Origin of the sequence: Pseudomonas sp. 8O (assembly GCF_902506495.1) — a bacterium.
Classification (GTDB): domain Bacteria; phylum Pseudomonadota; class Gammaproteobacteria; order Pseudomonadales; family Pseudomonadaceae; genus Aquipseudomonas; species Aquipseudomonas chaetocerotis.
This window is the reverse complement of the sequence record NZ_LR733265.1, coordinates 173,015-287,976: the sequence shown is the minus strand read 5'-3', so window position 1 is coordinate 287,976 and position 114,962 is coordinate 173,015. Positions and strand designations below refer to the sequence as shown.

Below are 114,962 nucleotides of genomic sequence, written 5' to 3'. Positions count from 1 at the left end.
CGCCTGGTCAGCATACTGGAAGCCCGCCGCCCAATGAAAAGCCATCCCGATGCCAGCGCACGCTCGGCAGCCGAGGTTGTGACGCAGTTGCCAGTGCCCTCGCGGCTTGGCATGTTGCGTTTCGAGCGCTTGAACGAGCCAAGCTGGGCACTGCTGTTTCTCGACCCGGCCTGCGAACGCCAGTTGGGTATCAGCGCCAGCGATCTCTGCGCGCTGGTGGATGCCCCCTACGCCAGTTTGATGGAGCCCGAGGCGCGCTATCGCCTGCACGACGCCATCCAGCAGCAATTGCTGCAAGGCCCGCATTACCTGGTGCGCTACACCCTGCATACACCGCAAGGTGCTCTGACCCTGCTGGAGATGGGCGAACCCTTCAAACAGCGCAACCGCCAGTTGCTGCGCGGCTATCTGCTGGTAGCGGACGAAAGCCTTGATCAGTTCGCCCCTGCCGAACAGGAGCTGCACACGCAGAATCAGCAACTGCGCAGCTCGCTGCAGCAATATCAGCGTACCCAGAATGACCACCTGCAACACCTCGCCCGTTCACGCACCCAGCAGCAACTGATCGTGCGCCTGGCGCGCCAGCGCTACACCTCCAGCGACCCACAGCAGGAAGCGGCCGAACTGATCACCCAGGCCGCCTGCGAGGTCTACGGTGTCGCTCGCGCCGGTATCTGGAAGCTGGGCAGCCATCATCTGGACTCCGTGTCGCTTTATCGCCGCGACCTGGACCGCCACGAACAACTACCGTCGATAAACGCGCGGAATTTCCCGCAGTATCTGCAAGCACTGCACAGCGGCCGAGCGATCGACGCGCACGACGCGCAGTGCGATCCTCGCACCTGCGAACTGACTGCAAGCTACCTGCAGCCGCTGGGCATCTGCTCGATGCTCGACGCCAGCATACGCATCGAAGGCGAAGTGGTCGGTGTACTCTGCCTGGAGCATATCGGCGGCACACGAACCTGGCAGGCCGACGAGATCGCCTTCGCCGGTGAGCTTGCCGATCAGTTCGCCCAGGTGCTGATCAACCAGCAGAAACGCAGCGCCACCAGCGCCCTGCATCTGTTCCAGCGCGCCGTCGAACAGAGCGCCAGCGCCTTTCTGCTGGTCGACCGCGACGGCCGGGTGGAGTACGTCAACCCCAGCTTCACCGCCATCACCCTGTACAGCAGCGACGAGGTCTGCGGCCATCGTCTCTCCGAACTGCCCGCCCTGACCAACCTCAGCGACCTGCTGTTCGATGCCAGCTCCAGTCTTGCCGAGCACAGCAGCTGGCAAGGCGAGTTCCGCAGCCGACGCAAGAATCTGGAGCCCTACTGGGGGCATCTGTCGATATCCAAGGTGTATGGCGACGACGGCGAGCTGACCCACTACATCGGCATCTACGAAGACGTCACCGAAGCCAAGCTCGCGCAGCAGCGCATCGAACGCCTGGCCTATACCGACAACCTGACCAACCTGGGCAATCGCCCCTCGTTCATCCGCAGCCTCGAACAACGCTTCGCTCAGCATACGCAGCAGCCACTCGTCCTGCTGCTGGTGGACATCGACAACTTCAAGCGGATCAACGACAGCCTCGGCCACCAGACCGGCGACAAGCTGCTCTCGGCCCTGGCCCGACGCCTGCGCAACAGCCTCGGCGCCAAGGGCACACTGGCACGCTTCGCCAGCAACGAATTCGCCATCCTGCTCGACGGTTGCGACCAGGACAGCGGCCTGCGCGTCGCTCATCAGGTGCTGCAGACCCTGGACAAGCCGCTGTTCGTCGATAACCAACTGATCAGCATCACCGGCTCGCTTGGCCTGGCCCTGGCCCCGGAGCATGGCGACGACCCGCAGACGCTGATGAAGCACGCTGGCCTCGCCCTGCACAAGGCCAAGGCCAACGGCAAGCATCAGGTGCAGCTGTTCACCGAAGAGCTCAACGCCGAGGCCAACTACAAGCTGTTCGTCGAGAACAACCTGCGCAGGGCCTTGACCCAGAGTGAATTGGAGGTCTTCTACCAGCCCAAGCTGTGCCTGAAAAACGGCCAGTTGCTGGGTTTGGAGGCGCTGCTGCGCTGGCACCATCCGGAGAAGGGCATGATCCGCCCTGACCAGTTCATCAGCGTCGCCGAGGAAACCGGCCTGATCATTCCCATTGGCAAATGGGTAGTACGCCAGGCCTGCCGCATGAGCAAGCAGATCGCCGCCATCGGCATGGGCGAACTGCAGGTGGCGATCAATCTGTCGCCCAAGCAGTTCTCCGATCCGGATCTGGTCGGCTCCATCGCCGCCATCCTGCATGAAGAACAGCTCGACCCGCGCCTGCTGGAACTGGAACTGACCGAGAGCCTGCTACTGGAAGCCACCGAGGACACCCGCCACCAGCTCGGCCGCCTCAAGAGCCTGGGCCTGACCCTGGCCATGGACGACTTCGGCACCGGCTATTCCTCGCTCAGCTACCTGAAGAAATTCCCCATCGACGTGATCAAGATCGATCGCAGCTTCATCAAGGATATTCCCGACAACCAGGACGACATGGAGATCACCTCAGCGGTGATTGCCATGGCCCACAACCTCAAGCTCAAGGTGGTCGCAGAAGGTATCGAGACTGGCGCCCAGCTCGGTTTCCTGCGCCGCCAGCAATGCGACGTAGGCCAAGGCTACCTGTTCGACAAGCCGATTCCCGGCCGCGAACTGATCGAAAGCCTGCGCCGCTACCCCTGCCGGCCACAGGCTGACCAACGGACGTAATACGCCGTACTGCGCGTAGTCCACTACCCACCAACTTCCAGGAGACCGTCATGGTTCTGCGTTCCCAGATTCTCGTTAACAAGGATGTCCTGCCAACTGCCGAGCAGGCCTTGCCCGGCCGCCCAGAGGCTATGCCAGTGGCGGATACTCACTATGTCAACGGCAACCCGATCAAAGCGCCCTTCCCCGCCGGCCTGCAACAGGCGGTATTCGGTCTCGGCTGCTTCTGGGGCGCCGAAAGACGCTTCTGGCAACAGCCTGGCGTGTTCAGCACAGCGGTCGGCTATGCCGGTGGCCGCACGCCCAACCCCACCTACGAGGAAGTCTGCTCTGGCCTGACCGGGCACACCGAAGTGGTGCTGGTGGTGTTCGATCCGCAGCAGACCAGCTTCGAAGCGCTGCTCAAAGTGTTCTGGGAAGTGCATAACCCGACGCAGGGCATGCGCCAGGGCAACGATCAGGGCACCCAGTACCGCTCGGCGATCTACTGCCAGGACGACGCTCAACTGAGCGCCGCCAAAGCCAGCCAGGCGCGCTTCCAGGCTGAGCTGGACAAGGCTGGAGTGGGCAGCATCACCACTGAAATCGCCGAGGCACCGACCTTCTACTACGCCGAGACCTATCACCAGCAATACCTGGCGAAGAATCCGGGCGGCTATTGCGGCCTGGGCGGAACAGGCGTATGTCTCCCCCCGGAATATTGAGCATGGGTAACGGGTCGTGGAGCTGAGCAGCATTTCCAGCCAGGTAGCGAGTCTGGCATCGGCGCAGAGCTCCGCGCAGATGTCGCTTGTGCTGCTGCGCAAGACGCTGGAACTGCAGGCCGCCAACATCAACGGACTGGTGCAGTCAGTTGCACCGGTCAGCGTCCCCAGCAATCCGCCCAACCTGGGCAACAGCATCGATGTGATGGCCTGAACAACTAATGCCTTCAGGCCATCAGTCGAACTAAACTGCAGGCAATTAGCCATCGATCGACGAGCCCGGCATGCCCGCCACTCTCCCCACCATCACCCCCGATCAGCTTTGCGTCGGCCTCTACGTTCATCTGGACCTGAGCTGGTGGGAGCATGATTTCGCCTTCAGCAATTTCAAGATCAAGGACGAAGCACAGCTTCGCGCCTTGCGTGCACTCAACCTGAAGCAGCTGCGCTATGACCCTGCGCGCAGCGACTGCCTGCCCGCGCCTCTCGTCGACAGCGTCACCCCCCCTCCTGTCGAAGAACCGCCGGTCGATCCGGAAAGTCAGGCACGTCAGGAACGCGTGGAGAAACTGCGTCACTTGCGCAGCCGCCTGGCCGAGGTGGATCGCCGCTTCATCGAGGCCAGCCAACGCATCAAGACGCTCAACCAGACCCTGCGCAGCCGCCCGGAAGACGCCATGCGCCAGGCAGGAGCGATCGTCGGCGAGATGGTCGAGACGCTGCTCGGCGCCCCAGGTGTGGTGCTGCATGGCATCACTGGCAAGGCGGCCGAGGACAGTTACTTCCATGCCCTCAACGTTACCGTGTTGTCCCTGCTGCTCGGGCGCCAGCTCGGCCTCGACAGCGAGGCCTGTCATAGCCTCGGCCTCGGCGCCCTGTTGCATGACATCGGCAAGCTGGAAGTACCGAGCAAGGTGCTACTCAAGCCCGAACCCCTGAGCCGCCCGGAGCAGCAACTGCTGCAGATGCACACCGACTTCGGCCTGCGCATGGGGCAGAAACTGATGCTCGATGACGAGGTGCTGCGCATCATCCACGAACATCACGAGCACTGTGACGGCAGTGGCTATCCACGCGGGCTGGGCGAGGCCGCTATCGGCCGCCTGAGTCGTCTGGTGGCCATCACCAACCATTTCGACGGGCTGTGCAACCCGCTCGATCCGCGCCAGGCCCTGAGCCCACACGAAGCCCTGGCGCTGATGTTCAAGCAGCAGCGCGAGCGCTTCGACGAGGTGGCATTGAAAGCCTTCGTTCGTGTGATGGGTATCTACCCGCCGGGTAGCCTGGTGCAGCTGGAAGATGAGCGCTATGCGCTGGTGCTGGGCATGAACCCGACTCAGGCGTTGAAACCGACGCTGATTCTCTACGACGCCGACACGCCCAAGCAGGAAGCCTTGATCGTCGATCTCGTCCAGGAGCCGAAGCTCGCCATCGCCCGCAGCCTGCGCCCCTCGCAGCTACCGCTGGAGGTACTGGAATACCTCAGCCCGCGGCGCAACCTGAGCTATCACATCGAGCCCAACCACAAGCCCGCTTGAGCCCCTTGTAGCCCGGATGCAATCCGGGGATCGAGGGCCACGGCCCCGGACTTCATTCGGGCTACGCGCTAAGTCGGCCGCGTCCCTCGTAGGGTGCACCGTGCGCACCGCCCCTCGCACTCGCTCAACCGGCCGACTTTTCCTCGATCAGCCAATTCAGGCGCCAACCGCCCTGGCTCTGGCCAAGCACATCGGCCAACCAGGGCAGGAGCTGCTTGAGCTCATCTTCCAGGCCCCATGGTGGGTTACTGATCACCAGGCCCGAGCCACTGAGGCGCGTGGCATCGTCCGGCGCGTGCACGTAAAGCTCTGCGCGCAGCAGCTTGGGCGCGGCGCTCTTGCTCAGGTCACGATAGAAGCGCGCCAACTGGCGCTCATCCTTGATCGGGTACCAGATCGCCACGATGGCCTGGCGCATACGCCCGTGCGCTTCGTTCAAAGCCTCGACGCAGCGCTGCAATTCATCGGTCTTCTCGAACGGCGGATCGATCAGCAGCAGCACGCGCTTCTCGCGCGTCGGCATCAGCGCTCGCGGCACGTGCCAGCCTTCGCCCAGGTGCACAGCGACGCGGCGATCGCCGCGCATGTTGTCCTTGAGCAGGCGGCCATCCTCGGGGTGCTTTTCGTTGAGCAGCAGAGAGTCCTGCTCGCGACTGAGCAGCCGCGCCAGCTCGGGCGAGCCGGGGTAATAGCGCAGTTCGCCATTCGGGTTCATCGCCCGCACCACCTCCAGATAGGCTTCCACTGCGTCCGGCAGTTGCGTGGCCTGCCAAAGACGAGCGATGCCCTCCTGGTATTCGCCGGTGCGAGTGGCCTGGTCGCCCCGTAGGTCGTAGAGGCCGATGCCGGCGTGGCTGTCGAGGTAGGCGAAGGGTGCTTCCTTGCGCGACAACAGGGCGATCAGACGGGTCAGCACCAGGTGCTTGAACACATCGGCGTGGTTGCCGGCATGGAAGGCGTGGCGGTAGTTCATGGAGGTCTCCGAAGCGGTCGCCAAGTTTACCCGTTGAAAGGGCTTTACGCGCGCATCAGCTCCAGCAACAAGGCCAGCGGCGGGTGCTCACCGGCGTCGCGACGGCGCACCAACAATGTAGTCGTCGCGCCAAGCTCAGGGGCGATGGCCTGATACTGCACCAGGTGCACACGCGGGTGACTATCGAGCAGACTGCGTGGCAACAGGCCGATACCCATGCCGGCAGCAATGCCGGCAAAGATGGCGTCGATGGAGCCATAGCTCTGCCGCGCCGCCACCTGCAAACCACGACTGACCGCCCAACGTTCCAGGCGCTCGCGGTAATGGCACCCATCGGGGAAACCCAGCAGGGTCTGCGGCCGACTCTCCAACTGGGTGCCATCCTGCTCGGGCGGCAGCACCAGCATCAGTTCCTCCTGCCAGATAGGCAGGCAGTCGAGCTGAGGATGCTCGAACGGCCCACCGATCAATCCGCCGTCCAGCTCCCCGGATAACACACCCTCGACCAGTCGCCGGCTCGGCCCGGTGCTGAGTTGCAGGTTCACCCGCGGAGCCCGCTGATGGAAAGCCGCCAGCAGCTCCGGCAGGCGCACTGCCGCAGTAGTTTCCATCGACCCAAGGCGTAGATCGCCGCTCCAGATATCTTCTTGCACGCTGCGCCAGGCCATCTGGCAGAGCTGCTCCAGGTTTTCGGCGTGTGGCAACAGGCGTTCACCCGCTGGCGTCAGCCGCAAGCGCTGGCCCCGACGCAGGAACAGTCGCGTATCGAGCTGTTGCTCCAGTTGCCGCAGGCGCGCCGAGACGTTCGACGGTACGCAACTCAGGCGCAAGCCTGCGGCGCTCAACGAACCTTCACGCGCCACAGCGAGGAAGTAGCGGAACAACTGAGGATTGAGTCGCTGCCAGGCACCCATGACTTCACCAAAAGTGAAAATTGACCGCAGTATTTTTCACTAACGATCAGTTAGCGACAACGACTATGGTGCGCGGCACGACCGGAGGCCAAATGCCCAGATTCGACCGCACCCACTTCAACGCCTTGCTCGCCGCCGCTCTGGCGCTGGTTGTCGTGCATGCTCTCGGCCGCTTTGCCTATACCCCACTGTTACCTCTGCTGCTCGATGACGGTTTGTTCGACCTCGCCGAAGGCGCCCAGTTGGCGACCTGGAACTATCTCGGCTATCTGCTCGGCGCCCTGCTCGCACTGCCCATGGCCAATCCACGCGGCTTGCGCCTGGGCCTGCCAGCGGCGCTGCTGATCAACGCCGGTCTGACCCTGGGACAGGCTTTCGTCCATGACTTCGCCGGACTCGCGGCACTGCGCCTGGCCAATGGCATCAGCAACGGCATTGTCTTCGTGCTCGCACCAGCGCTGGTACTGGAGTGGCTGGCCTTGCGCCAAGCGACGGTACTGAGCGGCCTGGTTTACCTGGGCCTGGGCGGCGGCATGCTGTTGTGCGGCCTGCTGGTGGCCATCACGCCCTGGCAAGGGCCGATGCGCTGGTTGCTCATGGCCCTCTGCGCCCTGCCTTTGGCCCTGCTATGCGCCCCCATGCTGCGACGCCTGGCACAACAGCTACCCGAAAAGCCTCACGCGACCACTCAAGCGCCACTCTTCGACAGGCGAACTCGACCGCTGTTGATGGCTTACCTCGGTGCTGGTCTGGGCTACATACTGCCACTGACCTTCCTGCCGGCACTGGCTCGGGAGCAGTTGCCCGCCGACCATCCGCTGCTGATCGGCAACTGGTGGTGGACCGCGCTTGCCTGTCTGGTATCGGCGACCCTGTGGAACCACGCAGGCGCCTGGCTGGGTGATCGCCGCGCCCTGCTGGCCAACTACCTGCTGCAACTGTTCGGCGTGGTTATGCCAATTCTGCTGCCCGGATCGATCGGCGTGATGGCCTGCGCCCTGCTGGTGGGCGGCACCTTTCTCGGCACCGTGCTGCTGACCCAGCGCCTGGCTCGCGCCCTCAACCCAGGCCAGGGCTTGCGCCTGGCGGCGCTGCTGATCAGTCTCTATGGCGGCAGCCAGTTGCTCGGTCCCTGGCTGGTGGAACATTGGACTGCCGCCGGGCATAGCCTCACAAGCAGTTTTTCCATTGGTGCGGCTGCACTGCTCTGGGCCCTGTTCTGGGCTTGGCGCGTGGCCGAACCGCAACCCGACCGCTGAAACGGAGCCATCCCATGCATTTACCTGACCTGCTTGGCAGCGAACTTCCCCTGATCCAGGCACCAATGGCCGGTTCACAGGATCACCGCCTGGCCGCCGCCGTGAGCCAGGCCGGTGGCCTGGGCTCGATTCCCTGCGCGATGCTCGCCCCTGCTGCCCTGCGCCAGGCGCTGCAAGCGATGCGCGGCCTGACCGAGCGGCCGTTCAACCTCAATTTCTTCAGTCACATACCGCCACAGCCTGACATGACGCGCGATACAGCCTGGCGTGAAACGCTGGCGCCCTACTATGTCGAGCTAGGCGTGGACCCGGCAGATATCGCCAGCGGACCAGGACGCCTGCCGTTCAACGCAGAGGCTGCCGAACTGGTGGAAGAGTTCCGCCCTGCGGTGGTCAGCTTCCACTTCGGCCTACCGGAAGAGGCCTTGCTAAAGCGAGTCCGTGACAGCGGGGCGAAGATCCTCTCCAGCGCCACCACCCTGGACGAAGCACTGTGGCTGCAGGAGCGCGGCGTCGATGCAGTGATCGCCCAGGGCCTGGAGGCTGGCGGCCATCGCGGGCACTTTCTGGATGTCGACCTTAGCCGTCAGCTCGGCACCTTCGCTCTGTTACCACAGCTGGTGGATGCGCTGTCTGTGCCGGTGATTGCCGCCGGCGGCATCAGCGATGCCCGTGGCGTGGCGGCGGCCATGGCCCTCGGCGCAGCCGGCGTGCAGGTTGGTAGTGCGTACTTGCTGTGCCCGGAAGCCACGACCAGCGTCCTGCACCGCGCTGCACTGCAAAGCCCGGCGGCGCGCCACACGGCGCTGACCAACCTGTTCAGCGGGCGCCCGGCGCGCGGCATCGTCAATCGCCTGATGCGCGAGCTGGGGCCGCTGAGCACGCAGGCACCAGCCTTCCCCCTGGCCACTGCAGCCATCGCGCCGTTGCGCGCAGCGGCCGAGGCGCAGGGCAGCGGCGACTTTTCACCGCTGTGGGCCGGGCAGAACGTCGCGAGTTGTCGCCCCATGCCCGCAGCCGAGCTGACGCGCGAGCTGGCACAAGGCTTTGAAACCCATCGCGACTGAGATCACGCCCCGCACCCCGCTCGCCCTGCCTGTTGCAATCGCACAGCCCATCGCGGCTGAAGCCGCTCCTACGGTGCAGAGATGGCAGGGTGGTGTGGCGCTTTATCACCGTGACTGATGATACTGGGCAGCCGGGCAACGGACTGCCTAGACTCGGACGATCATCAGGAGGCCCGTTCCATGTCCGAGACCCTGCTCAGCTCCCGCAATCTGGCGTTCGAACTCTATGAGGTGCTCGACGCCGAAGCCCTGACCCAGCGCCCGCGCTTCGCCGATCACAACCGCGAGACCTTCGACGCGGCGATCAGCACCGCACGCGGCATCGCCGAGGCGCTGTTCGCCCCGCACAATCGCAGGAACGACGAGCACGAGCCGCAGTACGTCGATGGTGGAGCGGTGCTGATCCCGGAGGTTGAACCCGCCTTGCGCGCCTTCCACGAAGCCGGTTTTCTCAATGCCACCCGTGACTTCGAACACGGCGGCATGCAACTGCCCAACCTGCTGTCGCAGGCCTGCTTCGCGCATTTCCAGTCGGCCAACATCGCCACCAGCTCCTACTCGATGCTGACCATGGGCGTGGCTAATCTGATCGAGGCCTTCGGCAACCAGGAGCAGAAATCACGCTACCTGCAGCCGATCATCGACGGCCGCTTTTTCGGCACCATGGCGCTGACCGAGCCGCATGCAGGCTCCTCGCTGTCGGACATCCGCACCCGCGCCGAGCCGCATGCCGATGGCAGCTACCGGATCAAGGGCAACAAGATATTCATCTCCGGCGGCGACCAGCCGATCTCCGAGAACATCGTGCACATGGTGCTGGCCAAACTGCCGGACGCACCGCCCGGCGTTAAGGGCATCAGCCTGTTCCTGGTGCCCAAGTTCCACGTCAATGACGACGGCAGTCTGGGCGCGCGCAACGACGTGACCCTGGCCGGCCTGTTCCACAAGATGGGCTGGCGCGGCACCACGTCCACCGCGCTCAATTTCGGTGACAACGGCGAATGTGTCGGCTATCTGGTAGGCAAGCCGCACGCCGGCCTCTCCTACATGTTCCAGATGATGAACGAGGCGCGCATCGGCGTCGGCATGGGCGCGATCATGCTTGGCTACGCCGGCTACCTCTATTCGCTGGACTACGCGCGTAATCGCCCGCAGGGCCGCCAACCCGATGGCAAGGACCCGAGCAGTCCGCAGATTTCCATCGTCGAGCACGCCGACGTACGGCGCATGCTGCTGACGCAGAAGGCCTACGTCGAAGGTGCCTTCGACCTCGGCCTGTACGCCGCGCGTTTGTTCGACGACACCCACACCCTGGAAACCGCCGAAGAGCGCACCCGCGCTCTGGAGCTGCTCGACCTGCTCACGCCCATCGTCAAGTCCTGGCCGTCGGAGTTCTGCCTCAAGGCCAACGAACTGGCCATCCAGATACTCGGCGGCCATGGCTACACCCGCGAATACCCGGTGGAGCAGTACTACCGCGACAACCGCCTCAACCCGATCCACGAAGGCACCCATGGCATCCAGTCGCTCGACCTGCTCGGGCGCAAGGTCTCGCAGAATGGCGGCGCCGCCCTCAAGCAACTGCTCAAGCTAATCAACGATTGCTGCCAGCGCGCCAGCACGTATGAAACGCTCGATGCCCTGCGCCAGCCCCTGGAACAACTGCTGGCACGCCTGCAGGTGGTGACCCTGGCGCTGCTGGGCGATCTGATGAGCGGCAAGGTCAACCAGGGCCTGGCCAACTCGGCGTTGTACCTGAAGGTGTTCGGTCACACGGTGATCGGCTGGCGCTGGCTGGAGCAGGCAATTCGCGCCGAAGAAGGCCTGGCCCGCACGGACAATGCCGAGGAGCAGGCCTTCTATCGCGGCAAGCTGCAGGCGGCGCGCTACTTCTTGACCTGGGAGGTGCCGAGCTGCCACCACGACCTGGCCATTCTCGAAGCACGCGACGACACCTGCCTGAGCATGCAGGACGCCTGGTTCTGAAACCGAGCCTGACGCCCGGGCACCCCAACGTGGGCGCTTCGGGGCAATCTGGAAAAATGTAATAACCTTTTTGACAGCGGCACGAAGGCTGCGGTTAGAATCCCTGGCACGCGCCATGCATAACGGCGCACCCAATGACCCAGCCAGGAGTAGCGCCGTTGGATGCCAGCGCCATCAACAATCTGTTCTTGATCGGCGCCTTGCTGGTGGCGGCCAGTATTCTGGTCAGCGCGTTCGGCACACGTTTCGGCATCCCCATCCTGGTGATCTTCCTCGCCGTCGGTATGCTCGCCGGCACCGACGGCCCTGGCGGCATCGTCTTCAACAACTACCCCCTGGCCTACCTGGTCGGCAACCTGGCGTTGGCGGTGATCCTGCTCGACGGCGGCATGCGCACACGAGTCTCCAGCTTCCGTGTGGCCTTGTGGCCGTCGCTGTCACTGGCGACGGTGGGCGTGGTGGTAACCGCAGGCCTGACCGGCCTGGCTGCCACCTGGCTGTTCAATCTGACCCTGCTGGAAGGCTTGCTGATCGGCGCCATCGTCGGCTCCACCGATGCGGCGGCGGTGTTCTCTCTGCTCGGCGGACGCGGCCTCAACGAGCGGGTCAGTTCCACACTGGAAATCGAGTCCGGTAGCAACGACCCGATGGCGGTATTCCTCACCGTCACCCTGATCGCCATGCTCGCCAGCGGCCAGACCGGCTTCAGCTGGGATCTGCCGATTCAGCTGGTGCAGCAATTCGGCCTTGGTGCCCTGCTGGGTCTCGGCGGCGGCTGGCTGCTGCTCAAGCTGATCAACCGCATGGAACTGGCCACCGGCCTTTACCCGCTGCTGGTAGTCAGCGGCGGCCTGATCATCTTCGCCATCACCACCGCCGTCGGCGGCAGCGGCATCCTCGCCATCTACCTGTGCGGTCTGTTGCTGGGTAACCGGCCGATACGTTCGCGTCACGGCATCCTGCACATGCTCGACGGCCTGACCTGGCTGGCGCAGATCGGCATGTTCCTGGTGCTCGGCCTGCTGATCACGCCGCACGAACTGCTACCCATCGCCCTGCCGGCGCTGGCCTTGGCGCTGTGGATGATTCTCTTCGCGCGGCCGCTGTCGATCTTCCTCGGCCTGCTGCCTTTCCGCGCCTTCCACGATCGCGAGCGGATCTTCATCGCCTGGGTCGGCCTGCGCGGCGCCGTGCCCATCATCCTCGCCGTGTTCCCGCTGATGGCCGGCCTGCCCAATGCGCAGCTGTTCTTCAACGTGGCGTTCTTCATCGTGATCATCTCCCTGCTGCTGCAAGGCACCAGCCTGCCGCTGGCCGCCAAGTTGATGCGCGTCACCGTGCCGCCAGAGCCAGCCCCTGTATCACGCGCAGGCCTGGAAGTGCATCCGACCAGCCAGTGGGAGTTGTTCGTCTACCGTCTGGGCGCGGAAAAGTGGTGCATCGGAGCCGCCCTGCGCGAGCTGAACATGCCCGAAGGCACTCGTATCGCCGCGCTGTTTCGTGGCCGCGATCTGCTTCACCCCTCGGGCAGTACCCGCCTGGAGGCTGGAGATCTGCTCTGCGTGATCGGCCACGAACACGATCTGCCCGCGCTCGGCAAGCTGTTCAGCCAGGCGCCCAAGCGTGGTCAGGACCTGCGTTTCTTCGGCGATTTCGTGCTGGAAGGCGACGCCGAACTTAGCGCGGTTGCTGCACTCTATGGTCTGAAGCTGGATGACGTGGAAGGCAATCAGCCACTGGGGCGCTTCATCGCCCACGAAATCGGTGGCGAGCCCGTAGTTGGCGACCAGGTCGAATGGCAGGGTCTGACCTGGACGGTGGCGGCCATGGAAGGGAACAAGGTACGCAAGGTTGGCGTCAAATTCCCCGAAGGCACACGTCCCGGGCCAGGGCTGCACTTCTAGCAAGCGGGTGAATTGTCCCTGCCAGGACTCTGCTAGCATCAGCATCAAGCGCGGGCCACCAGGCCCGCGCACTCGTTGTGCCGCGGATAACTCAATCGTCATCGCTCACTCAGTAGATCAATCGACCATGCCTCTGTCGCGCCTCTCCCTAGTAGCCATCCTGTTTGCCCTGTGTCTCGGCATCCCGCAGGTGTTCGCCGAGGAACCACCCCAAGCCGAGAGTGTGCAGCAGAGCCTGGACAGCCTGGCTGACCGCAAGCTGCCAGAGGCCGAGCAGCTGGCGCTCAAGCAAACGCTGGAGCAGACGCTGCGCATGCTTAAGGACCGGCAGGCTGCCGATCAGCGCCTCAGTGATCTACGCAAACAGCTGGACGAGGCACCGCGCCTGATCAGCGAAGCCCAACGCGACCTTGCTCGCCTCAAGGCCAGTCCCGATCAGCCGGTGACCGAACGCCATGCACGCACATCACTGGCGCAGCTGGAACAACTACTTAACGAGCGCGCCAATCAGCTCAGCGAATGGAACAAGGCGATCATCGAAGCCAACAGCATGGTGATCACCGCGCAGACCCGACCGGAACGTGCCCAATCAGAGATCAGTCAGAACCAGACACGCAGCCAGCTGATCAACGATGCGCTCAAGAGCGGCCGCTATGACGGCAAAACGCTGACCCCGGAACGCCGCGACCAGCTCAATGCAGAGCTGGCGTTGCTCGCAGCGCAGACGCAGCTGCGCCGCCAGGAGCTGGCAGGCAACAGCCTGCTGCAGGATCTGGGCGGTGCCCAGCGCGCCCTGCTCGAAGAACGCATCAACCGCGCCGAACAGGAACGTCAGGCACTGCAGAGCCTGATCAACGACCGCCGCCGCGCCGAATCGGAGCAGACCGTCGCCGAGCAGTCGCTGGAGGCCGAACGCGCCAGTTCGGACAAACTGCTGGCCAAGGAAAGCACGCTCAACCTCAAGCTGTCCGACTACCTGCTACGCGCGACCGACCGCCTGAACAGCCTGACCGAGCAGAACCTCCAGACCCGCCAGCAGCTGGACAACCTGGCGCAGGCCGATCAGGCCCTGGACGAGCAGATTCGCGTGCTGCAGGGCAGCCTGCTGCTGTCGAAGATTCTCTACCAGCAAAAGCAGGCTCTGCCAAAGCTGAAGCTCGAAGACGGCGCGCTCGCCGACGAGATCGCCGATATTCGCCTCTACCAGTTCGAGCTGAACAAACAGCGCGATGAGATCAGCGATCCAGGTCGCTATGTGGACGATCTGCTGGCCAATCAGCCAGACGAGGAAATCACCAAGGAACTGCGCACTGCTCTGCTGGAGCAGCTCGACACGCGCCGTGAGTTACTCGACCGCCTGAACCGCTCACTGAATGCGCTGCTCAACGAGTCGATCACCCTGCAACTCAATCAGAAGGAGCTGCAGAGCACTGCCAGCAGCCTGCGCGCGACCATCGATGAGCAGATGTTCTGGATTCCCAGCAATAAACCGCTCGACCTCGAATGGCTGAAGTCAGCGCCACGTCACCTTCAGCAGCAATTGGCCGACATGCCCTGGGGCATGGCCATCAGCGAGCTCGGCGCCGGTTTGTTCGAGCGCCCCCTGGTGTTCCTGCCGCTGATTCTGCTCTGCGCCCTGATCCTCTGGCGACGCCAGTACCTGTTCAGCAAGCTCAGCGCCCTGCATGGCGACATCGGCCACTACAAGCACGACAGCCAGCTGCATACACCGATGGCACTGGGTCTGAACATCATCCTCGCACTGCCGGTCACATTGTTCCTGGCGCTCTGCGGCTATGCCCTGCTGCATGATGCGCGCGGGCAGAACCTCTATCTGGGCGCCGCGCTCTATGAAATGGCAGAAGCCTGGCTGGTGTTCTATACCCTGCACCGGATTCTTTCCCCAGACGGCGTAGCCATACTGCACTTCCACTGGCCACCAGCCAACGTCGCGTTCTTCCGTCAGCACCTGCGTCGCCTGGGCCTGGTGGTTATGGCGCTGGTGGCCGTGGTGAGCATTGCCGAACACCAGCCGGCGAGCCTGGCCAACGACGTCATCGGCATCGCCGTGGTCCTGAGCTGCTACGCCCTGATGGCCTGGCTGCTGTTCCATCTGCTGTTCAGCGCACCGCTGCGCGAGAACACCTCCGCCTTGCGCACCAGCGTCGGCGTGCTGTTCAACCTGCTGCCACTGGCGCTGATCGGTGCGGTTGCCTTCGGCTATTACTACACGGCGCTCAAGCTCACCGACCGATTGATCGACACCCTCTATCTGCTGATCATCCTGCTCATCGTCGAGGCCACTCTGGTGCGCGGGCTGAACGTGGCGGCACGACGCCTTGCCTATCAGCGTGCCCTGGCCAAACGCCAGGCCCAGAGCAAGGAGGGCGCCGAAGGCGAAGCGGTGATCGAAGAGCCGACGCTCGATATCGAGCAGGTCAACCAGCAATCGCTGCGCCTTATCCGTCTGGCCCTGCTGGGCGGCTTCCTGGTCTGCCTGTACTGGGTCTGGGCCGACCTGATCGGTGTTTTCACCTACCTCGATACGATCAATCTCTACGAGTACAGCAGCGGTACCGGGAACAATGCGACGCTGGTGCCCATCAGCCTGATGGACGTGATCGGTGCGTTGATCATCGTCGCCATCACCGTGGCCCTGGCGCGCAACCTGCCGGGTCTGCTCGAGGTGCTGGTACTGTCGCGCATGCGCCTGGCGCAGGGCAGCGCCTATGCCACCACCACCCTGCTGTCCTACGTGCTGGTGGGTATCGGTATCGTCACCACCCTGTCCACCCTGGGGGTGAGCTGGGACAAGTTGCAATGGCTGGTGGCAGCGCTGTCAGTGGGCCTGGGCTTCGGCCTGCAGGAAATCTTCGCCAACTTCATCTCCGGCCTGATCATCCTGTTCGAGCGCCCGGTGCGTATTGGCGACGTGGTAACCATCGGCAACCTGTCTGGCACTGTCAGCAAGATCCGCATCCGCGCCACCACCATCACCGACTTCGACCACAAGGAAATCATCGTTCCGAACAAGACCTTCATCACCGGCCAGTTGATCAACTGGTCGCTGAGCGACACGGTGACCCGCGTCACCCTCAAGGTCGGTGTCGGCTATGGTTCGGACCTCGATCTGGTACGCAAGCTGCTACTGCAGGCCGCGCAGGAAAACCACCGCGTGCTCAAGGATCCGGCGCCGCTGGTGTACTTCCTCAACTTTGGTGAAAGCACGCTGGATCACGAACTGCGCATCCATGTGCGCGACCTCGGCGACCGCAACCCAGCCACCGACGAGATAAACCGCTTCATCGACCGCGAGTTCCCGAAGAACGGCATCAACATCGCGTTCCGCCAGGTCGAGGTGTATGTGAAGAACCTGGAGCATGGTGAGCAAAAGCTCGACCAGAAGGACCTGGCCAAAGCCGCAGCCGCCGGCGCTGCCAGCGTGCAGCAGCCGCCGACACCGCCCGTAGCGCCCTAAGATCGATAGGAATCCAGGTGAAAAGTCTCGACACGCTGATCTTCGACAACCGCTTCGCCCGCCTCGGTGACACCTTCTCCACCGAGGTATTGCCCGAGCCCATCGAGCAGCCGCGGTTGGTGGTAGCGAGCGAGTCGGCGCTCGCTCTTCTCGATCTCGCTGCCAGCGAAGCGCACCGCCCCGAGTTCGCCGAACTGTTCGCCGGGCACAAACTCTGGGAAGAGGCCGAGCCGCGCGCCATGGTCTATTCCGGCCACCAGTTCGGCGGCTACACACCGCGACTGGGCGACGGTCGCGGGCTGCTGCTGGGCGAGGTGGTCAACGAGGCCGGCGAGCACTGGGACCTGCACCTCAAGGGCGCCGGCATGACGCCTTACTCGCGCATGGGCGATGGCCGCGCGGTGCTGCGCAGCTCGATCCGCGAATTTCTCGCCAGCGAGCACCTCCACGCCCTCGGTATCCCCAGCTCGCGCGCACTGTGCGTGACGGGGTCGAGCACGCCGGTCTGGCGCGAGAAGCAGGAAAGCGCGGCCATGGTGCTGCGCCTGGCGCAGAGCCACGTGCGCTTCGGCCACTTCGAATACTTCTACTACACGCGCCAGCACGAGCACCTGAAGACGCTGGGCGAGCATGTCATGGCCTGCCACTTCCCGCGTTGCCTGGAACAGGACGAACCCTGGCTGGCGATGCTGCGTGAAGTGATCGAACGCACCGCCGCGATGATCGCCAACTGGCAGGCCTATGGCTTCTGCCATGGGGTGATGAACACCGACAATATGTCGATCCTTGGTATCACCTTCGACTACGGCCCTTACGCCTTCCTCGACGATTTCGACGCCAACCACATCTGCAACCATTCCGACGACACCGGCCGCTACAGCTTCAGCAACCAGGTGCCCATCGCTCACTGGAACCTCGCCGCACTGGCCCAGGCGCTGACGCCCTTCGCCACGGTCGAACACTTGCGCGAGACATTGGAGTTGTTCCTGCCGCTTTACCAGGCGCACTACCTCGACCTGATGCGCAAGCGCCTGGGTTTCACCAGTGCCGAGGATGAGGACGAAGCGCTGATCCAGCGTCTGCTGCAACTGATGCAGCAGGGCAGGGCCACCGACTACAACCTGTTCTTCCGTCGCCTGGGCGAGCAGGCGCCTGCCGAGGCGCTGAACATCGTGCGCGACGACTTCGTCGACCTGGTAGGCTTCGACGCCTGGGGCCGCGACTACCTGGCCCGTTGCGAACGTGAAGGTGGCGAACAGGCCGAACGCCAGCTGCGCATGCATTCGGTCAACCCCAGGTACATCCTGCGCAACTACCTGGCGCAGCAGGCCATTGAGGCCGCCGAACAGGGCGACTATGGCCCGGTGCGGGAGCTGCACGCAGTGCTGTCACGACCGTTCGACGAACAGCCGGACATGCAACGCTATGCCGAGCGCCCGCCACAGTGGGGCAAGCACCTGGAGATCAGTTGTTCATCGTGAATATGGCGTGCCCCCCTGACCGCAGGGTGCGCCGCACGCACCAACCGTCCGCTGACCGCGCAGGATAGAACCCACCACAGCTGCCAGCGGGTCGCACCCTTCCTACTCAGGCAGTCCGCTCAGGTTGGTGGATATCGCGCCAGCCACCCGAGCTGGACGCCTTATCTATTAAATCGAAAAGGCATATCAATCTACCCAAACATTCTTAGACTATCTAAGAGAACCCCTCTATCTTGGCGCCCTGCCAGGCCGCCCAGTGCGTGCCCGATACCTCACACGAGATTCGATGCAAAGAATCTGCGCCCGATCCTGCGTGCCAAGACCTGCTGTCCAAACAGCCAGGCCACCTAGCGGATCAGAAGCCGGTTCTAAGGATTTTCATGCTCTGGGACTCCCTGCCGCTGCTGTTCGTCGGCGCCCTGCTGATCTGGGTGCTCTATGCCTTCGTCCGCGAAAAGTGGAGCCCGGATATCGTCGCCGCCATCGCCGTGGCCGCCTTGCTGGTCAGCCAGTTGCTGACGCCAGGCGAAGTGCTCAGTGTGCTGTCCAACTCGGCCCCCGTGACCATCGCCTGCATGTTCGTGCTCTCCGCCGCGCTGGAGCGTACCGGCTGCATCGACGCCCTCGGCAACTGGCTGGGCAATCTGGTCGGCACCAGCCCGATTCGCGTGCTCACCGGCCTCACCGTCACTGCGCTGGTGGTGTCCGCCTGCCTGAACAATACGCCAGTGGTGGCCATCCTAACTCCTGTAGCCATCGCACTGGCGCGCCGCGCCGGCACCCTGCCATCCAAACTTCTGATCCCGCTGTCCTACGCCACCATTCTCGGCGGCACCCTGACCATGATCGGCACCTCGACCAACATCCTGGTCGACGGCGTTGCACGCAAGGCCGGCATGGCGCCCTTTGGCATCTTCGAGATCACCGGCGTCGGCCTGATCATGGCGGCCTTTGGCATGCTGTACCTGCTGACCGTAGGCCGCCACCTGCTGCCGGAACGCGAGACTCTGTCGCGCCAGCTGCGCCCGGATCTGTCGCGCACCTTCATGACCGAACTGCTGGTGCCACAGGGCTCACCGATGATCGGCAAGACTCTGCACGAAGCCAACCTCAATGGCGGCAGCGGCCTGCAGGTGCTCAAGTTGTTCCGTGAAGAGCAGGAGCTGACCGAACCCGGCGCCGACACCCTGCTGGCCAGCGGCGACCGCCTGGTGCTGCATGGTCAGGTCAAGGACGTGGTGGAACTGCGCGAAAGCGGCCACCTGAGCTTCAACCGCAGCGACGCCTTCGAGACCATCAGCAGCCACGACGTGATTCTCGCCGAGGCCATCGTCGGGCGTAACTCGCGCTACAGCCACCGGCCGATGCGCGATCTGGACCTCACCGCGCGCTACGGCATCGCGGTGCTCGCCGTGCATCGCCAGGACGAGAACGTGCAGGGCAACCTCGATGATTTCGAGCTGCAATTCGGCGACGTGATGCTGGTCGAGGGCACACCTGCACAGATCAAACGCTTCGCCGACAACGGCGAGCTGATCAGCCTCAACGCCGTGCAGGAGCGCGCCTTCCGCCGCGACAAGGCGCCTATCGCAATTCTCTCGACCCTGGCGGTCATGCTGCTGGCCGCCTTTGGCGTGATGCCCATCGAAGGCCTGGCGATCATCGGCGCAGTGACCGTGCTGGCAACCCGCTGCCTGGATGTGGAGGACGCCTACAAGGCGGTGGACTGGAAGATCCTCAGTCTGATCTTCGGCATGCTGGCCATCAGCATCGCCATGGACAAGGTCGGTCTGGTCAAGCTGCTGGTGGAAAACGTCATGAGCTGGCTGCCCTGGGCAGGGCCGCTGCTGATGCTGAGTTTCATCTACCTGTTCACGTCCATCCTGACCGAGATGCTGTCGAACAATGCCGTGGCAGTGCTGGTTACGCCCATCGCCATCGGCATGGCCCAACATCTGGGCGTCGACCCACGCGCCTTCGTGGTCGCGGTGATGTTCGCCGCCAGCGCCAGCTTCGCCACGCCCATCGGCTACCAGACCAACACCTTCGTCTACAACGCTGGTGGCTACCGCTTCACTGACTTCATGAAGATCGGCATTCCCCTGAATCTGCTGCTGTGGGGCGTCGCCACGCTGGTCATCCCCTGGTTCTTCCCGCTGACCCCGCTCTGACTTGATATCCGCAGGCACTGGCTCCATCTAAGGTGTATGCCCCACGGAGCCTCGCCTCATGTCCGATCCGCTGCTGATTCCCTGCCCACACTGCAACGGGCTCAACCGCATTCCCGCCGAGCGTCTGCACGACGCCCCACGTTGCGGCCGCTGCAAAAGTGACGTGCTGCCCGCGGCGCCCATCACGCTCACCCAAGCCAACTTCGTCAGTCAGTTGAAGGGCGACCTGCCACTGCTGGTGGATGTCTGGGCCAGTTGGTGCGGTCCCTGCCAGGCCTTCGCTCCGACCTTCCAGCAGGCAGCCGCCCAACTGCAAGGCCGCTGCCGTCTGGGCAAGCTCGATAGCGAGGCCAATCCGAACCTGGCCGGGCAACTCGGCATCCGTTCCATTCCCAGCCTGATCCTGTTCAAGGGCGGCGTCGAAATCGCCCGCCAGAGCGGCGCCATGCCGCTGCCGCAACTGCAGGCCTGGCTGCGTCAGCAGGGCATCTAGGATGCCCCTGTTGCCCCGATGCAATCGGGGAAATGGCGTGCCGGCGATCCCCGGATTGCATCCGGGTTAAGTGCTTGGGGGCGCTTGAGCGCTTCGGTCAGTCAGCACGGGCGCTGCGGTCAATTGCAGCGCACCTTCCGCCCCTTAGTCTGGCAAAACGTCCACTCAGGGAGTTTTGCCATGCCGCTGCCCGTTGAAATCGCTCGCCAGCTCACCGAGGAACAGATCGCCTTCGTCAAACGCAGCGGCCTCAGGGCCGAGGTGCTGGAGCCAGGCTTCGTGCGCCTGCGCATGCCCCTGCAAGACAACCAGAACCATATCGGCAGCATGTACGCGGGCGCCCTCTTCACCCTCGCCGAAATACCCGGCGGCGCGCTGTTTCTGACCAGCTTCGACGCCGAGCGCTTCTACCCCATCATCAAGGAAATGAACCTGCGCTTTCGCCGCCCGGCCACGGGCGACATTCAGGTCGAGGCGCGCCTCTCGGCCGAGGAAATCGCCCACCTGGAAGAACAAGCCAGCCAGCAGGGCAAGGCCGACTATCTGCTGGAGCTGCAACTGACCGACGGCAGCGGCGAAGTGGTCGCAGAAAGTCGCGGCCACTACCAATTGCGTTTACGCTGAATGACGCCGCTGCCTGCATTCGCAATCGGTAACAGTCCCCGACCTTGCCATAGGTCAAAAGAGCGGCTATCTGAACAGGCACAATAAAATTGCCGAGGGGTATCGGCAGGAGAGCCGTCACCATGTTCAACCATATTCTTATCGCCCATGACCTGCGCGACACCGCTGACATGGCGCTGTGCCGTGCCACGCAGTTGGCTCAGCAGCACAAGGCCCGCCTGAGCATCCTGCATGTACTCGACCCCAGCCAGAGCAGCGAGCAGCATGAAAAGGCGCGCCAGGCGCTGGATCGCAGCCTGACCCGATACGCTCCACCCGGCACCGAACTGCGCATGCTCAGCGGCAAACCTTCGGAGGTCGTCCTGCAACAGGTTCAGGACAGCGGCTGCGACCTGCTGGTGCTGGGCGGACACCACCAGCGCCATGACTTTTTCTCCGGCACCAGCCTCGATCGCATCGCCCGCCGCTGCACCGTGCCGCTGCTGCTGGTCGCGCGCAACGACGCCAAGCCTTACCAGCGGGCGCTGGCCGCCATCGACTTCTCCCTGTGCGCCTGCAGTGCCCTCGGCCAGGCCTATCGCCTGTTGCCCGGCGATGCCGAGCTGCACGCCCTGCATGTATTCGAACCAGACAAGGGCACACCGCAGCAGGTTGAACTGCAACTGCAGACCCAGCGCGGCCTGATCGATCAGCTGTTGCAGGACGAAGCACAAAGCCTGCCACCTGGAGGTCCGAAGCTGAGCCACGACGTGCTGCAGGGCGGCATCCTGCGCAGCCTGCAGGAGCAGATCAAGGCGCGTCGAGCAGAACTGCTGGTGCTCGGCAGCCACGGCCGCAGCGCCTTCTCCCAAGCCCTGTTGGGTAGCCTGGCGCAGCATTTCCTGCACAAGGCACCGTGCGACGTGTTCGTGGTGCGCTAGCCCGCGCAGTCAGATCGCCGCCAAGCCCCGCCCCCCATCACCCTCACTCGGGGCGGCCGATCAGCCGCCCTTTGCACTGCGGCAACACGCGCGCCTTCCGAGCAGAGGCGTCGTAAACCCATAGTCGGCATCCCGCCCCCCCTCGATGCCTGGACACAGCAGCACGGATGCCAATTAGCCATCACCCTTGTAGAATCGCCCCGCCTAATGGCCAAACCGATGCATACAAGGAGTAGTTTCATGAGTATGGAAAAGACCTTCAGACTGGTCGCCGTTACCTTCCTGCTGGCGCTTTGCGTTGGCTGCGCAACGAGTCGTTCCGAGATCGATGTGAAGGTTCCTTCACTGGAGCTGGCCGCTAACCCCGAAGCCGGCAACGGCAAGAAGGTGTACATCAGCGCAGTCGATGAACGCGTTTTCGAAATCAAGCCGAGTCAGGCCGACATCCCGTCACTGAAGAATGCGGAAACTGCTGATCGCTCGATCACCGAGCGGGCCGTTGGTCGCAAGAGAAATGGCTACGGCAAAGCGCTGGGAGACGTTCTGCTGCCATCTGGCCGCACCGTTTCCGCCCTGGTCGAAGAGTCTGTGGCCTCTGCCTATCGGCAAGCCGGCTATGACGTGGTGACAGAGCCCAACGCCGCAGGCGCCACTGAGGTGAAGGTTCGCGTCAAGGAGTTCTGGTCATGGTTTTCGCCAGGCTTCTTCTACGTGACGGTGAACAACAAGTCGCGCCTGAACATCGAAGCCGCAGGCCAACCGAACATGGAGATCGTCACGCTGAAAAGCGACGGCATGCAAGCCGTTACCGACAGCGACTGGAAAGCCATCACCGAAGCTGGCCTCCGGGAAATCGCCCAGGAAACCGCCAACAAACTCTGATGCATCAAGCTGAAACAGGAACGCCCCGATAACCTTGGGGCGTTCTTGTTGAAATCTATTACTCAAGCCGTCCTGGACAGCGTCAATCTGCCGCGTTCAGCAGATCGTGCAACTCGACGAACTGCTGGGTCAGCTTGTGCCGTGCATCCAGATAGATCAGTGGCGTGCACACCTGGTGCGATTCGCGCATCTTCACCGAGCTCATCAGGTTCACCGGCAACACCGGCAAGCCCTCGGCGACCAACTCATCCAGCAGTTGCTGCGGCAATGTGGCACGCGGCTGGAACTGGTTGACCACGATACCCTCCACCTCCAGATCCTCGTTATGGTCCTCCTTCAACTCGTCGATCTCGGCCAGCAGGCCGTACAGGGCGTTGCGCGAGAAGCTGTCGCAGTCGAAGGGAATCAACACGCGGTCTGCCGCGATCAAGGCTGAAACCGTATAGAAATTCAGTGCTGGCGGCGTGTCCAGGTAGATGTGGTCGTAATCTTCGGCCAGCTCGTCGAGCAGTTTGCGCAGTTTGTTGATCTTGTGCTTCTGCTCCAGCTTCGGCTGCAGCTCGGCCAGCTCTGCCGTGGCGGTGACCACATGCAGGTTGTCGAACGGCGTCTCGTAGATATCCACCTTGCCCTTCTTGGCGAAAGGCCCGGAAGACAGGGTCTGTTTGAAGAAGTCGGCAATGCCCATGGGGATTTCCTCACCAGTGAGCCCGGTGAGGTACTGGGTCGAGTTGGCCTGGGCATCCAGGTCTATCAGCAGCGTACGGTAGCCCTGCGCCGCACTTACCGCCGCGAGATTACAGGCGATGCTGGACTTGCCCACGCCCCCCTTCTGGTTGAACACCACACGTCGCATCGCCGCTCTCCCTGATCTGGAATGTTCCGAATACTATGCAAAGCCCATGACAAGCACGAGACGTAGGCCACATCGCCATCATCCGCCCATCAGAAGAAGCTGCGCAACATTTGCACAGCGCCGCGTGCATCTAGATAATGCCCGCCCGAACAAGTACCGGCACTATGCCATGGCACTGACTGACACTGTCTCTTTCAGGCGTCTCGTCGTGCCGACCAGTATGCCCGGAGTGGCGAAAAGCCTCGTGCTATGAATTTCCAGATCGAAGGATTGCGCGCCTGGGCCCCCGGCCTGGAGTCAGAGGATGATTGGCGAGCCTGGTGCAACGCCCCCGTGGTCGTGCCCGACGACCAGCAGCAGCCGGACGTGAGTTTCCTACCCGCCATGCAGCGCCGCCGCCTCAGCCGGCTGGCGCGGATGCTGTTCCATGTCGCCTGGCCGCTGGCAGAGGGTCAAGGCCCTCTGCCACTGGTGTTCGCCTCGCGTCATGGCGAGACGCCGCGCACGCTGGCGATCCTCAGCGAACTGGCGAAGGACGAACCGCTGTCGCCCACCCAATTCAGCCTCTCGGTGCATAACGCCATCATCGGCCTGTGGTCGATCCTGCGTGAAGACACCAGCGAGATGACCGCCATGGCTGCTACCGGGGACGGTCTGGAACAGGCCATGCTTGAAGCCAGTGGCCTGCTTGCCGAAGGTGCTCCTGCAGTATTACTAGTTATTGCAGAAGAATTACCGCCTGACCTCTACACGCCCTATATAGATGACGTACCCTTCTCCTACGCGCTGGCTCTGCTGCTGAAACCGGGCAAAACCTGGACCTTGAGCCTCGCCCCCGCCGAATCCGGCTTACCCGCCGCCTGGCCACATCCCCTGAACCTGCTGCGCGCCTTGTATGGTGGGCAGCCAACGCTGATTCACTACTGGAAAGACCGCCAATGGATCTGGTCACGCAACGAGGCCTGAGCCCTTACAGCCCGCCTTATGCATGGAGGCTTGTCGCCACCGCACTGAGCTTTGCCCTATTCGGCGTCGGCGGGGTGCTGCTGCGCGTGCTTGTCTTCCCGCTGCTCAGCCTGCTGCCCGGCGACACCCTGCGCCGGCGAACCCGAGCGCGTGCAGTGGTCAGCCGGACGTTTCGCCTATTCGTCGAGTTCATGTTCCGCACTGGTGTTCTCACCTATGAGGTCGAGGGCGCAGAACGCCTGGGCCGTCCAGGACAAATGGTCATCGCCAATCATCCCTCGCTGATCGATGTGGTCGTGCTGATTGCCTTCATCCGCGATGCCAACTGCGTGGTCAAACAGAGCCTGTGGGAAAACCCCTGCATGCGCGGGCCGATTCGTGCCGCCCGGTACATCAGCAACAGCGGCAGCATGGACATGCTCGACGAAGCTGCCGGCGCCCTGCAGAACGGCGAAACCCTCATCATTTTCCCCGAGGGCACCCGCACCGTACCCGGCACCAACCCGGAATTTCATCGTGGTGCCGCCGCGATTGCCGTGCGCGGCGCCAGTGTGGTGACCCCGGTGGTCATCAGCGTGACACCTACGACGCTGACCAAGGCCGAACCCTGGTACAGCATTCCATCGCGCCGCTTTCACTTTCGGCTGCGGGTCGGGGAGGATATCGACCCGCGGCAATTCACCGAGCAGGCGCCATTGCCGATTGCCTCGCGCAAGCTCAACGACCATCTGCACCAACACTTTATGAAGGAGCTCGCCTCAGATGAGCGATCTGCAACTTGAAATCAAGAACCTGATCATCGACGCCCTCGGCCTCGAGGACATGAGCGCCGATGACATTGGCGCGGAGCAGACTCTGTTTGGCGAAGGGCTCGGCCTGGACTCGGTGGATGCGCTCGAGCTGGGGCTGGCGATCCAGAAGCGCTTCGGCATCAAGATCGACGCTGAAGCCAAGGACACGCGTAAGCACTTCGCCAACGTCGCGAGCCTGGCTGCGTTCGTTTCCGCCCAAAAAGCTGCCTGAGAATTTCACCGATGCAAAACCGTGAAGAAATCTTCGTCACCCTGCGTAGCGCCTTGGTGGAGCTGTTCGAGCTGGATGCCGAGCGCGTGACCCTGGACGCCAGCCTGTATGAAGACCTGGAGATCGACAGCATCGATGCGGTCGACCTGATCGACCATATCAAGCGCCAGACCGGGCGCAAGCTCGCCGCTGAAGAGTTCAAGAGCGTGCGCAGCGTGGGCGATGTGGTCGAAGCCGTCTATCGCCTGATCAATGACACGCCTCAGGCCCAAGACTGACTCCATGGCTCGCCTGTTTGGCCTGCTCTTGCTGATAGCCGGCGTGCTCTATCCGTTCGCCGTCTATTACGGCCTGGAGCATTGGTCGCCACGTGTGTTCGCCGCATTGCTGGGCGGACTCTGGCTTGCCCGCGCACTGACGGCACGACGCCGACCGGGCGGCCTGTGGCTGGCCGTGGCGGCGTTGGTGTTCTGCCTGCTGCTCGGAGTCGCGAACGAACCGGCGCTGCTGCGCTGGTACCCGGTACTGCTCAACCTGATGCTGCTGGCGCTGTTTGGCCTCAGCCTGAAATTCGGCCCGCCACTGGTGGAACGCATGGCGCGCCTGCGTGAACCGGAGCTGCCGGACGTCGCCGTGCGCTACACGCGCACCGTCACCAAGATCTGGGCGCTGTTCTTCCTCGGCAACACGTTCCTGCTGATGGCGCTGGCGATGTGGGCGCCGCTTTCCTGGTGGACGCTCTACACCGGATTCATCTCTTACGGCCTGATTGGCCTGTTGTTCGCTGGCGAATGGTTGATCCGCCAGCAGGTAAGGAAATACGAATGACCTGGCTGCCCATCACCGATCTGTTGCTGAAGGCTCAGCCCGAGCGTCAGGTTGCTCTGGAGCCCGTACTGCATCATCCAGAGCTGCGTGAGCGCGCCTTGCGCCTGGCCGCAGCCCTGCAGGCGCGCGGTGTACAACGCGTGGCGCTGTATCTGGAAGATGCTGCCGAGCTGGCCATCGCTCTGCTCGGCGCCTGGCGCGTCGGGGTGCAGGTACTGCTGCCCGCCGATGCCCAGACGCAAACCCGGCAGCGCCTGTCGGCCCAGATCGACCTATGGCTGGACGACCTGAGCGAGCTGGATGCCGAGCCACTGCCTGGTGCACGCCTGCTGCCCGAGCATTGCCGCCTGACCCTGTGCACCTCGGGCTCCAGTGGCGAACCCAAGCTGATCGACAAGAGCCTTGCGCAGCTGGCCAACGAGGTCGAAGCATTGGAGCGGTTGTGGGGCCAGAACCTCGGCCAGGCCAGCATCCTCGGCAGTGTCGCCTGCCAGCATATCTATGGCCTGCTGTTTCGCCTGCTGTGGCCGCTGTGCGCAGGCCGCCCCCTGTACCGCCGCGCCGTGCCCTTCCCCGAGGATCTGCAGCGCATCAGCCTGGATCAGGGCGACTTTGCCTGGATAGCCAGCCCGGCCTTGCTCAAGCGCATGGGCGACAACCTCGACTGGTCGGCGCTGAGCCGCGTGAAACAGGTATTCTCCTCCGGCGGCGCGCTGCCCGGCGAAGCGGCCGAATCCCTGCACGAACGCCTGGGCCAGTGGCCGACGGAAATCTACGGCAGCTCGGAAACCGGCGGCATTGGCTGGCGTCAGGGCGATACGGCCTGGCAGCCGTTCCCAGGCGTCGAGCTGAGCCTTGATGAAACCGGCGCCCTGCGCATTGCTTCGCCGTACTTGCCAGCTGGGCATATCGAACAGAGCGCAGATGCCGCCGAGATTGGCACTGACGGCCGTTTCGTCCTGCGTGGGCGCCTCGACCGCATCGTCAAGCTGGAAGAGAAGCGCATCTCCCTGCCCATGCTCGAGCAGGCGCTGATGAGTCATGACTGGGTGACCGATGCCCGCCTTGGCGTGATTCAGGAAGGTCGAGCCTTCCTCGGTGCCGTGCTGGCCCTGAGCACGAACGGCGTGCATGTCCTGCGCAACCAGGGGCGTCGCAGCGTCACCGAAACCCTGCGCCGGCACCTGGCCGAACATTGCGAGGCCATCGCCCTGCCGCGCCGCTGGCGCCTGCTCCTGGAGTTGCCCTACAGCAGCCAGGGCAAGCTGGCGCAGAGCCAGATCGACGCACTGCTGGCCGCGCCACGCCCAACGCGGGTGGAGCCTTTCAGTCGCGAAGAACTCGACGGCGAATGGCTGCTGCAATTGCAGGTGCCAGTGGATCTCGCCCACTTCACCGGCCATTTCCCGCAAACGCCGGTACTGCCGGGCGTGGTACAGGTCGACTGGGCCCAACAACTGGCCCGCCAGTTGATCGCACATCTGCCACCGCGCTTCGCCGGCATGGAAGTGCTGAAATTCCAGCAACTGGTGCGCCCCGGCGACACCCTGCAGTTGTCCCTGCGTTTCGATGCCGAACGCGGCAAGCTGTATTTCGCTTATCGCAATGGCGAGGCTGCCTGTTCTTCCGGGCGCATTCTGCTGGAGCAGGCCCATGGCTGAGCCAGGCTTCAATCCCTGCGCGGTGATCCCGGTGTACGACCACGAGCGGCCATTGCCCGGTGTGGTCGGGCAACTGCGCAGCGCCGGCTTGCCGTGCCTGCTGGTGGACGACGGCTCGAACGCAACCTGCGCTGCGGTAATCGACGAACTGGCGCAGCAGCCGAACATTCACCTGCTACGCCTGCCGAGCAACCAGGGCAAGGGCGGTGCAGTGATGGCCGGCCTGCGCGAAGCAGCGCGCCTCGGCTACAGCCATGCCCTGCAGGTAGACGCTGATGGTCAGCACGACCTGAGCACCCTGGATCAGTTCATCGCCGCCGCTCGCGCTCATCCGCAAACCCTGGTCTGTGGCTATCCGCAATACGATGCGAGCGTGCCCAGGTCGCGCCTTTACGCCCGCTACCTGACCCACGTCTGGGTCTGGATCAACTGCCTGTCCTTGCAGATTCGCGACTCCATGTGCGGCTTTCGCATCTACCCGCTGCCGGCCACTCTGGCCCTGCTCGATACGGTGCAACTCGGTCGGCGCATGGATTTCGACACCGAGATACTGGTGCGCATGGCCTGGCGTGAACAGCCGATGCACTGGCTGCCGACCCGCGTGCACTACCCGGCCGATGGCCTTTCGCATTTTCGCCTGTGGCACGACAACCTGCTGATCTCGGGCATGCATGCCCGGCTGTTCTTCGGCATGCTGCTGCGCGCGCCAAGGATTCTATGGCGCAGGCTGGTCACATGAACGCTGCCGAGCACAACGATCACTGGGCCCGGCAGAAGGAGCGCGGCAGTTTTCTGCTGATGCGCTTTACCGTCGTAGCGGCGCGCCTGCTTGGCCGTCGCCCTCTGGTGCCGCTGCTGTACCTGATCGTCCTGTATTTCTACATCTTCGGCCGCAGCGCGCGGACCAGCATCCATCAGTACCAGAACAACCTGGCGAGCTGGGGCGCACGTCCCGATCTGCGTCCGAGCCGCCGTTCGGTACTGCGTCAGTTCCTGGCATTCGCCGATAGTCTGCTGGACAAGCTCGATGTGTGGAACGGCCGCCTGCCTTTGCAGGAACTACAACTGGTCGACCCCGGCAACCTGCGCGACACGCTGCACGACGGCGGCCGTGGACGGCTGCTGGTAGGCGCTCACCTGGGCAACCTGGAGGTCTGTCGGGCACTGGCCGAACTCGGCGAGCGGGTACGCATGAACGTACTGGTGCACACCAAGCACGCCGAGCGCTTCAACCGCCTGCTGGGCGAATCCGGCGCCAGCCACCTGCGCCTGATTCAGGTCAGCGAACTGGACCCGGCGATCATGCTGCAACTGGCCGAGCGCCTGGAACGCGGCGAGTGGCTGGCTATCGCTGGAGACCGCGTGCCGCTGCATGGCGGACGCAATGTCACGGTCGACTTTCTTGGCCAACCCGCAGCATTCCCTCAAGGTCCCTGGCTGCTGGCAGGCCTGTTGCAATGCCCGGTCGGGCTGATGCACTGCCTGAAGATCGACGGGCGCTATCAGGTGCGCCTGGAGCACTTTGCCGATGTGGTGAGCTGGAAGCGCAGCGAGCGCGACCAGGTGGTTCACGGCTGGGCACAACGTTACGCGCAGCGCCTGGGCGAACACTGCCTGGACGCACCGCTGCAATGGTTCAACTTCTACCCTTTCTGGAAGCGAGATGACGACATACCAGCCTGAGCCGGTGATCTTCGGCGAGCGCGCCCTGACCATCGAGAACATCGTAGCCCTGTCGCAGCGCCAGGCCCGCGCCCAGCTGCAGGATGATGCCGCCTACCGGGAAAAGATCGCCAAGGGCGCACGCTTCCTCGACACCCTGCTGGACAAGGAAGGCGTGATCTACGGCGTGACCACCGGCTACGGCGACTCCTGCGTGGTAGCGGTGCCGCTGCATCAGGTCGAGGCGCTGCCCAAGCACCTGTTTACCTTCCACGGTTGCGGCCTGGGCAAACTGCTCGACGCGCCGAGCAGCCGCGCCGTTCTGGCTGCCCGACTGCAGTCGCTGTGCCACGGCGTTTCCGGCGTGCGCGTGGAACTGCTGGAGCGCATCCAGGCCTTCATCGATCACGACGTGCTGCCCCTGATCCCGGAAGAAGGCTCGGTCGGCGCCAGCGGCGATCTCACTCCGCTGTCCTACGTCGCCGCCACCCTCAGCGGTGAGCGCGACGTGCTGTACAAGGGCGAGCGTCGCAGCGCCGCCGAGGTGCATGAAGAGCTCGGCTGGACGCCGCTGACCCTGCGCCCGAAAGAAGCCCTGGCACTGATGAACGGCACCGCCGTGATGACCGCCCTGGCCTGCCTGGCCTATGCCCGTGCCGACTACCTGCTGAAGCTGGCCACGCGCATCACCGCGCTCAACGTGATCGCCCTGGAGGGCAACCCGGAGCACTTCGACGAGCGCCTGTTCGCCGCCAAGCCGCACCCGGGCCAGACCCAGGTCGCCGCCTGGATTCGTCAGGATCTGGCCGTCGAGGCGCCGCTGCCACCACTGCATCGCCTGCAGGATCGCTACTCGATCCGTTGTGCGCCGCACGTACTTGGCGTACTGGCCGACAGCCTGGGCCTGCTGCGTCAGTTCATCGAGATCGAACTCAACAGCGCCAACGACAACCCGTTGTTCGACGCCGAGACCGAGCGCACCCTGCACGGCGGCCACTTCTATGGCGGGCATATTGCCTTCGCCATGGACAGCCTGAAGAACCTGGTCGGCAACGTCGCCGACCTGCTCGACCGTCAGCTCGCCCTGCTGGTGGACACTCGCTACAACCACGGCCTGCCGAGCAACCTGTCCGGCGCGCCGGCCGAAACGGCGATGATCAACCACGGTTTCAAGGCCGTGCAGATCGGCGCCAGCGCCTGGACCGCCGAAGCGCTGAAGAACACCATGCCGGCCAGCGTGTTCTCGCGCTCCACCGAATGCCATAACCAGGACAAGGTGAGCATGGGCACCATCGCCGCGCGCGATGCCCTGCGCAGCCTGGAACTGACCGAGCAGGTCGCTGCCGCCACGCTGCTCGCCGCCAACCAGGGCGTTTGGCTGCGCGAGCGCGCCGGCAAGCAGGACATCCCCGCGCCACTGTTCGCCATGCGCGAGCAGTTGGCCAGCGACTTCCCGCCGGTGATCGAAGACCGCGCCCTGGAAGGCGAACTGCGCCTGTGCCTGGAACGCATCCGCACCCAGCACTGGAGGCTGTATGCCTGAGCCTGTTCTGGTGCGCATGGCGCACCCGATGCCCCACTACCAAGTAGGGTGCGCCATACGCACCATCGGCTCAGGAGCAATCCATGCGTAAGTCAGGCGTCTTGCAGGCGGAAATCGAACTGCAGGTGCAGTTCTACGATGTCGACATGATGGAAATCGTCTGGCATGGCCATTACGTCAAGTACTTCGAGCAGGCGCGCTGCGCCCTGCTCGACAAGCTCGACCACAACTACCGGCAGATGCGCGACTCCGGCTACGCCTGGCCGGTGATCGATCTGCAGGTGCGCTACGTGCGCGGCGCGCAATTCGGCCAGCGCATCATCGTGCGCGCCGATCTGGTGGAGTGGGAAAGCCGCCTGAAGATCAATTACCTGATCAGCGATGCCGAGACGGGCGAGCGCATGACCCGCGGCAGCACCGTGCAGGTCGCCGTGGAAATCGCCACGCGGGAAATGCAGTTCGCCTCGCCACAGGTCTTCATCGATGCCGTGCAGAGGGTCATCGCGTGAACCGCCTGCTCAGCGCCGCCCTGGCTGGTGTAGCCCGGATGCAATCCGGGAAAAACCTCATTGCCAGGTGCATCTCCCGGATTATCTCCGGGCTACTGCTGGCGGGCCTTGCCCAGCAGGCCATGGCCTTCGACCTCGACCAGCTCAGCGCACAACTCGGCGAGCCCGAGGTGGTGCGCGGCAGTTTCATCCAGGAAAAACACCTGCGCGCCCTGCCGCAACCGCTGACCAGCCGTGGCCACTTCGTCCTGGCCAAGGATCACGGCCTGCTCTGGCTGCTCGAACGCCCGCTGCAGCAAGATTATCGTATCGACGCCCAAGGCATCGCCCGACGCAGTGACCAGGGTTGGCAGTTCGTCGCCCAGCAAAGCGCCACCGCTCAGCAGAATCGCCTGTTCCTCGCCGTGCTCAAGGGCGACAGCAGCGGCCTGCGTCAGGATTTCGAGCTCAGCCTGAGCGGCACAGCCGAGGCCTGGCAGCTCGATCTGACGCCTCGCAGCGTTCTGCTCAAGCAGGTCTTCAAGGCCATCGTCATCAATGGCGGTGAGCTGGTACAGCGCATCGAGCTGCAGGAAACCCAGGGCGACAGCACCGTGCTGCGCCTTGAGGACAGTCAGGCCGATCAGTCCCTGAGCGATGCGGAGCGACATGACTTCCAGAGTTGAATACTGGGGTTCACGGCTGTTCCCGCTCGCCCTGCTTCTGCTCATTATCGTTGCAGCCTGGCAGTGGCGCGGCGGCGCGCCCATCACGGCCAACCTGCTGGAGCTGGTACCCAACGGCAAGCCAGACGCGCTCGAGCAGCAGGCCGTGCAACGCATGCAGGAGCCGCTCAACCGCGAGCTGCTGGTGCTGATCAGCCACCCGCAGCGCGAACAAGCCCTGGCGTTTGCAGCCGCACTGGGCACGCGCTGGCAGCAGCAGGCGCTGTTCGAGAAGGTGCAGTGGGAGCCGCAAGCCGACCTGTCTGGCATACGCCAGCAATTGCAGGATCAGCGCCTGGCGCTGTTGCCGGCTGCCGACCGCCAATTGCTGATCGACAACCCGGCCGCCTTCGTCGAGCGACGTGTTCAGGATCTGTTCGACCCCTTCCGCAGCCAGGGCGTGGTTGCCACCAACGATGACCTGCTCGGCCTCAGCACCCTGGTGGAGAAAGGCCTTCCCCACCACCACAATGTCCAGGTCGATCTCAGCGGCGCGCTGATCGCCGAAAGCGAGGGAATCACCTGGGCCCTGCTACGCGCCCGCACCAATGCCGACGCCTTCGACGGCAACCTGGCGCTGGCGGTGGACGATCTGGTCATTCAGGCCCGCGACGAGGTGCAGGCACGCGGCGGCCAATTGCTCGCCAGCAGCGGGTTGCTGTACTCCGCCCACGGCCAGCGCGAGGCCACACGCGAAATCAGCCTGATGGGCAGCATCGCCAGTGCCGGCGTCCTGTTGATGCTGCTGCTGGTGTTTCGCCGGGTACGCGTGTTGCTCGCCTTCATCCCCGCTGCCATTGGCGTATTCGCCGGGCTCACGGCTTGCGTCGCGGTGTTCGGCCACATCCACGTGATGACCCTGGTGCTGGGCGCCAGCCTGATCGGCGTGGCCATCGACTACCCCCTGCACCTGCTGTCGAAGAGCTGGACGCTGCAACCCTGGGATAGCTGGCGTGCCTTGCGCGCCACGCTGCTCGGTCTGAGTCTCGGTCTGCTGACCAACGTCATCGGCTATCTGGCCCTGGCCTTCACGCCGTTCCCGGCACTCAAGCAGGTAGCGATCTTTTCCGCAGCCGGCCTGATCGGCGCCTACCTGAGCACCCTGTTCCTGCTGCCAACGCTGCTCGGCAAAGCCGAGATCCGCCCCTGGCAGCCGCCGCATGTCCTGGCACAGCGTCTGCTCGACTGGCGCGAAGCCTTGCTGCGTAAACTGCCCACACCCTGGCTGCTGTTGATCTTCGCCCTGTTCTGCGCTGGTGGCCTGCTGCAGCTCTCGCACAAGGACGACCTGCGCCAGTGGGCCAGCGTGCCGCCGCAATTGCTGGAGCAATCGAAAACCATCAGCCAGATCGTCGGCATGCAACCGACCAGTCAGTTCTTTCTGGTGCGCGGCGACGATGAAGAGCAATTGCTGCAACGCCAGCAGTCGTTGAGCCAGCGCCTGGACAGGCTGGTCGAGCAGGGTCAGTTGAAGAGCTATCTGGCGTTGAGCCAACTGATCGCGCCGGCCACACAGCAGGAAAAACTGCGTCAGGCCGTGGCACAACTCCCGAGCCACAGCACCGCACTCAGCGAACTGGGCATCCCCGCCGCTGCCATCGAACAGGAAGCACAACAGCTGCAAGCCCTGCCGACGCTGAGTATCGAGCAGGTGCTCGCCGCGCCGCTGAGTGAGCCCTGGCGACCACTCTGGCTGGGCAACGCCGATGACGGCCAGGTCGCCGGGCTGATCAGCCTGCAAGGATTGACCGACAGCGACCTGCTCGACGCCCAGGCCGAAGGCCTCGACGGGGTAAAACTGGTCGACCGTCTCGGCGAGCTCAATCGCCTGTTCGCCGCCACGCAAGTCAGTGCCGCCGAACTGAAGCTGGCCTCCTGCCTGCTGATCTTCGCCGTACTCTGCATCTTCTTCGGCGCACGCGGCGCCGCTCGCGTACTGGCGGTTTCTCTATTGGCCGCGCTGGCCAGCCTGGCCAGTCTCGGCTGGCTTGGCCAGCCCTTGACCCTGTTCAGCCTGTTCGGCCTGCTGCTGGTCACCGCCATCGGCGTGGACTACGCCATCCTCATTCGCGAGCGGGTCGGCGGTGCGGCCACCAGCCTGCTCGGCACACTGCTGTCGGCGCTGACCACCTGGTTGTCGTTCGGCCTGCTGGCCGTTTCCAGTACACCTGCGGTGAGCAACTTCGGCCTGGCCATCAGCATCGGCCTGGCGTTCAGCTTCCTCCTCGCCCCCTGGGCGGGTGACGCGCAGACAAAGGAAAAGCAGCCATGACGGTCGCCCTGTTTTGGTTGCTGGCCCTGGCCATCTATGCACTGGCCGCGGTCGTCGGCGGGCGCCGCTTGATTCCCATCGTCGGCCAGTTGCTGGTAGCGGCACTGGTCATTCCTGCGCTGCTGTTGCTGTGGGCCGAGCCGCACTGGCAGTTGAACGCCAACGAGCTGCTGGCGCCCGACTGGCTGAGTGTTGCCTATGGCCTGTGTTTTGCGCTGCTGCTCGGCTACATCCTCAGCGACGTGATCGACCTCGATCTCAGCTCGGCCTGCGTGAAGATCGCCCTGCCGAGTTTTCTCGTGCCCATGCTGGCAGGCCTGGTCTGTTCGCTCTGGCTACTGCCCGGCGAGCGCGGCTGGCTGAGCGCCGTGGGCATTGGCCTGCTGTTCTCCATCACCGCCATCCCGGTGCTCTATCTGTTTCTGCAGAGCGTCGGTTACCCGGCCGCCGACACCAAGCGTCTGCTGCATGCGGCAATCCTGATGGACTTCATGTGCTGGAGCCTGTTCGGCCTGGCCCAGGGCAGCAGCCAACCGGCGACGCTGCTCTGGCCGCTATTGGCGGCATTGCTGCCGCTGCTCGCGCGCGCGTTCAAGTGGCGCCACCCGTCGTGCTACAGCCTGCCGTTCTTCGCCCTGATGCTGCTGTTTCAGCAGCTTGGACTGAATGCGCTGGTGTTCGGCATCGCCTACATGCTGTGTCTGGCCTATCTGAAGCAACCCTTCGTCCTGCCGTTGTCGCAGCGCCACTGGAAGCTGCTGATGAATGGTATCGCGGTCCCGCTGATTCTCACTTATGGCGTGCTGCGTGTGGATTTCCATGGCCTGGATCAACACATGTCCTGGCTGGTGATAGGTACCCTGCTGGCACTGCCGGTCATCAGTAAGGTGCTTGGCAGTTGGCTGGGCCTGCATTGGGCAGACCCGGCTGCGTCGGCGCGGATCAAGTGGCGTGAAAGCCTGCTGCTGAACATCCGTGGCCTGACCGAAATCGTGTTCCTAAACCTGCTCCTGCAGTTCCAGCTGATTGATTCAACGGTGTACTTCGGCCTGCTGCTGATGAGTCTGTTCTCTACTCTGTTGCCTGCCCTGCTGGGCCGGCACACCGTCAATCATGAAGCGAAAGCCCGCTATGAAATCTCCTGAACTCGAACAACGTCAGATCGTCGTCATCGGTGCCGGCCCCTCCGGCGCCATCGCCGCCGCCATTCTCAAGCGCCAGGGCCATGACGTACTGGTGCTGGAGCGCCAGCGCTTCCCGCGTTTTTCCATCGGCGAGAGCCTGCTGTCGCATTGCCTGGACTTCGTCGAAGAGGCCGGCATGCTCGAAGCGGTTCAGGCCGCCGGTTTCCAGACCAAGCACGGCGCCGCATTCGCCTGGGGCGAGCGCTATACCAGCTTCGATTTTCGCGACAAGTTCACCGAGGGCAAGGGCTCGACCTATCAGGTGATCCGCGCCGACTTCGACAAGCTGCTGGCCGACGAGGCCGAGCGTCAGGGCGTAGAAATCCGCTACGAAGAGGAAATCTTCGCTGCCGACTTCAGCGGCGACTGCCCGCGCCTGTCGGTACGTCGCCTGGCCGACGGCCATGAATACCAGGTCGAGTGCGCCTTCGTCCTCGACGGCAGCGGTTATGGCCGCGTACTGCCGCGCCTGCTCGATCTCGACACGCCGTCGGCCTTCCCGGTCCGCCGCGCGGTGTTCACCCACATCGAGGACAACATCGATCCAGCCTCGGGTTTCAACCGCGAGATGATCCTCATCACCACTCACCCGACCCTGCGTGACGTGTGGTTCTGGACCATTCCATTCAGCAACGGCCGCTGCTCGCTGGGCGTGGTCGCCGCGGCCGAGCACTACCAGAACTCCCCGAAAGATCTCGATGCCTGCCTCAAGCAGTTCGTCGCCGAAACACCGTCGCTGAGCAAGGTGCTGGGTAACGCCGTGTGGGACACCCCGGCGCGCGAGATCAACGGCTACTCGGCCAACGTAAAGAGCCTGCACGGCCCGGGCTTCGCGCTGCTGGGCAACGCCGCCGAGTTCCTCGATCCGGTGTTCAGCTCGGGCGTGACCATCGCCATGCGCTCGGCGAGCATGGCCGCCGGGCTGCTGCATCGGCAGTTGAACGGCGAAGCGGTGGACTGGGAAAACGAGTTCGCCATCCCGCTCAAACGCGGCGTCGATACCTTCCGCGTTTACGTCGAGGGCTGGTACGAGGGCTCCTTCCAGGACGTGATCTATTACGAGAACGCCTCCCCAGAAATTCGCCGCATGATCAGTTCGATCCTTGCCGGCTACGCCTGGGACGGTAAAAATCCCTATGTTTCCGAACCACGCCGGCGCCTGCGAGTACTCGCAGAGCTTTGCTCCCCAAACTGACAAGGATCGTCGATGAACGCCCTGCGCCCCGTCTCGCCCACCTACGTCGAAGAAACCCGCTTCGGCTTCTGGTTCCTGCAGAGCCATGTGTGGCAACACCATGTGTTGCGGGTCGCGATCAACGACCTGGTGCGCCTGACCGGCAGCCCGCTGCCGCAAGCCCCCGTGCTGCTCGATGCCGGCTGCGGTCAGGGCCGTTCCTTCGGCCTGCTCAACGCCGCCTTCGCACCGACACGGATGATCGGTCTCGACGCCGACCCGCACAGCCTCGAGTGCTCGCGTCGCGAGGCCGAGCGCCTGGGCCTGGAGGTCGAACTGATCGCCAGCGACTGCGCCTCCATCGACCTGCCCGACGCCAGCGTCGACCTGCTGTTCTGCCATCAGACCCTGCACCACCTGGTGGAGCAGGAACAGGCGCTCGCCGAATTCTGGCGCGTGCTCAAGCCCGGTGGCCGGCTGCTGTTGGCCGAGTCGACCAAGTTCTACATCGATACCTGGGTGATCCGCTGGCTGTTCCGCCATCCGATGCACGTGCAACGTAGCGCCGAGCAGTACCTGGACATGCTGCGTGCACAGGGCTTCCAATTCGACGATACCCGCGTTTCCTACCCCTACCTGTGGTGGAGCCGGGCCAAGGACTTCGGCCTGCTGGAACGTTGGGGCCTGATGCGGCCCAAGCCGGTCGGCCAACGCGACGAAACGCTGCTCAACGTGGTGGCGCGCAAACCGTGATGCCACGCATACTCCTGCTCGTCGCCAGCCTGCTGCTGGGCGCCTGCACCGCACGCACACCCGTGCCGCAAGTGGCCCCGGCACTAGTCGCGCCCTTGCCGCTCACCTTGCAGATCCGGCGTGAACAGGCGGACGCGCTCCAAGACTGGTTGCTGGTGATCCAGCAGGAAGGTTCGCTCCTGCGCTGGTCGCTGCTGGATCCGCTCGGCATTCCCCTGGCCCGCCAACTGCTGGATGCCGGGAAGTGGCACAACGACGGATTGCTGCCACCCAATAGCGAAGCGCGCGAGCTGTTCGCCACGCTGCTGTTCGCCCTGGCTCGCGCCGACGCACTGCATGCTTACCCGCCCGGCAGTTGGCAGCAGGTGAATGATGAGCAGCGCCGACTCGAGCCGGACTGGGTCATCGATTACCACGGCCCACTGGATTTCACCCTTGGCAAGACCGGTTTGAACTACCGGATACGCGTACTGAACCTGGAAGAAAGCGACTGATGCACCGTTCCCCCACCCCCGGCTACCTCAATGCACTCGGCCTGCTCTGCGCCCTCGGCGAAGGCAAGCAGGCCGTGGCCGATGCGCTGTTTGCCGGCGACGCCTCGGGCATGCGTGCCGAAGCGGGCTGGGTCAGCGACCGCAGCCTGACGGTAGGCGCCGTGCATGTCGATCTGCCCGACATGCCTGCAGGTTTCGAGGCATTCCACAGCCGCAACAACCAGTTGCTGCTGGCCGCTGCGCAGCAGATCGAGCCCGAGCTGCGCGCAGCCATCACCCGCTTTGGCGCGCAGCGCGTCGGCCTGGTGCTGGGCACCAGCACCTCGGGCATCCGTGAAGCGGGTGAGCATATCGCGCGTCACTTCAACGAAGGCGTGCTACCCGCCGAATACGACTACGCCCAACAGGAAATGGCTGCACCGGCCAACTTCCTCGCCGACTGGCTGGGCCTGACGGGCCCGGTGTACTGTCAGTCCACGGCCTGTACCTCCAGCGCCCGCGCCATGCTCAGCGCTCATCGCCTGCTCAGCCAGGGTATGTGCGATGCGGTGATCTGCGGTGGCGTCGACAGCCTGTGCCGCCTCACCCTGAATGGTTTCTCGTCGCTAGAAGCCGTCTGCGCCGAACCCTGCAATCCGTTCTCGGTGAACCGCCACGGCATCAATATCGGTGAGGCGGCGGCGTTGTTCCTGATGACCCGCGAGCATAGTCCCATCGCCTTCTTCGGCGGAGGCGCCACCTCGGACGCCCACCATATCTCCGCACCGCACCCGGAAGGTCTCGGCGCCCGTGCAGCCATGGAGAAGGCGCTGATCCAGGCCGGCATCGGCGCCAGCGAAATCGACTATCTCAATCTGCACGGCACCGCTACCCGACATAACGACGCGATGGAGAGCAAGGCCGTGCACGCGCTGTTCCCCGACGGCCTGCCCTGCTCTTCGAGCAAACCCATGACCGGCCACACCCTGGGCGCTGCCGGTGCGCTGGAAGCGGCCTTCTGCTGGCTCACCCTGAGCGAATACAACCGTGACGGTCTGCTTCCGCCACACCTCTGGGATGGCCAGCACGACCCCGAACTGGCGCCCCTCGAGCTCGTCCAGCCTGGCGCACGCCTGGCCCGCGACAAGGGTCGCTACCTGATGAGCAACTCCTTCGCCTTCGGCGGCAACAATGTCGCGCTGATCCTGGGAGATGCGTCATGAGCCTGTGGCCAGTCGCCGAACTGGTACCCCATGCGGGCAACATGGTGCTGCTCGATGAAGTACTGAGCTGCGATAGCGAAGCGATCGAGGTACGCCTCACAGTGCGCCCCGGCGGCCTGCTCAGCGATGCTGACGGCAGCCTGCCGGCCTGGACCGGCATCGAGCTGATGGCACAGGCCATTGCCGCCTTTGCCGGTATCCAGGCCAAGCGAGCTGGTTTGCCGGTGGAGCTGGGCTTTCTCCTCGGCACCCGCAAGTACACCTGTAACGTCGAGAGCTTTCCGGCCGGAAGCGAATTGCGCATCCGCGCCCTGTGCTCGCTACAGGACGACAATGGCATGGGTGTGTTCGAATGCCACCTGCAAGGCCCCGGCATCCAGGCCGAAGCCCGCCTCAACGTGTTCCGCCCGCCGCAACCGGCGGTCTATCTACAAGAGCAGCAAGAACAATCCCATGACTGAAAGCACTTCTGCCGCCACCGTTCTGGTCACCGGTTCCAGCCGTGGTATCGGCCGCGCCATTGCATTGCGCCTGGCGCGCTCGGGCCATGACATCGTCCTGCACTGCCGCTCGCGCCGCGATGAGGCCGAAGCCGTGCAGGCGCAGATCGCCGAACTGGGTCGCCAGGCGCGCATCCTGCAATTCGACGTGTCCGACCGCGCAGCCTGCCGCGAGGCGCTGGAGGCCGATGTCGAGCAACACGGCGCCTACTACGGCGTGGTGTGCAACGCCGGCCTGACCCGCGATGGCGCCTTTCCGGCGCTGTCCGAGGACGACTGGGATCAGGTCATGCGTACCAACCTGGACGGTTTCTTCAACGTGCTGCACCCGCTGACCATGCCGATGATTCGTCGCCGCGCGCCAGGCCGCATCGTCTGCATCACCTCGGTATCGGGTCTGGTCGGCAACCGCGGTCAGGTCAACTACAGCGCGTCCAAGGCCGGCGTGATCGGCGCCGCCAAGGCCCTGGCGATCGAGCTGGCCAAGCGCAAGATCACCGTCAACTGCGTAGCGCCCGGCCTGATCGATACCGAGATCCTCGACGAGCTGGTACCGGTGGACGAGATTCTCAAGATGATCCCGGCCGCCCGTATGGGCACCCCCGAAGAGGTGGCCGGTGCGGTGAACTTTCTGATGTCCGACGAGGCGGCGTACATTACGCGCCAGGTTCTCGCGGTGAATGGTGGTTTGTGTTGATGAAACGTGTAGTCATCACCGGCATGGCCGGTATCACCTCGCTGGGCAGCGACTGGCCAACCATCTCGGCCGCGTTCAAGGCTGGCAAGAGTGGTATCCGCCGCATGGACGAATGGGACCGCTTCACCGAGCTGAACACCCGCCTGGGTGGGCCGGTGGACGATTTCGTCCAGCCCAAGCACTGGAACCGCAAGCAGACGCGCAGCATGGGCCGGGTGTCCAAGCTGGCCGTGTACGCCGCCGAACGCGCCCTGGAGCACGCTGGGCTGCTCGGCGACCCATGCATCGCCGACGGGCGCATGGGCGTGGCCTGTGGTTCGTCCACCGGCAGCACCGAGGAGGTCAAGGCCTTCGGCAACATGCTGCTGAACTCGGTGGCGGACGGCCTCAACGCCAATTCCTATATCCGCATGATGCCGCACACCACGGCGGCCAATATCAGCATCTTCTTCGGTCTCAAGGGCCGCCTGATCCCCACGTCCAGCGCCTGCACCAGTGGCAGCCAGGGCATCGGCTATGCCTACGAGGCGATCAAGTTCGGCCGCCTGAAGATGATGGTCGCCGGCGGCGCCGAAGAGCTGTGCCCCACCGAAGCCATGGTCTTCGATGCGCTCTACGCCACCAGCCTGAAGAACGACGCCCCACACACCAGCCCGCGCCCCTACGACAGCGGCCGTGACGGTCTGGTAATCGGTGAAGGCGCCGGCATCCTGGTGCTCGAAGAGCTGGAGCATGCCCTCGCTCGTGGCGCCACTATCCATGCCGAGATCGTCGGTTTCGGCTGCAACTCCGACGGTCAGCACGCCACCAAACCGGTGCAGGCAACCATGCGCGGCGCCATGCAGCTGGCGCTGGACGACGCGGGCCTGGCGCCGGAGGCCATCGGTTACGTCAACGGCCACGGCACTGCCACCGAACAGGGCGACGTCGCCGAGACCCTGGCCACCAGCAGCCTGTTCGGCGCGCGGATGCCGATCAGCTCGCAGAAGAGCTACCTCGGCCATACCCTGGGCGCCTGCGGCGCGCTGGAGTCCTGGTTCAGCATCGAAATGATGAACTCGGACAGCTACGTCTACACCCTGAACCTGGACGAGATCGACCCGGCCTGCGGTGAGCTGGACTATCTGCGCGGCGAGTTCCGCCAGATGAGCCATGAGTACGTGATGAACAACAACTTCGCCTTTGGTGGCGTCAACACCTCGCTGATCTTCAAGCGCTGGCAATGACCTTCAACTGACAAGGAACAAGGATGATGTCTCATTTCACTCGATCTGCTCTGATCGTTGCGCTGCTGGGCGTCGCAGCCTGTACGTCAAAACCGGTGATGAACATTGAGAACCGGACACCCACTTCGGCGGTCAGGAATGAGGATGATATGCGCCGCGCTATTCTCAGCGCCCTGCAAAACCGCCAGTGGACGGTCGAGCGTGCCGACCGGGGCAATATCATGGCGTTGATCCAGCGTCGCAGCCACCAGGCCGAGATCACCATTCCCTATAGCGTGTCGAGCTATTCGATCCGCTATCGCGACAGCCAGAACCTTGGCTACAAGAACGGCAAGATCCATCGCAATTACAACAACTGGATCCATAATCTGGATCGCAGCATCCAGCAGGAACTGAACAGGGCTTCCTTCTAGCAGGTGCCTGGTTGGTAACGGCCTGTTCATCAGTGCGACAGGCCCACGCGCAGCAGACGTTGAACGCGCTCTTACACACAGTGATATTCAAGGAGATACCCATGCAAGCCAAAATCTGGACCACTGCCGCTCTTCTCTCCGTCGCCCTGCTGCCCGGCCTCAGCCAGGCGCGCGACACCGCTCACTTCCTCGACTTCCAGTCGGTGGTCAACGAAGCCACCCAGGCCGGTCGTCTCGACGGTTCGGTGAAGTTCTACCTGAACAAGACTCCGGCTGGCGCACAGATCATCAACGCCAACGTCACCACCAGCCAGAAGACCAACGCTTTCAACAAGAGTGATGAAGAAGCCTGCAGCTGGGTTCTGCAATCGGCCCTGATCAAACTGCAGAACGCCGCCAAGGTTGCCGGTGCCAACGCCGTGGTCGACCTGGCCAGCAACTACAAGAACAAGGAATACCGCGACGACAGCAAATACGAATGCCATGCCGGCGCCATCATGGCCGGTGTCGCGCTGAAGGCCAAATACGCCAAGGTGAAGTGACACCAGCGGCACTCACGCAAAGGCCACCGTCGAGGTGGCCTTTTCACGCAAGGAAGCCCTCTCCCATGTCGAAACTACGCATAACCCTGCCCTTGCTCGCAGCGATAACCCTACTCGGCGGTTGCACTGCTACCCGGGTCACGCCACTAAAGGCGGCGGCCGACCAGATGTGTATCGAAGAGAACCCAAAAGTTCAGGTCAGCGACTTCGTGTCCGTACTGCAGGAAGGCTTCGCACGGCATGGAATCCAGACGCAGATCTACTCGAAGATTCCCAGAGCAGACTGCCCTTATGTGGTGACATACACCGCCCGCCGCTCCTGGGACATGGCGCCCTATCTGTCCACCGCCGAAATCACCATCCTCGGCCCCCGTCGTCAGACACTGGCCAAGGCCAACTATCACCTGCGCGGCAAAGGCGGTTTGTCGCTGATGAAATGGCAAGGCACCAAAAGCAAGATCGACCCGGTCATCGACGAGTTGCTGGCCAGCGCTCAGTTGAGCAGCACAACCCCACCTGCCACACAGGCCACCTCGACACCCGGGCCACGCAAAAGCCTGGATGAACGAGTGCGCGACCTGCAACAGCAGAACCTCGGCTATGAAGACTATCAGCGCGCCTATCGACAGTTGCTGCTGGAGCACCAGAGCGCGCAATAGCAACCCTGCGTGAGATCAGAGCACGAGCGGCACGAACATCCAGCTTCGCCCCATGTACTCGCGGTAGGCCTCGCCGAAATAGGCCAGGCACTCGCGCTCTTCGCAGCGCGCCGAACACCACAGCAGCACACTGGAAAGCACAGCCAGCAGGACGATCAGCACATCGATGCGCTTGAAAGCGATGCCCCAGGCCAGCAGCAGCAACGAGCAGTACATCGGATGGCGGATGTAGCGGAAGATACCGCCCGTCACCAGTTGCGACGTGCGCTCGAAGGCGAATAGCTCATCATCCTGGCGCTGCGTACCCGCCTGACCAAAACGGCGCATCTGGTACACGCCCGCGAACAGCACCGCCAGCGAAAGACTCAGTAGCCCCCAGGATATGCGCTGATGCAGTTCACCCCGGTCGCCAAACCAGGACGGCGCATTGAGCACCAGCATCAGCGCCATCGCCTCCCAGGCGAGGAATCGATAGAAGCCGTGACTGCGCGGATTGCCCAAGGTGCGCCAGGAAATGCCTACCAGCACTGCGCTGAGCATCACAAAAGCCGCCAACTGCCAGATTGTCACTGCATCCTCCCTCTATCCCTGCCTCTGTTACACTGCGTCACCCGTACGTACCGACCGCCTGCCATGGATCGCACCCAACTGCACACACTGCTGCCGCACCAGGGCGACGCGCTATGGCTGGATGCATTGGTCGATCATGACAGCCTCAATATCCGCGGCCTCAGTGCCTGGCATCACCTCGACAAGCTTGGCGAAAATGCCTCGCCCTGCCTGCTGTTCGAAGCCGCAGCCCAGCTTTGCGCCGCACATGGTGCCCTATACGGCGAAGCGGATGCCATCGAAATGGCCCTGGTCGGCAAACTTTCCCAGCTCCATCTGCACCCGGTCACACGCAGTGCAGAACCACTGCTGGTGAGCGCCCAGCAGGAGGCGCTGAGCCCGGCCGGCGCCCTCTATGCCTTTGCCATCCATGCCGGCGCGCAACCGCTGCTGGACGGCAAACTGCTGCTGGTACTCGTCCGTGCTTGAACTAAGCAACGTCAGCTTTCGCTACCCAGGCGCAGACACTTCGGCGCTGCAAGGCATCGATCTGCAACTGGAGGAAGGCCAGTGCCTGGGCCTGCTCGGCAGCAACGGCGCCGGCAAAACCACACTGCTGGCCTTGCTCAGCGATACGCTGGCCCTGCAACAGGGCGAAATCCGCTGGCACGGCCCGCGCAGCCTGGGTCTGGTGCCGCAGCAGCTGGCGTTCTATGCCGAACTCACAGTGGCCGAGAACCTCGCCCTGTTCGCCGATCTCTACCGCCTCCAGGGCACCCAGCGCCGCCAGCGCCTGGAGCTGTGCATCGCCAGCAGTGCCCTGGAAGACAAGTTGCCGCGCCGAGCAGCACGCCTGTCCGGTGGCGAGCAACGTCGCCTGAACTTCGCCATCGGCCTGCTCCAACCCGCGCGTCTGTACCTGTTCGACGAAGCCACAGTCGGCGTCGACGCCGGCAGCCGCCAGTTGCTGCTCGATGCCGTAGGGCGACTCGCTGCGCAAGGCCATGGGGTGATCTACACCAGTCACTATCTGGACGAGGTCGAGCGCGTGGCCGGGCGCATCCTGCTTCTTCATGAGGGTAAGGTGCGCCTCGATGTGGACAAGAATCAACTGCTCGATGCCGGCCACGGCCTGCTGCTGGAATGGCCGGAGCAGGTACCGGCCGGTTTTCAAGGGCTGCTTGACCAACTGCAGCTGAGCGCCGAGGCGCTGCCGGATGGTCTGCGCATCAGTAATCTGGACTGCCAGCAACTGCTCGCCATCACCCAGTACCTTGCCGCGCAGCCGACCCCACCGAGCCTGCTGCGCTTTGGCCGGCCATCACTGGAACAGCTCTACCTGAGCCTCAACGGAGGCCGCCTGTGAGCCCGTTGCTGGCGCTGGTGCGCAAGGAATGCCTGCTGCTGCTGCGCGACCCGCACGCGCTGGCCGTGCTGTTCATCATGCCGATCCTGTTTCTCGTGCTGATGGCCGCCGCGCTGTCCAACTACCTGCGCGACCAGCCGCCACCGCTGAGCGTGGTGCTGGAGGTGCCACGCAGCAGCGAGGCCAGCCAGTTCTTCCATGAGGCGCTGATGGCCCAGCTGCCAGGCAGCCTGCTGCTGGCCAGCAGCGATGAAGCACTGCCGCGAATCAGCCTTGCCAGCGACTTCTCCGAGACCCTGCTAAACATTCCCCACAAAGGGCCGGTGCTGAGCTTTCCCGCGCGCTTCGACAGTCAGAGCCGTCAGCGCCTGCGCGCGGCGCTGAACATCGCCCTGGCGCAGACGCGCCTGCTCGCCTACCTCGAAGACAGCGAAGCGCTGCCAGCAGAGATGACGGCAGACGAACGCTGGCAACTTATCCGCCAGCGTACGCAGAGCGAAGTCGTTGAATTCCAGGTACTGGCCAGCGGCGAACTCAGCGGCAAGGCCAACGCCAGCCAGCTGAGCGTGCCAGCCTGGCTGATCTTCGGCATGTTCTTCGTCGCCCTGCCGATGGCCGGCGGCTTCCAGCGCGAACAACAGAGCGGCGCACTCCTTCGTTTTCGTGCGCTGGGCGTGAGCCCTGCCAGCCTGATTCTGAGCAAGTTGCTGCCCTACCTGGCGATCAATCTGCTGCAGTTCGCCCTGCTGCTGGCCATCGGCATCCATATCCTGCCGCTGCTCGGCCTGAGCGGCCTGAACCTGCCAGGCTCGCCACTGGCCTATGTACTGCTGGCCCTGAGCCTGAGCCTGGCGGCCTGCAGCCTGGGCCTGCTGCTGGCCGCACTGGCACGTAGCGGCGAACAGGCGTTGCTGCTGGGCGGTGGCCTCAATATCATCCTCGCCGCAATCGGCGGCATCATGGTGCCCAAGAGCGTGATGCCAGAAGCGATGAGCCAACTGGCGGAAATCTCGCCGATGAGCTGGGCACTGGACGCCTTCCTGACCCTGCTGGTGGGCCAGGGAACGCTTGCCGACATCGCCCCTGACTGTGCCCGTCTTCTGCTGTTCGCCATCCTGCTGGGCGGCACCGGGCTTTTCCTGTTCCGCAAACGAGTGCAGCAAACGCAATGGACGACACACTACTAGAACAAGAACTCAAGCAATTGCTGATCCGTGAGTGCGACAAGGAAGACGACATCGACTGGCAGAGTATCGCCGATGACGAGCCGCTGTTCGGTCAGCAAAGCCGCATCGCCATGGATAGCCTCGATGCCCTGCAGGTGTCCCTGGCGCTGCAGCAGCACTATGGCGTACGCATCGAAGGAGCCAAGGACGGACGGCGCATTCTCAACAGCATCGCCAGCATCGCGGCCTTCATCAGGCAGAAAAAGTGACGCCCATCTACCTCCAGCGCGGCGCCCTGCACAGCGCCCTTGGCGCTGACCTGCGCGCCGCTGGTGCGGCCCTTCAAGGCGGCCAGCGGCCTGTGTCCGGCTCGTTTCTGCTGCATGAGCTGCAGCAGCCGCGCCCCTATCTGGCAGTCGGCGGCTGCGCTGAAAACCGCCCGCAGCGCTGTGACCGACTGCTCGGCGAAACCCTGGGCGAACAGCCGGGGGAGCTGGATGACTGCCTGCTGATCATCGCCAGCACCAGCCTGGATATCGACGACCTCGAACAATTGATCGCCGCAGAAGGCGGTTTTCACCCGGAGCATTCGACCCCGCTCGACCGGCTGGCCGAGGACCTTCGCCAGCGGTGGGGCTTCGCCGACGCCTTCACCCTCAACACCGCCTGCACCAGCGCTGCCAATGGCCTGCTGTATGGAGCGCGAATGCTCGCGTCCGGCCTCTACGAACGCGTGCTGGTACTGGCCTTCGAGACGCCCAGCGCCATCGCCCAACAAGGCTTCGGTGCACTCGAGCTGGTCAGCCCAAGTGGCGTCTACCGGCCCTTTCACCCGGAACGCGACGGCCTGATTCTCGGCGAAGCCTATGCCGCCACGCTGCTGGCAAAGGAGCCCGGCGACGCGCCACTGGCGAAGCTGCTCGGCGGTTTCAGCGCCTGCGACACCAGCAACCTGACCACCACCCACGAAGACGGCAGCCATATCGACTGGGTAATGCGTGAAGCCCTGCGCAGTGCCGGTGTCGACATCGGACAGATCGGTTTGGTGAAACTGCACGGCACCGCCACCGGCGCCAATGACCGCGCCGAGAGCAATGGTGTGCGCCTGCTGTTCGGCGATGCGCTGCCACCGCTGTGTGTGCTCAAACCCTGGCTCGGCCATACCCTGGGCGCCTGCGGCCTCAGCGAAACCCTGCTGCTGGTGGAGAATCTAGCCAGCCTGCCAGGCGTGGACTATGCGGCCGAGGCGCTGCTGCCACTCATTGCCCAGCCGACCAGCATCGCGGCAGACAGCCTGCTGCTGGCCAACTTCTTCGGTTTCGGTGGTAACAATGCCAGCCTGATATTGCAGCGCTGCACGGGAGACCAGGCATGAAGCCGGTCATCGCCGCGTGCAGCGTTCGCGGAGAGGCGCGCTGCTCCGACAAGGATCTCAAGGCCGCGCTGAGCCAGTGGCTGGCTACCCCGCCGCGGCGCATCGACCGCATGATCCTGCAGGCACTGCTATGCAGTGCGCCACTCAAGGCGCGGGTACGTAGCGACTGCGGTCTCTATCTGGCCTCGCGTCACCCGGCACGCGCCACCATGGGCGCACTGCTCGATGCCGTGTGCGTCCACCAGCGCCAGCCCAAGCCCTTTGAGTTCGTCAACAGCGTCAGCAACGCTGCCGGCTTCCACGTCGCCGCTCAATTGGGGCTGGAGGGACCAAACCTGTTTATCGGAGCCGGGACGAATGTATGGAAACAGCTGCAGGCACTGGCTGCCCTGGATCTTTCCGATGGCGTAATCACCCAGGCGCTGCTGGTGGTGATCGACGAGAATGGCGATTTTCAGGCGCAGGCGGTGTTGATCGAGGCGCCAACGAACGCACAGGGCTTTGCCGAGCTGACGGCAGACATCGAAGTGCTGCAGCTGCAGGCTTGTTGACGGCATTGGTGGGCTGAAGCCCACCCTACGATTACGGAGCCGCATCTGCAGTTGTTCTGATGGTTCCCACGCTTCTGCGTGGGAACCAAGGCCAGGGCGCTCCGCGCCCGTTCTTGCTCAGGCGCTCGATAACGGACGCAGAGCGTCCGGAGAGGCATTCCCACGCAAAGCGTGGGGAACGATCAGTTGACTGGCAGTTGTAGGGTGGGCCGGGCGGCGATCCGCTTCAGCCCACCACAACCAGCCTCTCAGAAAGCAATCAGCCCTTGCGTTTGGCCCAGGCACCCAGCTCTTTCATCAACACCCGCTCCTGCCCGGCGATGCCTCGAAGCATCTCGGCGATCGGCCTGAAGTCCGGCGCCTCGCCCTTGCTGCGGCTGGCCCGTACACAGGCCGAGGCAAACTGGCGCCAGTCATCGCCCACCGCCGTGAGCCGGGACGATGCCTCCTGCAAGCTGGTATCGCCGATTTTCTCGCCGGCCTCCTGCAGGAAACTGGCGTACATGAAACGAAAGCCTGCACCGCCAGTGCCGATCTCTTCCTGCATGCGCACGATATGAGTGAGGTACAGGCGGTTGTACTTGACCTGCGCCGGGTCGAGCGATTCGACGCATTTGGCCAGGTGCTGGATGCCACGAATACCGATCCACGGCAGCGGCATGCCGTCGAGGATGCGCGAGGTGGACAGCACGCTCTGGCGGATCAGGCGCTCCCAATCCTGATCCGGCGACACGTCGTCGAGGTAGTACATCAGGCCCTTGGCCGCCAGCGCGCCCTTGGCGAAGCGCGCCTTCTGCAGATCGGCGCTGGCGCAGCGCACCGGCTCCTCGAATACCGGATCGCTGAGCAGGTACTCGTCACCCTCGCGCCCATAGGCCAGCAGGTTGTGCGCATTGAAATGAAAGCGCATCTCCGGTGGGAAATACGGCAGCCAGAACACCGAGCTCTGCAGGCCAGCCAGGCGACCGCTGTCGAGCGCCGCATCCAGCGCAACGCGGCCCTGCTCGGGGTTGGAAAACGTGCGGCTGGTCAGGCGCACGCCAAGGCGTTTGCTCAGGGTTTTGATCAGGTGGCGCGGCGGCATGCGATAGGCAATCAACGGCATACCACCGAGCTTGACGATCGGCAGATAGGCGAAGGCCAGACCCGATGCCAGGCCGAAAGCCATCGGCTCGCTCATGGGCAGGCCGGCGTGGGTCAGCAGACTGGCCATGACGCCACTTTCGCAGTGGGCGCTCTGGCGGTGTTCGAACGCAGTCATGGCAACTCTCTCTGGTAGCGACGCAACTCGTCGACGGTCAGGCCAAAGGCCTCGGCGTAGCGCGCCAGCAGCGAAGTGCTCAAGCGGCGATAGATGTCTGGACGGAAATGCCGGCGCACGCGCCATTGCCACAGGCCGGTGATTTGCGACAGGGCCGCTTCATCCATGCGGTAGCGGTACATCAGGCATTTCAGCGGTGACAGCTCGCCGCGCTGCCAAGCCTCTCTGGCCTCGGCCTCCTGGGCCTCGAGCTCGGCGACGGCGAGCAATGTGCTATAGGCCTCCGGCTCCCAGCCATCACTCTGGGTCCCCTGGTAATGGCCGCTGGCATCCACTGCGTAAACCAGCTTGCTGTGGCCACCATAGGTGGAGCTGTGATCCTGGGGAACCTCATCAAGCTTCATCGCCGACCACCGTCAGGTGCATGAACGCACTGGAGAAACGCCCGCTTTCAGGCACGTAGCAGAGCAACCGCTGGCCGCTGCACAAGCGACCGCCGTTGAACAGTTCTTCGAGGATGATGAAGATCGACGCTGCGCCGGTGTTGCCCTTGCTGGTCAGGTTGGTGAACCAGCGCTCCATCGGGATCGGCAGGTCGACATTGGCCAGGCCCACGGCCAGCGGCTCGCGGAAGAACTCCGAGGAGTAATGCGGGAGGAACCAGTCGATGTCCGCCACGCGCAGCTCGCGGCGCGCCATGATCCGGCGCAGCGCCTCGATCACGGTGTATTTGACGATGTTCTCGTTGAGCAGTTTGACGTTCTGCTTGATCGCCATCACCGACTGCTTCGCGCGCTCGTCGGCGTCGTAACGGCTCCAGCCACGCAGGGTGTCGTCCTGCATATCTGCACCGGCGTACATGCAGGGCGGCATCTGATCGGCGAAGGAGTAGATATCAAGCCAGTCGATGCGCAGGCTCAGACCGCTCGGATTCGGGCGATCCTGCAACAGCACAGCGCCAGCACCATCGGAAAGCATCCAGCGCAGGAAATCCTTCTCGAAAGCGATCTCCGGATGCTTTTCCAGCTCGTCGACGCGGCTTTCATACTCGGCGTTGAAGTTGCGCGCCTGCATCAGGGTCGAGGCGACCTCCGAACCACAGGCCACGGCCGTGCGGCTCTCGCCACTGGCCACGCTCATCCAGGCGTATTTCAGCGCCGTCATCCCACACAGGCAGATACCTGCCGTGGTCACCACCTCGCAAGACGGGTTGCCCAGTTCGCCATGCACCATCACGGCGTGCCCCGGCATCACCTGATCCGGCGACGAGGTGCTGGCCACCAGGCAGTCGAGCTGGTTCAGTTCGAAGCCGTCACCTTGTAAACCGCGAATGGCTTCGGCGCTGAGCTGTGCGTTGCTCATGCTCGGCTCGCCGGTATTCGGGTCGATCACGTAGTGACGCTGCTCAATACCATTGCGGCGCAGCACCAGTTTGCGCGCGCGCGATGGCTTGCCACCGACCATGCCGAGGCGCGTCTCCATCTGCTCGTTGCCCACAGGATCGTGCGGCAGGCTGGCGCTGATGCGATTGATGAATACGGGATGAGCCACTGCAATACCTCAGGTCACATCACTCGCCGGACGGGCCGGCAAAGTAGGCCTTCTCTCGCTGGATACGCGCCTTGAACAACGGAGCCAGCAACTTTTTCAACACCGCCGTGATCGGCACCACGGTCAGAATCAGGCAAATCAGGAACACGATGTACAGCACCAGCCCGGCGCCGCGTCGGCGGCTCTGCTGCGGGCCTAGCGCCGACAGCAGACGACTCCACAAGGTGAAACTGCGATTGCCGACCTTTTCGCTGGCGATCAGCTTTTCATCCACTTTCACCGCGCCCAGGCCAGCAAGCATCGGTGTCTCGATGGGTAGTTCGTCAGCAAGCAGCCGACGGGCCATAGCGTCGCCGAAGCGGCTGGCCGCCGCCAATTCCCGCTCGTCGATACCGGCACGCGGCACCCAGCTGTAGGGCTTCTGCCGGCCAGTGAACATCCACAGCGGTGTAGCCAGGAAGCTGGCGGCCGTACCGCAGGCGTCGGTCAGCACCACGTTATCCACCAACTTCGCACCCAACGTCTGCAGCCGTGCCTTGACCTTCTCTTGCGCCATGAGCCACATGTTGCGGCAACCAATCAGGGTCACCACTGGCGTGTCCTTCAGCAGGCGGGCAGCCTCGGGCGAGGCGAGAAAGCTGGTGCACGGCAGCGAGGGCGAGAGGAACCAGACCTGATAGGCCAGAATCACCAGGTCGTAGCGCTTGTCGGCGTCTACAGCGAGCGGCAGCAACGGCTGCGGCTTCATCAGCACGGTTTCCGGGAAGATGCGGAAGAAGTCGAGAAATGGCCAGGGAAAGGGGAACGGCTCAGCCGGTTGCAGCGCCAAGAAGTCCACCTGGATGCCGCCACAGTCGCGCAAGGGCGCACAGACCGATTGCGCCAAACGGTCTAATTGGCCAGTCTGAGAAAAGTGGACGACTAAAACATGACGCATTCGCGGCGCATTCCCTGCAAAATATGCAAATTATGCCACAGAGAATTCTTCAAACCGTAACCCGCCCGTGCCAACTTTGCCTATTGGTTCCGCTACTCGCTTGCCAGTCGCTCCGGGCAGGCGACCTGCTGATCGAAGTGGAAGGCGTACAGGATCGGGCAAACCTGTACCTGGCGCTGGTGCCAGCAGATCAGCAGGACTGGCAGCCCAGCCTGCGCGAACTTCAGGGTACGGAAACACCGCTGCGCCTGAATGATCTCCCCCCAGGTCGCTATGCCGTGCAGGTGTTCCAGGACAGCAACGGTAACGGTCAACTGGATCTCAGCCCCCGAGGCATCCCGCTGGAGCCGGTGGGTTTTTCCGGAAGTCCTGCGCTTTTCGGCGGCAAACCCACACCCAGCGAAAGCCTGTTCGAGCATGGCTATACGGACAGCATAATCGGCGTGCGCCTGATTCATCCGCGCAAGAAAAAGGAACGCGTGGCGCCAAGGGAAGCGCCAGGAAGGCCGCTGAAATAGCCGTCATTCTGCTTCGGTTGGCATCCAGATAGCACGCAGCACCGACGCTCCCGCCTTCGCGGGAGTGACGGCGAATGGGTCTTGGCGTCCTGGAGACGCCTTACCGGTGATACTGCGCGGACAGCTCGTGCACGGCCTCGAAAAAGGCGCCCGCGTGGGTCGGGTCGACTTCCGGGGTGATGCCATGGCCGAGGTTGAACACATGGCCACTACCTGCACCGTAGGCGGCCAGGATGCGCGCCACCTCTGCACGAATCGCCGCCGGCTTGGCATAGAGCACCGCCGGGTCCATGTTGCCTTGCAGGGCGACCTTGGCACCGACACGGGCGCGAGCGCTGCCGATGTCGCAGGTCCAGTCCAGACCCAGCGCTTCTGCGCCGGTGTCTGCCAGGGATTCGAGCCACAGGCCACCGCCCTTGGTGAACAGAATCACCGGTACACGGCGGCCATCATGCTCGCGAATCAGGCCATCGACGATCTTCTTCATGTAGGCCAGGGAGAATTCCTGATAGGCCGCCGCCGACAGCGCGCCGCCCCAGGAGTCGAAGATCTGCACCGCCTGCGCACCGGCAAGGATCTGGCCGTTCAGATAAGCGGTGACTGACTGCGCCAGCTTGTCGAGCAACGCATGCAAGGCTTGCGGGTTGTCGTAGAGCATCGCCTTGGTCTTGCGAAAATCCTTCGACGAACCGCCTTCGACCATGTAGGTGGCCAGTGTCCACGGACTGCCGGAGAAGCCGATCAGCGGCACACGGCCATTGAGTTCACGGCGGATGGTGCGTACGGCGTCCATCACATAGCCCAGATCTTTCTCCGGGTCCGGCACCGGCAGCGCGTCGATGTCGGCCAGGTTGCTGACCACCTTCTTGAAGCGCGGGCCTTCGCCGGTCTCGAAGTACAGACCCTGACCCATGGCATCGGGAATGGTGAGGATGTCGGAGAACAGGATCGCCGCATCCAGTTGCGGGTAGCGATCCAGCGGCTGGATGGTGACCTCGCAGGCCAGCTCCGGGTTCTTCATCAGGCTCACGAAGTCGCCGGCCTTGGCCCGGGTCGCGCGGTATTCCGGCAGATAGCGGCCGGCCTGGCGCATCATCCAGATCGGCGTGACATCCACGGGTTGCTTGAGCAGGGCACGCAGGAAACGGTCGTTCTTCAGGGCGGTCATGGCGGCATCCGACGAAAAAAGTGCGGGCATTTTCGCAGAGCGCAAAACAAAAGGCACGGCGGGTGCCGTGCCTTTTGTCCATCGCGACGATATGCCGCGACGATTCACCAACTGCGATAGGGCAGAAACTTGCCGTTGAGCACGATCTGTACACGGTCACCCTTGGGGTCGGCGACGCGGGAAATGTCCATGCTGAAGTCGATGGCGCTCATGATGCCGTCGCCGAATTCTTCGTGGATCAGCTCCTTGATGGTCTCACCGTAGACGTTGATCATCTCGTAGAAGCGGTAGATCAGCGGGTCGGTGGGGATGGACTTGTCCCAGTGTTTGTGCGGGAACGCCTGCAGCGCGGTGGAGACTTCCGCCGGCAACTCGAGCATCTCGCACAGGGCATCGGCCTGCGCCTTGGCCATGCTGTTCATGCCCAGACAGGCGGAGGTCGTCCACACCGGCGACATGCCGATGCCCTGGCCAAGCGCGGCCCAGTCCAGGCCCAGGCGCGCCTTCGCGTCGATGATGGTGGTGCGCATCTGTTGCTTATCCATGGTGAAACTCCTTCACGGGGGTCAGAGGTACGACCCTGGCGGCCGCTGCCGGCTCGTTCAGGGCGGGGTTGATATCGGGTGGGAAGCCTTGCTCGTCGGCCACGGTGCGGCCGCGCAGCTCGTGCGAGCGGTTCACCAGAAAGTCCACGAGGTGGTTACGGATGCGGTAGTACGCCGGGTGGTGAATCACCTGGTCGCGCTGGCGCGGCCGTGGCAGGTCGATGCGCACCGACTCGGCGATGCGCGCCTGCGGGCCGTTGGTCATCAGCAGGATGCGATCGGAGAGCAGGATCGCCTCGTCGACGTCATGGGTGATCATGAACACCGTCTGCTTGGTGGCGCTCCAGATCTTGATCAGCTCGTCCTGGATCACCCCGCGGGTCAGGGCGTCCAGTGCGCCAAAGGGCTCATCGAGCAACAGCAACTGCGGCTGAGTGGCGAAGGCGCGGGCAATGCTCACGCGCTGACGCATGCCGCCAGACAGCTGCGCCGGCTTGCGCGCCTCGGAGCCGCCCAGGCCGACCATTTCCAGGTACTTGCGGCTATGCGCGCGGCGCTGCTCCTTCGACCACTGCGGGAAACGCGCACGCACGCCGAACTCGACGTTCTCCAGCGCACTGAGCCAGGGCAGCAGGCTGTAGTTCTGGAACACCACGCCGCGTTCGAGGCTGGGCCCGGCGACTTCCTTGCCGGCCATTTCCAGCATGCCTTCGCTGAAGCTGTCGAGCCCGGCCAGCGCATTGAGGATGGTCGATTTACCACAACCAGAGTGACCGATGATGCAGACGAATTCGCCCTGGTCGAGACCGAAGCTGACGTCTTCGAAGACTGTCAGCGGCTCGCTGCCGGGTTGCGGGAAACGCTTGGCCAGGCGGCGCGCATCGAGAAAATAGCGGGACATGACATCACTCCTGATAGCTGACGAGACGGGCGACGCTGCCCAGCAGAAGGTCGAGCAGCATGCCGACCACGCCGATCATCAGAATCGAGAAGATCACGCTGGCCAGGTTGAGGTTGTTCCACTCGTTCCACACGTAGTAGCCAATGCCGGTGCCACCAACGAGCATCTCGGCGGCGACGATCACCAGCCAGGCGATACCGACCGAGATGCGCATACCGGTGAGGATGGTCGGCATGGCCGCAGGCAGGATCACGCTGAACGCCGTGCGCAGCGGGCTCAGCTCATGGGTGCGGGCGACGTTGATCCAGTCGCGGCGCACGCCCGCCACTCCGAAGGCGGTGTTGAGCAGCATCGGCCACACCGAGCAGATGAAGATCACGAAGATCGCCGAAGTCTGCGAATCCTTGATCACGAACAGCGCCAGCGGCATCCAGGCCAGCGGCGAAATCGGCCGCAGAATCTGGATGAAGGGGTTGAGCGCGCGGTACATCAGCGGCGACATGCCGATGACGAAGCCGACCGGGATCGCCACCATCGCCGCCAGCAGATAACCGGTCAGCACCCGATACAGCGAATGCGCGAGCTGGATGCCGATGCCCTTGTCGTTCGGCCCGTTGTCATAGAACGGCTGGCTCAGCTCGGCGTAGGCATGCGCCAGCACCACCGAAGGCGGTGGCACACGGGCCTCCTGCTCGGCTTCGCCCATGAGCAGGGCGTATTCGTCATCGGCACTGACTGCCGCGCTGGCGGGCACTCGACAGAGCACCTCCCAGATGGCGAGCAGCAGCACCAGCAGCACGGCGGAGAGGATCGCCGCGCGCAGGGAAATGGACGCTTTCATCACGACCTCCGCATGGCGAAGCTGGCCAGGTAACCGTCCGGATCGGCCGGATCGAAGGGTTTGCCCATCACACTGAAGGATTTGTAGGCATCGGCCGGTACCGGCAGGCCGAGCTCTTTCATCACCTTGCCGGCGTCAGCCGCGAGGAACACCCGCTCGGCAATATTGCGGTAGTCGACATCCCCCTGCAGATAGCCCCAACGCTTCATCTGGGTGAGGATCCACACCGCCATCGACTGCCATGGGAACGGATCGAAGTCGATGCGCTGCGGCTCGTCATGAATGTTGCCCAGGCCATCGGCATAACGCCCGCTGAGCACCTGCTGCACCACCGGTACCGGCTGGTTGAGGTAGTTGCGAGTGGAGATCGCCTCGGCCACCGCCTTGCGGTTCTCGGCCTTGGAGGAGTACTGCGTGGCATCGATCAGCGCATGCAGCAGCGCGCCATAGGTATTGGGGTTCTCACTGGCGAAGCGCTGGCTGCAGGCGAAGGCGCAGCACGGATGGCCCGGCCACAGTTCCTTGGTCAGCAGGTGGATGAAACCGACCTTCTCCCACACCGCGCGCTGGTTGAACGGGTCCGGCGAGAGGAAGCCATCGAGGTTGCCGGCGCGCAAGTTGGCGACCATCTCCGGTGGCGGCACCACGCGAATCTGTATGTCGCGATCCGGGTCCAGGCCGTGCTCGGCGACGTAATAACGCAGCAGGAAGTTGTGCATCGAGTATTCGAACGGCACACCGAAGCGCATGCCTTTCCACAGCTTCGGATCGCGTTTGTCCTGGTGCTGCATGCCGAGCACGATGGCCTGGCCGTTGACGTTTTCCAGCGCTGGCATGACGAAGGGCGTCTGCGTCGACCCCAGCCCGAGGCTGATGGCCAGCGGCATCGGCGAAAGCATATGCGAGGCGTCGTATTCGCCGGCCAGCGACTTGTCGCGCGCCACCGCCCAGCCGGCGGTCTTCACCGTTTCCACCTCCAGCCCGTACTTGGCGTAGAAGCCCATCGGCTCGGCCATGATGATCGGCGTGGCGCAGGTGATCGGCACGAAGCCGATCTTCAGCTTGGTCTTTTCCAGCGGGCCAAGGCTGTCCTTGACCGCCGCCTTGACCGCATCCAGCGGGATCATGCTGCCCAGAATCGCCGCCGCGACACCGCCCCCGATCATCCCCATGAAACTGCGCCGGGAGAAATCGTTGTGGCCGAACACGCCGCGCACGATGGCGTTCTCCACCGCGCGATCGAGCATGGCTTCGCTGCTATCGGGCAGCGAAGCGGCACTCGGCGTGCAACGCTGGCAAGCACACCCGGCGGCATGGGAAAGCTCGCTGTCGGGGCTGAATGGATCGTCCAGGCTATTGACGCTCATCATGATCACTCCTGCGATGGCCTGCCCCAGATTGGTGAGGCGGGCGCTGACTGGGCTGGGCCATTGCTGGCCGGTTCATGTCAGCTATTGCAGGAGCTGTACCAGCTCAAAAAACATAGCAAGCAATTGAAAAATAAAGACTTTAAATCTAAAACTTAAAACGAAATATCGTCATTAACGATATTTCGTCAGCGTTAGAAACGATATTTCGTCAAATGGCACGGCCTTTGGATAACAAGACAAAAGCTCAATCCCGCGAGGCCCGAGATGCCCGAACCAAATGCCGCCAGCCAATTGCTGCTACAGCGCATGCAGAGCGCCAGCCTGGTAATCGACCCGACCCACGACCGTATCCTGCATGCCAATCCAGCCTGCTGCGCCCTGCTCGGCTGGCCGCAGGAAGAGCTGCTCACACTGCGCGCCAGCCGTCTCTGGGCGCATGACCTTGGAGCACTGGTCACCTTCACCGAGGAAGTGCAGGTGCGCGGCAATGCCTGGCGCGACGGCCTCGGACTGCTGCGTCGCGACGGCGAGCGCCTGGAGGTGGAAATCGATGGCAGCCGACTGGAGCATGATGGCACCACCCTGCTCGGCCTGCTGATCCAACAGCGCCGCCGCCTCGACGCCCTGCGCGGGCTCGCTGAAGCCGAGCGCTATCAACGTCAGGGTCTGCTCGAATGGCAGGGCGTGGAACGCATCTTCCGCCAGTTCGAGCGGCAGAATCAGCTGATCCTCGGCGCCGCTGGCGAGGGCATCTACGGCGTCAACCGTAATGGCGAGACCACCTTCGTCAACCCGGCGGCCGAGCGTATTCTCGGCTGGCGTGCCGACGACTTGATCGGCCACAACATTCACGACCTGATTCACCACCACCATCCCGACGGCAGCACCTACGACGGACACACTTGCCCGATCTACGCAGCCTTCAACGACGGCGAAGTGCATCAGGTGGCCGACGAGGTGTTCTGGAACAAGGACGGCAAGCCGATCCCGGTGGATTACACCAGCACACCGCTGCGCGACGACGGCGAACTGGTCGGCGCCGTGGTGGTGTTTCGCGACATCAGCGAGCGCCTGGAAACCGAGCGCCGGCTGCGCCAGGCACTGAGCGAGGTGCAGCAACTCAAGCAACGCCTGGAGCTGGAGAATGCCTACCTGCAGGAGGAAATTCGTGGCGAGTACGCCCAGCACGACCTGGTCGGGCGCAGCGCCGCCATGCAGCAGGTAATCCACCAGATCGAACTGGTCGCCCCCACCGGCGCCAACGTACTGATCACCGGCGAGTCAGGCACCGGCAAGGAGCTGATCGCGCGCGCCATTCACGACAACAGCGGGCGCAGTCGTCGCCCACTGATCCGGGTGAACTGCGCGGCGGTGCCGCGCGAACTGTTCGAGAGCGAATTCTTCGGCCATATCCGCGGCGCCTTCACCGGCGCGCTGAACGACCGCGTCGGGCGCTTCGAACTGGCCGACGGCGGCACGCTGTTTCTCGACGAGGTCGGCGAAATTCCCCTGGAGCTGCAGAGCAAGTTGTTACGCGTGCTGCAGGAACAGCAGCTGGAACGGGTCGGCGACAACCGTACCCGTCAGGTGGATGTACGCGTGATCGCCGCCACCAACCGCGACCTGCGCCAGGAAGTACGCGCCGGCCGCTTCCGTGAAGACCTGTACTTTCGCCTCAACGTCTTCCCTATCGAGTCGGCGCCACTGCGCCAGCGCCCGGAAGACATTCCGCCCCTGGCCCAACATTTTCTCAGCCGCGCCTGTCGCCAGCTCAACCGCCCTGAGCCCAGTCTGCGCCTGGCCGACATCCAGCGCCTGCAGTCCTATTCCTGGCCGGGCAACATTCGTGAGCTGGAGAACCTGATCGAGCGCGCCGTGATCATTTCGCCCGGCACTCGGCTGCGCCTGGATTTGCCCAATGACAACGGCAACGATGCGCCGTCGCAGCCCCCCATCGAACAGGAAATGCGGATTTTCACCCAGGGCGAGCAACGCCGGCAGATGCGCGAAAACTTGATCGCGGCGCTGACGGCCTGCGCAGGCAGGATATCGGGGAAGGACGGCGCGGCGCGGTTGCTGGAGCTCAAGCCAACAACCCTGCGCTCACGCCTGGAGAGCTTCGCCATCGACCCGCGCGACTACCGACCGGGTAGGTCGCAGCCGCGCAGGTACGAGACGAATCAGACGCCGAGGTAGTCGAGGATACCTTCGGCGGCGTTGCGGCCTTCGAAGATCGCCGTCACCACCAGGTCGGAACCGCGCACCATGTCGCCACCGGCGAATATCTTCGGGTTGCTGGTCTGGTGCTTGAACTGCGACTGCTCGGGCGCCACGACGCGGCCCTGGCTGTCGGTCTGGATCTCGAACTGCTCGAACCAGGGCGCCGGGCTCGGGCGGAAGCCGAAAGCGATCAGCACGGCTTCCGCCGGAATGATCTCCTCGGAGCCCGGGATCGGCTCGGGGCTGCGACGGCCACGGGCATCAGGCTCACCGAGACGAGTCTCGACCACTTTGATGCCTTCCACCTTGTCTTCGCCAACGATGGCGATGGGCTGCCGATTGAAGAGGAACTTCACGCCCTCTTCCTTGGCGTTCTTCACTTCCTTGCGCGAGCCCGGCATGTTCTCTTCGTCACGGCGGTAGGCGCAGGTCACGGCCTTGGCGCCCTGACGGATCGAGGTGCGGTTGCAGTCCATCGCGGTGTCGCCACCACCCAGTACCACAACGCGCTTGCCCTTCATGTCGATAAAGTCTTCCGGCGACTTCTCGAAACCGAGGTTGCGGTTGACGTTGGCGATGAGGAAGTCCAGCGCGTCATAGACGCCCGGCAGGTCTTCACCTGGGAAGCCACCCTTCATGTAGGTGTAGGTGCCCATGCCCATGAACACGGCATCGTACTCATCCAGCAGTTGCTGCATGGTTACGTCCTTGCCGATCTCGGTGTTCAGGCGGAACTCGATGCCCATGCCGGTGAAGACTTCACGACGGCGGCTGAGCACGGTCTTTTCCAGCTTGAACTCGGGAATGCCGAAGGTCAGCAGGCCGCCGATTTCCGGGTTCTTGTCGAACACCACCGGAGTCACGCCGTTGCGCACCAGCACGTCGGCACAGCCCAGGCCGGCCGGGCCGGCTCCGATCACCGCGACACGCTTGCCGGTCGGCTTGACCTTGGACATGTCCGGGCGCCAGCCCATGGCGAACGCCGTGTCAGTGATGTACTTCTCCACCGAACCGATGGTCACCGCGCCGAAGCCGTCATTGAGGGTGCAGGCACCTTCGCAGAGGCGATCCTGCGGGCACACGCGCCCGCAGACTTCCGGCAGGGTGTTGGTCTGGTGACTCAGTTCGGCGGCGGCGAGGATGTTGCCTTCCGAGACCAGCTTAAGCCAGTTGGGAATGAAGTTGTGCACCGGGCACTTCCACTCGCAATAGGGGTTGCCGCAGCCCAGGCAGCGATGCGCCTGGTCTGCAGCTTGCGCCGGCTTGAAGTTGTCGTAGATCTCGACGAACTCCTTCTTGCGCTGACGCAGCAGTTTCTTCTTCGGGTCTTTGCGCCCGACTTCGATGAACTGGAAGTCGTTATTCAGACGTTCAGTCATTGCATTACCTCATCAAACCACTTCAGGCGCATTCTTATTGCGGGTTGGCACGGGTGCTGGACAGCAGAGACTTCAGGCTGGCCGCTTTCGGTTTCACCAGCCAGAACTTGCGCAGGTAATCGTCCAGGTTTTCCAGCAGGTTCTGACCCCACTCGCTGCCGGTTTCCTCGACGTACTCGGCGAGCACGCTTTCGAGGTGGCTGCGGTAGGCCTCCATCGCTTCGTTGTTGATGCGCTGGATTTCCACCAGTTCGTGGTTGACGCGGTCGTAGAAGCCGTTGTCCATGTCGAGCACGTAGGCGAAGCCGCCGGTCATGCCCGAGCCGAAGTTGTAGCCGGTCTTGCCCAGGACGCAGACGAAACCGCCGGTCATGTACTCGCAGCAGTGATCGCCAGTGCCTTCCACCACGGCATGAGCGCCGGAGTTACGCACGGCGAAACGCTCGCCCGCAGTACCGGTAGCGAACAGCTTGCCGCCAGTGGCGCCATACAGGCAGGTGTTGCCGATGATGGCGCTGTCCTCGGTGGCGAACGGGCTACCGGCTGGCGGAGTGATGACGATCTTGCCTGCGGTCATGCCCTTGCCGACGTAGTCGTTGGCGTCGCCTTCCAGGCGCAGATACAGGCCGCCGGCGTTCCACACGCCGAAGCTCTGACCGGCAGTACCCTTGAAGCGGAAGGTGATCGGCGCGCCGTTCATGCCCTGGTTGCCATGCACGCGCGCGATCTCACCAGAGATACGCGCACCGATGGAGCGGTCGCAGTTGCCGATGTTCAGCTCGAACTCACCACCGGTCTTGCCGGCGATGGCGTCCTTGGCCATTTCCACCATCTTCTCGGCCAGCAGGCCTTCGTCGAACGGCGGGTTCTTCGGCACCTGACAGAACTGCGGCTTGTCAGCCGGGATATGCGCGCTGGCCAGCAGCGGCGACAGATCCAGGTTGCCCTGTTTGGCGGTTTCACCCGGCAGCATCTCGAGCAGGTCGGTACGGCCGATCAGCTCTTCCAGGCTGCGCACGCCCAGCTTGGCCAGCCACTCGCGGGTTTCCTCGGCGACGTAGGTGAAGAAATTCATCACCATCTCGACGGTGCCGATGAAGTGATCCTTGCGCAGCTTGTCGTTCTGCGTGGCCACGCCGGTAGCGCAGTTGTTCAGGTGGCAAATGCGCAGGTATTTGCAGCCCAAGGCCACCATCGGTGCGGTACCGAAGCCGAAACTCTCGGCGCCGAGGATGGCCGCCTTGATCACGTCCAGGCCGGTTTTCAGACCACCGTCGGTCTGCACCCGCACCTTGCCGCGCAGGTCGTTGCCGCGCAGGGTCTGGTGGGTTTCCGCCAGGCCCAGTTCCCAGGGCGCGCCGGCATAACGGATGGAGGTCAAGGGCGATGCGCCGGTACCACCGTCGTAACCGGAAATGGTGATCAGGTCAGCATAGGCCTTGGCCACACCGGCAGCGATGGTGCCGACGCCGGCTTCCGCCACCAGCTTGACCGACACCAGCGCCTTCGGATTGACCTGCTTGAGGTCATAGATCAGCTGCGCCAGGTCCTCGATCGAGTAGATGTCGTGGTGCGGCGGCGGCGAGATCAGGGTCACGCCCGGCACTGCATAGCGCAGCTTGGCGATCAGGCCGTTGACCTTGCCGCCCGGCAGCTGGCCGCCCTCGCCGGGCTTGGCGCCCTGGGCCACCTTGATCTGCAGCACTTCGGCGTTGACCAGGTATTCCGGGGTCACGCCAAAGCGGCCGGTGGCCACCTGCTTGATCTTCGAGCTCTTGATGGTGCCGTAGCGGGCCGGGTCTTCACCGCCCTCACCGGAGTTGGAGCGGCCACCCAGGCGGTTCATCGCCTCGGCCAGCGCCTCATGCGCCTCCGGCGACAACGCGCCGAGGGAGATACCGGCGGCGTCGAAGCGCTTGAAGATCGATTGCAGCGGCTCGACTTCGTCCAGCGCGATCGGCGTGGCGGACTCCTTGAGCTTGAGCAGGTCGCGGATCATCGACACCGGACGGGTGTCGACCAGCTTCGAATATTCCTTGTACTTCTCGTAGTTGCCCTGCTGTACGGCTTCTTGCAGCGTACGCACCACGTCCGGATTATAGGCATGGTACTCGCCGCCGTAGACAAACTTGAGCAAGCCGCCCTGCTGGATCGACTTGCGGTTATTCCAGGCCTCCAGGGACAGCAGCTTCTGCTCGCTTTCGATATCGACGAAACGCGCACCCTGGATGCGGCTGGCAACGCCACGGAAGCACAGTTCAGTGACCTCATCGGCCAGGCCGACCGCCTCGAACAGTTGCGCACCGCGGTAGGACGCGACCGTGGAGATGCCCATCTTCGACAGGATCTTCAGCAGGCCCTTGGAAATGCCCTTGCGGTAGTACTTGAACACTTCATACAGATCGCCCAGCACTTCGCCGGTGCGGATCAGATCGCCCAGCACTTCGTAAGCCAGGAACGGATAGACCGCCGAGGCGCCGAAGCCCAGCAGCACGGCGTAGTGGTGCGGGTCACGGGCGGTGGCGGTTTCCACCAGAATGTTGCAGTCGCAGCGCAGGCCTTTCTCGGTCAGGCGGTGATGCACGGCGCCAGTGACCAGCGCAGCATGCGCCGGCAGCTTGCCCGGAGCGATGTGACGGTCGCTCAGCACCAGCAGCACCTTGCCGGCACGCACAGCTTCCTCGGCCTGGTCGGCCATGTTGCGCACAGCGGCTTCCAGACCCAGCGACTCGTCGTAGTTCATGTCGATGACATGACGGTCGAAGCCCGGGCGATCCAGGTTCATCAGCGCGCGCCACTTGGCCGGCGAAATCACCGGGCTGCTGAGGATCACGCGGGTGGCGTGCTCGGGCGACTCGCTGAAGATGTTGCGCTCGGCGCCCAGGCAGATTTCCAAGGACATGACGATCGCTTCGCGCAGCGGATCGATCGGCGGGTTGGTGACCTGCGCGAACTGCTGGCGGAAGTAGTCGTAGGGCGAACGCACGCGCTGGCTGAGCACCGCCATCGGCGTGTCATCACCCATGGAGCCAACGGCTTCCTGGCCCTGCTCGCCGAGCGGGCGCAGCACCTGGTCACGCTCTTCGAAGGTGACCTGGAACATCTTCATGTACTGCTTGAGCTGATCCGGGTCGTAGAAGGCCGAACCGTGGTCGCGATCTTCCAGCGTCGCCTTGATGCGCTGGGCATGCTTGCGCAGCCACAGTTTGTAAGGATGACGCGACTTCAGGCGGCTGTCGATGGACTCGGTGTCCAGCACCTGGCCGGTTTCGGTGTCGACGGCGAGGATCTGCCCCGGGCCAACACGGCCCTTGGCGATGACGTCCTCGGGCTGGTAGTCCCACACGCCGATTTCCGACGCCAGGGTGATGTAGCCGTTCTTGGTGGTAACCCAACGCGCCGGGCGCAGACCATTACGGTCGAGCAGGCACACGGCATGGCGACCATCGGTCAGTACCACGCCGGCCGGGCCGTCCCAGGGCTCCATGTGCATGGAGTTGTATTCGTAGAACGCGCGCAGGTCGGCGTCCATGGTCTCGACGTTCTGCCAGGCCGGCGGAATGATCATGCGCAGGCCGCGAAACAGGTCGATGCCCCCGGTGACCATCAACTCGAGCATGTTGTCCATGCTCGAGGAGTCGGAGCCGACGCGGTTGACCAGCGGGCCCAACTCGTCGAGATCGGGGATCAGCTCATTGGCGAACTTGGCGCGACGGGCCTGCGCCCAGTTGCGGTTGCCGGTGATGGTGTTGATCTCGCCGTTGTGCGCAAGATAACGGAAAGGCTGAGCCAGCGGCCACTTCGGCAGGGTGTTGGTGGAAAAACGCTGGTGGAAAACCGCGATGGCGGTCTGCAGGCGCTCGTCACCCAGATCCGGGTAGAACTGCTGCAGGTCCGCCGGCATCATCAGGCCTTTGTAGATGATGGTCTTGTGCGAGAAGCTGCAGATGTAGTGATCGCTGTCGTCGGCGTTGGCCACCGAGGAACGACGGCGAGCGCTGAACAGCTTGATGGCAAATTCCTGGTCGGACAGACCTTCGCCGCCGATGAACACCTGCTCGATCTGCGGCAGACGCTCCAGCGCCAGCCTACCGAGCACACTGGTGTCGACGGGCACCTTGCGCCAGCCTACCAACTGCAGGCCGGCAGCCTGAATTTCGCGGTTCATGTTCTCGCGCGCGGCTTCGGCCTTGGCCGACTCCTGATTGAAGAACACCATGCCCACGGCATATTGCGCAGGCAGTTCGACGCCAAATTGCTCCTGGGCGATGGCGCGCAGGAATTGATCGGGCTTCTGGATCAGCAGGCCACAGCCATCACCGGTCTTGCCGTCGGCGTTGATACCGCCGCGGTGAGTCATGCAGGTGAGGGCCTCAATAGCGGTATTGAGCAGGTGATGACTAGGCTCACCTTGCATGTGGGCGATCAAGCCGAAGCCGCAGTTATCCTTGAACTCATCAGGACGGTACAAACCTGCTTTCATAGGGAAAACTCTCACCAGGCTGCCTAGACCTCAGGCAAATTACTTTCTAATTCAATTACTTAAACCCGAAAAGCGGGCACGAGCCTGCTTTGCATAGGCAAAAGGGAGGTCATTGTACATATCCACCCATGGCGTCACAAACTTTCGTGACGAGGGGGTGAATATTTATGTCGCAAAAACGAAGGATAAGACTGCAAGGTCGTGCTAACGACCAAGCAGTCATCTTGAGACAGAGCGCTTAGCGGCTCATTTCCTGCTGGATGCTGCCCAGGGTACGAGGCCAGGGCTTACCGGCCTGCAGCTTGGCCGGCAGGGTTTTCACGGCGGCCTGAGCAGCGTCGCGACTGGAGAAACTACCATAGGTCAGCACATACAGCGGCTGCCCCTGGTGGATCTTCTTGAAGTAACGGTATTCGCTGCCACCCTCACGCACCAGCGCCTGAATATTGGCTTCCGAACGCGACCCGACCACCTGCAAGGCATAGCGGGACGCCGGCTGCTGCGCGTACCAGCCACTCGTCGCTCCACCCGAAGGCGTAGCCTGAACGGGCGCAGGCTTGGGAGCAGGGGGCGGCGCTGGCGCTGGTGGTTTCGGGGCAACGGGTTCAGGCTGCTTTGCCGGTGCCGGTGCCGGTGCCGGTGCCGGTGCCGGTGCCGGTGCCGCAGTGATTGGCGCTGACGGCGGCGTAACTGTCGAGGGCTCAGGTGAAGTAGGCGGCTCGAAGTTATCCAACTCCTCGCCAGCCGCCTCAGCCAACGGCTGGCGAATAACGGCCTGCGACTCGCCCACCAGCGGCAACGGCAGCGGCTGACTGGCACCTGCGAACTCGATAGCTGGCGCGCGACTTTCCGTAGCAGGCGCTTGCGCCGGCTCTTCAGCTTCTACAGCCGGCGCGGAAGACTGCAAAGGCAGCGACGTGCTGCTGGCCACCGGCGCAGGCGGGACAGATTCGCGCCCCTGCATGAACCAGGCAGCCGCGACACCGAGCAAGACGACAGCCAGCGCCAAAAGATGCTTCTTCGGCAGGGCAAACCCGCCGCCCGCGCCACGCCCAGCCGAGCGCTGCGCGAGCATCTGCTCGACCAGCAGTTCACGCGCTTCCTGATTGATTGCCCCAGGCCAACCCTGAGCGCGGACATGAATGTCCTCGATCTGCTCTTCGCTCAACAGATCAATACTCTGACCAGCCCCCTCGAGCCGCTGCGCCAGGTAATCGCGCGTTTCCTCTTCGGCGTACGGCTGAAGCTCGATCGCGTGGAAACACTCCTCACCACCTGCCAGCGCCTCCAGCCGCGCCAACAGATCATGCTCGGCAAACAGGAAGATGTGCGGACGCCCTTCTGCATTACCCGCCGCAAGTGCCAGGACGCCCTTCAGTGCCGCGTCATCCAGTTGATCAGCGTCGTCGACCAACAGATAAACCTCCTGCCCGGTCAACGCCAACTGCCCCACCTGCGCCAGAATCGAACGCACATCGGCCTGAGCAATGGACAACCCCTGAGCGACCTGGCGCAGCAGCGCCTCGCTACCGGTGACCCCCTGCGCAACGACAATGCTCTGCACTGCCTGCTTGTTGGTACTGGCGACCAATGCCTGACGCAGCAGCGTCTTACCACTACCTTCTGGACCAACCACAGCCAGCAACAGCTGGCTGTAACGCGCAAGATGATGCAATTGCCCCAGCACCGGCTTTCTCTGTGCCGGGAAGAACTTGAAGCCAGGCACTCGTGGCGCAAAGGGGTCGTGACTGAACTGGTAATGCGCCAGGAAAGCTTCGTCAGCATGCAAACTGGTCATGGATCACTCTTCAAGAGTTGGACGACTGAGCCAGCGCTGCGTAATCGCTACGCAGCGTGGCGTCGAGAATTTCACGCGGGTAGTCGGCAGTCACTACAGCCTCACCCAAACGCTTGAGCAACACGAGACGCAGCTGACCATCGAGCACTTTCTTGTCCACCGCCATATGCTCGAGGAACTGCTCAGGCGTCATATCCTGCGGCGGCACCACTGGCAGCCCGGCAGCCTGCAACAGGCGCACACCTCGGTCTCGGTCCGCCGCCGATAGCCAGCCCAGACGATGGGACATCTCCAACGCCATCACCGTTCCAGCGGCAACAGCTTCGCCATGCAGCCAAACGCCATAACCCTGCTCCGTCTCGATGGCATGCCCAAAGGTATGACCGAGATTGAGAGTGGCACGCACTCCTGACTCACGCTCATCGGCACCGACGACACGCGCCTTGGCCGCACAGGATCGCTCGATAGCTTCGGTAAGCGCCCGCTGATCGAGCGCACGCAAGGCTGGCATATTCTGCTCCAGCCATGACAGGAAAGGCTCATCGCAGATCAGGCCATATTTGATGACCTCGGCAAGGCCAGCCGACAACTCACGAGCGGGCAAGGTATTCAGGCTGCTCGTATCGATCAGAACGGCCTTGGGCTGGTAGAAGGCACCCACCATGTTCTTGCCCAGCGGATGATTGATGCCAGTCTTGCCGCCCACCGACGAATCGACCTGCGAAAGCAGGGTCGTCGGGACCTGGATGAAATCGACACCACGCTGGTAACAGGCCGCCGCAAAGCCCGCCATATCACCAATCACGCCCCCACCAAGCGCCACGACAGTGGTGCGGCGATCATGTCGGGCACTCAGCAAACCATCGAAGATCAGCTGCAAGGTTTCCCAGTTCTTGAACGCCTCACCGTCGGGCAGCACCACAGAGGTAACGCTGTAGCCTTCGAGCACCTGCAGCAGCGTTTGCAGATACAGCGGCGCGACAGTGTCATTGGTCACGATCGCCACTTGCCGCCCAGCTATGTGCTGCGCGAGCAGTTCAGGGCGGGACAGCAGCCCCTGACCGATATAAATGGGATAGCTGCGTTCAGCGAGATCGACGCGAAGAGTCTGCATGAGGCCCCCAGGATAAAAAGGCCACTAGGATAGCGCAGTTCGCCCCGCGCTTTAACGGGGCGACAAGTCTTCCAGACGCGACAGAATTTCCTGAACCACCATGCGCGGCGGACGCTCGTCCGTCTCGATGATGATATCGGCGACCTCTCGATACAGAGGATCACGCATGGCCATCAGATCCCTGAGCACCTGAGCAGGATTGGCCGTGCGCAGCAACGGACGATTACGATCACGCGACGTGCGGTCGATCTGCTGCTCCACCGAAGTATGCAGATAGACGACTCGCCCGCCAGCATGCAGAGCCTGGCGATTCTCCGGGCGCATAACTGCCCCACCGCCAGTCGCCAGCACAAGACCGTCCTGCATCGAAAGCTCGGCGATCACCGCCCGCTCCCGCTCACGAAAGCCCTGCTCACCCTCGACATCGAAGATCCAGGGTATATCGGCACCGGTACGCTGCTCGATCTCCTTGTCGGAGTCCTTGAAAGACAAACGCAGTTCTTTAGCAAGCAAACGCCCGATGGTGCTCTTTCCAGCTCCCATCGGGCCCACGAGGATTACATTCCGCACTTAGGTCATCGGTTCACGGCAATGGCTTGGTTGTTCATGATGCGCGGAGTGAGGAATACAAGCAATTCCGCCTTTCTGTCCTGAACCAGATCACGCTTGAACACCCGCCCGATAAAAGGGAGATCCCCCAGGAAGGGTACCTTGTCCACTGACTTGGACTGGGTGTTGGAATAGACACCACCAATGACGATCGTTTCACCATCAGCCACAAGAACCTTGGCATTGACTTCGTTCTTGCTGATGGCAGGGATGCCACCCGTTGAAGATGCCACAGAGAAGTCAGGAGCATCCTTGGTGACCTTCACCTCCATGAGAACGCGATTGTCGGGCGTGATTTGCGGCGTCACCTCAAGCGAAAGTGCCGCCTCTTTGAAGGAGGTACTGGTCGCACCGCTAGAGCTCGCCTCCTGATAGGGCACTTCGGTACCCTTGAGGATCTTCGCGGTTTCCTTATCGGAGGTTACGACCTTCGGCTGAGAAACAACCTCACCAGAACCAGACTTCTCCATCGCACTCAACTGCAGATCCAAGACGGTATTGTTCGTAATAAAGCCAATACCTATGCCCGAGGTGCTTCCGTTCACCCCCATATCAACGAAGGGCGTGTTAAACGGAATATCGATCTGCTGAACACCATCGGTCTCTTCGCCCAGTTCGAGATTGCCATTCTTACCCCAGGCATTCCAATTACCAGAACCGATGTTCCCACCCCAGCGAACACCAAGCGACTTGTCATAATCGACATTCGCTTCGACGATACGAGCTTCGATCATTACTTGGCGAACCGGAATATCCAGCTGAGTGACGATGCGGCGCAATTCGTCGATACGCTCCTGAGTCAGGGTTACGATGAGACTGTTGGTGCGGTCATCAAAAATCACCGAGCCCCGCATATCATCCTTCAGCGTGCCGGAAGAACCCTCTTCGTAGAGCTTGGCAATGTCGGATGCCTTGGCATAGTTCAACTGAATGATGTCCTTGCGCAGCGGCGCAAGCTCGGCCACTTGCTTCTGTACGGCCAACTCCTGCTGTTCACGAGCAGCAATCTCATCCGCCGGAGCAACCATCAGCACGTTACCGACCTTGCGCTGATCGAGCCCCTTGGTCTTGAGCACCAGATCCAGGGCCTGATCCCAAGGCACGTTCTGCAGACGCAAGGTGATGTTGCCGCGAACCGTATCACTTGCGACCAGGTTCAGATCCGTGAAATCGGCGATCAACTGCAGCACCGAACGCACATCGATGTCCTGGAAATTCAGAGAAAGCTTTTCACCTGTGTAGGTGAAGCGATCCGCCTTACGGCGAACTGCATCTTCTTCAGTAAGAGGCTTGACGCTGATCGTCAGTTTGTTGTCCGCCTGAAACACCAGATAATCATAGAGGCCCGTTGGCTCCACAACGATACTCGCGCGATCAGCTGAAGCGCTGGCATTGACGAATTGTACGGGCGTGGCGAAATCCTTTACATCCAACCGCACGCGCAGCGACTCCGGTAATTGAGTCTTGGGAAAATCAATACGAATCTTCCCGCCCTGCTCCTGAACATCTGGGCTGATCTTGGGGTCGGACAGGGAAATCACGATATTACCCTCGCCCTGCTCGCCGCGCTGGAAGTCGATATCACTGACCGAGCGAACACCTGCGACAGCACGAGCAGTGGGCGCAGACGCAACAGGAGCAGGACTTGCAACCGACGCAGAGCTTACGCTCGCCGCAGAAGATAGCGGACCATCCCCGACAATTACGAACAGGGCATTGCCGTCAACGCGAGTTGTATATGGCGCCAGATTGGTCAGATTGACGATAAGTCGAGTGCGATCCTTGGCCTCAACTACAGTCAAGCTACGCGCGTTGCCCGTCCCTATTTCACGGTTCTTGCTGCCCAGATTATTGGACACGCCCGGCAAGTCGAGGGCAATACGCGCAGGTTGCTCGATGGTATAGCCCCGAGGCGCTGGAATAGGCTCATCGAAGGTCAATTTCAACTCAACTCGGTCTCCCGGTAGAGCGGCGACATCCAAGCTGTTCAAGCTTGCCGCGAGCAGGGCCGGAGACATTAAAAGGGCCGCAACAGAAAGACCGAATCGCGAGAACGAGCTGTTCATTACATACTTCCGTTGTGCAGACTGAAAATTATTTTTCATATTTGTTCCCGCCTGTTAAGAGCGCTCTTTGAGCGTTAGGCTTCGCGGCCTTTCAAGCCAACCCTGATCACCATCCGGCACTATTTCTATTACGTCGATCTTGGCCTCGTCCACGGACACCACACGCCCATGGTTTCGCCCTAAATAGTCACCGACCTTGACCCGATGTACCCCACCAGCGCCACCGACAAGCGCGAAAAAGCCGCTATCGTTCGAAAGCGTCCCTACCATTTCGAAGGCCTCAATATTGAAGCCTTCCAGAAATTGCTTGACCCTACTCTCGTCAGGGCGAACTTCCGGAGCACCCTTGACACGACTGACGGTGTCAACTTTGACCGGAGGCTGAAAAGGACTCCGCAAAGCAGCTGCCCCGTAAATAAAGGCTTCATAAGGAGGGACTTTAGGTAAGGGCTCGATATCGCCCTTTGGCCTGGAGCGAACCTCGTCCATAAATACCTGGAGATCAGAGAAGTCACCACCGCCACAACCAATCAAGCCACTGGACAAACAGGCCAAGAAAAGCAACTTAAATGTCTTCATTTTTCCAGCCCCTTATCATTGTAACGATAAGTCTTGGCAAGGATATTCATCCGCAAAGTAGATGATGCAGAGTCTTTTTCAACTGGCTTAATTTCAAAGTCATGCAACGTCACAATACGAGGAAGACTCGCCACGCCACTGACAAACGTAGCCAGGTCATGGTAACCACCCACTACCGCCATCTGGATCGGCAGTTCGATATAGAACTGCTGCGTGACCTCTGGAAGCAGCTTGATTTCCTCAAACTCCAACCCGCTCCCAAGCCCGGTACGCGTGATGTCTTCCAGCAAACCAGGAACCTCGGTATCGCTGGGCAGCTGGCTCAACAATGCACCGAAGCGAACCTCCATTTCCTTCATCTGCTCCTTGTAGGCCTCAAGGTTCGCCGCCTGAGATGCCTTGATAGAGAACTGCTGCTTCAGGCTTTCCTCTTCCGATGTAACACGATCCAGATCAGCACGCAGATCACTCAGATGGAAGTAATAGCCCGCACCAAGCACAGCCACGAAGAACAAGGCAAAAACCACCCCCTTCACGGCACCAGGCCAAGAACCTACGTTATTGACATCAAGATCATTCAGATCGAATTTGCGCAGACTATCGATGGATTCGGCCAGACTCATTTTTGATTACCCTCGACTGCTTCTGCTGCAGGCTGAGTCTGCTGCACGCTCAGTTGGAAAACATTGGCCTGATCCAGTGCCCCCGCTGTTGTAGCCTTGACCTGAGTTAGGTTAGGCGCGCTCAACCATTCAGAAGCGTCCAAGTTACGCATCAGGTTGGAAACTCGGTTGTTAGACTCCGCCGCACCCAGAATATCGATCTTCTTCCCGACCATCTTCACACTGGAAAAATAAACGCCATCCGGCAAAGTTCGCACCAGTTGGTCGAAGACGCGTCCAATAACAGGGCGATTCCCCTGCAAGTCCTGAATAATCTTCATCCGTTCCAGCAGCTGCTGACGGCGAGTCTTCAACTCACTGATTTCCTTGATACGGGCATCAAGTACTGCAATTTCCTTTCTTACGAATTCATTGCGGGCATTCTGCTGATCAATTGCCCCGTTGAGCAATTGGTCGCCCAGAAAAACAACGCCAGCAGCCACGACGAGCACACCAACCAGCGTAACCAGAAACCGCTGCTTGCGTTCCTCACGCAGCTGTTCACGCCAGGGAAGTAGGTTAATCCGCGCCATCAGTCGAAACTCCTCATCGCCAGACCACAGGCAATCATCAGTGCCGGCGCATCGCTGGCCAGCGCACCGGCGTTGACCTTGCTGCTCAGCGCCATATCGGCAAAGGGATTGGCCACTAGCGTCTGCGTACCGATCTTCTGCTGGATCAGCCGATCGAGATCAGGAATGGACGCGGTGCCGCCAGCCAGGAGGATGTAGTCGACATCATTGAACTGCCCGGCGGCGAAGAAGAACTGCAGCGAACGCGAAACCTGCTGAACGACAGCTTCTTTGAACGGCTGCAAAACCTCACTGTCGTAGTCATCTGGAAGACCGCCTTGCTTCTTGGCAAGACCAGCTTCCTCGACCGACAGCCCGTAGCGACGCTGGATTTCCTCGGTCAGCTGCTTGCCGCCGAAAAGCTGCTCGCGGGTGTAGATGGTGCGGCCATTGTGCAGAACACTGAGCGTGGTCATCGTCGCGCCAATGTCCACCACCGCGACGGTCAGTTCATCATGACCACCACCCAACTGCGCCTCCAGCAGACCGTATGCGCGCTCGAGGGCATACGCCTCGACGTCGACCACTTTCGCGGTGAGCCCGGCAAGCGCCAGAGCCGCCTCGCGGACCTCCACGTTCTCCTTGCGGCATGCAGCCAGCAGCACCTCGACCCGGTCGGGGTTACGCGGCGCCGGCCCCTGCACTTCGAAATCGATGGCGACTTCTTCCAGCGGGTAGGGAATGTATTGATCAGCCTCGATCTTCAGCTGGTTTTCCAAGTCGTCCTCGGAAAGACCGGCTTCCATTTCGATGGTCTTGGTGATGACAGCTGAACCCGCCACAGCAACCGCGGCCGTCTTGACGCCGCTCTTGGCCTTGGCCAACACGCGAGAGAGCGCCTGACCGACCCCCTCCAGCTCGGCGATGTTCTTCTCTACCACTGCATTAGGCGGAAGCGGCTCGACGGAATAAGCCTCTACCTTGTAGCGGCTTCCCGAGCGACTCAGTTCGAGGAGCTTGACCGAAGTCGAGCTGATATCAATCCCCAGCAGCGTATTCGCTTTCTTAGTGAAGAGCCCTAGCACGACCGTTTTCCTATTGGCATCCGCGACTTACGGACTATTTATGTTTTTCCACATTAAATATCAGTCTTGACAGAAGCGCAAATGGCTCCCCGGGAAAAAAAGCGCTTATAATGTGATCAGCTTTTCCCTTTTTGCCTCGACTCCTGCTTAACTCATTCTTTTACTTGGAATTCCGAACATTTTGATACGCCTGCTGAAGTTCATCTGGTGGTCTTGCGTTGCCGTTTTTTGTGGGCTGTTGCTCAGTTTCAGCGGCGCGTTTCTTTATCTTAGCCCGACCCTTCCGTCCGTCGAATCGCTGCGTCAGGTACAGCTGCAGATTCCTCTGCGCGTCTACAGCAGCGACGCCAAGCTGATCGCCGAGTTCGGCGAGATGCGCCGTTCGCCCATTCGCTTCGACGAGATCCCCAAGGCATTCATCAGCGCCCTGCTGGCTGCTGAAGACGATAATTTCGCCAATCATTATGGCGTCGATGTGACCAGCCTGATGCGCGCTGCCACGCAATTATTGAAAAGCGGCCAGATTCAGAGCGGTGGCAGCACCATCACCATGCAGGTGGCGAAGAATTTCTTCCTCACCAGTGAACGCAGCTTCTCACGCAAGGCGACCGAAATTCTCCTGGCGCTGCAGATCGAGCGCGAGCTGAGCAAGGACGAAATCCTCGAGCTCTACGTCAACAAGATCTACCTCGGCCACCGCGCCTATGGCATCGAAGCTGCCGCACAGGTGTACTACGGCAAATCGATCCGCGAACTCAACCTGGCGCAGATGGCGATGATTGCCGGCCTGCCGAAAGCACCATCGCGCTACAACCCGCTGGTCAACCCGACACGGGCCAAGGAGCGCCGCGACTGGATTCTCGGCCGTCTTTACCGCCTCGGCCGCATCGACCAGGCCAGCTACGAGCAAGCACTGGCCGAAGAGGTAGACGCCCGCTATCACGTTCCAACTCCGGAACTGAGCGCTCCCTACATAGCCGAGATGGCGCGTGCGGAAATGGTCGGACGCTATGGCAGCGAGGCTTATACCGAAGGCTTCAACGTCACCACCACCGTACCCAGCCATCTGCAGGAAGCAGCCAATACCGCGCTACGTGACGGACTGATCGCCTACGACCAACGTCACGGCTACCGTGGCCCTGAGAGTCGCTTGCCGGGCATGACCCGCGAAACCTGGCAGGCCGAGCTGGGCAAGTACCGCAGCATCGGCGGCCTGGAACCAGCGGTGGTTACCCAGGTCGAGAAAAGCGGCATCCTGGTATTGACCCGTAACGGTGAAGAACAAGCTGTCTCGTGGGACAGCATGAAATGGGCACGCCCGTTCCTCAACACCAACAGCCTGGGGCCGCGACCACAGCAACCTGGCGATGTCGCCCAGGTCGGCGATATCGTTCGCGTGCAGCGCCAGGAAGATGGCAGCCTGCGTTTCACTCAGGTTCCAGCGGCGCAGAGCGCGCTGGTTTCCCTCGACCCATACAGCGGCGCCATTCAGTCGCTGGTCGGCGGCTTCTCATTCGACCAGAGCAACTACAACCGCGCAGTGCAGGCCAAGCGCCAGCCGGGCTCGAGCTTCAAGCCCTTCATCTATAGCGCGGCACTGGATAGCGGCTACACCGCAGCAACGCTGGTCAACGATGCACCGATCATCCTCTCCGACGATTACCTGTCGCAGAAATGGCGCCCGAAGAACGACAACAACACCTTCCTCGGCCCGATTCGGATGCGTGAAGCGCTGTACAAGTCGCGCAACCTGGTTTCCATCCGCCTGCTGCAGGACATGGGGATCGACCGCAGCCTTCGTTACATCGAGCGCTTCGGCTTCGACCCGCAAGATCTGCCGCGCAACCTGTCGCTGGCACTCGGCACCGCCAGCCTGACACCCATGGAAATCGCCGAGGGCTGGGCCACCTTCGCCAATGGCGGTTACAAGGTCGAGCCCTACCTGATCGAACGCATCGACGATCGCGATGGCAAACCGCTGTTCCGCGCCAACCCGGCACGCGTGCCCGGCAGCGCGCCGACCGAAGAGAACGCCAATCTCACCGTCAACGCAACCGATGAGTTGCCGCTGGAAGAACCCAAGGTCGCCGAGCAGATCATCGACGAACGCACCGCCTACATCATGACCAGCATGCTGCAGGACGTGATCAAGCGCGGCACCGGCCGACGTGCCCTCGCCCTTGGCCGCAGTGACCTGGCAGGCAAGACCGGCACTACCAATGAGTCCAAGGACAGCTGGTTCTCTGGCTACAACGCCGACTATGTGACCACCGTCTGGGCAGGCTTCGACCAGCCCGAGAGCCTGGGCCGCCACGAGTACGGCGGCACTGTCGCGCTGCCGATCTGGATGAACTACATGGGCGCGGTACTCAAGGATCGCCCCAACCATCTACCCAAGGAACCCAAGGGCCTGCTGACGTTGCGAGTCGACCCGATCAGTGGCCGCGCTGCAGCACCTGGCACGCCGGACGCCTACTTCGAATTGTTCAAAAGCGAAGACTCGCCACCCCCGATGAGCGAGTTCGAACCCGGCATGGGCGTTCCTGGCAGCCCGCTGCCGGCCGACGAGATGGCACCGATCGACTTGTTCTAAGACGAGGTTCAGGCGACTGTAAGCGTCGCCTTGAGCCGAATCACAGGCAATAAAAAACCCGCCGAGGCGGGTTTTTTATTGCTCGGCTGATCAGCCGTTGAACACTTCATCCACCGATTTCAGCGGATAGTGCTTCGGATAGGGCAGGGTCGCCACGCCGGATTCGATGGCAGCCTTGGCCACGGCATCGCAAACCACGGTGATCAGACGCTGATCCATCGGCTTCGGAATGATGTACTCACGACCGAACGACAGCGCGATACCACCGTAGGCGTCACAGACGTCCTGCGGTACCGGCAGCTTGGCCAGGTCGCGCAGTGCCAGCGCTGCGGCGATCTTCATCTCTTCGTTGATGCGGGTGGCGCGTACGTCCAGAGCACCGCGGAAGATGAAGGGGAAACCCAGAACGTTGTTGACCTGGTTCGGGTAGTCGGAACGACCGGTGGCCATGATCACGTCGTTGCGCGTCTCGTGCGCCAGCTCCGGCTTGATTTCCGGGTCAGGATTGGAGCAGGCGAAGACGATCGGGTTGGCCGCCATGCGCTTGAGATCTTCCGGGCTCAGCAGGTTGGCGCCAGACAGGCCGACGAACACATCCGCGCCGTCGAGCGCATCGGACAGGGTGCGACGATCGGTTTCATGAGCGAACACCGCCTTGTACTGGTTCAGATCATCGCGACCAGCGTGCACCACGCCCTTGCGGTCGATCATGAAGATGTTCTCGACCTTGGCGCCCATGCTCACCAGCAGCTTCATGCAGGAGATGGCGGCAGCACCGGCACCCAGGCAGACGATCTTCGCCTCTTCAAGGGTCTTGCCGGCGATTTCCAGGGCGTTGAGCATGCCGGCAGCGGTGACGATCGCGGTGCCATGCTGGTCATCGTGGAATACCGGGATGTCGCACTGCTCGATCAGCGCGCGCTCGATCTCGAAACATTCGGGGGCCTTGATATCTTCCAAGTTGATGCCGCCGAAGGTGATGGAGATGCGTTTTACGGTGTCGATGAAGGCCTGCGGGCTTTCCGAATCGACTTCGATATCGAACACATCGATACCAGCGAAACGCTTGAACAGCACGCCTTTACCTTCCATGACCGGCTTGGAGGCCAGCGGACCGAGGTTACCCAGGCCGAGGATGGCGGTGCCATCGGAAATAACGGCTACCAGGTTGCCTTTACCGGTGTAACGGTAGGCCAGCTCGGCATCACGAGCGATTTCGCGAACCGGCTCAGCGACACCCGGGCTGTAGGCCAGCGACAGGTCGCGGGCAGTAGCAGTGGCTTTGGTCAACTCGACGCTCAGCTTACCGGGGCGGGGCTGGGCGTGATATTCGAGAGCGGCAGTTTTTAGATCTGACATAGTGGCATTTCCGCTTTTGTTGGCTGTTGAACGGGCAGGCGGCCGAGGATACGCAAGTTGTATACACCTGCACAAGACCGTTCGGTCGCGATTGAGGCGCCGCGCTAGCGCAGCGTTTTCAGCCACTGGCCGGGGCGCGGCTCACCACTCGGATAGAGCCCGTTAAGCAGCCTCAGCTGCGCCTCGCCATCAACCGCCAGCGGCGAATCCTTGGCCAAAGCAGAGATGCCCTGCCCCGTCTTGACTCGCACCAGACGCAAGCGCACTGGCTCGGCCAGCTTGCGTTCAGCCGCCTTGAGCGGCCGGTAACTGCGGATGACATCGAGGAAGCGCTGATCCTCGGTTTCCAGCGACGCACGCCCTTTCACCGCCGCCACGAACAGGTAGGCATTGTCGTCTCGATAGATCACCGCAACGCGCCGCGCTGACTGCCCTTGCAAGACCGCCGTATAGCCCCGCAGCGTCCCCAGGCGCAACTCTTCGCCCGCCACCAGACGCTGACTGCCGGCACGCTTTCGCAGGAACTCGGCAGGCGAAAGACCTTTTTCCACCGCCTCCAGGGTCATTGCGATGAAGGCTTGCTCATCCGGGGTGTGGCCGATCAACACATCTGGGCGATTGACCAGTTGCCAGCCCTGCGGGTAGGTCAGGGCGAAGTCCAGCTCGCCGTGATAGAAATTGCGCCCACGGCGAATACCGCTGGCAGCCGAATCGCCGAACACCAGGCCGTCGAGCATCTGCAGGAAATTGTCGCGCCCCACTTCCTGATTGCCGCCCACCAATGCACGCGCAGGGCCAATGACTTCCTGCAGACGTCGATCATTGTCCGGGTGCGTGTCGAACAAGCCGTGGTACCCACCCGCTGCAGGTGCCTCGCCCCGCTTGGCAGCCTGCTCGCGAGCGAAGTCCTCCTGACCCTTGAGCACCTTGACCACTTCGATCATCGCCTGCGGATCGTAGCCACCACGCGCCAGGTATTGCGCGCCCAGGCCATCGGCCTCCAGCTCCATGTCGCGCCCGTAGCCGCGCACAAAGGCATTGCCCATGGCGCTGGTCAGATCCCCCACCGCTCCGACACCGGTACCGATGGCCGCAGCCTGACCGAGCAAGCCCCAGGCCGTGGACTGACTTTGCTGGCGCACGCTATGGCGCGCGGTCACGTGGCCGACCTCATGGCCCAGCACGGCCGCCAGCTCTGCCTCGGAGTTGAGGTAGGCGAGCAGGCCACGATGGATATAGATGTAGCCACCCGGCAGGGCGAAGGCGTTGACGTCCGGACTGTCCACCAGAGTGAAGACGTAGTTGAGCTGATTACGATGGCTGCTGCGCGCCACACGCTCACCCACGCGCTGGATATAGGCCTGCAGTTTGGCATCTTCGTAACGCGGGTATTGCTTGAGGATTTCCTGGTTGTAGCGCGCACCAAGATCCAGCTCCTGGCGTTCGCTCATCATCACGAAATCGGTGCGGCCAGTAGCGGGATTGACCGCACAACCCGCCAACCAGCTGCAGAACAGACACAGCGTCAATGCACGCATCATGGCAACACCTCCAGCATCGCCGAATGGGTAAGCGGCAGCATCCAGCGTGCCTGCCCGGATTTCAAACCGCCGCGACTCTGGCGATCGATGACCCAGCCACGCGCCTCCACTCGCCGCCCCTTGAGTTTCTGCAAGGCGCGCATGTCGAACTCACCAAGCAGTTCTGGTGCCACGCGCAATACACGACCACCATCGAGATCGAGCCAGAGGCCGCCGCGATTGCGCTGCACGCCAGTAACCCGCCCACCGAGCAGGGCGAAGCCGCCACTGCGTAGCTGACCAGCCGTCTTCACCTGCTCATCACGCCACAAGCCAAGCCGCTGGCTGCGCGCCACGCGCTCGGCTTTCGCCTGGCAAGTCACCAGCGCCGTATTGGGCGCCACCGCCACCATGAAGCCGAGGCCTTCGCCCAAGAGTTGCGCTTCGAGATTACGCCCCTCGCGGTCGTAGAGATGAGCCAGGGTACGCCCGTAGCGATCCTTGCGCTGCGCGCCGTAGAGCAGACCGACCCGACCATCGCTGGCATCGACCAGCGCCTGCAAGCGGCGCTTGGCCTGCACCGCATAAGGCTCGTCGCTACGCCCCTTGCGTCCCAGTTCGGGCGCGTTGATGCCGATCAGGCGGATGCTGCGCCCGTCGGCCAGGCGCACCGTGTCACCATCGACCACCTGGCGCACCGCGACCTGCGCCAGATCGGCGCGCTGCGGGCAGAAGGCCTGGGCCAGATCGGCGCCAAGCAGAGAAACGAAAAAGGCGCCCACCAGGGACGCCTTTTTCAGATTCACGGACAGGTGCATGGCACGTTCCGTAATCGTTCGGTCGCTTACTTGGCGCCGAATACGCCGAAGCGCTGCTTGAAGCGATCGATACGGCCGCCGGTGTCCAGCACTTTCTGCTTACCGGTGTAGAACGGGTGGCACTCGGAGCAAACGTCGAGGCTCAGGTTCTTGCCCAGGGTGGAGCGGGTCTTGATCACGTTACCGCAGGAGCAGGTAGCGTCGATTTCGACGTAGTTCGGATGGATATCGGCTTTCATCGTGCTTTCCTCAGGGTAGTCGTGCCGCCACCCGACCAATGTCAGGCACCGCACAGAAATAGGCCGCGCATCTTACCAGACGCGCAAGCCGATGCAAGCCACGCAAGGCGCCGGTCGTCGCGTGTTAAGATCGCCGGCCTGTCAATGGAGCTTCTGGCTTGCCCAACCTGATCCTGCGCCTCGCCCTGCCCTCGCCGCTGCGCCGCCTGTTCGACTATCTCGCCCCCGCTGGCGTGTCGCGCAGCGCCTTGCAGCCCGGCGTACGCCTGCGCGTGCCCTTCGGCCGGCGCGAGATGATCGGTGTGCTGGTGGAGGTCGACAGTCAGAGCGACGTCCCCACCGACAAACTCAAGCCCGCCCTGGAACTGCTCGACGCCCGCCCACCGCTGCCAGCGTCGCTGTTCAAGCTGTGCCTGTGGACTGCGCAGTACTATCAGCACAGCCTTGGCGACACCCTGAGCTGGGCCCTGCCGGTATTGCTACGTCAGGGCGAGCCGGCCGAAACTCGCCAGGAGCGCTACTGGCTGGTCAATAAAGACGCCAGCGTCGACGACCCACGCCTGGCCCGCGCCCCACGCCAGCGCGACGCACTCAAGGCGCTGGCGCAACATCCACACGGCGTGGCCCACAGCCTGCTCAGCCAACTGCAACTCAACCGCGACAGCCTGCAGTTACTGCATGAGAAGGGACTGGTGCGGGTCGAGGTCCGCCGCACCCAACCTCATGCCAAGCCGGCGCACTGGCTGGCACAACCGGAATTGCCGCTCAACGCCGAGCAGCGCGCAGCAGTGAATGCCGTGGCGTCGAACTGGGATCAGTTCAATGCCTTTCTGCTCGCCGGCGTCACCGGCAGCGGCAAGACCGAGGTATACCTGCAACTGATCCACCAGTGCCTGGAAGCTGGCAAGCAGGCACTGGTACTGATCCCCGAGATCAACCTCGGGCCGCAGACTTTCGACCGTTTTTCCCGCCGTTTCAACGCACGCATCGCCCTGCTGCATTCGGCGGTGAATGATCGCGAGCGCCTGGACGCCTGGCTGGCAGCGCGCGATGGCGAGGCCGACATCATCATCGGCACGCGCTCGGCGCTATTCACACCGATGAAGAACCCAGGGCTGATCATCGTCGATGAAGAACACGACGCCTCCTATAAACAGCAGGAAGGCCTGCGCTACCACGCACGCGACCTGGCTCTGGTGCGCGCCCGACAGGAAGACGTGCCCATCGTGCTCGGTTCGGCGACACCCTCACTGGAAAGCCTGCACAACGCCCACAGCGGCCGCTACGCCCTGCTCAAGCTGACTCAGCGCGCCGGCGGCGCTAGCCAGCCACGCTTCCTGCGCCTGGACGTGAAGAGCCGGCCACTGGACTCGGGCATCTCCGGGCCAATGCAGCAGGCCATCGCCCAGACCCTGGCGGCCGGACAGCAGGTGCTGGTGTTTCTCAACCGCCGCGGCTTCGCCCCGACCCTGCTCTGCCACGACTGCGGCTGGCTGTCCGAGTGCCCGCGTTGCGATGCGCGCATGACCGTGCACCAGCGCTACCAGGAACTGCGCTGTCATCACTGCGGCCATGTCGAAAAGCAACCGAGCAACTGCCCGAAATGCCAGCACGTCGACTTGCGCCCGGTCGGCGCCGGCACCGAGCGCGCCGAAGAGCGCCTGGCGGTGCTGTTCCCCGACTACCCGGTGCTGCGCATCGACCGTGACAGCACCTCGCGCAAGGGCGCGATGGATCGCCTGTTCGCCACCATCAACAAGGGCGAGCCGTGCATCCTGGTGGGCACCCAGATGCTTGCCAAGGGCCACCACTTCCCACGGGTGACGCTGGTGTCGATTCTCGATGCCGACGGCGGTCTGTTTTCCGCCGATTTCCGCGCCAGCGAGCGCATGGCGCAACTGATCGTGCAGGTCGCAGGCCGCGCAGGCCGAGCGGAGGAGCCGGGCAAGGTAATCATCCAGAGCCACCTGGCCGACCATCCGCTGCTGGTACAACTGACCGAACAAGGCTACTTCGCCTTCGCCGAACAGGCACTGAGCGAACGTCGCAGCGCCGGCCTGCCGCCGTTCTGCCACCTGGCACTGCTGCGCGCCGAAGCGCACAAGCCTGGCCAGGCGGAAAGTTTTCTTGATGAAGCCTGCAGCGAGGCCGAGCATTTACTGGGAGAGCTGGGCTTGACCGGCATCGAACTGCTCGGCCCGGTCCCCGCACCGATGGAGCGCCGCGCTGGGCGCTTCCGTGCGCAACTGCTGCTGCAGGGCAATGCCCGTGCACCTTTGCACCGCCTGCTCAACCACTGGCTGCATGCGTTGGAGCAAATGCCCAGCGGCCGCGCGGTACGCTGGTCGCTGGACGTCGACCCGATCGACCTGTTTTGACGCACCACCGCTTCGCCGAACCGTAGGGTGCGCCGTGCGCATCCGCTGCTCGATTCGCAACCAGGCAACCCTTGGTGCGCATGGCGCACCCTACAAGTTATGGCTTGCAGCTTGTAGCTGCTCTTATAATGCGCAGTTTTCGACCAAAGCCCCAAGGCAACCCGAGCCGAACATGAAAGACAGCATTCGCCACCTGATCCAGCAAGCCCTCGACCGCCTAACCGCCGAAGGCGTGCTGCCTGCCGGCCTGACGCCGGCCATCCAGGTGGAGAACACCAAGGACAAGAGCCACGGTGACTTCGCCAGCAACATCGCCATGATGCTGGCCAAACCCGCCGGCATGAAGCCGCGCGACCTGGCCGAAAAACTCATCGCAGCCCTGCCGGCCGATGAGCAGATCACCAAGGTGGAAATCGCCGGCCCCGGTTTTCTCAACTTCTTCCAGAACAGTGATGCCCTGGCCCAGCGCCTGGAAGCTGCACTGGCCGATGCCAGGCTCGGCGTGCGCAAGAACGGCCCGGCGCAGCGCGTGGTGGTCGACCTGTCGGCGCCCAACCTGGCCAAGGAAATGCATGTCGGCCACCTGCGCTCGACCATCATCGGCGACAGCGTGGCGCGCGTACTGGAGTTCCTCGGCGACACGGTGATCCGCCAGAACCACGTCGGTGACTGGGGCACCCAGTTCGGCATGCTGCTGGCCTACATGCAGGAAAACCCGACCGCCGCCGAAAGCGAGTTGGCCGACCTGGAAGGTTTCTACCGCGCCGCCAAGAAGCGCTTCGACGAATCCCCTGAGTTCGCCGACCGCGCCCGCGAGCTGGTGGTGCAGCTGCAGGCCGGCGACGCCGAGTGCCTGCGCCTGTGGCACCGTTTCAACGACATTTCCCTGTCGCACTGCCAGGCGCTCTATGACCGTCTCGGCGTCAAGCTGAGCATGGCCGACGTCAAGGGCGAGAGTGCCTACAACGACGACCTGCCACAGGTAGTCGCCGACCTCGCCGCCAAGGGTCTGCTGACCGAAGACAACGGCGCGCAGTGCGTATTCATGGACGCGTTCAAGAATGCCGAAGGCAACCCGCTGCCGCTGATCGTGCAGAAGGCTGGCGGCGGCTACCTGTACGCCACCACGGACCTCGCTGCGACCCGCTACCGCGCTGGCACGCTCAAGGCCGACCGCGTGCTGTACTTCGTCGACCAGCGCCAGGCCTTGCACTTCCAGATGGTCTTCGCCTGCGCACGCCTGGCCGGTTTCGTACCTGCCAACATGGAAATGGAGCACATGGGCTTCGGCACCATGAACGGCCCGGACGGCCGCCCGTTCAAGACCCGCGACGGCGGCACCGTGAAGCTGGTGCACCTGCTCGACGAAGCCGAACAGCGCGCCTACAGCCTGGTCAAGGACAAGAACCCAGACCTGGCCGAAGACGAGCTGCGCAGAATCGCCCGCGTGGTGGGCATCGCTTCGGTGAAATACGCCGACCTGTCCAAGCACCGCACCAGCGACTACAGCTTCAACTTCGACCTGATGCTCAGCTTCGAGGGCAACACCGCGCCCTACTTGCTGTACGCCTATACCCGCGTGGCCGGCGTGTTCCGCAAGCTGGGCAAGGGCGTGGACGAGATCGGCGGGCAGATCACCCTGGTCGCCGAGCAGGAACAAGCCCTGGCTGCCAAGCTGGCGCAGTTCAACGAACTGCTCGGCAACGTCGCCGACAAGGGTACGCCGCACATGCTCTGCAGCTATCTTTACGATCTCGCCGGCCTGTTCTCCAGCTTCTACGAAAACTGCCCGATCCTGAGTGCCGAGGACGAAGTCACCCGTGACAGCCGTCTGCGCCTGGCTGCCCTGACCGGTCGCACGCTCAAGCAAGGTCTGGAGCTGCTCGGCCTGGAAACTCTGGAGCGGATGTAAATGGCAGCGCGCAAGAAGCCGGCGCCGAAACGCGGCGCCAGTCGCTATCAGGTCCCGGCGAAGAAGCCCGTACCGGGCTGGATCTGGCTGGCTTGCGGTCTGGTGGTCGGCGGTTTCTTCATGTTCCTGTTCAGCCTCGAACCGGGCCGTGACGAGATCAAGCGCGACAAGGGCGAACAGGTGCGCAGCACCAAGCCCGAGCCGAAGCCGACGCAACCCGAGCCATCCAGGCCCAAGTACGACTTCTACACCCTGCTGCCGGAGTCGGAAGTGATCCTGCCGCAGGCCCTGGAAGAAACGCCACCACCCGTGCCTGAGCAAAAGCCGGTCACCCCGGAAGAGGCGGCGAAGATTGACACTGCCCGCGCCGAGGCCGCGCTCAACGGCCAGGTGCCGCCGCCCCCACCACCCGTGCTGGCCAACGCGCCGGTCACCACGCAGTTCTTCCTGCAGGCCGGCTCGTTCCGCAAACGCGATGACGCCGACGGCCTGCGCGCGCAGATCATCCTGCTCGGCCAGAATGTACGCGTGGAAACCGGCAAGGTGCGCGAGGAAACCTGGCACCGCGTCTTGGTCGGCCCCTTCGCCAGCCGCGAGCAACTGGCCAGCGCACAGAAGACCCTGGCAGCCGGCGGCTTCAGCAACCTGCTGTTACAGCAGCGCCAGGTCCGCTGATCGCCTGACAGGCCGTTGAAAAACGTAGGCGAGGCAGGCTGGCCGAGGCAAAAATAGCCGAAAAAGCGCAGTTTACGCGTTGTAAATGAGCATTTTGAGGCTGTTTTTAACGACGGCCAGACAACGCAGGTAGTTTTTCAACAGCCTGTTAAACCCGTCGCCGGTTGAAAAGCCGCGGCGGGCACCCCATCTGAGTTTCCATCCGGGCAAGTTCGCCCCGCAGCGTGGAGATTCACCCTTGACCACCATCGTTTCAGTGCGCCGCCACGGCAAGGTCGTGATGGCTGGCGACGGCCAGGTTTCCCTCGGCAACACCGTCATGAAGGGCAACGCCAAGAAGGTGCGCCGCCTCTACCACGGCCAGGTGCTGGCTGGTTTCGCCGGTGCCACCGCCGATGCCTTCACCCTGTTCGAACGCTTCGAAGGCCAACTGGAAAAACACCAGGGCCATCTGGTCCGCGCCGCCGTCGAACTGGCCAAGGACTGGCGTACCGACCGCAGCCTGAGCCGCCTGGAAGCCATGCTGGCAGTAGCCAACAAAGACGCCTCGCTGATCATCACCGGCAACGGCGACGTCGTCGAACCCGAGGAAGGCCTGATCGCAATGGGTTCCGGCGGCAACTTCGCCCAGGCCGCCGCGCGCGCCCTGCTGATGAAGACTGACCTGTCCGCCCTCGAGATAGCGCAGACTGCACTCGGCATCGCCGGCGACATCTGCGTCTTCACCAATCATCACCAGACCATCGAGGAACTGGACGCCCCCGAGTGAGGCCTATCTAAAAACTACCTGCGTTGTCATCGCCGCGTTGAAAACAGGCTCGGACGAGCGAAGTGAGAACGTCTGCAAGACGGCCCGAAGGGCGAGCGGAGCGAGTAATGCTCATTTACAACAGTAAAGTCGACCGCCACTCCGACCGTTCCTCGCCTGTTTCCGCCTTGCGCTGACTGCCTCGCCTACGTTTTTAGAGAGCCCCAAGCGTCCATTTTTTTCATAGATTCGATAGCGAGCCAAATTCCATGTCCATGACGCCCCGCGAGATCGTCCACGAACTCAACCGCCACATCATCGGCCAGGACGACGCCAAGCGCGCCGTGGCCATCGCCCTGCGCAACCGCTGGCGGCGCATGCAGCTGCCGGCCGAACTGCGCCAGGAAGTCACGCCGAAGAACATCCTGATGATCGGCCCGACCGGCGTCGGCAAGACCGAGATCGCCCGTCGTCTGGCCAAGCTGGCCAATGCGCCGTTCCTGAAAGTGGAAGCCACCAAGTTCACCGAGGTCGGCTATGTCGGCCGCGATGTCGAATCGATCATCCGCGACCTGGCCGATGCAGCGGTGAAAATGCTCCGTGAGCAGGAAATCACCAAGGTCCGCCATCGCGCCGAAGATGCGGCCGAGGAGCGCATCCTCGATGCCCTGTTGCCACCCGCGCGCCAGGGTTTCGGCGACGAGCCGGTGCGCAGCGAGGACTCCAATACCCGTCAGCTGTTCCGCAAGCGCCTGCGCGAAGGTCAGTTGAACGACAAGGAAATCGACATCGAAGTGGCCGACGCGCCCATGGGCGTGGAGATCATGACCCCACCGGGCATGGAGGAAATGACCAACCAGTTGCAGAACCTGTTCTCCAGCATGGGCAAGGGCAAGAAGAAGAGCCGCAAGCTCAAGGTCGCCGACGCGCTGAAGCTGGTACGCGACGAGGAAGCCGCGCGCCTGGTCAACGAGGAAGAGCTCAAGGCCCGCGCGTTGGAAGCGGTCGAGCAGCACGGCATCGTCTTCATCGACGAGATTGATAAGGTGGCCAAGCGCGGCAACACCGGCGGCGCCGACGTTTCCCGCGAGGGCGTGCAGCGCGATTTGCTGCCGCTGATCGAAGGCTGCACGGTCAACACCAAGCTGGGCATGGTCAAGACCGACCATATCCTTTTCATCGCCAGCGGCGCCTTCCACCTGAGCAAACCCAGCGATCTGGTGCCTGAACTGCAGGGTCGCCTGCCGATCCGCGTCGAGCTCAAAGCCCTGAGCCCGCAGGACTTCGAGCGCATTCTCAGCGAGCCACATGCCTCGCTCACCGAGCAGTACAGTGCACTGCTGCAGACCGAGGGTTTGAACATCGAGTTCGCCGAAGACGGCATCAAGCGTCTGGCCGAGATCGCCTGGCAGGTCAACGAGAAGACCGAAAACATCGGCGCCCGCCGCCTGCACACGCTGCTAGAGCGCCTGCTGGAGGAGGTGTCCTTCAGTGCCGGCGACCTGGCGGGCCAGCAGAACGGCGAGGCGATCCGTATCGACGCGGCTTACGTCAACGGTCACCTGGGCGAGCTGGCACAGGACGAAGACCTGTCGCGTTATATTCTGTAAGCCCGTAGCCCGGATGAAATCCGGGGACGTTCACCACAGCGTCCCGGATTGCATCCGGGCTACATCGTTTCAGGAGCCGAGCATGCCCATCCCCAGCGCGATCAAACTGCACAAGGCATCGAAAACCCTGGAGCTGCGCTACGGCGAGCAGAGCTATCAGCTCAGCGCCGAGTTCCTGCGTGTGCATTCGCCCTCGGCCGAGGTGCAGGGGCATGGCAAACCGATTCTGCAGACCGGCAAGCTCAACGTCGGCCTGGAGCGCATAGAACCGGCCGGCAACTATGCACTGAAACTGTGCTTCGACGACGGCCATGACAGCGGCCTGTTCACCTGGGAATACCTGCACGAACTGGCCACCCGTCATGACCAGCTCTGGGCCGACTATCTGGCGCAGCTCAGCGCCGCCGGGAAATCCCGCGACCCCAGCGAATCGGTCGTGCGCCTGATGCTCTGAGGTAACAGGAAAACCCTTGCCGCAGAGCGCTCGGCGCATCCCCCACCGACCATGTTAACGACAGTTAGGGCGAGTTTTCTAATCTATCGCGGCATACTCCTGCGCCATCGAGCAGCTTGCTTAACTTCACAAACTCGGGTAACCAAGGAACTGGCAGGTTCCCTGCATTTGGCTGTGCCAGGTGCAACGAAATACGCGGACTCGATCCGCCCCCGGTAACCCGAGCAGTACCTGGCCCTGTGTCGCCGTGCGCCCTCGCAGGCCGGTATTCGTCTCAGGACAATGGAGCGTCGTAGATGAGTGATAAGAATAACGAAGACCTGAAACGCCAGGCCTCGGAAAACACCCTGGGACTCAACCCGGTGATTGGTATCCGCGGCAAGGATCTCCTGACCTCTGCCCGCATGGTTCTCTCTCAGGCGCTCAAGCAACCCTTCCACAGCGCCAAGCACGTCGCCCATTTCGGCCTTGAACTGAAGAACGTCATGCTCGGCCAGTCCGCGCTCACGCCCGAAGATGGTGACCGCCGCTTCACCGATCCGGCCTGGAGCCAGAACCCGCTGTATCGCCGCTACCTGCAGAGCTACCTGGCCTGGCGCAAGGAACTGCACGACTGGATCGAGCACAGCTCGCTGTCCGAGCAGGATGCCAGTCGCGGCCACTTCGTCATCAACCTGATGACCGAAGCCATGGCCCCATCCAACAGCATGGCCAACCCGGCCGCAGTCAAACGCTTCTTCGAAACCGGCGGCAAGAGCCTGCTCGACGGTCTATCGCATCTGGCCAAGGACATGGTGCACAACGGTGGCATGCCCAGCCAGGTGAACATGGAGGCCTTCGAGGTCGGCAAGAACCTGGCCACCACCGACGGTGCCGTGGTGTTCCGCAACGACGTGCTGGAACTGATCCAGTACAAGCCGATCACCGAGAGCGTGCACGAGCGCCCGCTGCTGGTGGTGCCACCGCAGATCAACAAGTTCTACATATTCGACCTGTCGCCGGACAAGAGCCTGGCGCGCTTCCTGTTGCGCAGCCAGGTACAGACCTTCGTGGTCAGCTGGCGCAACCCGACCAAGGCACAGCGCGAGTGGGGCCTGTCCACTTACATCGAGGCGCTCAAGGAAGCCATCGACGTGATCTGCGCCATCACCGGCAGCAAGGACGTCAACATGCTTGGCGCCTGTTCCGGCGGCTTGACCACCGCTTCCCTGCTCGGCCACTACGCTGCGCTTGGCCAGCAGAAGGTCAACGCCCTGACCCTGCTGGTCAGCGTGCTCGACACCCAGCTCGACACCCAGGTTGCCCTGTTCGCCGACGAGAAGACCCTGGAAGCCGCCAAACGCCGCTCCTACCAGGCTGGCGTGCTGGAAGGCAGCGACATGGCCAAGGTATTCGCCTGGATGCGCCCCAACGACCTGATCTGGAACTACTGGGTCAACAACTACCTGCTCGGCAACGAGCCGCCGGTGTTCGACATCCTCTACTGGAACAACGACACCACGCGCCTGCCGGCCGCGCTGCACGGCGAATTCATCGACATGTTCCAGACCAACCCGCTGACCCGCCCGGGCGCGCTGGAAGTCTGCGGCACACCGATTGACCTGAAGCAGGTCACCTGTGATTTCTTCGTCGTCGCCGGCACCACCGACCACATCACGCCGTGGGATTCCTGCTACAAGTCGGCGCACCTGTTCGGCGGCAAGTGCGAGTTCGTGCTGTCCAACAGCGGCCATATCCAGAGCATTCTCAACCCGCCGGGCAACCCCAAGGCGCGCTACATGACCAACAGCGAGATGCCGCTGGACCCGAAGGCCTGGCAGGAAAGCTCGACCAAGCACGCCGACTCCTGGTGGCTGCACTGGCAAACCTGGCTGGCCGAGCGTTCGGGCGAAACCAAGAATGCTCCACGGGCGCTGGGCAACAAGAAATTCCCGGCCGGCGAAGCCGCTCCGGGCACCTATGTACACGAACGCTGATTTTCAGTTTCAACCGCAGCGGCACCGGGAAGTGCCGCACACCACGACGGTCTGACCGGCGTGGAACCAGGTAACCCCTGGTAACCCTGGAGGCGGCCCGGACGGCCCTCTCCAGCGCTCAACTCCACAGGGGCTGCGCCTATGCCGCAACCATTCGTATTCCGCACCATCGATCTCGATGGGCAGACCATCCGCACTGCGGTGCGGCCAGGCAACAGCCAGTTGGTGCCGCTGCTGATCTTCAACGGCATTGGCGCCAACCTGGAGCTGGTGATGCCCTTCGTCGCCGCCCTGGATCCAGAGCTGGAGATCATCGCCTTCGACGTACCCGGTGTCGGCGGCTCCTCCACGCCGGCTACGCCCTACCGCTTCCCTGGCCTGGCCAAGCTGGCGGCGCGCATGCTCGATTACCTCGACTACGGTCAGGTCAATGCCATCGGCGTGTCCTGGGGCGGCGCCCTGGCGCAACAGTTCGCGCATGATTATCCCGAGCGCTGCAAGAAGCTGATCCTCGCCGCCACCTCGGCCGGCGCGGTGATGGTGCCGGGCAAGCCCAAGGTGCTCTGGCGCATGGCCAGCCCGCGACGTTATGTGCAGCCGTCCTATGGCGTGCGCATCGCCCCGGACATCTACGGCGGTGCCTTCCGCCGTGATCCCAAGCTGGCCATGGCGCATGCCAGCAAGGTGCGCTCGGGCGGCAAGATGGGCTACTACTGGCAGTTGTTCGCCGGCCTCGGCTGGACCAGCATCCACTGGCTGCACAAGATCCGCCAACCGACCCTGGTGATGGCCGGCGACGACGACCCGCTGATTCCGCTGATCAACATGCGTCTGCTGGCCTGGCGCATTCCCAACGCCGAATTGCACGTGATCGACGACGGCCACCTGTTCCTGGTGACCCGCGCCGAAGCGGTGGCGCCGATCATCATGAAGTTTCTCGAGGAGGAACGGCACCGCGCGGTGATGCACCCGCAACCCGCGCCCGTGCGCCAGCACTGATCGCACCAGCATGGTGCGCAATGCTCTGTGTGCTCGACAAAGGGGCCGTTCAAGGTCTCATATTTTTCGGCGCGGCGCTCTGGAATGCAGTTCCCGCGTGTCTGGTACAGGGCTTGCTGCACACTGTGCACAAGTACAAGGTGCGCGTCAGGCAGTCCGCGCCATGAAAGTCTCTAGACGGTTTGACGATGGAGTGTTGCCCCATGCGAGACAAGTCGAACCCGGCTTCACTGCCGGCACCTGCCAGTTTCATGAACGCCCAGAGCGCGGTGGTGGGCGTGCGCGGTCGCGATCTTTTGTCCACCATGCGCCTGCTGGCAGCCCAGGGCCTGAAGAATCCGGTGCGCAGCGGACGTCATCTGCTGGCCTTCGGCGGCCAGCTTGGCCGCGTGCTGCTCGGCGACACCCTGCACAAGGTCAATCCGCAGGACGCGCGTTTCGCTGATCCGACCTGGCACCTCAACCCTTTCTACCGGCGCAGCCTGCAGGCCTATCTGGCATGGCAGAAACAATTGGCTGCGTGGATCGACGACAGCGACCTGTCGGCCGATGACCGAGCCCGTGCGCGCTTTCTCGCATCGCTGATGAGCGACGCCCTGTCGCCCTCCAACAGCCCGCTCAACCCACAGGCGCTCAAGGAGCTGTTCAACACCGGAGGTAGCAGTGCATTCAAGGGGTTGCGCCACCTGCTCGACGACCTGCTGAACAACGACGGTCTGCCTAGCCAGGTCAGCAAACATGCCTTCGAGGTCGGTCGTAATCTGGCCTGCACGCCAGGCGCCGTGGTGTTTCGCAACGAGCTGCTGGAACTGATCCAGTACAGGCCGATGAGCGAGAAGCAGTACCTGCGCCCACTGCTGATCGTGCCGCCACAGATCAACAAGTACTACATATTCGACCTGTCCAATGACAAGAGCTTCGTCCAGTACGCGCTGAAGAACGGCCTGCAGACCTTCATGATCAGCTGGCGCAACCCCGACCCGCGCCACCGCGAATGGGGCCTGTCGAGCTATGTGCAGGCCGTCGAGGAGGCCGTCGATGCCTGCCGCGCCATCACCGGCAGCAAGGACGTCAATCTGCTCGGCGCCTGCGCCGGCGGCCTGACCATCGCCGCCATGCAAGGCCACCTGCAGGCACGCCGCCAACTACGCAAGATTTTCAGCGCCACTTACATGGTCAGCCTGCTCGATAGTCAGATCGACAGCCCGGCGATGCTCTTTGCCGACGAGGAAACCCTCGAGTCGGCCAAGCGCCGTTCCTACCAGCAAGGCGTGCTGGACGGTCGCGACATGGCCAGGGTATTTGCCTGGATGCGCCCCAACGACCTGATCTGGAACTACTGGGTCAACAACTACCTGCTCGGCAAGCAGCCGCCGGCCTTCGACATCCTCTACTGGAACAACGACAACACCCGTCTGCCTGCGGCGCTGCATGGCGACCTGATCGATTTCTTCAAGCACAACCCGCTCAGCCGTCCAGGTGCGCTGGAGGTCTGCGGTACGCCGGTGGATCTGGCCAAGGTCAACGTCGACAGCTTCAGCGTGGCCGGCATCAACGATCACATCACGCCCTGGGATGCGGTCTATCGCTCGACCCTGCTGCTTGGTGGCAACCGCCGTTTCATCCTGTCCAACAGCGGGCATATCCAGAGCATTCTCAACCCGCCAGGCAACCCCAAGGCCAACTATTACGAGAACACCAAGCTTACCTCCGACCCACGCGCCTGGTATCACGACGCCACGCACCAGCAAGGCAGCTGGTGGCCCCAGTGGCTGGAGTGGATGCAGGCGCGCTCCGGCGAGCAACGGGAAACGCTGATGGCGCTGGGCAACCAGAACCATCCGCCGATGGAAGCAGCGCCCGGCACCTACGTGCACATTCGCTGAGCATCCAGGGCGGCGGCAGGCCGTGACCGCCCGAGGCTCGGTGGCTCGTCTGGCCCTGCTGCCGCCCTATGCAAGCTCATCAGTTGCGGCCGATCTCGTCGCGGGCCGCTCGGCGGGAAAATAGACGACCATGCGCAGGTGGCGATGCTCATCCACGGTGAGTATCTCGTGCTGAAAGTCCAGGCGGGCCGGATCGGTGACGCCGATGATCGAGCGCACTCCGCGACTGTAGTCGCCGGCACCCGGCGTCTCCCACCAACGGCGAAAGTCCGCCGACAGGCTCTGCAATTCCTCGGTCAGCGCCAGTATGGCCGGGTCGTCCCGCGGCGCCACGGCAAGATCGCAGCGAAAGTGCGCCAGTAACCGCTGTGCATCCTCGCGCCACTCAGGCAGGCGTTTGCGCAGCTCCGGGGCGGTGAAAACCATACGGATGAAATTGCGCTCCGCCAGTGCCATGCCGGCGAAACCGAACAGCCGGTCAGCCATCTGGTTCCAGGCGATTACGTCCCAGCGCAGGTTGATGACGTAGGCCGGTCGTGCAGACAGGTCGTCCATCAGTTGCTGAATCAACGGAGTGACGGACGGCCACTGTTGGGCTTCGGCAGGTGGCGGACGACGATGCGCCAGCAGGAAGAGATGGCAGCACTCGGCGTCATCCAGTTTGAGGGCACGCGCGACGTTAAGCAGAAAGCTCTCGGAAACGCCGATGTCGCGCCCTTGTTCAAACCAGGTGTACCAAGTGAGGCCCACACCGGCGAGGGCGGCGACTTCCTCGCGCCTGAGGCCCGGGGTACGCCGGCGGCCGGTGGCGGGCAGGCCGACATCGGCAGGTCCGAGCTTGCGTCGATGATATTGCAGGAACTCCGAAAGCTCCTGGCGGGTACGGTCGAGCGTGCGTGCGGGGGTCAAGGTATTGCCTCAAGTAATAGGATAAATTACTAAATTGTAATACCAATATTACCTTCCAATAATGCCCTCTCCTATCACGGAGGAGAAGGCAACATGAGCCTCGACTGCAATCGAAACCTATCGCCGACCTACTCGCTCGGCAGCTGCCACCCAGCCAGGCCCCAAGCCGGAGTCCGAGAGTGGCTAGGGCTGGCAGTATTGGCCTTACCCACCATGCTGCTCGGCCTCGATGTCACCCTGCTATACCTGGCGCTTCCGGCCCTGGCAGCGGACCTCGGCGCCAGCAGCACCCAGGCACTTTGGATCATGGATATCTACGGCTTCATGATTGCCGGTTTCCTGATCACCATGGGCACGCTGGGCGACCGTGTCGGCCGTCGTCGACTACTGATGGTCGGCGGCACGGCGTTCGCCGGTGCTTCGCTGCTGGCCGCCTATTCCACCAGTGCCGAGATGTTGATCATCGCGCGCGCGGCCCTGGGCGTGGCCGGGGCGACCCTGATGCCTTCCACCCTGGCGCTGATCAGCAACATGTTCGCCGATGCTCGCCAGCGCGCCCAGGCAATTGGTGTGTGGGCAACCATGTTCGCGCTGGGCATGGCCGTGGGGCCGCTGGTCGGCGGCGTGCTGCTGGAGCGTTTCTGGTGGGGCGCCGCGTTTCTCCTGGCGCTTCCGGTGGTCGCCCTGTTGCTGGCATTCGCCCCGCTACTGCTACCGGAATACCGCTCGGCGCAAAGCGGTCGCTTCGACCTGCCCAGCGTCGCGCTATCGATCGCGGCCATCCTGCCGACAATCTACGGTGTGAAGGAGCTCGGTAAACACGGTGCGGAGGTCGGGCCCTTGCTGATCATGGCTGCCGGGGTGTTTTTTGCAGCGCTGTTCGTACGCCGACAGCGGCGCCTCACCGAGCCGTTCCTGGACATGACGCTGTTCGCCAGCCGGACGTTCAGCGCCGCGCTGATCGTCCTGCTGGTCGGTCTGGTCGCTGTAGGCGGAACCATGCTGCTGGTCACTCAGTATCTGCAACTGGTGCTGGGACTCTCGCCGCTGGCCGCCGGCATATGGATGGCGCCACCGGCGCTGGCGATGGTTGCGGCCGGGATAGTGGCGCCACTGATCGCCCGGCACATCCGCCCGGGCTTGGTCGTCGCCGCGGCCCTGATGCTGTCGACGCTCGGCTACCTGTTACTCGCGCGGGTGCAGGGCGCATCCGGTATCGGTCTGCTGGTGGGCGGTTTTGCCCTGGTCTATTTCGGCTTGGGCACCATCGCCGCACTGGGCACGGACCTGGTGGTGGGAGCGGCGCCGGCGGACAAGGCCGGCGCCGCCTCGGCGATGTCCGAGATGGTGCAGGAGCTGGGTGTAGCGCTGGGAGTGGCAACGCTCGGGAGCCTGGCCGCCACGGTCTATCGCCTGCGCATCCTCGAACATATTCCCGCGGCGTTGCCGGATGAGCTTGCCAGGGTCGTCAGCGACAGCCTCTGGGCATCCTCGTCGGTGGCGCAGCGCTTGCCTGAGGGATTGCTGGAGCAGGCCAGGGCCGCCTTCATCCAGGGACTGAACCTATCGACCAGCCTCAGTGCTCTGGGTATCGCGATCCTGGCAATCCTCGCCGCACTGGCGTTGCGGCATATCGGTACGATTGGCGCTCACGAGAGGAATACGGAATTCACCAGTGGCAAGGACGCATAACGCGCTTCGCGAGCTACAGCGGGGCGGCGCTGAAGTGCACCGGCTGCGCGCAGCATGCACAAGGCCGTTTAGCCGACGCACAGCAGATCGGGGGCTGGTCGAGGCCGCGCCGGGCGGTTATCGTCAACGCTTCCGCGCCACAAACAAGAAGACCGGATGAAAACCCGCGAGCGCATTCTGCAAGCCGCCCTGCAGTTGTTCAACGAACAGGGCGAGCCCAACGTTTCTACCCTGGAGATTGCCAACGAGCTGGACATCAGCCCGGGCAATCTCTACTACCACTTCCATGGCAAGGAGCCGCTGGTACTGGAGCTGTTCGAACGCTTCCAGAACGAGATGGCGCCTTTGCTCGACCCGCCCGCAGAAGCCCGACTGGATGTCGAGGACTACTGGCTGTTCCTGCACCTGATCGTCGAGCGACTGTCGCAGTACCGTTTTCTCTTTCAGGATCTGTCCAATCTGGCCGGGCGCCTGCCAAAACTGGCGCGCGGCATTCGCCACTGGCTGAACGCGCTGAAACGCACGCTGGCCTCCCTGCTTGCCCGCCTGATGGCCGACGGTCAAGTGAACAGCGGCACCCAGGCGCTCGGCCAACTGGTCGAGCAGATCACCCTGACGCTGCTGTTCTCCCTCGACTATCAGCGCATCCTCGACCAGGAAGGTGAAGTGCGCCTGGTGGTGTACCAGATCATGATGCTGGTGGCGCCACACCTGAACCAGCCCTCACGCAGCACCGTCGAGCACTTGGCGCAGCGCTATCTTGAAGCCTGATGCGCAGCCGTGCTGCACGCCAATGACACGCTGGGAATGTAGGGCAGGTGCAACCCGCCAGAGCGCAAATGGCGGGTTACACCCGCCCTACAAAGCCGAGACGCATCCACGGTTGATGCGCATGGCCCGCCCTGTGAGCAGAAACGCAAACGCCCGGCACTAGGCCGGGCGTTTTTGATCCTGAAACACTCAGGACGGCGTGGCTGGAGTTGCCGGGGTGGCAGCCGGAGCCGGTGCAGCGGCCGGCGTTGCAGCGGCGGCCGGAGCCGGTGCCGGTGCAGCCGGTTTCGGCGCAGCTGCCTTGGGTGCTGCCGGTTTCTTCGCAGCCGGCTTCTTCGCTGCAGCAGGCTTGGCTGCTGGCTTAGCTGCAGGCTTGGCGGCGGCCGCTGGCTTGGCAGTGGGTTTCGCTGCGGCCTTGGCTGCCGGTTTCGCCGCAGGTTTAGCTGCCGGCTTGGCGGCTGCAGGTTTCGCGGCAGCCGGTTTGGCAGCGGGCTTGGCTGCAGCTTTGGCAGCAGGCTTGGCGGCCGGTTTCGCAGCAGGTTTGGCAGCTGCTTTCGCAGCCGGCTTGGCGGCAGCCTTCGCGGCAGGTTTGGGCGCAGCTTTGGCAGCAGGCTTGGCGACCGACTTGGCCGATACGCCAGTGATTTTCTCCAGCTGCTTGGTCAGGCTGTCGACCTTGTCATTCAACGCCTTGACCTCATTGCGGCTGGGTACCCCCAGACGCGAGATGGCATTGTTCAAACGCTTGTCGAAGGCCTCTTCCAGCTCACCCCACTTGCCGATTGCCCTGTCCTTGACCTCATCGACCTTGGACCTGGCAGAGCCAACCTTGGAGCCGACACCGGCTTTCACTGCATCGACCTGCTTGTCGACTTCGCTCTTGGCCTGCTTTTCAGCCTTCTCGCCGTCCTTGACCAGCGTGTCGAACAGCTTGGTGCCGTCCTTGCTGACCTTGGAATAAGCGCCCAAGCCTGCCAACCAGATCTGACGCGAGTATTTCTCGACCTCGCCGATCCAGGAGCTGGTCTGTTTCTCGGTTTTCTTCTTAACAGCCATCCTGATCTCCTTATTTGGTACGCGCGACATGCTCGAGCAACGCGCTCAGCTCATCCAGCTTAGCAGAGAGTGCTTCAACATCCTGCTTGGACGGAATGCCGATACGGTTCAGAGCGGAAGCCACACGAGTATCGAAAGCCTTCTCGATCTTGTCGAGTTGAACTTCGACCTTGCCTTTAACGCTGGTGACATTGCTGTTGACCGACTGCTTGACCGATTCGATCTGGCTGTTGGCGGCTTCTACCTGCTCGTCGACCAGCTTCTTGCCTTTGCTTTCGACGCCTTCACCGGTCTTGACCAGCTCCTTGAAGTATTCGGCCCCTTCGCTACCCGCCTTGGCGTAAGCGCCCAGGCCAGCGAGGTAGATCTTGCGGGCATAGCCCTTCACGTCGTCGAACAGACCGGCTTTGTCTTCGACAACAGCTTCAACTTTTTTCTTCACGGCAACTTTCGACATGGTGCACCTCACGCGCTTTTACAGTTAGCGGAAACGCCCACGGAATGCAGGCTTGGGTACACCCTAAGGAGAAAAATTAGAAATCGCATACTAAGAGCGGCTGCAAGCTTCAGCGCGGTGGATCACGCCTCATCGATCCACCAACCTGGTGGATGTAAAAAGCGACATCCACCGCCTGCAGGCTCAGGCCAGCGACTTGTCCAATACCTGCTCGATTTCGCGCTGGATCATGCCGCCCATGGGCGACAGCAGCAGCCCGAGCTTGAGCTCGACACGCACGGTGTCTTCACCCACCGCGATGCTGCCGTCAGCACCGCTGCGCTTGAACTCCAGGGTGTCGCCGTTCCAGCGATAGCGCACGTCGTACTCGCTGGCCAGGCGTTCGGCCAGGCGCTCGGCTTTCTCCCGCGCGGCCTCGCGGCCAAGGGAATGGGATCGTTCGACACGAATGCGGGACATGACAGCTCCTCGATCAGGCAGGCGCCGCAGCACTGCGGCATGAAGTCACAGCACTCTAACAGCCCGCCAACCCACCTGGCACCCAGGCAAGACAAAGGCAGCAGGCGGCTTTAGAATGGACAGGTTTTTTACCTGGTGAGAGCGACATGAGCGATCCACGCAAGGCCCACGAGCAGGAACCCACCACCCACTTCGGTTTCCAGGATGTGCCGGAAAGCCAGAAGGCGGAGAAGGTAGCCGAAGTCTTCCACTCGGTGGCAGCCAAGTACGACCTGATGAACGACGTGCTGTCCGGTGGCCTGCATCGCCTGTGGAAGCGCTTCACCATCGAGCTGTCCGGCGTGCGCACCGGCAACCGCGTGCTGGACATCGCTGGCGGCACCGGAGACCTGACCCGCAAGTTCGCCAGTATCGTCGGCCCGACCGGCCAGGTGGTGCTGGCCGATATCAACGACTCCATGCTCAAGATCGGTCGTGACCGCCTGCTCGACAAGGGCGTGGCCGGCAACGTGCAGTTCGTCCAGGCCGATGCCGAGAAGCTGCCGTTCCCCGACAACCATTTCGACGTGGTCACCATCGCCTTCGGCCTGCGCAACGTCACCCACAAGGAAGACGCCCTGCGCTCGATGCTGCGCGTGCTCAAACCCGGCGGGCGCCTGCTGGTGCTGGAGTTCTCCAAGCCTGGCAACCCACTGCTGGCCAAGGTCTACGACACCTACTCGTTCAGCTTCATGCCGCTGGCCGGCAAGTTGATCACAAACGATTCGGAAAGCTACCGCTATCTGGCCGAGTCGATCCGCATGCATCCTGATCAGGAAACGCTCAAGGCGATGATGGTCGACGCCGGCTTCGAGCGCGTCACCTACCACAACATGACTGGCGGCATCGTCGCCCTGCATCGCGGCATAAAGCCTTAATGCTCATCACGGGCTTGCTGGCAGGCGTCGAGGCGGGCCTCAACCGCGCCCTGCGCCTCGACGGCACGGCGTTGCCGCGTCTGCAGGCGCTGGCCGGGAAGGTCATCGCCGTGCAGTGCCAGAGCCCGGCACTGGAGCTGTTCATTCTGCCCAGCGGCGACGGCCTGCAACTGGCGTCGCAATGGCACGCACAGGCCGACTGCACCCTCACCGCCCCGGCTGCCAGCCTTGCACGCCTGGCCCTGAGCCGCGAGAAAACCGCCGTGCTGCATCGCCCCGAGGTATCGCTCGATGGCGACAGCGCGGTGCTGCTGCAACTGGCCGGTATCCTGCAGGATCTGGAGCTGGACTGGGAATACGAAATCTCCCGCTGGCTCGGCCCGGTGGCCACTACCCTGCTCGCCGGTCACCTGCGCAGCCGGGTCAATCTCGCCAGCCACGGCGCCGCCAGCCTCAAGCAGAATCTGGCCGACTACCTGGCCGAAGAATCACGCGCCCTGGTGGGCCAGCGCGAAGCCGATGCGCGTTTCGCCGAGCTGGATCAACTCAAACTCGCCCTCGACCGCCTGGAAGCACGCATCGAGCGCCTCACTTCTGCCAATAAGTCCGACGCATGAAGCTGCTTGCCGTTCGCCGCCTGTTGCGCATCCAGCGCGTAGTCATCCGCTATCAACTGGACGAGATGCTCCTCGAGCTACCGCTGCCGTTCTGGCTGCGCGCGCTGTCCTGCCTGCTGCCCTGGCGCTGGCTGCCACGCAAGCCGCTGGAGCTGTCACGCGGCGCACGCCTGCGTCTGGCGCTCGAAGACCTGGGGCCGATCTTCATCAAGTTCGGCCAACTGCTGTCCACCCGCCGCGACCTGCTGCCACCGGATATCGCCGATGAGCTGGCGCGCCTGCAGGATCAGGTGCCACCCTTCCCGGAAGATCAGGCCATCGCCCTGATCGAACGCCAGCTGGGCGCCCCGGTGAGCGAGCTGTTCGCGCGTTTCGACAGCCAGCCGCTGGCCTCGGCCTCGGTGGCGCAGGTGCATGCCGCGCAGCTGAAAAGCGGCGAGCAGGTGGTGGTCAAGGTGGTGCGCCCCGGTCTCAAACCGATCATCCGCCAGGACCTGGCCTGGCTGTTTCTGATAGCCCGCATCGCCGAGAAAGCCTCGGCCGATGCTCGCCGCCTGCGCCCGGTGGAAGTGGTCAGCGACTACGAGAAAACCATCTACGACGAACTCGACCTGCTGCGCGAAGCAGCCAACGCCAGTCAGTTGCGGCGTAACTTCGAAGGCTCGCCACTGCTCTACGTACCGCAAGTATATTGGGACCTGTGCCGCCACCAGGTGCTGGTGATGGAGCGCATCTACGGCATCCCGGTGACCGACCTGGCGACCCTGGCCGACCAGCGTACTGACATGAAACTTTTGGCCGAACGCGGCGTGGAGATCTTCTTCACCCAGGTCTTCCGCGACAGCTTCTTCCACGCCGACATGCACCCCGGCAACATCTTCGTCAGCACTCGCACGCCCTGGAGCCCGCAGTACATCGCCATCGACTGCGGCATCATCGGCAGCCTCACCGATGAGGATCAGGACTACCTGGCGCGCAACCTGATCGCCTTCTTCAAGCGCGACTACCGCAAGGTCGCGCAGTTGCACATCGACTCGGGCTGGGTCCCGGCCGACACCAAGGTCAACGAATTCGAGGCGGCGATCCGCACCGTGTGCGAGCCGATCTTCGAGAAGCCGCTGAAGGACATTTCCTTCGGCCAGTTGCTGCTGCGCCTGTTCCAGACCGCCCGACGTTTCAATATGGAAGTGCAACCGCAACTGGTGCTGCTGCAGAAGACCCTGCTCAACATCGAAGGTCTGGGCCGTCAGCTCTACCCCGATCTGGATCTGTGGAACACCGCGCAGCCCTTCCTCGAACGCTGGATGCGTGAACGCATCAGTCCGCTACATCTGCTGCGCAACCTGCAGCAACAAGCCGAGCAGGTGCCGCACCTGTCACAGATCGCCCGCGACACTCTGGAGCGTCTGCAGCAACCGGTACAGGTCCGGACCAGCGCACCGCGCGACCACTGGACGCTGCGCCTGCTTGGTGCGGCACTGATCGGCGCCGGGGCCATGCAAGGCCTGGCCCCCCTGCTGGCCACCTGGCCAGCCTGGCTGATGGTCGGCGGCGGACTCTATCTGGTGCTGCGCCGATAGCCAGTTGGCTGCGGCACTGGCACACTTGGTGAATTCCCGGGCCGCGACCCGGCGAAACAGACACGGAATACCGATGAACGATTGGCTCGATGAAATCCACTGGAACGAAGACGGCCTGGTGCCGGCCATCGCCCAGGACCACCAGAGCGGCCGTATCCTGATGATGGCCTGGATGAACCGCGAATCCCTCGCCCTCACCGCCCGCGAACAACGCGCCATCTACTGGTCGCGCTCGCGTGGCAAGCTATGGCGCAAGGGCGAAGAATCCGGCCATGTGCAGAAGCTGCACGAACTGAGGCTGGACTGCGACGCCGATGTCATCGTACTGATGGTCGAGCAACTGGGCGGCATCGCTTGCCACACCGGTCGCGAAAGCTGCTTCTATCGGGTATACGAGAATGGCGGCTGGAAAACCGTCGACGCGGTGCTGAAAGATCCGCACGCCATCTATGCAGGACACAGCCATGAGTGACACCCTGAGCCGCCTGGCCGAGGTGCTGGAGTCGCGCAAGGGCGCAGCGGCCGACAGCTCCTACGTCGCCAGCCTGTATCACAAGGGCCTGAACAAGATTCTGGAAAAGGTCGGCGAGGAATCGGTGGAAACCATCCTCGCCGCCAAGGACGCCGCCGCCAGCGGTGACTGCAAGGACCTGATCTACGAAACCGCCGATCTGTGGTTCCATAGCCTGGTCATGCTCGCCGCCCTCGGCCAGCATCCCCAGGCTGTACTGGATGAACTGGATCGCCGTTTCGGCCTCTCCGGCCACGCGGAAAAAGCCGCGCGACCGCAATCCGAATAAACCTTCATTACGGAGTACATATCATGGGCTTTGGCGGTATTAGCATCTGGCAACTCCTGATCATCCTGCTCATCGTGGTCATGCTGTTCGGTACCAAGCGCCTGAAGAGCCTGGGCTCGGATCTGGGCGACGCGATCAAGGGCTTCCGCAAATCGATGGATAATGGCGAAGCCGAGAAACCGGCAGTCGAAGAGCCCAAGGGCCAGACCATCGACGCCCAGGCACGCAAGGTCGAAGAGCCAGCGAAGAAAGACTAAGCCATGTTCGACATCGGTTTTACCGAGCTGCTACTGGTCGGTCTGGTGGCCCTGGTGGTCCTTGGTCCTGAGCGCCTGCCAGGCGCCGTGCGTACGGCCAGCCTGTGGATCGGCCGGATCAAGCGCAGCTTCAACTCGATCAAGGCCGAGGTGGAACGCGAGATCGGCGCTGATGAAATTCGCCGTCAGTTGCACAACGAGCGGATTCTCGAACTCGAGCGGGAAATGCAGGCGATGAAGCAAGACATTCTCGGCACCGGCAAAAGCGACAATCCGCCAGCGGAGAACAGTGCCAAAACGACTGCCGATACGGCCCCGAGCGTTCAGGACAAGAATCCCCAGCCATGAGCAATAATCCACAAGCCGACCAGGAAATGCCTCTGGTCTCGCACCTGGCCGAGCTGCGTACTCGCCTGTTGCGCTGTGTAGTGATCATCCTGCTGATCTTCGCCGGCCTGTTCTACTTCGCTCAGGATATCTACGCACTGGTCGCTGCGCCGCTACGCGCCTACCTGCCGGACGGCGCGACGATGATCGCCACAGGGGTCGCCTCGCCGTTTCTGACGCCCTTCAAGCTGACCCTGATGTGCGCGCTGTTCCTCGGCATGCCGGTGATCCTGCACCAGATCTGGGGTTTCATCGCACCAGGGCTGTACACCCATGAGCGGCGCATCGCCGTGCCGCTGCTGATTTCCAGCATCTTCCTGTTCTATGCCGGCATGGCCTTCGCCTATTTCGTGGTGTTCCCGATCATGTTCGGCTTCTTCGCCAGCGTGACCCCGGAAGGCGTGGCGATGATGACCGACATCGGTCAGTACCTGGATTTCGTCCTGACCCTGTTCTTTGCTTTCGGCGTGGCCTTCGAGATCCCCATCGCCACCTTCCTGCTGATCTGGGTCGGCATCGTCGATGTCGCCACCCTGCGCAAGAGCCGTCCCTACGTGATCGTCGGCTGCTTCGCCGTCGGCATGGTGCTGACGCCGCCGGACGTGTTCTCGCAGACCCTGTTGGCCGTGCCGATGTGGCTACTGTTCGAGGCCGGCGTGCTGGCTGGCGCGCTGGTCAAGCGCAAGCGCGACGAGGAACAGACCGAAGAAGAAGCCAAGCCCGAAGACCAACCACCCGCACCACTGCCGTGAACCTGCTGCTGCTGGAAGACGCCGACTTCGTCGGCGGCGATCGGGTACGCCTCAGTGGCAGGCGCCTGAAGCATCTACATGACGTGCATCGCGCCGAAGCCGGTGATCGCCTGCGCGTCGGTCGCCTTGGCGGGCTGATGGGCGAAGGCCGACTGATCGCTCTGGATGCCGAGCATGCCGAACTGCAGGTCAGTCTCGAACAACAACCACCAGCCAAGCTCCCACTAACCCTGATCCTCGCCCTGCCTCGCCCGAAGATGCTCAAACGCGTGTTACAAACGGTCAGCGCGATGGGCGTGGCACGCCTGATACTGGTCAACAGCTATCGTGTGGAGAAGAGTTTCTGGCAGACGCCGTTTCTCGAGGCCGAGGCCATTCGCGAACAGCTGATCCTCGGCCTGGAACAGGCACGCGACACAGTGCTGCCCGAGGTGAGCATCGAGAAGCGCTTCAAGCCCTTCGTCGAGGATCGCCTACCGGCCCTGGCGGCGGGAACGCTTGGCCTGACCGGCCACCCCGGTGATTACCCGGCCTGCCCGCGCGCCGTCGAGCAGCCGGTGACCCTGGCCATCGGCCCGGAAGGCGGCTGGATTCCCTACGAAGTCGAGCTGCTGCGCGAAGCCGCAGGCCTGCAACCCGTACAACTTGGCGAGCGTATTCTGCGGGTGGAGACGGCAGTGCCGGCGTTGCTGGCCAGGCTGTTCTGATGCCTTGGGCGGCTGACAAGCTTCGCGTTGTCCACCCTATGCACTGACTGGTAGTCGCAGTTAAGACCCCTCCCACAACAACGTGGATGCGCCGGAGAAAGCAGGCATGCCACAACCCAGTGGGAGGGGCTTCAGCCGCGACAGCCGTGAAGACAGGACTGGCCGCGCCCTCAGCGCCAGACTCACACCGCCAACAAGAAGGTCACCGGCCCATCGTTGACCAGGTGCACCTGCATATTGGCGCCGAAGCGTCCGGTGGCGACCTGCGGATGCTGGGCCTTGGCCATTTCGACCAAAGTATCGAACAGCGCAGCGCCTTGGGCAGGTGGCGCGGCGCTGGAGAAGCTGGGGCGCATGCCGCTCTTGGTGTCGGCTGCCAGGGTGAACTGCGACACCAGCAATAGCCCGCCTTGCACGTCCGTCAGCGAGCGGTTCATCTTGCCCGCTTCGTCGCTGAACACGCGATAGTTCAACAACTTGTGCAGAGCACGGGACAGGCTGGTCTGATCATCCTGCGGCTCGATGCCAACCAGTGCCAGCAGGCCCTGATCGATGCTGCCCACCACCTCGCCTTCGACCTCGACCCGTGCTGCGCTGACGCGCTGGATCAGCAGCTTCATGCATCCTCCGGCGGCAGGTCGAGCAGGCGCCGGGCCATCTGTTCGGCTGCGCGGATCAGTGCGTCGGTAATACCGGGTTCAGCGGCCGAGTGGCCGGCGTCACGGATGATCTGCAGCTCGCTGTTGGGCCAGGCCTGATGCAGCGCCCAGGCGTTATCCAGCGGGCAGATGGCATCGTAGCGCCCATGTACGATGATACCCGGCAAGTGAGCGATCTTCGGTATGTCACGGAGCAGCTGGTTGGGTTCGAGGAAAGCGTCGTTGACGAAGTAGTGGCACTCGATACGGGCAATGGACAGCGCCCGATGCGCCTCGCTGAAACGATCGACTACCTGAGTATTGGGACGCAGGGTGGCGGTGCGGCCTTCCCAGGTCGACCAGGCCTTGGCTGCATGCATCTGGGCAATCTGGTCGGCGCCCGTCAGGCGTTTGTAGAAGGCCCGCATCAGATCGCCACGCTCCTCGACCGGGATGGGCGCCACGTAATCCTCCCAGTAATCGGGGAACAGACGACTGGCACCCTCCTGATAGAACCAACTGAACTCCTGCGGCCGACACAGGAAGATGCCGCGCAGAATCAGCCCATGCACGCGCTGCGGATGCGCCTGTGCATAGGCCAACGCCAGGGTCGAGCCCCAGGAGCCGCCGAACAGCACGAACTTGTCGATACCCAGGTGCTCACGAATACGTTCGATATCGGCAATCAGCGCCTGGGTGGTGTTGTTCTCCAGGCTCGCGTGCGGCGTCGAACGGCCACAGCCACGCTGGTCGAAGGTGACGATGCGATACAGGGCGGGATCGAAGTAACGACGGCTGGCTGAATCGCAACCGGCGCCAGGGCCGCCATGGATGAACAGTACCGGCAACCCGTCCGCAGAGCCGCTCTCGTCGATGTACAGCACGTGCGGTTGCTCGACCGCCAGTTCATGGCGAGCGTAGGGTTTGATCTCCGGGTACAAAGTCTGCATGGTTGGCTCCTGTTGGCTGGGCTACAACTGCCGTGTTCCACTCTGCCCGGCATCATAACCATGAAAAGGAAGTTCAGCATGTCGATGCGTCATCTGGCTTGGTCGCTGTTTATGTCCTTCACCCTCCTGCTCGCCGGCTGCGGCGGTCGCGACGATCCACAGGCTGCTCTGGAGGCGGCCGTTCAGCAGTTGCAGGACAACATCGAGGCCAAGAGCACCGGTGCGGTGCTGGAGCAGTTGCATGGCGACTTCCTGGCCCGCCAGGAACTCGATCGTGAGTGGGCCAAACGCACCATGACCCTGCTGTTCCTGCGCCACAAGAACATCAAGGTCATCGCACTGGGCAAGAACAGCTGGATCGACTCGGCGATCAGCAGCAAGGGCTACACCGAAGCCCAGGTCGGCCTGAGCGGCGCCGAGGGGTTGATTCCCGATAGCGCGCGGCACTACTCGGTGAAGCTGGAATGGTGGCTCGATGGCGACGAATGGAAACTGGCGCGCCTGGACTGGGAGTGACGACGTAGCCCGCCCGCCTGCGTAGGAGCCGGCTTGCCGGCGATCACCCGATGTTCGCCATCCAATCTGATCGCGAGCAAGCTCGCTCCTACAGGGGAGCGGGCCTAACGCACCCAGTTACGTAGCCAATGCAATCCGGGCTATCGGCTAGTCGGCCTGGCGCCAGATCAGGTCCGAAGTGACGTAGCCCTGCTCGCGCGCGACGCTGAGCAGCTTGTCGCGGGTTTCCTGATCAACATCCGGGGTGCGCGACAGCAGCCACAGATATTTGTGCTCCGGGTGACCGACCAGCGCCACGCGGTAATCCTCGTCGTGGTAGATCACCCAGTAGTCGCCCTTGATCGGCAGCAGCTTGCTGGCCCAATTATCAAAGCGCACCCACAGCTTGTCGGTTTGCCCTTCGACCTGAGGCTCGGCCACACCCTTGGCCTCGATCCACTCACCGTCCTTGTCGCGGCAGCGGTTGGTCACATCGATGCGGCCATCGTCACGCAGACCGTAATGCGCCTGCGACTGCACGCAGTTGCGCTGGAAGAACATCGGCAGACGTGCCAATTCGTACCAGGTGCCCTGGTAGCGCTGCAGGTCGACCTGCATGGTCTGCGGTGGCGGTTTGGAGATGCTGCCGGTACCTGAATTGGCACAGCCCGCAAGGGCGAGAATGGTGCTGGCGATTAGGATCGAACGCATGGAAGCTCCCGTTTACTTGAGTCCCTTGCCGGAGAACAGCATGACCTTGTCCCCGGCGTACTGGACACTGATATAGGCCTTGTCGTCACCCCAGGTGCAGCTGGTCACCCCCAGAGCGCCCGCACACTCGCCCGGCGCACCGAGCAGGCTTTCCACTTCCTGCTTGCTCATGCCCGCCTTGAGCTTGGAATAGTTGTCCTGATTGATCTTGCTGCAGGCGGCGAGCAGACAGCAGGCGAGCAACGCGACGATACGCATCGACATGGATGAAGCTCCTGATGGGAAGGTGCCAGCAAGCTTGGCATAGCCGGCGATGACTTGCCCGCTTGGAGTTCAGAAACGCGAGCCGGGTTCCCGCAGGAAGGCTTGCTCTTCGTCAGTGGAGGCACGCCCCAAAATCGCGTTGCGATGAGGAAAGCGACCAAAACGGGCAATCACCCGCTGATGACGCTCGGCGAAATCGAGGAAGTTGGCGAACAAAGGCCGCTCAGCGGCAGCGGCTTCGTTCAGCAGATCAGCAAACAGCTCGACCGCGCGGTCCTGCAACGACAGATCTTCGGCGTGCTCGAAGACCAGATAGGCAAAAACGCGCTGGATCGGCGTCAGCCTGCGATCCCAGCCGCGATCCAGGCCATCGCGCAACAGCGGGCGAGCCAGGCTGTCGCCGGCAAAGGCCCGCGGCGTATCGCGAAAGATCATGCGCGGCAGCTGATCGAGCAGGATCAGCTGCGCCAGCCAACCTTGCGGGTCGTCCGCCCAACCCTGCAGCTCGCCAGCCAGTGCCTGCTCGACCAGGGCGCCGAAGCGCACCTCGGCCTCACGATCCTGGCTTTCACGCTTGCCGAACCACAACCCATGGCGCGCGGCCGAAACCTCGGTAGCGTTGCCGTCGGCACCGAACCACCAATCGAGCAGCAGCTGCCAGGCGTGCATCAGCTGCGATGGTAGGCGGTGATGCGCAGCACTTCTTCCTTGGAGCCAAGGTAGACCGGTACGCGCTGGTGCAGAGAAGTGGGCTGGATATCGAGAATACGCTGGCTACCGTCGGTAGCTGCACCGCCAGCCTGTTCGATGATCATCGCCATCGGGTTGGCCTCGTACATCAGACGCAGCTTGCCCGGCATCGACGGATCGCGTGCGTCGCGCGGGTACATGAACACACCGCCGCGGGTGAGGATGCGGTGCACATCGGCCACCATCGAGGCGATCCAGCGCATGTTGTAGTTGCGCCCCAGCGGCCCGGTTTCACCGGCCAGCAACTCGGAGACATAACGCTGTACCGGGGCTTCCCAGTGGCGCTGATTGGACATGTTGATGGCGAATTCCTTGGTGGACTCCGGCACCTTGATGTTGTCATGGGTGAGCACGAAGCTGCCCAGTTCACGATCCAGGGTGAAGCCCTTCACGCCGTCGCCGAGGGTCAGCATCAGCATGGTCTGCGGGCCATAGATGGCGTAGCCGGCCGCGACCTGCTGAGTACCCGGCTGGAGGAAGGCCTCTTCGCCCAGATCACCGGTTTCACCGTTACGTTCAGGGCTGCGCAGCACCGAGAAGATGGTGCCGACCGAGACGTTGACGTCGATGTTGCTGGAGCCATCCAGCGGGTCGAATACCAACAGATAAGCGCCTTTCGGATACTTGCCGGGGATCTGGTAGGCGTTGTCCATTTCCTCGGACGCCATGCCGGCCAGGTGACCGCCCCACTCGTTGGCTTCGAGCAGGATCTCGTTGGAAATCACGTCGAGTTTCTTCTGTACTTCGCCCTGCACGTTCTCGCTGTCCAGGCTGCCCAGCACGCCGCCGAGGGCGCCCTTGGAGACCTGGTGGCTGATCGCCTTGCAGGCCCGCGCCACGACTTCGATAAGAAAACGCAGGTCGGCCGGGGTGTTGTGGCTGCGAGTCTGCTCGATCAGGTAGCGGCTCAGGGTGACGCGGGACATGGACGGCTCCGGAAAGGGGAAAAATCGCGCGCAGTTTAACCCGAGTCGCCGCGCAATGCTGCCTGCCGGGATGGATGGCTGAGATCGGCGCCTGCCAACTGCCCGCAAACGCGATTGCGCCCGTCGCGTTTGGCCTGATAAAGCGCGGCGTCGGCAGCCTGCAACAGCTCGTCGAGTGCCTGCCCCTGCTCAGGCCAATGGGCCAGCCCGGCAGACAGGGTCACACGCTGGTCGCCGCCACGGGTGGCGACATCGCGAGTCGCCAGTTGCGCGCAGATGCTTTGCAGGCGTTCGCTAGCCTCGCGCGGATCGGCGCCCGGCAAGATCAGCAGAAACTCTTCGCCACCGATACGAAACACCGCATCGGTACTGCGCAGGTTATCCAGCAGGTGCTGCGCGACGGCCTTGAGTACGTCGTCGCCGACCAGGTGGCCGCATTCGTCGTTGAGGCGCTTGAAGTGATCGAGATCGATCAGGGCCAGCGCCAATGGCAGGTTCTCGCGCTGCGCCCTGGCTAGTTCGCGCTCGAAGAACTCATCCAGATAACGGCGGTTGTAAAGCCCGGTCAGCGGATCGCACAGGGCCTGTTCACGCAGTTGCTCGTGCAGGCTGGAGATGGTGCGCAGACGCTCCTCACTCAGCGCCAGCGCTTCGGCCAGCTTGAGTTCACTGAGGTGGCGCTGGGTCACGTCACGGATGTAGAGCATATGGCCCAGCAGGGTCGGACCATGGCGGCTGGCGCGCTGGATGGCGCGCACGCGCACCTCGTAGTAGCGCGCGGCACTGGTCAGTGTCAGCGGCAGGTCCTGCTCGTTGCCGTTGTGTTCTTGCAGCGACTGCTGCAGATCGGCACCGAAAACCGGCCACTGCCCCAACTCGGTGCCTTGCCATCCCGCTTGCAGGCCTGCCAGTTTCAGCGCCGCCGGGTTGGCCTCGATCACCCGTCCACGAGGGTCGATCACCAGCACCGGATCGAGCAAGGCTTCGAGCAGCAGATGACGAGCCACCGGCAACAGGTCGAACAGACGCACCCCGACGATCAACCAGGAGAACGCCATCAGCGTGAACGCGAAACTGAAGGGCGTCGGGTCGAAGCCGAACAGCGTCCAGCCGAACCCCACATAGCCGATATTGGCCACCCAGGGCACTGCAGTGACCAGCACGAAGGCCAGATAATGGCGGCGATGCAATCCCTGGCTCAGCGCGGCGGCACGCGTCACCACGCCCATGCAGAAGGCCATAAACAGGTAGACGTAGACGGCGGTGGCGTAGAACAGCGCGCCATGCTCATAGCGCACCGGCGCACCCAGGCTGGCGTCGACCGGCGCACTACCGGCCCCGTAGAACAGACCATGCCAGGGGTTGCTCAGCGCCAGCCCCCAGACCAGCAGCGGCACCAGGCTCAACCCGAGGATGCTGCTGCGTGCCAGCGGCGCGCGCATGCTGTTGACGTATTGCCAGAGGAAGACGGCCCAGAACGTGGGCGTGGAAACGATGCCGGGCCAGGCCATACTGGCCCAGAACATCTTGCAGTCGGCACTGAGGAAGGTCATTTCCAGCGCAGCAGCCACCATCCACCAGAGGCTGGCCAGATGCAGCAGGATGAAACTGTCACGTCCGGGAAAGTCGCGCTGGCGGGTCACCCAGTGCGCCAGCAGGATCACGCCGAGGCACACCAGCAGCGTCACCAGCACCGGCGCCGAGAAACTCCAGCCGGAAGCCATGCAGGCCTGCATCAGCGACTCCTCCGCATTCCCGACGAAGCCGTGCGTGAGTCGCATGCGCAAGCGACGCGAGGCGACTGGACAATGACGCGAATCGAAATACGCAAGGGCCTTCCTGACCTTCCATGCTGGATTGGCGCGGGGTGCCTAAGATACTGCAAAAGCCCTGCCGCTTGTTGGTCCATGCCGCTCAGGCGTCTGGCGGGCGACGCAGCACACTGGCGGCCATCGCGGCCAGCAACCCAACTCCCACCAGCAGTACAGCCCAGAGTCCCCAACGCTGCCAGTCCTGACTGGAGCCGGCTTGGGATTCGACCGAAGCGGCAAGCGGCTCGGCCAATTCGGCACGACCAAGATTGGCGAGTCTTTCCGCCTGATAGCCGGGGATCAGGGTGTGCAGCGGCAATGCTGCCGACTGTGCATTCGGGTTACCCAGCGCCAGCCGATAAGGCGGCTCGCCACGGGCGAGAAATACCAGTTGCGTCGCGCGCACTGCGACCTGCATGCGTGGCACATCCACGCCCAGGCCGCCGCCACGCGCATCCACCTGCATACGCAGCTGTCGCACCGGCCAACCGGGCAGCGTCAACTCATCGTTCACCACTTCGCGCCCAGCCTCGGGCAGGCGATAGAGAACCCCGTTGACCAGCTGACGCCAGGCGCCCTGATCACTGCTGCGCGCCTCGAAACGCAGTGGCGCCAACGTGTTGCTCTGTTCCAGTTCGACCCGCAGTCGCTCCAGAGGCAACGACAAGGGCAACTGCCATTGGTAATGCCCGTCAGCGTTGGCCTGCGCCGCCATGGGCTCGGACCACACCAGAGGCGCCGCCTGATGAGCATGGCGCTGACTGCGCAGGGTAACGGCCTGCAGTTGCGGGGCCTGCGCAGGGCTGCGCCATAGCAGGCGCAGATAACGGGCACGCTGGCCGGGCAGTTCGACCTGGCGCTGATCGATGCGCTCGTCGGCGAAGCTCAGGCGCGCCACCTGCCCTTCCCCCCAACTGCGCCAGTGCTGCAGGTCATCACTGGCTTCGATGCTGAAACGCTGAAAGCCGTCTTCGGCTCCGCTCCAGTCCAGGCTCAGACGCACCAGCGGCGCGTCGATGGCGCTGGCGTCGAGCAACCAGCCCCGCAGTTGCTGCTCGCTTTCGGCCGGCGCCTCGCCGCGCAGCTCGATCAGCGTGCCAGTGGTGCTGCGTTCGACGCGTAGCGCGGGCATTTCCTGGGCATCGACGCGGCCCCTCAACGGGAACCCGCTTACGCCATACTCCTGTTCGTGCTGCACGCTCTCGCTGCGCCCCGGAATCAGCGCATAGGCCTGCATCTGGCCATTGCTGTCGAATACGCGCAGATCACGCAAATCGCCATGCCCGGCGGCGAGGTGAGCGGCGAAGGGTAGTTCCAGTCGATACCAGGGCCCCTCGCCGGCGAGTTGCAGGGCGGCACCATGCCGATAGTCCTGAGGTTTCTCACTGGCCTGGCTGAGCGCACTCAGCGACAACCCCAGGAGCAGACACCAACGAACGAGCTTCATACGGCAGACTCCTGTTCATCGGCAGCCGACTCTTCGGCCTTGCGCGGCGGTAGCGGGGCGAAATAGCCGACCACCAACAGCAGCACACCGACGCCGATGAACGAGACGATGCGCTCCAGGCCGCCCCGGTTGCCCAGCTCGACAAAGAGCAACTTGGCCACCACCAGGGCAATCAGCGCGGCGCCGACCAGCCACAGTTCACGACGCACGCGCAAATGGCCGAACAGCATCAGCGCCAGGGCGATCAGCGTCCAGACGATGGACCAGCCAGCCTGCACCAGCATCGAGTCGAACAGTGCCGACGTCTGCCAGGGCACGCCGCCCCAGTGGTGCGCGGTACGCATCACCATCACCGTCAGCAGGGCGAACAGCGAAACACCTGCCACGCCATGCACCACCGGCAACGCCCGCACCGGCGCCAGGCCGAAGCGCGGCAGGGCATCGCGCGCCCAGACGAACAGTGCACCCAGACACAGCAGCAAACCCAACTCCAGTGGGTTGAACAGCGGCAAATACGGCAGCGGATCGCTGTCGCCGGCGCTATTGGCGTTGGCCAGCCAGAACCAGGCGAGCATCAATGCGGCCAGAGGTGCCGCCGCCCACAGCCGGTACTCGCGCTCGAAGCTGGTCACCGGCCAGGGCAAGCGCCGTGCCTGCGCCATCGCCCACAGATAGGCAGTCGGCAGCAGCGCCCACCCCAGCCAACGCCAGGCGTTGTAGTGATCGGACAGGCTCAGCAGCAGATAACGCAGCTCCAGCGCCAGCACGCCGAGCAGCAACCAGCAACCGAGCACATGGGCGACGCTGGCTGCCGTACTCGGCAGCAGATCGACCAGGGACCGCAGGATAAGCAGATGCACCGCGATCACGGCAGCCCAGCCCAACCAGCCGAAGTGCGCAGCTGGATGGTAGAGGGAATGCCAGGCCTGGATCAGGATCAACCCTGCCACCGGCGCCAGCAGGCTGCACAGCGTGGCCAACTCGCTCCAGCGGGTGCGCAACGCCAGCAGCATCCAGATCAGAGCCGACAGCGCTGCCACTACCAGCAACACGCTGGCCTGCATATCTACAGTCACGAAGCGCATCACTTCACTGGCCAGTGCCAAGGCCCACCAGACGGCGCCCCAGGCCAGCAGCAACTGGCCCAGACGCTGCAGGCTGACGCCATCGAGGCCAGTATCCTGTCCGCTGCACGCCAGGCTGTGCAGGCGCCAGGCGCCAATCTGCGCAGCCAGGCCAAGCACGGCGGGCGTCCAGAAGCCAGTGTGCGCCAGCGGCGACAAGCCTTCACCACTGAGCCCCGACAGCAGCAACGGCCCGGCGGCGAGGAAGGCCAGGCCGGCGAAGACCTGCAGCGCCAGGCTGAACAGGAAAGCCGCGCGCTGCCGCAGGTAGAGCGCCAGCCACAGAATCAGCAACCCAGTCCCGCCCCACACTGCCGCAGCCGCCACCCAGGGCAGCACGAACAGCACCGCCAGATTGATGAAGACCAGACCAACCAGCATGACCATCGACAATACGCCGAGCAGCCGACGGTTCTCGCGAATCTGCGGATCACGCGCCGCCAGCAGCATGCCGGCGATCAGCCCAAGACCGACCATCGACGCCGCCAGCAGGCCGAACCAACCGGCGCTGAAACCACCACGCCCGAACAGCGCATCCAGCGCCATCTGCCCGAGGAACAGCAAGCCACCGAGCAACTGGATGGCGAAGGCGCTGTAGACAAAACTTGACGCAGCGATACGCAGGCCGACGAACAGGGTCGCCAACCCGGCCAGTGCCCAGGCGATGGCCGTACCCGGCGCAGCGAACAGCAGCGGTGCGATTAGATAGAT

Annotated in this window: 108 protein-coding genes (1 of these 108 cut by a window edge); 68 read left to right on the top strand and 40 right to left on the bottom strand. The window is 63.0% G+C overall.

Going from position 1 to position 114,962, the window contains the following annotated elements; all coding sequences use genetic code 11:
• Positions 1-33: 33 nt before the first annotated feature.
• The 4 genes from GV002_RS14925 (at position 34) to GV002_RS14910 (ending at position 4,981) form a co-directional block, all read left to right on the top strand.
• Positions 34-2,739, top strand: a complete 2,706-nt coding sequence (locus GV002_RS14925; protein ID WP_160019162.1) for a putative bifunctional diguanylate cyclase/phosphodiesterase — start codon at positions 34-36, stop codon at positions 2,737-2,739.
• A gap of 50 nt (positions 2,740-2,789) precedes the next feature.
• A complete protein-coding gene (gene msrA / locus GV002_RS14920) occupies positions 2,790-3,443 on the top strand; it encodes a peptide-methionine (S)-S-oxide reductase MsrA (RefSeq protein WP_160019161.1) in 654 nt (217 codons plus the stop codon).
• A gap of 16 nt (positions 3,444-3,459) precedes the next feature.
• Entirely contained in the window at positions 3,460-3,657 is a 198-nt protein-coding gene (locus GV002_RS14915; protein ID WP_160019160.1) for a putative motility protein, read from the top strand.
• Between the two features lie 70 nt (positions 3,658-3,727).
• Positions 3,728-4,981 (top strand): HD-GYP domain-containing protein, encoded by a 1,254-nt coding sequence (locus GV002_RS14910; RefSeq protein ID WP_160019159.1) that lies wholly within the window; start codon positions 3,728-3,730, stop codon positions 4,979-4,981.
• 124 nt (positions 4,982-5,105) lie between these two features.
• Here GV002_RS14910 and GV002_RS14905 read toward each other — a convergent pair whose 3' ends face one another.
• Positions 5,106-5,954 (bottom strand): 23S rRNA (adenine(2030)-N(6))-methyltransferase RlmJ, encoded by an 849-nt coding sequence (locus GV002_RS14905; RefSeq protein ID WP_160019158.1) that lies wholly within the window; start codon positions 5,952-5,954, stop codon positions 5,106-5,108.
• Between the two features lie 44 nt (positions 5,955-5,998).
• Positions 5,999-6,868 (bottom strand): LysR substrate-binding domain-containing protein, encoded by an 870-nt coding sequence (locus GV002_RS14900; protein WP_160019157.1) that lies wholly within the window; start codon positions 6,866-6,868, stop codon positions 5,999-6,001.
• Between the two features lie 92 nt (positions 6,869-6,960).
• On the opposite strand from GV002_RS14900, the gene GV002_RS14895 reads away from it, so the two are divergent.
• From GV002_RS14895 to GV002_RS14845, 11 genes are all read left to right on the top strand, one after another.
• Positions 6,961-8,127 carry a YbfB/YjiJ family MFS transporter gene (locus GV002_RS14895; RefSeq protein WP_160019156.1) on the top strand — a complete coding sequence of 389 codons (1,167 nt, stop codon included), beginning with the start codon at positions 6,961-6,963 and terminating at the stop codon, positions 8,125-8,127.
• Positions 8,128-8,141: 14 nt separating this feature from the next.
• Positions 8,142-9,194: an NAD(P)H-dependent flavin oxidoreductase gene (locus tag GV002_RS14890; protein WP_160019155.1), complete on the top strand. Its 1,053-nt coding sequence runs from the start codon at positions 8,142-8,144 to the stop codon at positions 9,192-9,194.
• A 180-nt stretch (positions 9,195-9,374) separates the two neighbouring features.
• Complete coding sequence (locus GV002_RS14885; RefSeq protein WP_160019154.1) at positions 9,375-11,180, top strand: acyl-CoA dehydrogenase; 1,806 nt, start codon at positions 9,375-9,377, stop codon at positions 11,178-11,180.
• 158 nt (positions 11,181-11,338) lie between these two features.
• Positions 11,339-13,084 (top strand): potassium/proton antiporter, encoded by a 1,746-nt coding sequence (locus GV002_RS14880; protein ID WP_160020170.1) that lies wholly within the window; start codon positions 11,339-11,341, stop codon positions 13,082-13,084.
• A 127-nt stretch (positions 13,085-13,211) separates the two neighbouring features.
• Entirely contained in the window at positions 13,212-16,562 is a 3,351-nt protein-coding gene (mscK, locus tag GV002_RS14875; RefSeq protein WP_160019153.1) for a mechanosensitive channel MscK, read from the top strand.
• Positions 16,563-16,579: 17 nt separating this feature from the next.
• Positions 16,580-18,043 (top strand): protein adenylyltransferase SelO, encoded by a 1,464-nt coding sequence (selO, locus tag GV002_RS14870; RefSeq protein ID WP_160019152.1) that lies wholly within the window; start codon positions 16,580-16,582, stop codon positions 18,041-18,043.
• A gap of 380 nt (positions 18,044-18,423) precedes the next feature.
• Entirely contained in the window at positions 18,424-20,214 is a 1,791-nt protein-coding gene (locus GV002_RS14865) for an SLC13 family permease (RefSeq protein ID WP_160019151.1), read from the top strand.
• Between the two features lie 58 nt (positions 20,215-20,272).
• Positions 20,273-20,707: a thioredoxin TrxC gene (gene trxC / locus GV002_RS14860; RefSeq protein WP_160019150.1), complete on the top strand. Its 435-nt coding sequence runs from the start codon at positions 20,273-20,275 to the stop codon at positions 20,705-20,707.
• Between the two features lie 180 nt (positions 20,708-20,887).
• Entirely contained in the window at positions 20,888-21,331 is a 444-nt protein-coding gene (locus GV002_RS14855) for a YiiD C-terminal domain-containing protein (protein WP_160019149.1), read from the top strand.
• Between the two features lie 122 nt (positions 21,332-21,453).
• Positions 21,454-22,251, top strand: coding sequence for a universal stress protein (locus GV002_RS14850; protein ID WP_160019148.1), 798 nt, complete (start codon positions 21,454-21,456; stop codon positions 22,249-22,251).
• Positions 22,252-22,491: 240 nt separating this feature from the next.
• Positions 22,492-23,133 (top strand): flagellar biosynthesis protein, encoded by a 642-nt coding sequence (locus tag GV002_RS14845; RefSeq protein WP_160019147.1) that lies wholly within the window; start codon positions 22,492-22,494, stop codon positions 23,131-23,133.
• 82 nt (positions 23,134-23,215) lie between these two features.
• On the opposite strand, the gene GV002_RS14840 is transcribed toward GV002_RS14845, so the two are convergent.
• Positions 23,216-23,989, bottom strand: a complete 774-nt coding sequence (locus tag GV002_RS14840) for a ParA family protein (RefSeq protein ID WP_160019146.1) — start codon at positions 23,987-23,989, stop codon at positions 23,216-23,218.
• 249 nt (positions 23,990-24,238) lie between these two features.
• Here GV002_RS14840 and GV002_RS14835 point away from each other — a divergent pair, with 249 nt between their 5' ends.
• From GV002_RS14835 to GV002_RS14725, 23 genes are all read left to right on the top strand, one after another.
• Positions 24,239-24,955 carry a beta-ketoacyl synthase chain length factor gene (locus tag GV002_RS14835; RefSeq protein WP_160019145.1) on the top strand — a complete coding sequence of 239 codons (717 nt, stop codon included), beginning with the start codon at positions 24,239-24,241 and terminating at the stop codon, positions 24,953-24,955.
• Entirely contained in the window at positions 24,928-25,737 is an 810-nt protein-coding gene (locus GV002_RS14830) for a lysophospholipid acyltransferase family protein (RefSeq protein WP_178094697.1), read from the top strand. Before GV002_RS14835 ends, GV002_RS14830 begins: the two co-directional genes overlap by 28 nt.
• Positions 25,718-25,978 (top strand): phosphopantetheine-binding protein, encoded by a 261-nt coding sequence (locus GV002_RS14825; RefSeq protein WP_017678587.1) that lies wholly within the window; start codon positions 25,718-25,720, stop codon positions 25,976-25,978. The genes GV002_RS14830 and GV002_RS14825 overlap by 20 nt, the downstream gene beginning before the upstream one ends.
• Positions 25,979-25,989: 11 nt before the next feature.
• The gene (locus GV002_RS14820) at positions 25,990-26,256 is read left to right on the top strand and encodes an acyl carrier protein (protein WP_160019144.1); all 267 of its coding nucleotides are present in this window, start codon (positions 25,990-25,992) and stop codon (positions 26,254-26,256) included.
• A gap of 4 nt (positions 26,257-26,260) precedes the next feature.
• Positions 26,261-26,806, top strand: coding sequence for a hypothetical protein (locus GV002_RS14815; protein WP_160019143.1), 546 nt, complete (start codon positions 26,261-26,263; stop codon positions 26,804-26,806).
• Complete coding sequence (locus tag GV002_RS14810) at positions 26,803-28,467, top strand: acyl-CoA synthetase family protein (protein ID WP_160019142.1); 1,665 nt, start codon at positions 26,803-26,805, stop codon at positions 28,465-28,467. Before GV002_RS14815 ends, GV002_RS14810 begins: the two co-directional genes overlap by 4 nt.
• Positions 28,460-29,206: a glycosyltransferase family 2 protein gene (locus GV002_RS14805; protein ID WP_160019141.1), complete on the top strand. Its 747-nt coding sequence runs from the start codon at positions 28,460-28,462 to the stop codon at positions 29,204-29,206. The genes GV002_RS14810 and GV002_RS14805 overlap by 8 nt, the downstream gene beginning before the upstream one ends.
• Positions 29,203-30,150 (top strand): glycosyl transferase, encoded by a 948-nt coding sequence (locus tag GV002_RS14800; RefSeq protein ID WP_372241835.1) that lies wholly within the window; start codon positions 29,203-29,205, stop codon positions 30,148-30,150. The genes GV002_RS14805 and GV002_RS14800 overlap by 4 nt, the downstream gene beginning before the upstream one ends.
• Positions 30,131-31,672: an HAL/PAL/TAL family ammonia-lyase gene (gene hutH, locus GV002_RS14795; protein ID WP_160019139.1), complete on the top strand. Its 1,542-nt coding sequence runs from the start codon at positions 30,131-30,133 to the stop codon at positions 31,670-31,672. Before GV002_RS14800 ends, hutH begins: the two co-directional genes overlap by 20 nt.
• 83 nt (positions 31,673-31,755) lie before the next feature.
• Positions 31,756-32,181: an acyl-CoA thioesterase gene (locus GV002_RS14790; RefSeq protein WP_160019138.1), complete on the top strand. Its 426-nt coding sequence runs from the start codon at positions 31,756-31,758 to the stop codon at positions 32,179-32,181.
• A gap of 38 nt (positions 32,182-32,219) precedes the next feature.
• Positions 32,220-32,846, top strand: a complete 627-nt coding sequence (locus GV002_RS14785) for an outer membrane lipoprotein carrier protein LolA (RefSeq protein ID WP_256667154.1) — start codon at positions 32,220-32,222, stop codon at positions 32,844-32,846.
• The gene (locus GV002_RS14780; protein ID WP_160019137.1) at positions 32,830-35,157 is read left to right on the top strand and encodes an MMPL family transporter; all 2,328 of its coding nucleotides are present in this window, start codon (positions 32,830-32,832) and stop codon (positions 35,155-35,157) included. Before GV002_RS14785 ends, GV002_RS14780 begins: the two co-directional genes overlap by 17 nt.
• Positions 35,154-36,302: a sodium:proton antiporter gene (locus GV002_RS14775; protein WP_160019136.1), complete on the top strand. Its 1,149-nt coding sequence runs from the start codon at positions 35,154-35,156 to the stop codon at positions 36,300-36,302. Before GV002_RS14780 ends, GV002_RS14775 begins: the two co-directional genes overlap by 4 nt.
• Entirely contained in the window at positions 36,289-37,536 is a 1,248-nt protein-coding gene (locus GV002_RS14770; protein WP_160019135.1) for an NAD(P)/FAD-dependent oxidoreductase, read from the top strand. The genes GV002_RS14775 and GV002_RS14770 overlap by 14 nt, the downstream gene beginning before the upstream one ends.
• Positions 37,537-37,548: 12 nt before the next feature.
• Complete coding sequence (locus GV002_RS14765) at positions 37,549-38,268, top strand: class I SAM-dependent methyltransferase (protein WP_178094695.1); 720 nt, start codon at positions 37,549-37,551, stop codon at positions 38,266-38,268.
• Positions 38,268-38,762, top strand: coding sequence for a hypothetical protein (locus GV002_RS14760; RefSeq protein WP_160019134.1), 495 nt, complete (start codon positions 38,268-38,270; stop codon positions 38,760-38,762). The genes GV002_RS14765 and GV002_RS14760 overlap by 1 nt, the downstream gene beginning before the upstream one ends.
• A complete protein-coding gene (locus GV002_RS14755) occupies positions 38,762-39,964 on the top strand; it encodes a beta-ketoacyl-[acyl-carrier-protein] synthase family protein (protein ID WP_160019133.1) in 1,203 nt (400 codons plus the stop codon). Before GV002_RS14760 ends, GV002_RS14755 begins: the two co-directional genes overlap by 1 nt.
• Positions 39,961-40,425: a hotdog family protein gene (locus GV002_RS14750; protein WP_160019132.1), complete on the top strand. Its 465-nt coding sequence runs from the start codon at positions 39,961-39,963 to the stop codon at positions 40,423-40,425. Before GV002_RS14755 ends, GV002_RS14750 begins: the two co-directional genes overlap by 4 nt.
• Positions 40,418-41,161: a 3-oxoacyl-ACP reductase FabG gene (gene fabG, locus GV002_RS14745; protein ID WP_160019131.1), complete on the top strand. Its 744-nt coding sequence runs from the start codon at positions 40,418-40,420 to the stop codon at positions 41,159-41,161. The genes GV002_RS14750 and fabG overlap by 8 nt, the downstream gene beginning before the upstream one ends.
• Complete coding sequence (locus GV002_RS14740; RefSeq protein ID WP_160019130.1) at positions 41,161-42,387, top strand: beta-ketoacyl-ACP synthase; 1,227 nt, start codon at positions 41,161-41,163, stop codon at positions 42,385-42,387. The genes fabG and GV002_RS14740 overlap by 1 nt, the downstream gene beginning before the upstream one ends.
• A 26-nt stretch (positions 42,388-42,413) precedes the next feature.
• Positions 42,414-42,800: a hypothetical protein gene (locus GV002_RS14735; RefSeq protein ID WP_178094693.1), complete on the top strand. Its 387-nt coding sequence runs from the start codon at positions 42,414-42,416 to the stop codon at positions 42,798-42,800.
• 101 nt (positions 42,801-42,901) lie between these two features.
• Positions 42,902-43,342 carry an excinuclease gene (locus GV002_RS14730; RefSeq protein ID WP_160019128.1) on the top strand — a complete coding sequence of 147 codons (441 nt, stop codon included), beginning with the start codon at positions 42,902-42,904 and terminating at the stop codon, positions 43,340-43,342.
• Positions 43,343-43,407: 65 nt separating this feature from the next.
• The gene (locus GV002_RS14725; protein ID WP_160019127.1) at positions 43,408-44,001 is read left to right on the top strand and encodes an Sbal_3080 family lipoprotein; all 594 of its coding nucleotides are present in this window, start codon (positions 43,408-43,410) and stop codon (positions 43,999-44,001) included.
• Positions 44,002-44,016: 15 nt separating this feature from the next.
• Here GV002_RS14725 and GV002_RS14720 read toward each other — a convergent pair whose 3' ends face one another.
• Positions 44,017-44,571 carry a methyltransferase family protein gene (locus GV002_RS14720; RefSeq protein ID WP_160019126.1) on the bottom strand — a complete coding sequence of 185 codons (555 nt, stop codon included), beginning with the start codon at positions 44,569-44,571 and terminating at the stop codon, positions 44,017-44,019.
• Between the two features lie 63 nt (positions 44,572-44,634).
• On the opposite strand from GV002_RS14720, the gene GV002_RS14715 reads away from it, so the two are divergent.
• Genes GV002_RS14715 through GV002_RS14690 form a run of 6 tightly spaced genes read left to right on the top strand, consistent with a single transcriptional unit; the run spans position 44,635 to position 49,008 of the window.
• Entirely contained in the window at positions 44,635-45,039 is a 405-nt protein-coding gene (locus GV002_RS14715; protein WP_160019125.1) for a beta-hydroxyacyl-ACP dehydratase, read from the top strand.
• On the top strand, positions 45,032-45,916 hold the full coding sequence (locus GV002_RS14710) for an ABC transporter ATP-binding protein (protein ID WP_160019124.1): 885 nt from the start codon (positions 45,032-45,034) through the stop codon (positions 45,914-45,916). Before GV002_RS14715 ends, GV002_RS14710 begins: the two co-directional genes overlap by 8 nt.
• Entirely contained in the window at positions 45,913-47,103 is a 1,191-nt protein-coding gene (locus tag GV002_RS14705; protein ID WP_160019123.1) for an ABC transporter permease, read from the top strand. The genes GV002_RS14710 and GV002_RS14705 overlap by 4 nt, the downstream gene beginning before the upstream one ends.
• The gene (locus tag GV002_RS14700) at positions 47,085-47,351 is read left to right on the top strand and encodes an acyl carrier protein (protein WP_074676408.1); all 267 of its coding nucleotides are present in this window, start codon (positions 47,085-47,087) and stop codon (positions 47,349-47,351) included. The genes GV002_RS14705 and GV002_RS14700 overlap by 19 nt, the downstream gene beginning before the upstream one ends.
• On the top strand, positions 47,348-48,457 hold the full coding sequence (locus GV002_RS14695; RefSeq protein ID WP_160019122.1) for a beta-ketoacyl synthase N-terminal-like domain-containing protein: 1,110 nt from the start codon (positions 47,348-47,350) through the stop codon (positions 48,455-48,457). The genes GV002_RS14700 and GV002_RS14695 overlap by 4 nt, the downstream gene beginning before the upstream one ends.
• The gene (locus GV002_RS14690; protein WP_160019121.1) at positions 48,454-49,008 is read left to right on the top strand and encodes a hypothetical protein; all 555 of its coding nucleotides are present in this window, start codon (positions 48,454-48,456) and stop codon (positions 49,006-49,008) included. The genes GV002_RS14695 and GV002_RS14690 overlap by 4 nt, the downstream gene beginning before the upstream one ends.
• A 259-nt stretch (positions 49,009-49,267) precedes the next feature.
• Here the strand turns inward: GV002_RS14690 and GV002_RS14685 are convergent, their stop codons facing one another.
• Genes GV002_RS14685 through GV002_RS14670 form a run of 4 tightly spaced genes read right to left on the bottom strand, consistent with a single transcriptional unit; the run spans position 49,268 to position 52,757 of the window.
• On the bottom strand, positions 49,268-50,269 hold the full coding sequence (locus GV002_RS14685; RefSeq protein WP_160019120.1) for a BtrH N-terminal domain-containing protein: 1,002 nt from the start codon (positions 50,267-50,269) through the stop codon (positions 49,268-49,270).
• Positions 50,266-50,673: a hypothetical protein gene (locus GV002_RS14680; RefSeq protein ID WP_160019119.1), complete on the bottom strand. Its 408-nt coding sequence runs from the start codon at positions 50,671-50,673 to the stop codon at positions 50,266-50,268. Before GV002_RS14680 ends, GV002_RS14685 begins: the two co-directional genes overlap by 4 nt.
• The gene (locus tag GV002_RS14675) at positions 50,663-51,820 is read right to left on the bottom strand and encodes a beta-ketoacyl-ACP synthase III (RefSeq protein WP_160019118.1); all 1,158 of its coding nucleotides are present in this window, start codon (positions 51,818-51,820) and stop codon (positions 50,663-50,665) included. The genes GV002_RS14680 and GV002_RS14675 overlap by 11 nt, the downstream gene beginning before the upstream one ends.
• A 19-nt stretch (positions 51,821-51,839) precedes the next feature.
• Positions 51,840-52,757, bottom strand: coding sequence for a dialkylrecorsinol condensing enzyme (locus GV002_RS14670; RefSeq protein ID WP_160019117.1), 918 nt, complete (start codon positions 52,755-52,757; stop codon positions 51,840-51,842).
• Positions 52,758-52,894: 137 nt separating this feature from the next.
• Here GV002_RS14670 and GV002_RS14665 point away from each other — a divergent pair, with 137 nt between their 5' ends.
• Positions 52,895-53,275, top strand: coding sequence for a DUF2141 domain-containing protein (locus tag GV002_RS14665; RefSeq protein ID WP_256667098.1), 381 nt, complete (start codon positions 52,895-52,897; stop codon positions 53,273-53,275).
• A gap of 100 nt (positions 53,276-53,375) precedes the next feature.
• Here the strand turns inward: GV002_RS14665 and hemE are convergent, their stop codons facing one another.
• The 5 genes from hemE to GV002_RS14640 form a co-directional block, all read right to left on the bottom strand.
• Entirely contained in the window at positions 53,376-54,443 is a 1,068-nt protein-coding gene (hemE, locus tag GV002_RS14660) for a uroporphyrinogen decarboxylase (protein WP_160019115.1), read from the bottom strand.
• A gap of 104 nt (positions 54,444-54,547) precedes the next feature.
• Positions 54,548-54,988, bottom strand: a complete 441-nt coding sequence (gene cynS / locus GV002_RS14655) for a cyanase (RefSeq protein WP_160019114.1) — start codon at positions 54,986-54,988, stop codon at positions 54,548-54,550.
• Positions 54,981-55,889, bottom strand: a complete 909-nt coding sequence (locus GV002_RS14650; RefSeq protein WP_160019113.1) for an ABC transporter ATP-binding protein — start codon at positions 55,887-55,889, stop codon at positions 54,981-54,983. The genes cynS and GV002_RS14650 overlap by 8 nt, the downstream gene beginning before the upstream one ends.
• A 4-nt stretch (positions 55,890-55,893) precedes the next feature.
• Positions 55,894-56,730 carry a nitrate ABC transporter permease gene (ntrB, locus tag GV002_RS14645; RefSeq protein ID WP_160019112.1) on the bottom strand — a complete coding sequence of 279 codons (837 nt, stop codon included), beginning with the start codon at positions 56,728-56,730 and terminating at the stop codon, positions 55,894-55,896.
• Positions 56,730-58,097 (bottom strand): CmpA/NrtA family ABC transporter substrate-binding protein, encoded by a 1,368-nt coding sequence (locus GV002_RS14640; RefSeq protein ID WP_160020166.1) that lies wholly within the window; start codon positions 58,095-58,097, stop codon positions 56,730-56,732. The genes ntrB and GV002_RS14640 overlap by 1 nt, the downstream gene beginning before the upstream one ends.
• Before the next feature lie 267 nt (positions 58,098-58,364).
• Here GV002_RS14640 and GV002_RS14635 point away from each other — a divergent pair, with 267 nt between their 5' ends.
• Positions 58,365-60,296, top strand: coding sequence for a sigma 54-interacting transcriptional regulator (locus GV002_RS14635; protein ID WP_160019111.1), 1,932 nt, complete (start codon positions 58,365-58,367; stop codon positions 60,294-60,296).
• On the opposite strand, the gene GV002_RS14630 is transcribed toward GV002_RS14635, so the two are convergent.
• The 10 genes from GV002_RS14630 to GV002_RS14585 all read right to left on the bottom strand — a co-directional run bounded on the left by GV002_RS14630 (position 60,281) and on the right by GV002_RS14585 (position 74,607).
• On the bottom strand, positions 60,281-61,699 hold the full coding sequence (locus GV002_RS14630) for an FAD-dependent oxidoreductase (protein ID WP_017678548.1): 1,419 nt from the start codon (positions 61,697-61,699) through the stop codon (positions 60,281-60,283). The genes GV002_RS14635 and GV002_RS14630 overlap by 16 nt on opposite strands.
• Positions 61,700-61,733: 34 nt before the next feature.
• Positions 61,734-66,182, bottom strand: coding sequence for a glutamate synthase large subunit (gltB, locus tag GV002_RS14625; RefSeq protein ID WP_160019110.1), 4,449 nt, complete (start codon positions 66,180-66,182; stop codon positions 61,734-61,736).
• Between the two features lie 238 nt (positions 66,183-66,420).
• Positions 66,421-67,980 (bottom strand): SPOR domain-containing protein, encoded by a 1,560-nt coding sequence (locus tag GV002_RS14620; RefSeq protein ID WP_160019109.1) that lies wholly within the window; start codon positions 67,978-67,980, stop codon positions 66,421-66,423.
• Between the two features lie 10 nt (positions 67,981-67,990).
• Positions 67,991-69,094: a 3-dehydroquinate synthase gene (aroB, locus tag GV002_RS14615; RefSeq protein WP_160019108.1), complete on the bottom strand. Its 1,104-nt coding sequence runs from the start codon at positions 69,092-69,094 to the stop codon at positions 67,991-67,993.
• 51 nt (positions 69,095-69,145) lie between these two features.
• Positions 69,146-69,664 carry a shikimate kinase AroK gene (aroK, locus tag GV002_RS14610; RefSeq protein ID WP_160019107.1) on the bottom strand — a complete coding sequence of 173 codons (519 nt, stop codon included), beginning with the start codon at positions 69,662-69,664 and terminating at the stop codon, positions 69,146-69,148.
• Between the two features lie 5 nt (positions 69,665-69,669).
• A complete protein-coding gene (gene pilQ, locus GV002_RS14605; protein WP_160019106.1) occupies positions 69,670-71,769 on the bottom strand; it encodes a type IV pilus secretin PilQ in 2,100 nt (699 codons plus the stop codon).
• Positions 71,770-71,823: 54 nt separating this feature from the next.
• A complete protein-coding gene (pilP, locus tag GV002_RS14600) occupies positions 71,824-72,348 on the bottom strand; it encodes a type 4a pilus biogenesis lipoprotein PilP (protein ID WP_160019105.1) in 525 nt (174 codons plus the stop codon).
• On the bottom strand, positions 72,345-72,971 hold the full coding sequence (gene pilO, locus GV002_RS14595) for a type 4a pilus biogenesis protein PilO (RefSeq protein ID WP_160019104.1): 627 nt from the start codon (positions 72,969-72,971) through the stop codon (positions 72,345-72,347). Before pilO ends, pilP begins: the two co-directional genes overlap by 4 nt.
• Complete coding sequence (locus GV002_RS14590; protein WP_160019103.1) at positions 72,968-73,543, bottom strand: PilN domain-containing protein; 576 nt, start codon at positions 73,541-73,543, stop codon at positions 72,968-72,970. Before GV002_RS14590 ends, pilO begins: the two co-directional genes overlap by 4 nt.
• Positions 73,543-74,607, bottom strand: a complete 1,065-nt coding sequence (locus GV002_RS14585; protein ID WP_160019102.1) for a pilus assembly protein PilM — start codon at positions 74,605-74,607, stop codon at positions 73,543-73,545. The genes GV002_RS14590 and GV002_RS14585 overlap by 1 nt, the downstream gene beginning before the upstream one ends.
• 184 nt (positions 74,608-74,791) lie before the next feature.
• On the opposite strand from GV002_RS14585, the gene GV002_RS14580 reads away from it, so the two are divergent.
• Complete coding sequence (locus GV002_RS14580) at positions 74,792-77,200, top strand: penicillin-binding protein 1A (RefSeq protein ID WP_372241841.1); 2,409 nt, start codon at positions 74,792-74,794, stop codon at positions 77,198-77,200.
• 90 nt (positions 77,201-77,290) lie between these two features.
• Here the strand turns inward: GV002_RS14580 and GV002_RS14575 are convergent, their stop codons facing one another.
• The 4 genes from GV002_RS14575 to rpmE form a co-directional block, all read right to left on the bottom strand.
• A complete protein-coding gene (locus tag GV002_RS14575) occupies positions 77,291-78,559 on the bottom strand; it encodes a malic enzyme-like NAD(P)-binding protein (RefSeq protein WP_160019100.1) in 1,269 nt (422 codons plus the stop codon).
• A 104-nt stretch (positions 78,560-78,663) separates the two neighbouring features.
• Entirely contained in the window at positions 78,664-80,100 is a 1,437-nt protein-coding gene (locus tag GV002_RS14570; protein WP_160019099.1) for a M48 family metalloprotease, read from the bottom strand.
• Positions 80,097-80,897, bottom strand: coding sequence for a thermonuclease family protein (locus tag GV002_RS14565; RefSeq protein ID WP_160019098.1), 801 nt, complete (start codon positions 80,895-80,897; stop codon positions 80,097-80,099). The genes GV002_RS14570 and GV002_RS14565 overlap by 4 nt, the downstream gene beginning before the upstream one ends.
• 26 nt (positions 80,898-80,923) lie before the next feature.
• On the bottom strand, positions 80,924-81,136 hold the full coding sequence (gene rpmE / locus GV002_RS14560; RefSeq protein WP_003459015.1) for a 50S ribosomal protein L31: 213 nt from the start codon (positions 81,134-81,136) through the stop codon (positions 80,924-80,926).
• A 158-nt stretch (positions 81,137-81,294) separates the two neighbouring features.
• Between rpmE and GV002_RS14555 the strand changes: the two genes are divergently transcribed.
• The 9 genes from GV002_RS14555 to phaC (GV002_RS14515) all read left to right on the top strand — a co-directional run bounded on the left by GV002_RS14555 (position 81,295) and on the right by phaC (GV002_RS14515) (position 93,774).
• Positions 81,295-83,514, top strand: coding sequence for a primosomal protein N' (locus tag GV002_RS14555; protein WP_160019097.1), 2,220 nt, complete (start codon positions 81,295-81,297; stop codon positions 83,512-83,514).
• A 172-nt stretch (positions 83,515-83,686) separates the two neighbouring features.
• Positions 83,687-85,426: an arginine--tRNA ligase gene (gene argS / locus GV002_RS14550; RefSeq protein WP_160019096.1), complete on the top strand. Its 1,740-nt coding sequence runs from the start codon at positions 83,687-83,689 to the stop codon at positions 85,424-85,426.
• Complete coding sequence (locus tag GV002_RS14545) at positions 85,427-86,101, top strand: SPOR domain-containing protein (RefSeq protein ID WP_160019095.1); 675 nt, start codon at positions 85,427-85,429, stop codon at positions 86,099-86,101.
• Between the two features lie 238 nt (positions 86,102-86,339).
• Positions 86,340-86,870: an ATP-dependent protease subunit HslV gene (hslV, locus tag GV002_RS14540; protein ID WP_017678531.1), complete on the top strand. Its 531-nt coding sequence runs from the start codon at positions 86,340-86,342 to the stop codon at positions 86,868-86,870.
• A 248-nt stretch (positions 86,871-87,118) separates the two neighbouring features.
• Entirely contained in the window at positions 87,119-88,459 is a 1,341-nt protein-coding gene (gene hslU / locus GV002_RS14535; RefSeq protein ID WP_160019094.1) for an HslU--HslV peptidase ATPase subunit, read from the top strand.
• An 82-nt stretch (positions 88,460-88,541) separates the two neighbouring features.
• Positions 88,542-88,913, top strand: coding sequence for a gamma-butyrobetaine hydroxylase-like domain-containing protein (locus GV002_RS14530; protein WP_160019093.1), 372 nt, complete (start codon positions 88,542-88,544; stop codon positions 88,911-88,913).
• A 296-nt stretch (positions 88,914-89,209) separates the two neighbouring features.
• A complete protein-coding gene (phaC, locus tag GV002_RS14525) occupies positions 89,210-90,889 on the top strand; it encodes a class II poly(R)-hydroxyalkanoic acid synthase (protein ID WP_160019092.1) in 1,680 nt (559 codons plus the stop codon).
• A 141-nt stretch (positions 90,890-91,030) separates the two neighbouring features.
• A complete protein-coding gene (phaZ, locus tag GV002_RS14520) occupies positions 91,031-91,888 on the top strand; it encodes a poly(3-hydroxyalkanoate) depolymerase (protein WP_160019091.1) in 858 nt (285 codons plus the stop codon).
• 203 nt (positions 91,889-92,091) lie between these two features.
• Positions 92,092-93,774, top strand: coding sequence for a class II poly(R)-hydroxyalkanoic acid synthase (gene phaC, locus GV002_RS14515; RefSeq protein WP_160019090.1), 1,683 nt, complete (start codon positions 92,092-92,094; stop codon positions 93,772-93,774).
• A 66-nt stretch (positions 93,775-93,840) separates the two neighbouring features.
• Here the strand turns inward: phaC (GV002_RS14515) and GV002_RS14510 are convergent, their stop codons facing one another.
• Complete coding sequence (locus GV002_RS14510; RefSeq protein WP_160019089.1) at positions 93,841-94,683, bottom strand: helix-turn-helix transcriptional regulator; 843 nt, start codon at positions 94,681-94,683, stop codon at positions 93,841-93,843.
• Between the two features lie 198 nt (positions 94,684-94,881).
• On the opposite strand from GV002_RS14510, the gene GV002_RS14505 reads away from it, so the two are divergent.
• Positions 94,882-96,375, top strand: a complete 1,494-nt coding sequence (locus GV002_RS14505; RefSeq protein WP_256667096.1) for an MFS transporter — start codon at positions 94,882-94,884, stop codon at positions 96,373-96,375.
• A gap of 156 nt (positions 96,376-96,531) precedes the next feature.
• Positions 96,532-97,146: a TetR/AcrR family transcriptional regulator gene (locus GV002_RS14500; protein WP_160019087.1), complete on the top strand. Its 615-nt coding sequence runs from the start codon at positions 96,532-96,534 to the stop codon at positions 97,144-97,146.
• 189 nt (positions 97,147-97,335) lie between these two features.
• Here GV002_RS14500 and GV002_RS14495 read toward each other — a convergent pair whose 3' ends face one another.
• The 3 genes from GV002_RS14495 to GV002_RS14485 form a co-directional block, all read right to left on the bottom strand.
• Complete coding sequence (locus GV002_RS14495; protein ID WP_160019086.1) at positions 97,336-98,202, bottom strand: phasin family protein; 867 nt, start codon at positions 98,200-98,202, stop codon at positions 97,336-97,338.
• A gap of 10 nt (positions 98,203-98,212) precedes the next feature.
• On the bottom strand, positions 98,213-98,659 hold the full coding sequence (locus GV002_RS14490; protein WP_074676438.1) for a phasin family protein: 447 nt from the start codon (positions 98,657-98,659) through the stop codon (positions 98,213-98,215).
• A gap of 183 nt (positions 98,660-98,842) precedes the next feature.
• Positions 98,843-99,118, bottom strand: coding sequence for a polyhydroxyalkanoic acid system family protein (locus GV002_RS14485; protein WP_017678522.1), 276 nt, complete (start codon positions 99,116-99,118; stop codon positions 98,843-98,845).
• Positions 99,119-99,264: 146 nt separating this feature from the next.
• Here GV002_RS14485 and ubiE point away from each other — a divergent pair, with 146 nt between their 5' ends.
• The 9 genes from ubiE to GV002_RS14440 all read left to right on the top strand — a co-directional run bounded on the left by ubiE (position 99,265) and on the right by GV002_RS14440 (position 105,135).
• The gene (gene ubiE / locus GV002_RS14480; protein ID WP_160019085.1) at positions 99,265-100,035 is read left to right on the top strand and encodes a bifunctional demethylmenaquinone methyltransferase/2-methoxy-6-polyprenyl-1,4-benzoquinol methylase UbiE; all 771 of its coding nucleotides are present in this window, start codon (positions 99,265-99,267) and stop codon (positions 100,033-100,035) included.
• Entirely contained in the window at positions 100,035-100,652 is a 618-nt protein-coding gene (locus tag GV002_RS14475; RefSeq protein WP_160019084.1) for a ubiquinone biosynthesis accessory factor UbiJ, read from the top strand. Before ubiE ends, GV002_RS14475 begins: the two co-directional genes overlap by 1 nt.
• Positions 100,649-102,232 carry a ubiquinone biosynthesis regulatory protein kinase UbiB gene (gene ubiB / locus GV002_RS14470; RefSeq protein WP_160019083.1) on the top strand — a complete coding sequence of 528 codons (1,584 nt, stop codon included), beginning with the start codon at positions 100,649-100,651 and terminating at the stop codon, positions 102,230-102,232. The genes GV002_RS14475 and ubiB overlap by 4 nt, the downstream gene beginning before the upstream one ends.
• A 73-nt stretch (positions 102,233-102,305) precedes the next feature.
• Positions 102,306-102,704 (top strand): phosphoribosyl-AMP cyclohydrolase, encoded by a 399-nt coding sequence (gene hisI, locus GV002_RS14465; protein ID WP_160019082.1) that lies wholly within the window; start codon positions 102,306-102,308, stop codon positions 102,702-102,704.
• Positions 102,697-103,032: a phosphoribosyl-ATP diphosphatase gene (locus GV002_RS14460; RefSeq protein WP_003458971.1), complete on the top strand. Its 336-nt coding sequence runs from the start codon at positions 102,697-102,699 to the stop codon at positions 103,030-103,032. The genes hisI and GV002_RS14460 overlap by 8 nt, the downstream gene beginning before the upstream one ends.
• 23 nt (positions 103,033-103,055) lie before the next feature.
• Positions 103,056-103,289 (top strand): twin-arginine translocase TatA/TatE family subunit, encoded by a 234-nt coding sequence (gene tatA / locus GV002_RS14455; protein WP_011920744.1) that lies wholly within the window; start codon positions 103,056-103,058, stop codon positions 103,287-103,289.
• Positions 103,290-103,292: 3 nt separating this feature from the next.
• Complete coding sequence (gene tatB / locus GV002_RS14450; RefSeq protein WP_160019081.1) at positions 103,293-103,637, top strand: Sec-independent protein translocase protein TatB; 345 nt, start codon at positions 103,293-103,295, stop codon at positions 103,635-103,637.
• Positions 103,634-104,428: a twin-arginine translocase subunit TatC gene (gene tatC / locus GV002_RS14445; RefSeq protein ID WP_160019080.1), complete on the top strand. Its 795-nt coding sequence runs from the start codon at positions 103,634-103,636 to the stop codon at positions 104,426-104,428. The genes tatB and tatC overlap by 4 nt, the downstream gene beginning before the upstream one ends.
• Positions 104,425-105,135, top strand: a complete 711-nt coding sequence (locus tag GV002_RS14440; protein WP_160019079.1) for a 16S rRNA (uracil(1498)-N(3))-methyltransferase — start codon at positions 104,425-104,427, stop codon at positions 105,133-105,135. The genes tatC and GV002_RS14440 overlap by 4 nt, the downstream gene beginning before the upstream one ends.
• 182 nt (positions 105,136-105,317) lie before the next feature.
• Here the strand turns inward: GV002_RS14440 and dtd are convergent, their stop codons facing one another.
• Together dtd and pip are read right to left on the bottom strand one after the other, a co-directional pair.
• Positions 105,318-105,755: a D-aminoacyl-tRNA deacylase gene (dtd, locus tag GV002_RS14435; RefSeq protein WP_160019078.1), complete on the bottom strand. Its 438-nt coding sequence runs from the start codon at positions 105,753-105,755 to the stop codon at positions 105,318-105,320.
• Complete coding sequence (gene pip, locus GV002_RS14430) at positions 105,752-106,723, bottom strand: prolyl aminopeptidase (protein WP_160019077.1); 972 nt, start codon at positions 106,721-106,723, stop codon at positions 105,752-105,754. Before pip ends, dtd begins: the two co-directional genes overlap by 4 nt.
• A gap of 78 nt (positions 106,724-106,801) precedes the next feature.
• Between pip and GV002_RS14425 the strand changes: the two genes are divergently transcribed.
• Positions 106,802-107,239, top strand: a complete 438-nt coding sequence (locus GV002_RS14425) for a hypothetical protein (RefSeq protein ID WP_160019076.1) — start codon at positions 106,802-106,804, stop codon at positions 107,237-107,239.
• A gap of 147 nt (positions 107,240-107,386) precedes the next feature.
• Here the strand turns inward: GV002_RS14425 and GV002_RS14420 are convergent, their stop codons facing one another.
• From GV002_RS14420 to GV002_RS14390, 7 genes are all read right to left on the bottom strand, one after another.
• Positions 107,387-107,929, bottom strand: coding sequence for a lipocalin family protein (locus GV002_RS14420; RefSeq protein WP_160019075.1), 543 nt, complete (start codon positions 107,927-107,929; stop codon positions 107,387-107,389).
• Positions 107,930-107,941: 12 nt separating this feature from the next.
• The gene (bamE, locus tag GV002_RS14415) at positions 107,942-108,193 is read right to left on the bottom strand and encodes an outer membrane protein assembly factor BamE domain-containing protein (protein WP_160019074.1); all 252 of its coding nucleotides are present in this window, start codon (positions 108,191-108,193) and stop codon (positions 107,942-107,944) included.
• A gap of 69 nt (positions 108,194-108,262) precedes the next feature.
• Positions 108,263-108,862 carry a DUF924 family protein gene (locus tag GV002_RS14410; protein WP_160019073.1) on the bottom strand — a complete coding sequence of 200 codons (600 nt, stop codon included), beginning with the start codon at positions 108,860-108,862 and terminating at the stop codon, positions 108,263-108,265.
• Positions 108,862-109,869 (bottom strand): class 1 fructose-bisphosphatase, encoded by a 1,008-nt coding sequence (locus GV002_RS14405; protein WP_160019072.1) that lies wholly within the window; start codon positions 109,867-109,869, stop codon positions 108,862-108,864. The genes GV002_RS14410 and GV002_RS14405 overlap by 1 nt, the downstream gene beginning before the upstream one ends.
• Positions 109,870-109,904: 35 nt before the next feature.
• The gene (locus GV002_RS14400) at positions 109,905-111,605 is read right to left on the bottom strand and encodes a histidine kinase N-terminal 7TM domain-containing protein (protein WP_160019071.1); all 1,701 of its coding nucleotides are present in this window, start codon (positions 111,603-111,605) and stop codon (positions 109,905-109,907) included.
• Positions 111,606-111,783: 178 nt separating this feature from the next.
• Positions 111,784-113,127, bottom strand: a complete 1,344-nt coding sequence (locus GV002_RS14395; RefSeq protein WP_160019070.1) for a DUF3999 domain-containing protein — start codon at positions 113,125-113,127, stop codon at positions 111,784-111,786.
• A protein-coding gene (locus GV002_RS14390) for a DUF2339 domain-containing protein (protein WP_160019069.1) crosses the window boundary here: on the bottom strand, positions 113,124-114,962 show its 3' portion. The gene runs 1,755 nt beyond the window's last position; the window shows 1,839 of its 3,594 coding nt (coding positions 1,756-3,594); its start codon lies beyond the right edge, outside the window; the stop codon is at positions 113,124-113,126. The genes GV002_RS14395 and GV002_RS14390 overlap by 4 nt, the downstream gene beginning before the upstream one ends.

Coding starts and splice junctions, on each gene's coding strand:
- GV002_RS14925 (WP_160019162.1), top strand. CDS start 34: ATGAAAAGCCATCCCGATGCCAGCGCACGCTCGGCAGCCGAGGTTGTG.
- msrA (WP_160019161.1), top strand. CDS start 2,790: ATGGTTCTGCGTTCCCAGATTCTCGTTAACAAGGATGTCCTGCCAACT.
- GV002_RS14910 (WP_160019159.1), top strand. CDS start 3,728: ATGCCCGCCACTCTCCCCACCATCACCCCCGATCAGCTTTGCGTCGGC.
- GV002_RS14905 (WP_160019158.1), bottom strand. CDS start 5,954: ATGAACTACCGCCACGCCTTCCATGCCGGCAACCACGCCGATGTGTTC.
- GV002_RS14900 (WP_160019157.1), bottom strand. CDS start 6,868: ATGGGTGCCTGGCAGCGACTCAATCCTCAGTTGTTCCGCTACTTCCTC.
- GV002_RS14895 (WP_160019156.1), top strand. CDS start 6,961: ATGCCCAGATTCGACCGCACCCACTTCAACGCCTTGCTCGCCGCCGCT.
- GV002_RS14890 (WP_160019155.1), top strand. CDS start 8,142: ATGCATTTACCTGACCTGCTTGGCAGCGAACTTCCCCTGATCCAGGCA.
- GV002_RS14885 (WP_160019154.1), top strand. CDS start 9,375: ATGTCCGAGACCCTGCTCAGCTCCCGCAATCTGGCGTTCGAACTCTAT.
- mscK (WP_160019153.1), top strand. CDS start 13,212: ATGCCTCTGTCGCGCCTCTCCCTAGTAGCCATCCTGTTTGCCCTGTGT.
- GV002_RS14865 (WP_160019151.1), top strand. CDS start 18,424: ATGCTCTGGGACTCCCTGCCGCTGCTGTTCGTCGGCGCCCTGCTGATC.
- trxC (WP_160019150.1), top strand. CDS start 20,273: ATGTCCGATCCGCTGCTGATTCCCTGCCCACACTGCAACGGGCTCAAC.
- GV002_RS14855 (WP_160019149.1), top strand. CDS start 20,888: ATGCCGCTGCCCGTTGAAATCGCTCGCCAGCTCACCGAGGAACAGATC.
- GV002_RS14850 (WP_160019148.1), top strand. CDS start 21,454: ATGTTCAACCATATTCTTATCGCCCATGACCTGCGCGACACCGCTGAC.
- GV002_RS14845 (WP_160019147.1), top strand. CDS start 22,492: ATGAGTATGGAAAAGACCTTCAGACTGGTCGCCGTTACCTTCCTGCTG.
- GV002_RS14840 (WP_160019146.1), bottom strand. CDS start 23,989: ATGCGACGTGTGGTGTTCAACCAGAAGGGGGGCGTGGGCAAGTCCAGC.
- GV002_RS14835 (WP_160019145.1), top strand. CDS start 24,239: ATGAATTTCCAGATCGAAGGATTGCGCGCCTGGGCCCCCGGCCTGGAG.
- GV002_RS14830 (WP_178094697.1), top strand. CDS start 24,928: ATGGATCTGGTCACGCAACGAGGCCTGAGCCCTTACAGCCCGCCTTAT.
- GV002_RS14825 (WP_017678587.1), top strand. CDS start 25,718: ATGAGCGATCTGCAACTTGAAATCAAGAACCTGATCATCGACGCCCTC.
- GV002_RS14820 (WP_160019144.1), top strand. CDS start 25,990: ATGCAAAACCGTGAAGAAATCTTCGTCACCCTGCGTAGCGCCTTGGTG.
- GV002_RS14815 (WP_160019143.1), top strand. CDS start 26,261: ATGGCTCGCCTGTTTGGCCTGCTCTTGCTGATAGCCGGCGTGCTCTAT.
- GV002_RS14810 (WP_160019142.1), top strand. CDS start 26,803: ATGACCTGGCTGCCCATCACCGATCTGTTGCTGAAGGCTCAGCCCGAG.
- GV002_RS14805 (WP_160019141.1), top strand. CDS start 28,460: ATGGCTGAGCCAGGCTTCAATCCCTGCGCGGTGATCCCGGTGTACGAC.
- GV002_RS14800 (WP_372241835.1), top strand. CDS start 29,203: ATGAACGCTGCCGAGCACAACGATCACTGGGCCCGGCAGAAGGAGCGC.
- hutH (WP_160019139.1), top strand. CDS start 30,131: ATGACGACATACCAGCCTGAGCCGGTGATCTTCGGCGAGCGCGCCCTG.
- GV002_RS14790 (WP_160019138.1), top strand. CDS start 31,756: ATGCGTAAGTCAGGCGTCTTGCAGGCGGAAATCGAACTGCAGGTGCAG.
- GV002_RS14785 (WP_256667154.1), top strand. CDS start 32,220: ATGCAATCCGGGAAAAACCTCATTGCCAGGTGCATCTCCCGGATTATC.
- GV002_RS14780 (WP_160019137.1), top strand. CDS start 32,830: ATGACTTCCAGAGTTGAATACTGGGGTTCACGGCTGTTCCCGCTCGCC.
- GV002_RS14775 (WP_160019136.1), top strand. CDS start 35,154: ATGACGGTCGCCCTGTTTTGGTTGCTGGCCCTGGCCATCTATGCACTG.
- GV002_RS14770 (WP_160019135.1), top strand. CDS start 36,289: ATGAAATCTCCTGAACTCGAACAACGTCAGATCGTCGTCATCGGTGCC.
- GV002_RS14765 (WP_178094695.1), top strand. CDS start 37,549: ATGAACGCCCTGCGCCCCGTCTCGCCCACCTACGTCGAAGAAACCCGC.
- GV002_RS14760 (WP_160019134.1), top strand. CDS start 38,268: ATGCCACGCATACTCCTGCTCGTCGCCAGCCTGCTGCTGGGCGCCTGC.
- GV002_RS14755 (WP_160019133.1), top strand. CDS start 38,762: ATGCACCGTTCCCCCACCCCCGGCTACCTCAATGCACTCGGCCTGCTC.
- GV002_RS14750 (WP_160019132.1), top strand. CDS start 39,961: ATGAGCCTGTGGCCAGTCGCCGAACTGGTACCCCATGCGGGCAACATG.
- fabG (WP_160019131.1), top strand. CDS start 40,418: ATGACTGAAAGCACTTCTGCCGCCACCGTTCTGGTCACCGGTTCCAGC.
- GV002_RS14740 (WP_160019130.1), top strand. CDS start 41,161: ATGAAACGTGTAGTCATCACCGGCATGGCCGGTATCACCTCGCTGGGC.
- GV002_RS14735 (WP_178094693.1), top strand. CDS start 42,414: ATGTCTCATTTCACTCGATCTGCTCTGATCGTTGCGCTGCTGGGCGTC.
- GV002_RS14730 (WP_160019128.1), top strand. CDS start 42,902: ATGCAAGCCAAAATCTGGACCACTGCCGCTCTTCTCTCCGTCGCCCTG.
- GV002_RS14725 (WP_160019127.1), top strand. CDS start 43,408: ATGTCGAAACTACGCATAACCCTGCCCTTGCTCGCAGCGATAACCCTA.
- GV002_RS14715 (WP_160019125.1), top strand. CDS start 44,635: ATGGATCGCACCCAACTGCACACACTGCTGCCGCACCAGGGCGACGCG.
- GV002_RS14700 (WP_074676408.1), top strand. CDS start 47,085: ATGGACGACACACTACTAGAACAAGAACTCAAGCAATTGCTGATCCGT.
- GV002_RS14690 (WP_160019121.1), top strand. CDS start 48,454: ATGAAGCCGGTCATCGCCGCGTGCAGCGTTCGCGGAGAGGCGCGCTGC.
- GV002_RS14685 (WP_160019120.1), bottom strand. CDS start 50,269: ATGACTGCGTTCGAACACCGCCAGAGCGCCCACTGCGAAAGTGGCGTC.
- GV002_RS14680 (WP_160019119.1), bottom strand. CDS start 50,673: ATGAAGCTTGATGAGGTTCCCCAGGATCACAGCTCCACCTATGGTGGC.
- GV002_RS14670 (WP_160019117.1), bottom strand. CDS start 52,757: ATGCGTCATGTTTTAGTCGTCCACTTTTCTCAGACTGGCCAATTAGAC.
- hemE (WP_160019115.1), bottom strand. CDS start 54,443: ATGACCGCCCTGAAGAACGACCGTTTCCTGCGTGCCCTGCTCAAGCAA.
- cynS (WP_160019114.1), bottom strand. CDS start 54,988: ATGGATAAGCAACAGATGCGCACCACCATCATCGACGCGAAGGCGCGC.
- GV002_RS14650 (WP_160019113.1), bottom strand. CDS start 55,889: ATGTCCCGCTATTTTCTCGATGCGCGCCGCCTGGCCAAGCGTTTCCCG.
- ntrB (WP_160019112.1), bottom strand. CDS start 56,730: ATGAAAGCGTCCATTTCCCTGCGCGCGGCGATCCTCTCCGCCGTGCTG.
- GV002_RS14640 (WP_160020166.1), bottom strand. CDS start 58,097: ATGAGCGTCAATAGCCTGGACGATCCATTCAGCCCCGACAGCGAGCTT.
- GV002_RS14635 (WP_160019111.1), top strand. CDS start 58,365: ATGCCCGAACCAAATGCCGCCAGCCAATTGCTGCTACAGCGCATGCAG.
- GV002_RS14630 (WP_017678548.1), bottom strand. CDS start 61,699: ATGACTGAACGTCTGAATAACGACTTCCAGTTCATCGAAGTCGGGCGC.
- gltB (WP_160019110.1), bottom strand. CDS start 66,182: ATGAAAGCAGGTTTGTACCGTCCTGATGAGTTCAAGGATAACTGCGGC.
- GV002_RS14620 (WP_160019109.1), bottom strand. CDS start 67,980: ATGACCAGTTTGCATGCTGACGAAGCTTTCCTGGCGCATTACCAGTTC.
- aroB (WP_160019108.1), bottom strand. CDS start 69,094: ATGCAGACTCTTCGCGTCGATCTCGCTGAACGCAGCTATCCCATTTAT.
- pilQ (WP_160019106.1), bottom strand. CDS start 71,769: ATGAACAGCTCGTTCTCGCGATTCGGTCTTTCTGTTGCGGCCCTTTTA.
- pilP (WP_160019105.1), bottom strand. CDS start 72,348: ATGAAGACATTTAAGTTGCTTTTCTTGGCCTGTTTGTCCAGTGGCTTG.
- pilO (WP_160019104.1), bottom strand. CDS start 72,971: ATGAGTCTGGCCGAATCCATCGATAGTCTGCGCAAATTCGATCTGAAT.
- GV002_RS14590 (WP_160019103.1), bottom strand. CDS start 73,543: ATGGCGCGGATTAACCTACTTCCCTGGCGTGAACAGCTGCGTGAGGAA.
- GV002_RS14575 (WP_160019100.1), bottom strand. CDS start 78,559: ATGTCAGATCTAAAAACTGCCGCTCTCGAATATCACGCCCAGCCCCGC.
- GV002_RS14570 (WP_160019099.1), bottom strand. CDS start 80,100: ATGATGCGTGCATTGACGCTGTGTCTGTTCTGCAGCTGGTTGGCGGGT.
- GV002_RS14565 (WP_160019098.1), bottom strand. CDS start 80,897: ATGCACCTGTCCGTGAATCTGAAAAAGGCGTCCCTGGTGGGCGCCTTT.
- rpmE (WP_003459015.1), bottom strand. CDS start 81,136: ATGAAAGCCGATATCCATCCGAACTACGTCGAAATCGACGCTACCTGC.
- argS (WP_160019096.1), top strand. CDS start 83,687: ATGAAAGACAGCATTCGCCACCTGATCCAGCAAGCCCTCGACCGCCTA.
- GV002_RS14545 (WP_160019095.1), top strand. CDS start 85,427: ATGGCAGCGCGCAAGAAGCCGGCGCCGAAACGCGGCGCCAGTCGCTAT.
- hslU (WP_160019094.1), top strand. CDS start 87,119: ATGTCCATGACGCCCCGCGAGATCGTCCACGAACTCAACCGCCACATC.
- GV002_RS14530 (WP_160019093.1), top strand. CDS start 88,542: ATGCCCATCCCCAGCGCGATCAAACTGCACAAGGCATCGAAAACCCTG.
- phaC (WP_160019092.1), top strand. CDS start 89,210: ATGAGTGATAAGAATAACGAAGACCTGAAACGCCAGGCCTCGGAAAAC.
- phaZ (WP_160019091.1), top strand. CDS start 91,031: ATGCCGCAACCATTCGTATTCCGCACCATCGATCTCGATGGGCAGACC.
- phaC (WP_160019090.1), top strand. CDS start 92,092: ATGCGAGACAAGTCGAACCCGGCTTCACTGCCGGCACCTGCCAGTTTC.
- GV002_RS14500 (WP_160019087.1), top strand. CDS start 96,532: ATGAAAACCCGCGAGCGCATTCTGCAAGCCGCCCTGCAGTTGTTCAAC.
- GV002_RS14495 (WP_160019086.1), bottom strand. CDS start 98,202: ATGGCTGTTAAGAAGAAAACCGAGAAACAGACCAGCTCCTGGATCGGC.
- GV002_RS14490 (WP_074676438.1), bottom strand. CDS start 98,659: ATGTCGAAAGTTGCCGTGAAGAAAAAAGTTGAAGCTGTTGTCGAAGAC.
- GV002_RS14485 (WP_017678522.1), bottom strand. CDS start 99,118: ATGTCCCGCATTCGTGTCGAACGATCCCATTCCCTTGGCCGCGAGGCC.
- ubiE (WP_160019085.1), top strand. CDS start 99,265: ATGAGCGATCCACGCAAGGCCCACGAGCAGGAACCCACCACCCACTTC.
- GV002_RS14475 (WP_160019084.1), top strand. CDS start 100,035: ATGCTCATCACGGGCTTGCTGGCAGGCGTCGAGGCGGGCCTCAACCGC.
- ubiB (WP_160019083.1), top strand. CDS start 100,649: ATGAAGCTGCTTGCCGTTCGCCGCCTGTTGCGCATCCAGCGCGTAGTC.
- hisI (WP_160019082.1), top strand. CDS start 102,306: ATGAACGATTGGCTCGATGAAATCCACTGGAACGAAGACGGCCTGGTG.
- GV002_RS14460 (WP_003458971.1), top strand. CDS start 102,697: ATGAGTGACACCCTGAGCCGCCTGGCCGAGGTGCTGGAGTCGCGCAAG.
- tatA (WP_011920744.1), top strand. CDS start 103,056: ATGGGCTTTGGCGGTATTAGCATCTGGCAACTCCTGATCATCCTGCTC.
- tatB (WP_160019081.1), top strand. CDS start 103,293: ATGTTCGACATCGGTTTTACCGAGCTGCTACTGGTCGGTCTGGTGGCC.
- tatC (WP_160019080.1), top strand. CDS start 103,634: ATGAGCAATAATCCACAAGCCGACCAGGAAATGCCTCTGGTCTCGCAC.
- dtd (WP_160019078.1), bottom strand. CDS start 105,755: ATGAAGCTGCTGATCCAGCGCGTCAGCGCAGCACGGGTCGAGGTCGAA.
- pip (WP_160019077.1), bottom strand. CDS start 106,723: ATGCAGACTTTGTACCCGGAGATCAAACCCTACGCTCGCCATGAACTG.
- GV002_RS14425 (WP_160019076.1), top strand. CDS start 106,802: ATGTCGATGCGTCATCTGGCTTGGTCGCTGTTTATGTCCTTCACCCTC.
- GV002_RS14420 (WP_160019075.1), bottom strand. CDS start 107,929: ATGCGTTCGATCCTAATCGCCAGCACCATTCTCGCCCTTGCGGGCTGT.
- bamE (WP_160019074.1), bottom strand. CDS start 108,193: ATGTCGATGCGTATCGTCGCGTTGCTCGCCTGCTGTCTGCTCGCCGCC.
- GV002_RS14410 (WP_160019073.1), bottom strand. CDS start 108,862: ATGCACGCCTGGCAGCTGCTGCTCGATTGGTGGTTCGGTGCCGACGGC.
- GV002_RS14405 (WP_160019072.1), bottom strand. CDS start 109,869: ATGTCCCGCGTCACCCTGAGCCGCTACCTGATCGAGCAGACTCGCAGC.
- GV002_RS14400 (WP_160019071.1), bottom strand. CDS start 111,605: ATGCAGGCCTGCATGGCTTCCGGCTGGAGTTTCTCGGCGCCGGTGCTG.
- GV002_RS14395 (WP_160019070.1), bottom strand. CDS start 113,127: ATGAAGCTCGTTCGTTGGTGTCTGCTCCTGGGGTTGTCGCTGAGTGCG.